The organism is Mesorhizobium sp. M4B.F.Ca.ET.143.01.1.1 (genome assembly GCF_004792275.1).
GTDB lineage: Bacteria > Pseudomonadota > Alphaproteobacteria > Rhizobiales > Rhizobiaceae > Mesorhizobium > Mesorhizobium abyssinicae.
Map to the genome: position 1 here is coordinate 1 of NZ_SRSR01000002.1, position 110,662 is coordinate 110,662.

Here is a 110,662-nt window from a genome sequence, read left to right on the forward strand (position 1 = left end):
GTCGGCAAGCCGAAGATCGTCGCCGTCGTGGCCGTCATGCGAAAGCTGCTGACCATTCTCAACGCCATCATCCGCGACCAAAAACCATGGCAAACAGCTTGACAGCCAAGACAGTCGCTCTCCCCGTGAACGGGGAGAAGAGGGCTGGCCGTGACGCCGGCGCGTTTCCTGCAACGCTGGCGATGAGCGAAACCGGAGGCGACAGCGCCCTTCTCCCCGTTCACGGGGAGAAGATGGCGGCAGCCAGATGAGGGGCGGCGCAGACGCCAAAGAATGTCCAATCAGGGTCGAAGCGACCGCCCTAAAGCCCCTCTGCCCAAGCCTTCACCCTCTCCGCCATCGTCCCCAGATGATCCGCGGTCGAAAAACCCGAGATCGCCTTGCGCGGCTTCAGATCGTGGTCACCATCCTCCAGCCAGATCATCTCGATTGCGTCGGAGAGACCGTAGGTCGCCACCTCGTCCTTTGTGCCCAACTCGTCGCGCGTGCCCTGGAACATCAGCGTCGGGGTCTTGAGGCCGAGGAGATGTTTTGTCCTCAGCTGCTCGGGCTTGGCTGGCGGATGGAACGGATAGCCGAGGCAGACCAGCCCGGCGCTGTCGCCTTTTTCAAACATCTCGTCGGCGACCATGGAGGCGACGCGCCCGCCCATCGACTTGCCGCCGATGATCAGCTTGCCGGTCACGCCCTTGGCGCGCAGGTCGGCGATCGCCTTGATGTATTCAGGATTCACCGTCTCGGCGCGCGGCGGTGGCTTGCGATGGCCGTAGCGGCGGGCGGCCATGTAGTGGAACTCGAAGCGCGCGACCTGGAAGCCGGCCGCTGCGAGCGCCTTGGCGGTGGCGGCCATCGAGGGCGAATCCATCGACGCGCCCGCGCCGTGAGCGAGCAGGATGGTGACGGGAGCGGTGTCGAAGCCGTCGAAGAGGAAGTGGGTCATGGGGCTGTGCTCGGCGCGACGGCGAAGCTGCTGATCTCCCCCCTTGTGGGGGAGATGGCCGGCAGGCCAGAGGGGGGCGCGAAGGAACGCCGACTTCGACTCTTACAAATCGAAAGTCTTAGAGGTCGACGCCGCGAGCCGTTGAGAGGCTGGCGGGACAGCGCCCCCCTCTGTCCTGTCGGACATCTCCCCCACAAGGGGGGAGATTGGCTGTCGCGACGGCCTTCGCCAATCATTGTCACCCCGCTGTCCGCGCCATATGCAGATCCACGAACTGTATGCCCTTCTGCGCCAGCCTCGCCCATTCGGAGTCGGTATCCAATTCCAGATAGCGCGCCCAAAGCCGGCGGGCTTCGGGAAAATTCCCCGCGTCGAACTCCAACCGCGCCAAATTGAACACCGGGTCGGCATAAGCCTTGTCGAGCGTGATCGCCTTCTGAAGATGGCGGCGGGCCGAGGCCACCTTGCCCTCGTCGCTCATCAGGCCGGCGAGGTTGAACCAGGCTTCGACGAAGCCGGGATCGAGCTTGATCGCCCGCGCATAGTCGTGCGCGGCTTCCGCCACGCGGCTGGCGCCGCGCAGGCAGTTGGCGCGATTGAAGGCGGCGATGGCATCGCTGGGGTCGATCGCCAGGCAGCGCTGGTAGAGTGTGGCCGCGTCATCATGGCGCTCCTCCTCTTCCGCGGTCTCCGCCTCGGCGAAGAGTTCCTCCAGGGTATCGTCTTCAGGACTGCCCAGATCGAACAGCAGTTGGCCGTCGAGTTCGCTCATACCCTCGTCGAGATAGATCGCATCCGGACGACCATGCTGCGACCCGACATTGAGGGACTTGGCGGTGAGCGAGGCGACCGGGCCGGAGCGGTGGACGGAGCGCGCGATGGCTCCCCAGGTCGCGCCGCTGGCGATCAGCCCTGCATATTTGCGGGCCAGGATCAGATCGCGGAAGGAATAGGGCTCGCCGTCGTGCTCGAAGGCGTCGAACAGCGACAGCATGTCGAGATCGTCGCCGGCAAGCCGCGACTGGTCGATGAGCGACTGCCTGGACAGCGACGAGGCTTCCGGCGCCTTCATCAGGCCGAGCAGGCGCAGGAACCCGTTCTCGCTGATCAGCGCGCGGCCGGCTTCGCGCTCCGCATTCGTTCGGCGCACGATCTCGGCATCGCCTGTCCTGCCCGTCGCGGCTTTTGCCAGCAGCGTGCGGCCAAAGACGACATGCGTCGTGCGCCGCGTGACGCCGCGCCTCAGCTCGGCATGGCGGCGCTCGACCTCGCGCGCGGCGAGCCGGAGCGGAAAGGCGGCCAGCGCGCCGACGGCGCCGAAGACGGCGCCGGGAACGATGACTGGCCCTGCCGTCACTTCTTGCTCTTGCCGACGGCCTTCAACAGGTTCGCCTTCAGCGGGTTTTCAGGCGCACCGCCGGCGGCGGCCTTTTTGGCAGCGGGTTTTGCCGGCGCCTCCTCGGCCTTGCTCTTCGACTTGGCCGGCGGCTTGGCGGACTGCGACAGGCTGGCCTTCAGCGCATCCATCAGGTTGATGACGTTGCCGCGCTCGGGCGCGGCCGCGATGATCGGCTTGTGGCCCTTCAGCTTCTCGCGGATCATCGCCATCAGCGCCACCTCGTAGCGATCCTCGTATTTCTTCGGATCGAAGGTGGTTTCCTTCTGCTTGATCAGCGCCTCGGCCAGCTGCAGCATTTCGGGGTCCGGCTTGCCGGCCGGGATGTTGCCGAAATATTCAGCCGTGCCGCGCACTTCGTTCGGGTTCCTCAAGGTACAGACGAACATGCCGTTCTCGCGCGCGCCGATCGTCACCACGCGCTCGCGGCTGGACAGCACCAGGCGCGCGATCGCCAGCTTGCCGGATTGGCGCATCGCCTCGCGCAGCACGGCGAAGGTCTCCTCGGCCATGGCTCCGTCGGGGGCCAGGTAATAGGGCGAGTCCTGGTAGATGACGTCGACCTCGCCTTCGTCGACGAAGGCCTCGATGTTCATCGTGTGGTTGGATTCGATCCTGACCGCATCGAGGTCGGCATCATCGATGATGATGTATTGCTTGTCCTCGTATTCGTAACCCTTGACCAGATCCGAGCGCTCGACCAGCCCTAGCTCGGGATCGACCGGCTTCATGTTGATGCGGTTGTGGGTCTTCTTATGCAGCTGGTTGAACGCAATGCGTTCGCTCGCGCTGGTGGCCGGATAGAGCCGGACCGGACAGCTGACGAGGCTGAGCTTGAGGTAACCTTTCCAACTTGCCCTGGGCGCCATGATGAACTCCTACGCGGCCATGCACTGACTTTATCTTGGAGCATGGTCTTGTCCAAAAACCGGTTCCCACTTTTTGGGACCATGCTCGTTGCAGCGCTCCCGCTCAAGGACGGTTGGCGCTGTGGAAATCCTACACCGACCCCTCACGATAACGGCAAATCCCTAGCGAAGTGTTTTTCGGGGCTGGGGGGAGGATAATTCAAATTGTAGGAAGCGTCGATGGAGATGGAACTGAGCGGGGGCGCGAAGGAACGCGACGCTCGTCGCCTATCCCGCCTTGTCCATCACCGGCAAATCCCTCGCCGCCTCGTCGATCTCCGCCCAGGGATCGCCCGACGTCTCCAAGAGCCCCGGCAGCGAGGCGTAGTTGAGGTCCTCCGGCGCGTCGATCGTCTCGAGATCCGCCCAGCTTACCGGGGTCGAGGCCGGCAGGTTGGTGCGGGCGCGCAGCGAATAAGGCGCAGCGGAGGTGTGGCCGCGGGCGTTGCGGTGGAAGTCGATGAAGATGCGGCGCTTGCGGTTTTCCTTGCCCATGGTGGTGGTGAAGGTGTCGGGCGCGCTTGCCGCCAGATAAGTCGAGATGGCGCTCGAGGCCTGGTGCAGCTTCTTCCAGTTCTGCTTTCTGGTCACCGGCACGGTGATGTGGATGCCCTTGCCGCCCGAGGTTTTGGCGAACGGCACCAGCCCCAGCGCCTCAAGGCCGCCCTTGATGTGCACGGCCGCCTCCACCACCTCGCGCCAGGTGATCCCCTCGCCCGGATCGAGGTCGAAAACGATCTGGTCGGGCTTGTCGAGGCTGGTGCGATGCGTGCCCCAGGTGTGGAACTCCACCACGCCGAACTGGGCCAGCGCCAGATAGCCCTTTGCCCCTTCGACCGAAAGATAGGACTTGGTCTCGCCTTCGGAGTTGGTGGCCCCGAAGGTGACGACCGAGGGCGGCATGCCGGTGAAGGCATGGCGCTGGAAGAAGCAGTCCTGCGGCTTTCCGGTCGGGCAGCGCACCAGCGACACCGGGCGGCCGATGATGTGCGGCAGCATGAAATCGCCGACCAGCGCGTAGTAGACGGCAATGTCGAGCTTGGTCGGCCCGGTCTTGCCGAACAGCCGGCGCTCCGGATTGGTGACCCAGATGGTGGCGAGGTCGGATTCGGCGATCAGCCGCTTGCGCTTGACCGGCGCCGGCGTCGTCAGCCCGCCGACATCGCGCAATCCGCGAAAGACGCCGTGGCGGATCGCATTGTCGGCGGTGCGGTTGGAATAGCGGATGCGGGCCGACAGCAGCGGCTTCACCCAATGCATCTCGCGCATGATCTCGCGCGGCGCGCCCTCGGGCGGCGTGGCGCCGGTGGTCAGCCGCTCCAGCCGGGCAAGCAGGTCGGTCGCCATATCGCGGTCGAAGCCAGTGCCGACCTTGCCGCGATAGTGCAATTCGCCGTTTTCGAACTCGGCCATGCCCAATGCCGCCAGACCTTCCGCCCGGTCGGACACGGTATAGCCGGCGATGACGAAATCATCCGTCTTTTGCGCCTTCACCTTGGTCCAGCTCTTGGTGCGGCCACTCTGGTAGATGGCGTCGGCGCGCTTGGAGACGACGCCTTCCAGCCCAAGGTCCGAGGCCTGTTCGTAGAGGCCATGCCCGTCGCCCTCGACATGGTCGCTGAACTGGATGGCGGCGTTGGCGGCCTGGCCGGCGAGCAGTTCGGCAAGCAGCGCCTTACGCTTCCGCAGCGGCGCCTTGCGCAGGTCCCAGCCGTCGAGGTGGAGGAGGTCGAAGGCGTAGAAATGCAATTTGCTGCCGGCGCCGGCCGAGAGCGCGTCCTGCAGCAGCGCGAAACGGGAAATGCCCTTCTCGTCGAGAACCATGATCTCGCCGTCGATGATTGCCTGGCTGACCGGCAGCCTGGCGAAGGCTTGCGGCAGGTCGCCATAGCGCTTCGTCCAGTCGATGCCGCCGCGGGTGATCAGCCTGACCTCGCCATCCACGACATGGGCCATGGTGCGGTAACCGTCGAACTTGATTTCGTGCAGCCAGAGCTCGCTGGTGTTTTCCGCCGGCCCCTCGCCGCCAGGCGGCTTCGGCACCTGGGTGGCGAGCTGCGGCTCGATGCGGGAAGGCGGTGCGGCCTTGACGGCGCCGGGCAGCGCGCCGGGCTTCAGCGAGCCGGCTTTCGGCGGCAAACGCTCGGCCTTCCTCGGCGGCGCCACCAGTTCCTCGATGCGGCGGCCGGACTTCACGCTTTCCGGCCGCGCTTCGAGGATGTCGAGCTTGGTATCGGAAGCGAGGTCGCGCTCCTTGAACAAGAGCCAGTTCTTCTTCGCTTCGTCCTCGCCGGGTTTTGGCTTCAGCCTGGTCAGCATCCAGCCGCCGTTCAGCTTCTCGCCGGCCAGGCGGAACTTGAAGGCGCCGGTGCGAAGCGACTTCTCGACATCCTCCATCGGCGCCCAGGTGCCGGTGTCCCAGACGATCATCGGCCCGCCGCCGTATTCGCCCTCGGGGATGACGCCCTCGAAGTCGATGTATTCGAGCGGATGGTCCTCGGTCTCGACGGCGAGGCGCTTGTCGGCCGGGTTGAGCGAGGGCCCGCGCGGCACCGCCCAGCTCTTCAGCACCCCGCCGACCTCGAGGCGCAGATCGTAGTGGTCGGCGGTGGCATGGTGCTTGTGGACGACGAAGCGGTTGCCCGCATCGAAGACAGCCCCGCCCACCGGCTCCGGCGTGCGGCTGAATTCGCGCTTGGCGCGGTAGGGTTTGAGGTTGGAGGGCATCAGCAACCGGCGCCCGCCAAAGGCAAAAGCCGAGCTCCTTCGCGCCCCCCTCTGGCCTGCCGGCCATCTCCCCCACTTGGGGGGAGATCAGACGTCGCGCCGGCTTTCGCCAATCGCCAACGTTGAACAATGAGGGCCGGCGCCGGAACAGCCAATCTCCCCCCTTGTGGGGGAGATGTCCGGCAGGACAGAGGGGGGCGCTGTCCCGCCAGCCTTGCCATGATCATCCGTGAAAACTCAATCGTCGGCGGCCGGCGTGAGTTCGAGCTCAGCCGGGGTCAGCCCTTGCCTGAGCTGGCTCAGCCGGAACTCATCGACCCAATAGGCCTCGCCGTCGACCAGCACGCGCGCGCTGTATGTGCCACCGGAGAAGCTTTGCGCGGTGACATAGACCTTGTGGCGGTCGAGCGCCTTCTTCACTGCGGCGCGGCGGGAGTTTTCTCTGGCGACGGAAAGGGCCATGGGCTCACACATCTATGCAGCCTAGGAGCGGCGGCTGGCTATAAGGATGGCGGAGAGCGGCGGGGGAGTCAATTTGGCGGGTGCGATGAGGCGCTGATCTCCCTCTCGAGGGGGAGATGGCCGGCAGGCCAGAGGGGGTCGTCTAACATAGATCTCCAACCCCTGTCTTCGTCGCACAGAGGCGTCGGCGCTTCACGCGCGGCGACCCCCTCTGTCGCCTTCGGCGACATCTCCCCCTCAAGGGGGAGACTGGCTCTGGCCGGCCCGCCGCTATATCTTCTTGGGCTGAACGAGGAGAGGAACATGACCCACATCCGGGCGATGACGAAAAACGACCTCGCCGAGGTGTCGCGGCTGCTCGGCCAGTCCTGGCGGCGGACCTATTCGCCGATCATGGGCGCCGACACCACGGCGCGGCTCTCCGACGACAAGCACGCGCCGCAGAAGTTGGCGGTGGAACTCGAGGATAACGACAAGATGTCCTTCGTCGCCGAGCGGCCCGACGGCTCGATCGCCGGTTATGCGATGGCGGCGATGGACGATGGCGGCGACGTCATGCTCGACCGGCTGCACATCGAACCGAACGAGTTCGGCACCGGTCTGGCGACCGATCTGCTGCACGCCGTGCTGGCCGCCCATGCGGGAATTCCCAGCATCGCGCTGGAAGTGATCGAGGGTAACGACCGGGCGATTGCCTTCTACCAAAAGCACGGCTTCGAGGCGGTCGAGCGCAGGCCGGCGGCCCACGGCGTCGGCGGTCACGCCTCGCTGATCATGCGCCGGCTGCTGCCACGAGCCTGAGGCCCTGCCGCTGGACGCCTCGCCTTCGGGCCCTATAGTTTAGCCGGATTGCAAATTCGACCGGAGCAAGACGATGAGCCTGGGCAAGCAGAAACTCGGCAACCAGGGGCTCGTCGTCTCGGCGGTCGGCCTCGGCTGCATGGGCATGAGCCAGTCCTACGGACCGGCCGACGAGGCGGAATCGATCGCGACGCTGCACAGGGCGATCGAGCTCGGCTGCACCTTCCTCGACACGGCCGAGGTCTACGGGCCGTTCATCAACGAGGAGCTGCTCGGCCGCGCGCTGAAGGGCCGGCGCGATAAGGTCACCATCGCCACCAAGTTCGGGTTTCGCATCGTGGACGGCAAGCAGGACGGCACCGGTCGCGACAGCCGGCCCGAGCACATTCGCGAGGTGGTGGAGGCGTCGCTGAAGCGGCTCGACACCGACCACATCGACCTCCTCTACCAGCACCGCGTCGATCCCGGCGTGCCGATGGAGGATGTTGCGGGCACGGTCGGCGAGCTGGTGGCCGAGGGCAAGGTGCGCTTCTTCGGCCTGTCGGAGGCTGGCATCGCCAACATCCGCCGCGCCCATGCGGCGCATCCGGTTTCGGCGCTGCAGAGCGAATATTCGCTGTGGGAGCGCAATCTCGAGCCCGAGATCATTCCGCTGCTGAAGGACCTCGGTATCGGCCTGGTGCCGTTCGCGCCGCTCGGGCGCGGCTTCCTCGCCGGCGACGTCAAGCGCGCCGAAGACTATCCGGAGGGCGATTTCCGGCGCGGCGACCCGCGCTACCAGGGCGAGAATTTCGACGCCAATGTCGCGGCCGCCAGCGCGGTGCGCGACGTGGCCGCCGCCAGGGGCGTGAAGCCTGGCCAAATCGCGATTGCCTGGCTGCTCGCCAAGGGCCCGGAGTTCGGCATCGACCTGGTGCCGATCCCCGGCACCAAGCGCCGGACATACCTGGAGGAGAATGTCGCCGCTGCCGACATCGGGCTCGACGCCACCGAGATGCTGCTGCTCGACATGGCGCTGACTCCCGACAGGATTTCCGGACCGCGCTACAACGAGCGAACGATGTCGATGGTGGATCGGTAGCCCACCTTCACGCCGAGCTGCGCAGCATCAGCTCGGCGTTGAGCAGGATGCGGGCGTCGCCGCGCTTGGCCGAGGATTTTTCGTCCAGCCGCTCGAGCAGCAGTTCGATGGCGAGACGGCCAATCTCGTTGTAGTTCTGCGCCACCGTCGTGATCGGCGGGCAGGCGTAGCGCGACAGCGGGTGGTCGTCGTGCCCGGCGACCCGCAGGTCGCATTCAGCGCCATGTCCCACCTTGAGGCCGAGCTGAAAGGCGGCGCCGAGCACGCCGAAGGCGACGCGGTCGTTGGCGCACAGCACCGTTTTGGTCGGGAAACCGCCGGCCTTCAGGATGCGCGTCGCCTCGTCATAGCCGAACTTCTCGAAATCCCACGAGCGGGCGTCCGCGACCGGCACGATGCGCGGCGTCATCTTGAACTGGTGCATGGCCTCGACATAGGCCTCCTGCCTGGCGGAGGCGTTGTTGTTGACCAGCGGCATGGCGAAGTAGCAGGGCGGCTCGCCGGACCGGCAGAGGTAGTCGACGATCAGCCTGAAACTCTGCCGGTTGTCGGTGCCGACGAAGGAGGAGGTCTGGTCGAGCGGCGAGTCGACATAGATCAGCGGGATCGAAGCGCCGAGCTCGGCCAGGATGCGGTGGTGCGACTGCACGCCGAGCGGCGCGATGATGGCGCCGGCGATGTTCATCGAGCGGAACGTCTGGATCGCCTGGTCTTCCATCTCGGCGCGCCCGTCGGAGGACAGCACGAAGGCGAGGAAGCCGGCCTCGTTGGCGATGAGCTCGATGCGGCGCGTCAGCGCCATGTAGAACGGGTCGGTCGAATTCGGGATGATGACGCCCAGGATGTTGCTGCGGCGGCGATTGAGGTTGACCGCAAACATGCTCGGCCGGAAATCGGATTTCTTCAGCGCCGCCTCGATGGCGCTGCGCGTGTTCTTCCTGACCGAGTTGGGATCGTTGAAATATTTGGAGACGGTCGTGCGAGACAAGCCGACGAAGTCCGAGAAATCCTCCATCGTCCTGATCGTCTTTGCCATTCACAGGCCCCCTGTTCGACCCTTCCCGTCACTCTCTACGTGAGTCACCATCTCGCGCAAAGCTGCAACGCTTCGACCGCGCCAGGCCAGTTTACGAGTCGATGGGAGTGGCCGCGCGTTTTCACTCACATGTCCGCCGAAAACTGCACTTTCATCGTCGCCGGATCGCCGCCGCTCTTGGCGAAGAAGGGCAGAAGCTCGGCAAGCGGCAATCGGTGGCTGACCAGCCGCGCCATTGTGCCGTCGTCGTGCTTGAGGATGCCGAGTGCCTGCGGGATGTTGCGGTTCAGCGAATGCGAGCCGGCCAGCCTGATCTGGCGGCGGAAGATCTCGAACGGCGCGACCGAGATCCTGGCGTCGGGCGCGCAGACGCCGAAGACGAGCGCCGTGCCGCCATCGGCGGTGAAGCCGATCATGCCTTCGACCACGCCGGCGACGCCGGTGGCGTCGGCGACGAAGTCGAAGCCTTTCGCCCTTGCCGCCAGCGCCTGCGATCCGGACACCAGCGGTTCCAGCCCTAGCGCCTCGGCGAAGGCAAGCCGGGGCTTGCTGATGTCGGCGACCGCGACGCTCACCACCCCCCTCGCCTTCAGCGACAACGCCAGCAGCAGGCCGATCGGGCCGGCGCCGAAGACCAGCGCGGTGCCGGGCACGCGCGCGCCTGGCTCGATGCCCGCGGCGCCGAGACCGTTCAGCACGCAGGCGAGCGGCTCGGCGAGCGCCGCGGTGGCGAAGCCGAGATCGCCGATGTCATGCAGGTGACCGACGGCGACGAGGCTGAATTCGGCGAAGCCGCCGTTGGCAGTCACGCCGTATGCTTTCAGCGAGGCGCACAGATTGGTGAGTCCCTTCCGGCAGGCAGCGCAGTGGCCACAGGGAATGTTGGGATCGATGGCGACGCGGTCGCCAGGCTTCACGGTCGTTACGTCGGCGGCGACCGCCTCGACGGTGCCGGCATATTCATGGCCGGGAACCAGCGGGAACGCGCCTTCGCCATAGCGGCCGTGCAGGACCTCGATGTCGGTGTGGCAAAGCCCGGCGGCGCGGACCCTGACCAGAGCGTGCCCCGGCGCGATCTCCGGCATGTCCAGCTCCGCCATGCCGGCGACGCCTGCGGCGGCAAATCGGATGGCTTTCATGTCATTCTCCCAGCAGGCAACGCCTCAGCTCATCCAGTTGCCGCCGTCGACATTGTAGGTCTGGGCGAGGATGTAATCACTGTCGGACGAGGCGAGGAAGACGGCGAGCCCGGCAATGTCCTCCGGCCGCGCGAAGCGCCCGATCGGCACGGACCTCGCCACCGCCGCTTTCTTCTCGCCCGGCTTCAGGCCCTCCCAGCGGGCGAAGTGGGCGTCGACGACGTCCCAATGCTCGCCGTCGACGACACCGGGCGCGATCGCGTTGACGTTGATGCCGTGCTTGACCAGCGCCAGTGCCGCCGACTGCGTGGCCGAGATGATCGCCGCCTTGGAGGCGCAGTAGAGCGTCACCAGCGCCTCGCCGCGGCGACCGGCCTGGCTCGCCATGTTGATAATCTTGCCGCCACGGCCGCGCGCTATCATCAGATTGGCGACGGCCTTCATCATGAACAGTGGCCCCTTGAGGTTGATGCCGAAGACCTTCTCGTAGCTCGCCTCGGTAGTGTCGGTGATCGGCGCCATGTCAAAGATGGCGGCGTTGTTGACGAGGATGTCGATGCCGCCGAACTCGCGGTCGACCTCGGCGGCAACGCTCTCGATCGCGGCGAGATCGGTTACGTCGAGCTTCTTCGCGCTGGCCGCCGGACCGATCGCGGCGGCGGCAGCGGTCGCACGTCCGATATCGATATCGGCGATCACCACCCTGGCACCCTCGCGGGCGTAGGCTTGCGCAAAGCCAAGGCCGATGCCGCGCGCGCCGCCGGTAATGAGGGCAGTCCTGTTGTTCAGCTTCATGTCCAACTTTCCAAAATTTCGAAAACGATATCCGGGCGGCCCAGAAAGTTGCCTGTCAGCCGGCGCGGAACGCACGGACCCGCTTTGCTCTTGCGGGATCCGTGCATCCTCCGGGCCCGCTGCAACGGGAGGTCTGGGCGGGCCGGATCGCCAGGGGCGGCACGCTTTGCGCCCCTGGCTAGTTAGGGCGCTATTTGATGTAGCCCGCTTCCGTCATCGTGCGCTCCACCTCGGCCTGGACGCCATTCAGCGCGTCATCGACCGACTGCTCGCCTGTGACCGCGGCGGCAACCGCCTGGCCGACCTGCGTGCCAATGCCCTGGAATTCAGGGATGGCGACGAACTGGATGCCGGTATAGGGCACCGGATCCTTGGTCTGCTTGGTCGGATCGGCAGATTCGATCGCCGAAAGCACCGTCGCGGCGAAGGGCGCCGCCTTCTGGTAATCGGCGCTGGCATAGGTGGACTTGCGCGTTCCCGGCGGCGCCGCCACCCAGCCTTCGGTCTCGCCGACGCGCTGGACATAGGCCTTCGAGGTCGCCCATTTGACAAAGGACTTCGCCGCGTCCGCCTTCTTGGTCGAGGCCGGGATGGCGAGGCTCCAGGCCCAGCCCCAGGCCGAACCGTTGGGGGTGACCGCGACCGGCGCCTTGGCGAAGGCGACCTTGTCGGCGACCTTGCTCTGCTTCGGGTCATAGACGCGGCCCGCCGCGGACGTGGCGTCGATCCACATGGCGCAATGGCCGGAAGCAAACAGCGTCTGGTTCTCATTGAAGCCGTTGGAGCTGATGCCGGGAGGTCCATCCTTCTTCATGGTGTCGACATACCAGCCGATCGCCTTCTTCCACGCGTCGGAATTGATCTGCGGCTTCCAGTCCATGTCGAACCACTGGCCGCCGAATGTGTTCACCAGCGTGCCGACGAAGGCCATGTTCTCGCCCCAGCCTGGCTTGCCGCGCAGGCAGAGCCCGTACTGCTCCTTCGACTTGTCGGTGAGCTTGTCGGCAAATTCCGTGATCTGGTCGTAGGTCGGCTGCTCCGGCATCTTCAGGCCGGCGGCGTCGAACAGGTCCTTGCGGTAGAGCGTGAACGAGCTTTCGGCGTAGAACGGCACTGCGTAGAGCTTGCCGTCGACGGTCAGGCCATTGCGAACCGGCGCGATCAGGTCGTCATAGTCATAGTCGTCGCCGAGATCGTTGAGCGACGTCAGCCAGCCGGCCTTGCCCCAGATCGGCGTCTCGTAGCCGCCGATGGTCAGCACGTCGAACTGGCCGCCCTTGGTGGCGATGTCGGTGGTGACGCGTTCGCGCAGCACGTTCTCTTCGAGCGTGACCCAGTTGACCTTGTTGCCGGTCGCCTTCTCCCACTCCGGCGACAGCTTCTGCATGATGATCATGTCGCCATTGTTGACCGTGGCGACGGTGATTTCCGTGGCGGGCGCGGCGCCTGCCGCCAGCGCCGAGGCTGCGGCCGATACGGCGAGAATCCCGATAAGCTTACGCGTTGGCATTTCGTCTCCTCCTTTACGAATGCGCATGTGTAAGTGAACATGCGTATATATTCTATTGCGCCACAGGAATTTTGAGTCAAGCCGCTTTCGCGTTGATTTTCGACGCCCTGCCCTCGCCTGGCGGTAAACTTTTCATCGAAATGCGTTACACATAAGGCTTCGCGCGCATTAAAATAAATGAACATGCGTGTAGTTTTTGTTGACTTCGCCTTCGCCGCGATTTACCCCGGCTACAGCCTGGCGCTATCGTGCAGCCGGGGCGCGGCGTGGTCAGCGCCCGGCAAGGCTGAGGAGAGAAGGAAATTGCAGGAATGAGCCGCCGAAGCGAGATCGCCGCCGAAGCCGCGGGGCCGACAATTGTCGCCGGCGAGATCCTGGTCGAGATCATGGCGACCGAGCAGGGTCTCGGCTTCCTCGAGCCGCTGGCGCTGATGGGTCCCTATCCGAGCGGCGCGCCGGCGATCTTCATCGACCAGGTGGCGAAGCTCGGCGGCGGCGCCGGCATCGTCGCCTGCGTGGGCCGCGACGATTTCGGCACCATCAATCTGGAACGGCTGAAGCGTGACGGCGTCGACATCTCTGCCGTGTCGGTCAGCGACCGCTTCCCGACCGGAAGTGCCTTCGTCCGCTACAGGCCGGACGGCGGCAGGGACTTCGTCTACAACATCGCCGAATCCGCCGCCGGGCAGATCCGCCTCACACCGGAGGCGCGACAACTGGCGGACGGTGCCGGCCATCTGCACGTCATGGGCTCGACTCTGTCGGTAGCGGGGCTGAAGGAGATCGTCGCCTATGCCGCGAAGGCGGTGCGCGCACGCGGCGGCTCGACCTCCTTCGACCCGAATGTACGCAAGGAGCTGATCGACGGGGCCGACGGGACGCTGCTTTCCGCCCTTGTCGACGACGCCGATCTTCTGCTGCCTTCCGGCGACGAGCTGCTTGCCGCGGCCGGCGTCAACGACGAGAAAGAGGCCGTGGCGGCGCTGATCGCCAGAGGCGTCGGCGAGATCGTGCTGAAGCGCGGCGCCGCCGGCTCAACCCGTTTCGGCGCCGACGGCAGCCGGATCGACTGCGCCGGCTTCCTGGTCGAGGAGGTCGACCCGACCGGGGCCGGCGACTGTTTCGGCGCCACCTACCTCACCTGCCGGCGCAAGGGGATGGAGCCCGCCAAGGCGCTGTTCTATGCCAATGCCGCGGGCGCCCGCAACGTGACGCGGCGCGGGCCGATGGAAGGCCTTGCCGGCTTCGACGTGCTTGACGACTTCATCGCCGGGACGGCGCGAGCGACATGATGACCAATCCACTGACAGGCCTCGCCACCGCGCGCCGAGAAGGGTCGCCCTACGGCATCACCTCGATCTGTTCGGCACATCCGCTGGTTATCCAGTCGGCGATCCGGCGCGCCGTCGCCGACACGGATTCGATGCTGCTGATCGAGGCGACCTGCAACCAGGTCAACCAGTTCGGCGGCTATACCGGGATGACGCCCGACCTGTTCGTCGCCTTCGTGCTGGAGATCGCCAGCCGCGAGGGACTCCCGCCCTCGCGCATCATCTTCGGCGGCGACCATCTCGGGCCGAATCCCTGGCGCTCGGAGCCGGCGGCGCAAGCGATGAACAAGGCCGAAGCCATGGTCACGGCTTACGTCTGGGCCGGCTTCAGCAAGATCCATCTCGACGCCTCGATGGGCTGCGCCGGCGAGCCGGCGGCGCTCGACGACGAGACCATCGCGACGCGGGCCGCCCGCCTCGCCAAGGCGGCCGAGAAGGCGGCGAAGGCGAAGGGCGGCGCGCTGCCGCTCTACATCATCGGCACCGAGGTTCCCGTCCCCGGCGGCGCCGATCACGCGCTCAGCGACCTGAAGCCAACCGAAGCGGCGGCAGCGCGGCGCACGATCGAAATCCATCGTGAGATTTTTGCGCGCGAGGGCCTCGGTGAAGCGTTCGGCCGCGTCATCGCCTTGGTCGTGCAGCCGGGCGTCGAGTTCGGCAGCGAGAACGTCATCGCCTACGAGCCGGAAGGATCGAAAGCGCTGACCGCGCTGCTCGATGAACAGCCGTCGCTCGTCTACGAGGCGCACTCCACCGACTACCAGAGCCGCGCGGCACTGACGGCGCTGGTCGCCAACGGCTTTCCGATCCTCAAGGTCGGCCCGGGCCTGACCTTCGCCTTGCGCGAGGCGCTCTACGGGCTCGACCTGATCGCCGCTGAAATGGTCCCCGGCTATGGCGACCGCTCGCTTGCCCGCACGATGGAGCGGGTGATGCTGGCGGCGCCCGGCCATTGGCGCAGCCATTATCATGGCGGCGAGACCAGCCTCTATCTGCAGCGTCACTACAGCTACAGCGATCGCATCCGCTACTATTGGAGCAATCCCGCGGCCAGCGTCGCCGTCGGCCGCCTGCGCGAGGTGCTTACCGGCGTCGGCATCCCCGAAACGCTGATGCGGCAGCTCCTGCCGACGCTGCCGGCGGGCCTCGGACCAGCGGGCGATCCCGAAGCCATCCTGCTCGCGGCGGTCGATGCGGTGCTGGCGGATTACGAGGCGGCGTGCCGGGGCGGGTGAGTTGAGGACCTAAACCGGAGATGCCGGCGGGAAGCCCCTACTCAAACCCCGCCGCCGGCGCCCGCGGCCCGTCGTCCTCCTCCGGCGGCTCGAGGATCTCGATCAGCCGCGCCACCCGCGCGCCCGGCAAATGGCGGCCCTCATTGACCAGCGCCTCGTCGGCGCCGATCCAGGCGAAGGCCTCGCGCAGTTCGCCGAGGCTGGCGCCGGTCAGCGCGATGTCGGCGAGGACGGCCTCGTCCACCGGACCCAGCACTGAAATGATGTCGTCGCGTGTCATGGTCACCTCCGCGCCGGCCCGGCGCCGAAGGGCCCGGCCCTGGCGACGGAATCTGGGGCGCGGAATCGGATAGGCAATGGCAGAGCCGGGTTTGGCGCGGATTCGAAACGCGATCCGCGTCGAGCGGGCGTCAGGCGCCGGAATGTGGATCGATGCTGTACGGATGGACGGGATAGCCGGGACCGATCGCGTCCCGCACCCGGCCGATCCACGCCGTCACGAACGGATAGTCCGCGAGCTTAAAGCCGCAATCCTCGGCGCGGTGGCTGTAGGCATAGACGGCGATGTCGGCGATGGTGAGAGTGTCACCGACAAGGAACGCGGCGCCGGCGAGGCTGCGCTCCAGCGCCGCCAGCGTACGGGCGCCGGCTTCGCGCTTGCCCGAAACCATCGCCTGGTTGCGCTCGAGCCGCCCGGTCAGGACCCAGTAGCGCAGCGAGCCAATCACCGGCTCGACATAATACTGCTCGAAGAACAGCCATTGCATCACCTTGGCGCGGAGAAGCCGGTCTGCCGGCAGATAGGATGTGCCCTCCGCGACGCAGACGAGGATCGCGTTGGACTCGGCGATCGCCTGCCCGTTCTCAACGGCGAGCACCGGCACGGCGCCGGCCGGGTTGAGCCTGAGGAAAGCCTCCGTGTGGCTCTCGCCCTCGAAAATCGAGACGACGCGGGTTTCGTAGGCGATGCCGAGCAAGCCGAGCAGGACCCTCACCTTCCAGCCATTCTGCGACGGCAGATAATCGTAGAGCGTGAGCATGGTGGTCCTTTCGTGCAATCGGGACCTGCTTCGCATAGCGCAGGGGTATGGTCCACCCGATCTATGCTAGGCCCCGAAGCGGCTCCGAACGGCCGCCGGCGATGTCTACGTGCGGACCGAAGAACTCAAAGAGCTCATGCATCTGTCGCAGCACGTCCCATCCTCTGGTCGGCATGAATGTCGTTGTCCCTCGTCGTCGGAAGCCGCCTCACCCCCGCTTCTCGATATCGGCGGCCACGGCCATAGCTTCCAGGCCGATTTCGCGAAGCAGGCCGGTGACGGGATTGTGGAAGCCTACGAGGTAGAGGCCGAGCTCCGAGGCTCGGGCATTGACGCCGCTCTTCTGCGGCCTGAGCTCCGCCGGCAGGAAGTTGCCGTAGGACGGGCGGTAGCCGGTGGCGAGGATGACGGCGTCGAATTCCTCCTGCCGGCCGTCGACGAAGGTGGCGCCGCGCTCGCCGAAGCGCTTGATGTCGGGTGCCACCTTGATCCGGCCGGCCTTGATCGCCGCCACCGTGCCGACATCGATGACCGGGATGCGGCCGGCGTCGATCTGCTTCAGGATGCCTTCCTTCGGCCTGACGATGCCGTATTTCTCGAGCTTGCCCAGCGCCAGGTCTAGGATGATCGGAAACATGCGGTCGTTGAGACCCTGCGGCATCGGCCGGCTGGCGATGCCCACCATCTGGATCGGCACGCCGAACAGCTGGCGCGGCACGATGTGGACGCCCTTGCGCACCGAGAGCGTCGGGTGGGCGCCACTCTCGGCAAGGTCGAGCGCGATCTCGGCGCCGGTGTTGCCCATGCCGATGACCAGCACCTTCCTGCCGATGAAGGGCGCGGCCTCGGTATAGTCGGCACTGTGCAGCACCTTGTCCTTGAAGGTCTCGATCCCGGGAAAGCTGGGGACGATGGGCTCGGCATTGTTGCCGCTGGCGACGACGACATGGCGCGCCGTCAGCGCGTCGGATCCGATCTCGATCCGGAAACCGTCCTTGTCGCGGCGGATGCTGTCGACCGTCACGCCGAAGCGCGGCCTGAGCTCGAAACGTTCGGCATAGGCGTCGAGATAGGCCACCACCTTCTCGCGCGGCACATAGCGCGGATGGTCGCTGGGGAACGGCACGAAGGGCAGCGAGGAGAAGGACTTCACCGTATGCAAATGCAGCCGCCGGTAGTGCCGCCGCCAGGCCGGCGCCACCTCCGCTGCCTTTTCAAGCATAAGGAAATCCACCCCCGCCCGGCGCAGGCAGGCGCCGACGGCAAGGCCGGCCGGCCCGGCGCCGACAATCACGACATTGGTATCCAAGCGTTTTCCTCCCCTCCCAGGTCATGGCAGGCTATGCCGGGAGGTGCAGGCTGGACAAGTGGGGTGCGGCGCTTCCCCTTCTCCCCCTCAGCCCAGCCCCGCCAGCTTCGCCGCGTCGCGAATGGCGTTGACGGCGCCCGGGTTGGTCACGGGATAGCCCGAGATGAAACCCTCGACGGAAAAGTCGGGGAACTCGGCCGCGAGCCGCGCCACGAATCCGGCCGCCTCGGCGCTGTCGCCCGACGCCGCATGGGAGAGCGCCAGGAACATCAGCACATTGGGCGAGTCCGGCGTGCTTCTGCGCAAGGCCGCGATGGCTTCCCGGTGCCGGTCGGCGCAGAACAGGACGCGGCCGTGCATGCCGAAATACCAGGGCGGAGCGAGCGGATTGAGGCGCATGGCGCGCTCGATGAGCGGGATCGCCTCGGCAGGATCGCCTGCGACCAGCGCCTTGCTGCCGGCAAGCAGCGCCAGCGTGTCGGCATGGTTGGGGCCGCATTCGAAGGCCCTTTTGTAGGCACGCTCCGCGGCATCGAGGTCGCCGAGGCATCCCATGAGATCGCCGAAGCAGTTGCAGGCGCTGCTGTCGAAGGGATCGAGCCGGATCGCATTTTCGACCGCCGCGCGCCATTTCTCGATCGATGCCTGCGGATCGCGGCCAAAGCAGTTGCCGGCTTCGATCGAATAGGCGTAGGCGAGCTCGGTCCAGGCCCTGACCAGCGTCGGGTCGAGTTCCAGCGCGCGTGAAAACAGCCGGATCGCTTCCGCGTTGCCGGCGCGGCTGAAGGTGTTGTGCTGCTCGACGCCAAGCAGATAGAGATCATAGGCGCGCAGGCTGGCCGGCGGCTTGCGGCGAACCGCGTTGCGCCCGATCGTGGCGATCGCTCCGAAACAGCCGGCGAGCACATTGATGACGCTTTCGGTCAGGCTGTCCTGCAGCGCGAAGATGTCCTCGACCGGACGGTCGTAGCGCTCGCTCCAAAGGCTGACGCCGTTCCTCGCATCGGCGAGCTCGATGGTCAGCCGAATGCGGGTGTCGTCGGCGCGCAGTTGGCCCGACAAGATATAGGCGGCGCCCAGCGCCTTGCCGTCGGCCACGAAATCGGCGGGCTTGCTGCCCAGCGATTTCATGGTGTGGAAGGCAATGACCGGCAGGTCCGCATAGCGCGCAAGGTCGACGGTGATGTCCGACGACAGGCCGTTGGCGAAGCGGCGCCAGCGCTCTTCATCGCTCAGGCACTCGATCGGGAATATCGCCAGCACCGGCGAAGCGCCGGGCAAGGCCGACGGCTTGTCCGGCGGCAAGCTGGCAATGCCATTGAGGTGCGCGGCAAGCGCCACCTTGTTGCGCACGCCGAGCTTCTCGTAGATCGCGGCAAGATGGGTGCGCACGGTCGACGGCGCGATGAACAGCGCCTCGCCGATCTGGCGATAGGTCAGCCCGGCCGCGAATTTTTCCGCCACGGCGCGCTCGCGCTCGGACAGAGCCGGCGAGGACGGTGAAGACGTGGCCGCTGTCGCGTTGTGGTTCATGCAGATCCCTTGCCCGCGGGCGCACGCGCCATCAACGCCTGCCGTGGCAAAATACTACAAATGCAGGACCTAAAACACCGCATCTGGCCGATCCCCTCGCGGGCGCAGGAGGTGCAAGCTTCCTTGCAGCAACAGGCTGTAACCATGGGAGGTTTTCATGCGAGGTGTTTCGATCGGACTGGCATGCGCGATCGTGGGTTTTTCTTCCCCGTCGCAGTCATTCGCAAGCGGGTGCAGGCAAATGCTGGAATCGGACGTCAAGATTGCCAGCATGCGGCTTTATGCCGACATCCTGGCCAATGCCGCCCGCAATGGCTGGGACTACGCGCCGGAGGCGATCGTCAGCGGCTCGAAGCGGCATTTCGATGAGATGAAGCTGCAATTGATCGCCGCCGGCTATGAGATCGTCCCCGTCGGCGCCCGCCCGCACTGTCCCCGCTTCGACACGCTGGCGAGCGAATAGCAACGAAAAGCCGGGATCGCAGGCCGCGGCGCTGAAAGCCGATTTCAGCAAAATATCAGCAGCCGTTCAGGACGGCGAGCGCACGTTGGGGCAATGTTGAAGCAATACAGGCCTAGCGACTGCGAACCACTGACCCTGGAGATCGATCATGCGTGAGAAGGCTGAAAGAGCGCTTTGGTCCTCGATGCTGGCGCAGGAGGAAACGCAGCGCATCCTGTCGATGGGCGTCGCCGGGCTCATCTGTGGGGAAGCCAATGAGATGCTGGCCTATTTCGAACGGCAGGCGCCTTGCGAGACGCCAGCCCCATCCGTCAAACGGTCGGGCCTATGGCCTCGAATTCGCCACGTCCTGCCGCACAGTGTTTTTCCGGGGAGCTTCTTTCGGGCTTGACCTTGCCGGCATTCTGCCTCTCCGATAGTCGCCGCGCGAATGGGCGCGGCGATGGGGCAAGGGCTTGTCGCAACAGTTCGGCAATGCGGTTATCGATCTTGAACTGGGCACGCTCAGGCGTGACGGCGAGATCGTGCCGGTGCGGCCGAAGACCTTCGACCTTCTTGCGTTCCTGATACGCAATTCCGGCCGGGTGCTGAGCAAGGACGAATTGTTGCAGGCTGTCTGGCCAGGCATCATCGCCACCGAGGATTCGCTCACCCAGTGCATTCGCGACGCGCGCAAATCGATCGGCGACGAAGCGCAGGCGCTGATCCGTACCGTTCCCCGGCGCGGCTATCTGTTCCAGGTCGCGGAAACCCGGGCGGCCGATCCGCCTCCGCAGATGGCGCCCCCTGCCGGACGCGCGGCCGAACCGATGGTCGCCATCCTGCCGTTCAGCGTCGAGGCCGGCGACACCACCGGCAGGGTGTTGTTCGACGGCGCGGTCGAGGAAATCACCAACGCGCTGTCGTGCTTCAAGACCGTCGCGGTGCTGGCTCGCCATTCGGCCTTCGTGCTGGCTGAGCATTGGACGGAGGATATCAACGCGACCGCCTTGCGGCTTGGCGCCGACTACATCGCGGAAGGCAGCGTGGAATCCGCCGGGGATGGCTACAGCGCTCGCGTCGTGCTCACCGAGACAATATCCGGACGTCGCGTCTGGATACAGAATTTCACATTCGCCAAAGGCGAGATCTTCGCCTTCCAGAAAACGGTCGCACAACGGATCGCGATGGCGCTGGTCGCCAATATCGAAAGCGCAGTCATGCGCCGCAGCCAGCCCGCATCCGCGTCAAATGTCGAGGCCTATCTCCACCTGCTGCGCGGCATGGCCCTGCTGCGCAGCTATGGCGAAGGCGTGAACGAGGAGGCGCGCAGGCATCTCCTCATGGCGCTCGAACGGGACCCGAATTCGGGCCTTGCGCATGCCTATCTGGCGCTCGCCGATTTGATCATAGGAGGCTATTCCGGCGCGCCGCGCGCCGTGCTCGACCAGGCGCGCGACCGAGCGCTGCATGCTATCGCGCTCAGCCCCGACGAGGGGCGATGCCACAGGATCCTGGCGCTTACCCTGCTCTACCGGGGTTGCGACGAGTACGACGCCGCCGAAAAGCATCTTGCTCGTGCGCTGGACCTCAACCCCTACGATGCCGACACGCTCGCACAGACCGGCTACTTCAAGGCGCTGCGCGGCGATGGCGAAGCCGGGCTGGCTCTGCTCGACCAGGCCATTCAGCTCAACCCGATGCATCCGAGCTGGTATTATTTCGACCGCGGCGTAGCCTTGTTCGTTGCTGGACGCTACCGCGAGGCCGCAACCTCCTTTTCCTCCCTGCCGCGCAAAAGTGTCTGGCAATGGGCGCGGCTGGCGGCTTGCCACGCGCTCGATGGCGACACCGAGAAAGCCAGGGCTTGCGTCAGGGAAGGCCGCGCGCTGGATTCGGGCCTGACTATGGCGGAAATCCTTGCAGACCTGCGCTTGGAGTGCGCCGAGGATTGTGAACGGTTGCGCATCGGTCTCGAGCGGGCCGGCTGGGACAACACGCCGGCATAGCCAGTCCGGCGCGCAACGGGCATGATGGGAGGCGATCGCCCGCCGACTCGGGCTCCAAGTCCGCGGGGGCGCATGAAACCAGCCATCCTTTTGCTTTTGCTCGCGGCCATGCTGCCCTCCGCACCGGCGCGGGCCGGCGACTGGAAGCCGGTAGAAAAGGTCGAGACCTACGCCATCTCCGGCCACACCGCGCCCGAGCTCTATGCTTCGGTCGGTGAAAACGGCCCGCTCATTGGCGAGAGCAAGAAGCGCGTCATCGCGCATACCAATTTCAAGCTGACCTGGCAGCGCGACTACGACGACAAGGCCGGGGGCGGCGCCTGCGTGCTCAAATCGGCGCGGCCAAAGCTCATCATCACCTACACGCTGCCGAAGCCGACCGGTCCGCTGCCGGCGGGCTTGCAGAAGCGCTGGGACGGCTTCGCCGCAGGCCTTGCCGCGCATGAGAAGGTGCATGGCGGTCAGATCATCGACATGGTGCAAAAGATCGAAGCGCTCAGCGTCGGACTGACCGTCGCCGACGACCCCGGCTGCAAGAAGATCAGGACCGAGCTCACCCAGCGCCTGGCCGAACTCTCGCAGACGCAGCGCCAGGCCAGCCGCGACTTCGACCGCGTCGAATTCGGGCCGGGCGGCAATCTGCAGAGGCTGGTGCTGGCATTTGTGAATGGGGAATGAGCCCAGCTCGGGCAAGCACGTCCGAACATTTGCGATGATCGATCTCCACCCTGGCGAGAAAATTGGCAGATTCGTGTTTCGAGGAATGCGGCGCCATTCAAGCATTGGCTTATATAACCCCGGCGAGCTTACCAGTAGATCGATACACGCTGGAATAGCACAGCTATGCGTGGACTTCCGTCTAAGGCCTATCTACGTTCATTTACCCTGAGCGCTTAGGCAGATCTGGCTTCTCACCGCCGCTTTACACGCAGGGTTGGTAGCGCTACCGTTTGCCCAGTCGCGTGACCAAGGGGGGAGCCTTGGTAGCTGTCGCCGGCTGGTGTGGTGGATTGAGGTTCCCGCCGTTTTGACGGGATCCGCCTCAGCCCTATGTCAGAAAGAAAATGGAGTCTTGCGGACGTCGCAGGACCCAGCCGGGAGGATTTCGATGGCGTCTGTCGCGATTGCCGATGTCTACAAGTCATTCGGAAGCGTCGAGATCCTTCACGGCGTCAGCGTGGACATAGAGGACGGTGAATTCGTCACCCTGGTGGGGCCATCCGGCTGCGGAAAATCCACCCTTCTCAGGATGATCGCCGGCCTGGAAAAGATCTCGCGCGGCGAGATCGCGATCGGCGAGCGTGTCGTCAACAACGTCGCGCCAAAGGAGCGCGACGTCGCCATGGTGTTCCAGAACTACGCGCTCTACCCACATATGACGGTTGCCGAGAACATGGCGTTCTCGCTGATGCTAAAAGGTGTCTCCAAGGCAGAAAGCGAAGCCGGCGTGCGGCGCGCGGCCGAGATCCTTGGGCTGGTGCCCTTGCTGTCGCGCTATCCGCGCCAGCTTTCAGGCGGCCAGCGTCAGCGCGTCGCCATGGGCCGGGCGATCGTGCGCAATCCGGCCGTCTTCCTGTTCGACGAACCGCTCTCAAACCTCGACGCCAAGCTCCGGGTGCAGATGCGTGCCGAGATCAAGGAGCTGCACCAGCGGCTAAAGACCACGACGGTCTATGTCACACACGACCAGATCGAGGCGATGACCATGGCCGACAAGATCGTCGTCATGCATGACGGCCTCGTCGAGCAGATCGGGCCACCGCTGGAACTCTACGACCGGCCAAACAATCTCTTCGTCGCCTCCTTCATCGGCTCGCCCGCCATGAACCTGCTCAAGGGCGGGATTGCGACCGATGGCTCGCCATCCTTTCGCGGCGCAGGCGAGATTTCCGTGCCTTTGGCGGCGACGCCGTCGATCAGCAATGGCGAACCGGTGGTGCTGGGAATACGGCCCGAGCACCTGAGGCTGTCCGAGGCGGGGATTCCGGTCACTGTCGCGGTGGTCGAGCCGACCGGCTCGGAGGTGCAGCTCATCGGCCGGACAGAAGGCGGCGAGGAGATCGTCGCGAACTTCCGGGAGCGCCATTCCTTTACGCCAGGTGAAACCATCCGGCTCTCGGCCGAGCCCGGCCTCATCCATCTCTTTCACGGCGAAACCGGAAAGCGGTTCGAGATGGGCACCAGGCCGTAAGAACGACTGAGCGAGGAAACTGACAGGAGGAGACCACCATGAAATTCACCAGACGTGACGTGATCCGCACGACCGCCGGCGTGGCGGCGGGAGCCTTGGGAAGCCGGTTCGTCGGCTCTCCCGCCCTGGCCCAGGAAGGCCTGAAATACAAGCCGGAGGACGGCGCGAAGCTCAGGCTGCTGCGCTGGTCGCCCTTCGTGCAGGGCGATGAGGACCAGTGGCTGGCCAACACCAAGCGGTTCACCGAGGCGACGGGCGTCGAGGTTCGCGTCGACAAGGAAAGCTGGGAAGACATCCGTCCCAAGGCGGCGGTCGCCGCCAATGTCGGTTCCGGTCCCGACCTGATGTTCGTCTGGTTCGACGACCCGCATCAATACCCCGACAAGCTGCACGACGTGACCGAGCTGGGTGAGTATCTGGGCTCGAAATATGGCGGCTGGTATGACGGACCGAAGCAGTACGCGACCCGGGAAGGCAAATTCCTCGGTCTGCCGCTCGCCACCATCGGCAATGCCATCGTCTACCGCGAAAGCTGGGTGAAGGAGGCCGGATTCGCGGAATTTCCCAAGGACACGGCGGGCTTCCTCGAGCTTTGCAAGGCCCTACAGGCGAAGGGACATCCGGCCGGCTTCACGCACGGCCACGGCGTCGGCGACGGCAACAACTACGCGCACTGGCTGCTCTGGAGCCATGGTGGCCAGATGGTCGACGAGAGCGGCAAGGTCGCGATCAACAGCCCGGAGACGCTGAAGGCGATCGACTACGCGCAGCAGCTCTACAAGACCTTCATTCCGGGGACCGAGAGCTGGCTCGACGTCAACAACAATCGTGCCTTCCTGGCCGGCGAAGTGAGCGTCATCGCCAACGGCATTTCCGCCTACAACACTGCCAAGATCAACAAGGACAAGGATCCCAAACTGGACGAAATCGCCAAGGACATCCGCACGACCAACCTGCCGGTCGGCCCGGTCGGAAAGTCGGTCGAGCTGTTCCAGGTGACCACGGCCGTCATCTTCGACTACACGCCCTACCCCAACGCAGCCAAAGCCTATCTGCAGTTCATGTTCGAGGATCCGCAGATGTCGGACTGGATCACCTCCTCCGCGGGCTACTGCTGCCAGACGCTGAAAGCCTTCGACAACAATCCCGTGTGGAAGGCCGATCCGAACAACGCCGCCTACGCGAAGGCCTCGGCGACGCTGCGTCCCAACGGCTATGCCGGGCCGCTCGGCTACGCCTCGGCCGCGACCATGGCAGACTACGTGCTGGTCGACATGTTCGCCAAGGCGGTGACCGGCCAGGCCACGCCGCAGGAGGCGATGGAAGAGGCGGAGAAGCGCGCCAACCGCTACTACCGGGTTTGATCATCGCCCGGCCGGGCAGCTGCGCTGCCCGGTGAGGGTGCGCAACCGCGCGGCGGCCGCCCTGGCCGCCACGCAATCATATCTGATGAGGAGCCACCGCATGGCCGTGCCGTCCGTTGCCGTTGAGCAGCGTTCTTCGATCCTGTCGCGCCTGAGTGAAAGCCGCAACGCGCTTGGCTTCGGCTTCATGTTGCCGGCGGCGGTGCTGCTGTTGGTGTTTCTGACCTATCCGCTCGGGCTGGGCGTCTGGCTCGGCTTCACCGATGCCCGTATCGGCCGCCCCGGCATCTTCATCGGCATCGAGAACTATCAATACCTTTGGAGCGACAGCGTCTTCTGGCTCTCCGTCTTCAACACCCTGCTCTACACGATCAGCGCTTCGATCCTGAAGTTCATGCTCGGCCTCTGGCTGGCGCTCATCCTCAACGAGAACCTTCCCTTCAAATCGTTCTTCCGCGCCGTGGTGCTGCTGCCCTGGGTGGTGCCGACGGTGCTGTCGGCGATCGCCTTCTGGTGGATCTACGATGCGCAGTTCTCGATCCTGTCCTGGGCGCTGCAGCAGATGGGCCTGATCGACCATCGCATCAATTTCCTCGGCGACCCGACTAACGCGCGCGCCTCGGTCATCGCGGCCAATGTCTGGCGCGGCATTCCTTTCGTCGCCATCACCCTGCTTGCCGGCCTGCAGACGATCCCCCAATCGCTTTACGAGGCCGCCACGCTCGACGGCGCCAGCCGCTGGCAATTGTTCCGCCATGTGACACTGCCGCTGCTGACGCCGATCATCGCCATCACCATGACCTTTTCAGTGCTGTTCACCTTCACCGATTTCCAGCTGATCTATGTGTTGACCCGCGGCGGACCGGTCAACGCCACCCACCTGATGGCGACGCTGTCCTTCCAGCGCGGCATTTCAGGTGGCCAGCTTGGCGAGGGCGCCGCTATCGCGGTCGCCATGATCCCCTTCCTGCTGGCGGCGATCCTGTTCAGCTATTTCGGCCTGCAACGCCGCAAGTGGCAGCAAGGCGGCGGAGACTGAAATGGCCGCGATCAAGAGACCGAAACGTCCGGAAACCGATGAAGGCGGCATGGGCTACCTGCAAAGCCTGCCGCGCCGCGTGGTGACGGTCTATCTGCCATTGCTGGTGTTCATCATCGTGCTGCTGTTTCCGTTCTACTGGATGACGATCACGGCGGTTAAGCCCAATGTCGAGATGACCGATTACGCCAACTTCAATCCGTTTTGGGTCGTGCATCCAACGTTGCAGCACATCCGCTATCTTCTCTTCGAGACGTCCTATCCCGGTTGGCTGCTCAACACGGTCATCATCTCCACCGCCGCCACGTTCCTGTCGCTGCTGGCGGCGGTGCTGGCGGCCTATGCGATCGAACGGCTGAGGTTTTCGGGAGCGCGGCAGGTCGGTCTCGCCGTCTTCCTCGCCTATTTGGTGCCGCCCTCGATCCTGTTCATTCCGCTGTCGGTGATGGTGTTCAACCTCGGGCTCTACGACACGCCGTTCGCGCTGATCCTCACCTACCCGACGTTCCTGATCCCGTTCTGCACCTGGCTGCTGATGGGCTATTTCCGCTCCATCCCCTTCGAGTTGGAGGAATGCGCGCTCATAGACGGAGCGACCCGGCTGCAGATCCTCACCAAGATCGTGCTGCCGCTGTCGGTGCCGGGCCTGATTTCCGCCGGCATATTCGCATTCACCCTGTCATGGAACGAGTTCATCTACGCCCTGACGTTCATCCAATCGTCGGAGAACAAGACCGTGCCGGTCGGCGTGCTGACCGAGCTTGTGCGCTCTGACGTCTACGAATGGGGGGCGCTGATGGCGGGCGCGCTGATCGGCTCGCTGCCGGTCGTGGTGCTCTACTCGTTCTTTGTCGAGCACTACGTTTCCTCGATGACCGGGGCGGTGAAGGAATGACGCCGACCGCGAGCGGCTTGCCGCCAAATGCACGGCGGCAAGCCGGCCGCATGGCCGCGGGCCGACAGGCGTCAGATCGCCCGTATGATGCCGCCGTCGACGCGGATGTTCTGGCCGGTGATGTAGCCGGCGCCATCGGAGGCGAGGAAGGCGATGGTCGCTGCGATCTCGTCGCTGGTGCCGTAGCGCTGCATCGGCACGCTGTCGCGCCGCTCCTCGGTGGCGGGCAGGCTGTCGATCCAGCCGGGCAGAACGTTGTTCATGCGCACATTGTCGGCGGCATAGGTGTTGGCGAAGATCTTGGTGTAGGCGGCAAGACCCGCCCGGAACACCGCCGAGGTCGGGAACATCGGGCTCGGCTCGACCACCCACGCCGTCGAGATGTTGATGATGGCGCCGGCCTTCTGCCTGACCATGTGGGGCGCCACGATGCGCACAGGCCGGATGACGTTCATCAGGTAGACGTCGAGGCCGGTGTGCCACTGCTCGTCGGTGATCTCGAGGATCGGAGCGCGCGGTCCGTGGCCGCCGCTGTTGACCAAAACGTCGATGCGGCCGAAGCGCTCGAGCGTCAGGTCGGCGAGACGCTGCAGATCCTCGTTCGACTGGTTGGATCCGGTGACGCCGAGCCCACCGAGTTCCGTGGCCAGCGCCTCACCCTTGCCGGACGACGACAGGATCGCAACCTTGAAGCCGTCGGCTGCCAGGCGCTTTGCCGCCGCCGCGCCCATGCCGCTGCCGCCGGCAACGACGACTGCCACTTTTTCTACACTCATCGCATCTTCCTTTCCGGATTGGTTTTCGGCCCGTACCACCATTGATCACAGCGTGCTATATTCGACTTTCGCCGCTGGTTCGAACCAGAAAGCCTGAAATCGGACTGTAGAAAAACTACTCGATGCCCGAAGCCTTCCTGCGCTTGCCACCGCTCAATGCGCTGCGCGCCTTCGAGGCGTCGGCGCGGCATCTCAACTTCCGCCTCGCCGCGCATGAGCTCAACGTGACGCAGGGCGCGGTGGCGCAGCACATCCGAGGGCTGGAGGCCAGCCTCGGCGCGAAACTGTTCGAGCGGCTGCCGCGCGGCCTGGCGCTCACCGACGAGGGCCGCACCTATGTGCCCAACATCCGCCGCGCCTTCGAGCTGATCTCGGAGGCGACGGTGCTGCTACGGCCGGAACCGGCGCGCCTGACGATCAGCGTGACGCCGAGCTTCGCCACCAAATGGCTGATCCCGAAGCTGCCGGAGTTCGTCGCGCACAATCCGCTGGTAGACCTGCGCATCCTCGCCACCGAAAGCCTGTCGAGCTTCCAGGCCGACGGCGTCGACATCGCGGTGCGGCAGGGCCGTCCTCCCTTCGGCCCCGGCCTCGTCGTCGACCTCCTGTTCCCGCAGCAAATCATCGCCGTCTGCAGCCCTGCCCTTTTGCCGCCCGGCGCCGGCGAAATCGCCGCGGCGGACATCCAGCAGCATGTCCTGCTGCATGACGGGCACAATCTGTGGCCGGAATTCATGGAAAAGGCGCTCGGCCTGAAGATGGCGAAGGAGGTCAAGCGCATGCGCTTCAACCAGACGGCGCTGGCGATCGACGCGGCGATCGCCGGCCAGGGCATCGCGCTTGCCAGCCGCTTCCTGGTCGCCGCCGACCTTGCCGCCGGACGGCTGGCGCAGCCGGTCCAGGGAGACATGCGCGGCACCCAGGATTTCCACGTCGTCATCCCGCGCAGGCAGCGGCATCCCGAACCGACGCAAGCCGTCCGGCAATGGCTGCTGGATGCGAGCGACGCGGGCTGAAGCTCCGTGCCCTAAAAGCTGATCTCCACCGCCGCCGCACTCCGCTTCGCCTCGCCATGGAACACCGCCTCGATGTTGTTGCCGTCGGGGTCGAGCAGGAAGGCAGCGTAGTAGCCGGGGTGGTAAGGGCGCTCGCCGGGCGCGCCGTTGTCCTCGCCGCCGGCCGCAAGTCCCGCCTTGTACCAGGCGACGACCATGGCGCGGTCCTTGGCCTGGAAGGCGAGATGATGGCGGCCGGTGAGCACGCCCTGGGCGGCGCGGCTGTCAACGCTGGAGACGAATAGTTCATCGGCCCAGAAGTAATCCTCGGCCTCGCCGCCGACCGGGATGCCCAGCACGTCGAACGCCGCGCCGTAGAAGCGCCGGCTGGCCTTCAGGTCGCGCACCACAAGCTGGATGTGGTCGATGAGCCGGCCGCGATAGAGTTCCATGGAGAGCCTCCTGTTTTGACTGGTCAATCATCTAGAAGGGACCAACCTCCGGTCAATGTCGGGTATTGCATGCTACTGACACTAGAGAAGACGATGGGGCGGAGGAGGTGTGAAGCAACGCAGCTTTTCAGGCGGCAGCAAAAATCACCCGTGCCAAAAATCTGATTAAAAAATGCAACCGGATTGTCGGATTGCTGCCAGTGCCAACGTCCTTCGGACGCAAGCGGCGTGACGAAGCTCGAAAAAGGCGCGCCGTGTCGACAAACTCTAGCTTCCGGCATGGGAGAAGAACATGAAGCTTTCCTATCGTTGGGTCATCGTCGCGGCTGGCGCGCTGATGACTTGCGTCGCCATCGGCGCGATGTTTTCGCTGGCGATCTTTCTCGAGCCGATGTCGCTCGACACCGGCTGGTCGCGCGCCGGCATATCGAGCGCAATGACGCTGAATTTTCTGGTGATGGGTCTCGGCGGCTTCGCCTGGGGCGCCATCTACGATCGCGTCGGCGCCCGCCCCGTCGTCTTCGCCGGTGCGCTGCTTCTGGGGCTGGCGCTGGTGCTGGCCAGCCGCACCGGCTCGCTCACCGTCTTCCAGCTCACCTATGGCGTCCTCGTCGGGCTCGCGGCCAGTGCCTTCTTCGCGCCGATGATCGCGCTCACCACCGCCTGGTTCGACACCAACCGCAGCCTCGCCGTGTCGCTGGTATCGGCCGGCATGGGCGTGGCGCCGATGACCATCTCGCCCTTCGCGCGCTGGCTGATCACCGCCTATGACTGGCGTGCGGCCATGTTCGACATCGGTGTCATGGCTTGGGTGCTGCTGCTGCCCGTCGCCTTTCTGGTGCGACAGCCGCCGGCGGCGGTCGCGGCAACCGATGGCGCGCCGGCACCCGCCACCGACGATCCCGGCATGAGCGTCGGCCAGGCGCTGCGTTCGCCGCAATTCCTGGTGCTCGGCATGACCTTCTTCGCCTGCTGCGCGGCGCATTCCGGCCCCATCTTCCACATGGTGAGCTATGCCATGGCCTGCGGCGTGGCGCCGATGGCCGCCGTCTCGATCTACAGCGTCGAGGGCCTCGCCGGCCTCGGCGGGCGCCTGCTCTACGGCGTGCTCGGCGACCGGCTCGGCGTCAAGCCGGTGCTGATCACCGGGCTCCTCATCCAGGCCGCGGTGATCTCGGCCTATCTCGCGGTCAGCCGGCTCGAACAGTTCTATGTGCTGGCCGTCATCTTCGGCGCCACCTATGGCGGCGTCATGCCTCTCTACGCGGTGCTGGCGCGCGAATATTTCGGGCCGCGCATCATCGGCACCGTGTTCGGCGCCGCCACCATGCTGTCCAGCCTCGGCATGGCGTTCGGGCCTCTGGCCGGCGGCATGATCTATGACGCCTATGCCAGCTATTCCTGGCTGTTCATCGGCTCGGCGCTGGTCGGGCTGGGCGCCGCAGGCATCGCGATTGCCTTCCCGCCGCAACCGAGCCGGCAGCGGCTGCAGATGGCGTAAGCATCAAAAGACAGTCGGCGGTTCCATTCTTCACGGAACCGCCGACCGGTGGCGCGAAATCCATTTGCCGGACGCCTGCGAGTGTGAAAGGCTCCGCAAGAGACGCCGCATCCGATGAATGTCGGCACGATCCCATGGTCCGGGAGACATTGCAGTGACCGCAAGCTTGGAAGCCGAAGACGCCAGGAGTTGGTCCACCCTGCTGGTCGCGGCGGAAAAAGGCGACGCGGAGGCCGTGCGCGCGGAGCTTTCCGCCGGTGCGGACATCAACCAGAGCGACGAAGGCGGCTGGTCGGCGCTGCACCTTGCCGCCCACAATGCCCGCCTCGCAGTGCTCGAAGCCTTGATCGCGCAGCCGGAAATCGACGTCAATTCCCGGAACAAGTGGAAGAGCACGCCGCTCAGCCTGGCCGCAGCCAAGGGTCACTACGACTGCATCCTGGCGCTGGCGGGACATCCTCGGATCGATATCAATGCCCGCGCCGACTACTATGGCAGGACGGCGCTGATCGAGGCGGCAAGGAACGGGCATCTCGATGTCGTCAAGCTGCTCGTGGGGCATGGCGCGGACGTCAATCTGGCCGACAAGACGGGGCGAAACAGCGCGCTCATCGAGGCCATCAAGGGACGCCACTACGAGGTCGCCGAGTATCTGCTGGAATCCAGGAAAGTGAACTTCCTCAACAAGGACATGCGGCTCAACGCATTGATCTGGGCCGGCAGCACCCGCAACGCCCAACTCATCGAGACATTGGACGCCGCGATCCACACCTTCTTCGAGGGCAAGTGAGCGCAGGACCGACCGCGATCCACATGTCCTGACGCAGGACGAACCCGCCGTGCACTGTTCGGTGGCAGGCGTCAGGCCGGCGGCACGCCCTCGGTCGCGATGATGCGCGTGTTGGCGCAGCGGAAGCGGATCTGCTTCAGCCGCTCGTACTCAGGCGAGTCGTACCAGGCGGTCAGCGCCGCCATGTCGGGGAATTCGATGATGACCAGACGGTGCGGCTCCCAGTCGCCCTCCAGCACCCGGGTCAAGCCGCCGCGCGCCAGATACCGCCCGCCATGACGCGCTTCCGTCGCCGGAACCTCGCGCCGGTATTCATCGAACATGGCGGCGTCGGTGACGTCGACATCGGCAATGAGATAGGCAGCCATTCCAGTCCCTCCTTCTCAAATCGTCTTCCACATCATCAGGATCGGCACCGGCGCGCCGCCGCGATCGTCGTGGATCGTCTCGCCCGGCTGGTAGCCGCAGGCCCGGTAGAGCGGCTCCCCGGCCATCGTCGCGCCGAGCTCGACACGGCGAAAGCCCTCTGCCCTCGCCGCATTTTCGCAGAGCGAAAGGATGAGGCGGCCGACGCCGCGCCGCACGAAATCGGGATGCGTGTACATCGCCCTGACTCGCGCCGCGTCGGTGGCGGGATCGAGCAATGCCGCGCTGCGCCCCGGCGTCCTGTCGCCGCCATAAAGCGTGGCGCGCCGGCTCCAGCCGCCGCAGCCCGCCAGCGCTCCTCCGCATGTGACGACAAAATAGGTTCCGTCGTCGATAAGCTGCGTGTCCAGGCCCATGATGGCGCGGCTGGATTCGATCTGGGCATCATTCAGGAAGGGTTTTTGCAGCTCGCCGATCGCCAGCGCCATCAGCGCCGAAATCGCCGCGATGTCGTCGCGCGTGGCTGTCCGGTACTGTAACTCCTGGCCAGACATTTGCGGGAATGCCAAAGTGTCATTGAGGGGTCGTAATTTATATTAGTGCATACTCATATCAAAGGGCCGGCATCCAAGGCTTTCAAGCGCCTGGCGCCACCGTTGTCGCCACCACCCAGCGGTGCTTGCCGATCTGACGAGCGCGGCGAAAGCCCTTCTTCTCGAACATCGCCAGCGTGCCGTTGTGCAGGAAGGCGCCGGCGACCTTTCGCCCTTGCGTGTCTTCGGGATAGCTCTCCACCGTGCCGCCGCCGAGGCGCGCGATCTCGCCGAGCGCACCTGCCAGCGCGGCGGCGGCCACGCCTTCGCCACGACGCGTCTTGTCGATGAAGAAGCAGGTGATGCGCCAGTCGGGAAGGACCGTCAGCCCTTCCTCATAGGCGCGCCGGTGCTTGATGCGCGGCAGTTCATCGGTCGGCCCGAATTGGCACCAGCCGACACAGGCCGCGCCGTCGAAGACAAGCGCGGCATGCGTGCTGCCGTCCCGGACCCTTGCCTGCTTGGCGGCGCGGTTGCCGCCGGCGCCGTTGCCCTTGGCATGGAAGGCCATGCACCAGCAGCCGCCCCAAACGCCATTGTGGCGCTCGACCAGCGCGGCGAAATCCGGCCAGGTTGTTTCGTCGAGGGGTTTTACGCTGAAGCTCATCGTGGTTCCTCAAAGCCAGCGATAGCCGTTTTGAAGGTTCGCGCCTCAGTTCCGGAACAGGCGGCAAATCCCGACATCATCAGCGTCGTCCCTTCGAATGGGTAAGGCGAATGAAGGCGTCGACAATCGGGACGCGGGCTGGGCCTGTCAACCGCTGATGGAGCGCCCCGCCTCCCTCCCCTCGTCGTCGCGGCGCAGCCGCGCGTCGGAGATCAGCATCACCGGGCACGGGCAGCGCTGCAGCACGTCGCTCGTCGTCTCGCCGAAGATGAGTTCGTCGCCCGGCCGCCGCGCCACGCCCATGACGATCAACGCCACCCTCCTGCCAGCCTGGCGGGCAATGGCATCGGCGGCGGCGGCCCTGCTGCGGATGGCAGTCTCGATCTCGACGCCATAGCGGTCGGCAAGCTCGACAATGTCCTTAAGCACAGCCTCCCTACGGCGATGCGAGACGGTGTCACGCGGTTCGTCGCGGCCGACCCGCGCAACATAGAGCATCTTGACCGGCGCCCCGGTGACAGCGGCAATGGCAAGCGCGAGCTCGGCGCCACGGCGGGCGACCGAAGTGCCATTGACCGGCACCAGGATCTTGCCTGATCCCGGGCCGAGCCTCGGCATCTGCCGGCCGGCGCCGGCGGGCTTCAGCACCAGACAGAGCGGGCCGTCGAAGGCGCCGGCGATGTCGTTCAAGCGATGCGAGAAGCTGCCCTTTGAAGTCACCGCGCGGCCGAGCCCGATGAGCAGCACGCCGTAGCCTTTGCGGGCTTCCTTCGCCACCGCCTCGGCCGATAGCGGCGCTTCGTGCCGGCGGCGGGTGACGGGCGCCTCGCGGGCCGGCTCCTGGTCGGCCTGGAGTGCCGCCTCGCGGCCCTCCTCGGCGCCCCGCTCGATCTCGTCCAGATGCGCCGCCTCGTCGGGCTCGGCTTCGCTTTCGCCGCTGGCATGCAGCACCGTCATCGGCTTGCCGGCCCCGACCACGCCGGCAAGGTAGGCGGCGAAGCGGCCGACCACGCCCTCGTCGACGACCACAAGCAGCCGCTCCAGATTGGCGATGAAGCCGCGCTGGTCGACCTCCTCGCGCTCCAACCGCTTCTTCTCCGCCTCGCCGATCGACAGGCGCCCCAGCGCCCAGCGTAGCGTCGGCGGCATCGCCAAAGTGGTGATGACGGCCATGGTCACGATCATGGTGAAGAGGTTGTGCGAGAGCACGCCTATCGACAGGCCGATCGAGGCGACGATGACTTCGGTCGAGCCGCGCGCGTTCATGCCGCAGCCGACGGCGATGCCCTCGGCACGGCTCATGCCGGCGAGTTCCGCGCCGATGAAGGCGCCGGCAAACTTGCCGATGCTGGCAATAGCGACCAGCGCCACTGTAAGCAGTGCCAGCTGCGGATCGACGAGCACGGTGAGATCCGTCGACAGACCGGCGACGCCGAAGAACACCGGCATGAATAGCGCCGTGATGACGCCGCGCAACTGGCCCTCGATGTGGCGCGACAGGATCGGCGACTCGCCGACCAGTATGCCGGCGACAAAGGCGCCGAGCACGGTGTGGACGCCGATCAGGTCGGTGATCAGCGCCATGGCGCCCATGATGGCGAGGATGATGGTGACGACGGCATATTCGCTGTGGAAATTGTCATTGGTCCAGCGGATGGCGTCGAAGACGATGCGGCGGCCGAGCGTGAATGAAAAGGCCATGAAGGCGGCGACGCCTAATATCGTGAAGGCAAGGCTGCTCACCTCGACGCGGCCATGGGTAGCGATGCCGATGGTAATCGCGATGATCACCCAACCGATCGTGTCCTCGATAATTGCCGACGACACGATGGTCTGGCCGAGGTCGCGGCGCATGAAGTTCATCTCGCGCACCACCATGGCGACGATCTTAACCGAGGAGATCGACAGCGCGGTGCCGAGGAACAGGCCTGCGACGATGCGCTCGCCGCCCGGGGCGAGCAGCGTCGCAGGCATGAACTGTGCCGCAGCGAAGCCGATCACGAAGGGGACCGCCACGCCGGCTGCGGAGATGGAGAAGCAGGCGCGGCCGACCCTGCGCACCAGCTTGAGGTCGGTTTCCATGCCGGTGAGCAAAAGCAGCATCAGCACGCCGAGCTGGGCCACGGCATTGATCATGCTTTTCTGGCTGGCATCGCCGGAAAAGACCACCCGTTCCCCCTCCGGCCACAGCCAGCCGAGCAGCGAGGGGCCGAGCAGGATGCCGGCGATGAGCTGGCCCATCACGGCAGGCTGGCCGAAGCGTTCGAGCAGTTCGCCGAGACCGCGTCCGACGAGAAGCAAAAGGATGATCTCGAGAACGAAGACGCCCTCGCTCGACATGCCGGTCTTCTCGGCGCCCCAAGCCATGCCCGGCGTGACCAACAGCGTCATTGCCGCAAAAGCGACCGACCGGTGCCTGGACAAGATTCGCACCCCTCGATTATTGCGAACGACAACGGTTTGGCGCGCCTATCGGTTGCACCGCCGCGTGGCGCGGAAACGCCTCGGCGGCAACGCGGACAATTCGATTCAAATGCGGCTGTGGATGTTTGCTTTCGGGTAAAGCGACTCAAGCATCTTCGCGGCACGGCGGGCAATAAGGAGAAGCTAATGAAAAGCGACTTTGCCGCCGCTCGTCTGCACCTCGAGCGGGCCGGCCACTATCTGCGCGGCGATGACGAAGCCAGCCACACCACGCTTGCGGCGCTCGATCTCATGATAGAAGCAATCACGGTGGCCCAATACAGCCGCCATTCGGCCGATGTGGTGGAATTTCCGGGGCCGGCCGCGAGGAAAATCTCCTACCAGGCCTGAAGCCGGCTTTCCGACATGCGCGCGGGAACGTTTTAGTGTGCCGCGCGTTGTTATCATCGGGGTGATGGCCGGCCATTTCCGCCGGCCATTGCATTTGGATGGCAAGGGGATGTCCAAGATCGAGACCGTCAAGCCCGTCGAGGCGGCGGCAGCGCCGCGGGCCTCTGATGCGTTCGCGCTGAAACTCACCTCCTCCGAACTGGCGACGACGATGTCGCATTTCCACCGCGCCGAGATCGCACGCATGGCCGGCTGGCGCGACAGGCTCGACCGCACCAGCAACTGGGCGATCACCGTCGCCGCAGCGATGCTCTCGGTGTCGCTGTCGACGCCGAGTTCGCATCACGGCGTGCTGCTGTTCGCCATGCTGCTGATCACACTGCTGCTCTGGATCGAGGCGCGGCGCTACCGCTTCTTCGACGTCTACCGTGCCCGGGTGCGCCAGTTCGAGCGCTACTATTTCGCGCAGATCTTCTCGCCGCAGCCCGACTTCGCCTCCAACTGGCTGGCGATCGTCGGCGAAGGCCTGCGCTCGCCGCGCTTCCTGATCTCGCAGCGCGCGGCGCTGGTGCGCCGGCTGCGCCGCAACTACATCTTCATGTACACGATCCTGATGCTCGCCTGGGTGCTGAAGATCACGACACCCAGCCTGCAGCGCGAAGGCTCGCCGATCGGCTTCGGCGCCTCGTTTCTCGACGCAATGCGCGTGGCCGCGCTCGGGCCGGTGCCCGGCATCGTCGTCGCGTCCATCGTGGCCCTGTTCTATGTCGGCCTGCTCGCCGCCGCCTTCCTCGTCAGCAGCGACGAAGGCGAGCTCGCACACGGCACCGTGCATGTCTGAGCGGACGAAAGCCGCGATGTGATAGAAATCCAGCTGCTGCTTTCGTAGAAAGCAGGCGCATGCCCGATGCCTGCCGGGACAACCTCCGGGCCCGGCGGCCGTTAGCACGTTGATAAGCAATTGGTAATAAAAGCTCATGGATGAGAGACTTGCCTCAATCCGCGAGCACAATGGCGCCATCGCCGGCAGGACCCTGCCGTGCGCATTAGGAGCCTGATCATCCTCAGCATGGTCGGCGCCGCGGCGCTGATCGGAGCGGTCGGCGGCGTCGCGGTCTTCACGCAGATGGCGGCGACCAAATATCTGGGGCTGACCGAGGCCACCAACGTCGCGCGCGAGCTCGCCGACACCATCGTCTTCAAGCCGTCCGACGGGACGGCTTCAAGCCGTCCGACGGGACGCCTTCGCTGCTCGAGCGGCCCGAGGCGCTCAACCAGTTCCTGGAGCTGCAACACGGGCGCTCGCAGCGGGATTTCGTCGTCGTCGACCGCAACAAGGTCATCGTCGCCCACGCCGCCGACGAGGAGCACAAGGCCGGCGACAAATTCGAGCACGACCCCGGCAACGAGGTCGGCCAGACGCTGGAAGACGGCATCCCGCGCAAGTTCGTCGATCCGGAGGAAGTGAACGCCATACTGGCCGTTCCGATCGAACAGGGCGGGAAGACGATCGTCGGCGCCGTGCTGCTGGAATACGATGCGGTGCTGAATGCGGCCGAGCAGCGCACCAACAGCATGCTGTGGCTGATTGGCCTCAGCGCGGTTGCCGCTATGCTGGTGGCGGCTCTCTTCGCCTGGGTGCTGCTCAGCCGTTTCGGCTCCGGCCTCAGGGATATGATGCGCGGCATGCAGGCGCTGGCGCAGGGCAATCAAATGATGCGCATCAGCCATGGCCGCAAGGATGAGTTCGGGCAGCTGGCCGACGGCTTCAACACCATGGCGGACCAGCTCGCATCGGCGCGGGCGCACATCGAGGACATCGTCGAGACGGTGGCCGAAGGCATCGCGGTGCTCGACGCCCATGGCCGCATCGCCAGCGCCAATCCCGCGGCGGCAACTATGGTCGGCCGGCGCGCCGACAAGATCGTCGGCCTGCAATGGGACGCGGCGCTGAAACTCCACGACGCAAGAGGCGGCGACTTCGCCGGCGGGACGTCTCCCGTCGAGATGGCTTTGGCCACCGGACGCCAGCACCAGGGCGAAGTGCGCCTGACCAGATCGGATGGATCGCAAGTGCCCGTCATCGCCAGCTGCAGCCCTCTAAGCCGGTCCGAGGGCGGGCTGGTGCTGACGCTGAACGACATCAGCGAGCTGCGCCGCGCCGAAGGCGTCGTCAACGAGCGCGCCGACCAGCTCGCCGTCCTCAATCGCGAGCTGCACGAGAAGTCGGAAACCACGACCCGGCTGGTCAAGCTCGGCGAGCTGCTGCAGGCCTGCGTGACCTTCCCCGAAGCCTTCTCGGTGGTCGGAACGGCGATGACCGAGTTCCTCGGCGGCCTGAGCGGCAGCGTGCATCTGACCAGCGCCTCGCGCAACCTGGTGGAAGAGATGGCGCACTGGGGCGACGTACGCTCCAGCGTCAACCAGTTCGCGCCGGAGGACTGCTGGGCGCTGCGGCGCGGCCAGGAGCACGTCGCCGGCCCAGGCATGCTGACGCCGCGCTGCGCGCATATCACCGAGAACGGCAAGAAGGGCTATGTCTGCATGCCGCTGGCGGCGCAGGGCGAGACGCTGGGCATCCTGCATTTGTGCGAGCCCAACGCGGCCGAGAAACCGCAATGGCTTGCCGAGCGGCAGCAGATCCTGCGCGGCGTCGTCGACACGCTGGCGCTGGCACTGGCCAATCTGCGCCTGCGCGAGACGCTCAGGCAGCAATCGATCCGCGATCCGAACACCGGCCTGTTCAACCGCCGCTATCTCGAGGAAACCAGCAGCCGCGAACTCAGGCGTATGGAGCGCTCGGCCCAGCCGCTGGCGATCATCATGCTCGACGTCGACCACTTCAAGCAGTTCAACGACACGTTCGGCCACGAAGCCGGCGACCTCGTGCTGAAGCAAGTCGCGGCAACCCTGATCGAGCATGCCCGCGACAGCGATGTCGTGTCGCGCGATGGCGGCGAGGAATTCGCGCTGGTCATGCCCGGGGCATCGCTCGAAGAGGGCGCCCAGCGCGCCGAAACGCTGCGCCAGGCGATCAAGCAGCTGCATCTGGCGCATCGCGGCCGCACGCTCGGCACCGTCACCGCCTCATTCGGCGTCGCCGCCTATCCCGAGCATGGCGCCGGCTGGGCCGAGCTCACCAACGCCGCCGACCACGCCCAATACGACGCCAAGGCGGAAGGCCGTGACCGCGTCGTCGTCGCCAGGAACAATGTGCCCGGCGAGCGCCCGGCGATCCAGCTTGTGCCGCCGGCGAAGGCAGGCGCCGAGGCCAAGGGCTGATATGTTTTCACCGTCGGCCGTCCTCGATCCTCAATTTGCCGCACCAAGCACGAACCAGCGCTAATCCGATTGGATGAAATGCGCGTACTGCGCATTCGAAAACTGTGAATTGACAAGCGAGCCGCTTCCTCGCCTGCTAACTGGGCAAACTAGGGAGGCGTAGATATGGCCTATTCATATCGGTGCAAGGACTACCCTGGAATGGAAGCCTGTCCGGGATCGTTCACGGCTGAGACCGAAACTGAACTGTGGAAACACATCGAGCTTCACGCCGCCATCGCTCATCAGGAGAACCCCGAGCAGTGGTCGCCGGAAGACCGGCAACAGGTGAAAAAGATCATTCAGGCCAGCTAACCCTTGGCGGTCTCGCGCATCGCGACGGCGACAATCGCGCCCGAGAAAAACGTCAGTGCGGCGATCGACGTGATCGCCCATGAGAGCCCGAAGCGATCGGCGATGAGGCCCGCGGAGAGCGCGCCGATCGCGTAGCCGAGGTCGCGCCAGAACCGATAGACGCTAAGCGAACGGGCGCGCCAGCTTGGATGCGAGGCGTCGGAAACCGCAGCGATCAGGCTTGGATAGACCATCGCCGTTCCAAGGCCGAGCAGAAGGCTGCCGACGAGCCACCACTCGAACCGGCTGGTGGCCGCGGTGAGAAACAGGCCGCCGGCCTGAACCCACATTCCGGCGACGATCAGGCCTTTGCGACCCCAGCGATCGCTCAAGGGGCCGGTGACGACCTGCAGGATTCCCCAGGTCGCGGGATAGATCGCCTTCAGGATGCCGATGCGCTCGACGCCAAGCCCGAAGGAGGCGAAGAACAACGGGAAAATACCCCAGCTCATGCCGTCATTTAGGTTGTTGACGAGACCCGCTTGCGATGCCGCGAACAGATTGCGATCCCTGAACGAGGTCAGCGCAAACACCTCCCGGAAGCTGATCGGCGCGGACTGCTGCTTGTGGGCGGACGCCTCCAGCCTGAGGTGGTCGCGCGTGTCACGGACGAGCAAGATCGACAGCACGGCGCCGATCACGGCGTAGCCCAGGCCGAGATAGATCGGCGCGGGACGCAGACCATACCGCGAGGCGAGATAGCCGGTGAGGAACGCCGTCACGCCGACGGCAAGGTAGCCGGCAAATTCGTTGAGGCCGACGGCGAGGCCGCGCGATTTCGGGCCAACGAGATCGACCTTCATGATGACCGTCATCGACCAGGCGAGCCCCTGGTTGATGCCGAGCAGGGCATTGGCCGCAATCACCCATCCCCAGCTCGGCGCCCAGATGATCATGAACGGGACCGGCAGGCCGACAAGCCAGCCGAGGACGAGAACGCGCTTGCGTCCCCAGGCGTCCGCGAGTTGGCCCGAGACCAGATTGGCAAGCGCCTTGACCACGCCGAAGCTGACGATGAAGGAGACGACGAGTGTCGTCGAGGTGATGCCGAACTCTTCCGACCCGATGAGCGGCACGACCGTTCGTTCGACCCCGACCATGCCGCCGACAAAGGCATTCACCAGCATGAGCAGGGCAAACTGCCGCCAGTTTTCCTTGAGCCCAAGCCTGACAGTCGAGCCTGGCGAAACTGATGCCCCCTCGTTCATTGCTCAGGCCGAGGCGGCGGCGAGACCCGCGTTGGCGGCACGGTTGCGCGCCGCCTCCGGCGGCGGGGGCGGTATGTCCGCGATCATCGTGGCGACGAAAGCGTCCTCGTCATCAATGCGGAACGCCTTGTTGAAGCGCTTCTCGAAGCCAATCGTCGATGTCGGCTTGCCGCTGAGCGAGCGCCCGCAGACCGAGCCGGAGTAGGCGCCGGGCAGCACTTCGACGTGATCCAGCAGTTGCTTGAGGCGGCGCACGCTCGAAAACAGCGTCCGCGCGCCGTCCTCGGCACTGGTTGCAAGTTCGGTTCGTCCGAGATCGCCAACCATGAGAGTATGGCCCGTCAGCACGAACCATGGCTCGGCCGCGCGTGTCCTGTCCGTGACCAGGAGCGAGATGTGCTCCGGCGTGTGCCCGGGCGTGTGCATGACGGTCATGGTCACGTTGCCGAGCTCGACTACCTCGCCGTCCTTGGCGCGTCGAAATGGGAAACCGGCTTCCGCGCCCTCGAACAGCATGTATTCCGCGCCGGAGGCTGCGACGAGCGTCCGCCCGGCGGAAATGTGGTCGGCGTGGATGTGCGTATCGACCACATAGAGAATGCGCATGCCGGTCGCTTCGGCAACTCGAAGATAGGGCGCGATATCGCCTACCGGATCGACGACGGCGGCTGCCGACTTGCCTCCGCATCCGAACAGGTAGGATGCAGCGACGGGATCGGAATGGAGGAACTGACGGAGGATCATGACTCTTGCACTCCCTGCCTCGCCCGAGATAACATTCAATTATTCTGCTGAATGTTCCATCGAGAAGAAGGCATGTCAAGCATCGGACCAAAACAGGCGGTTTTCGCCAGCCTTGCCGAACTGGCTCAAGCTCTCGGGCATGCGCACCGGCTGGAGTTGCTGGAGCACCTCGCCCAGGGTGAACGGAATGTCGAGGGGCTTGCGGCACGGGCGGGCCTCAGCTTTGCCAACGCCTCGCGCCACCTTCAGATCCTCCGGCGCGCGCACCTTGTCGAGGCGCGGCGGCACGGCAAGCATGTGCTTTACCGTCTTGCCGGAGATACCCAGGTCGTTGAGTTGATGAAGGCCTTGGGGCGCGTGGGCGAGCGGAACGTCGCCGAGGTCAATCGCGTCATGGCCGACTACTTCCACGCACGCGACGCGCTGGAGGCTGTGTCGCGCGAAGACCTTGTCTCAAGACTGCATAACGGTCTTGTCACGGTTCTCGACGTCCGGTCGGAGGACGAATTTGCGCTTGGACATCTTCCGGGGGCGCTCAACATTCCGCTCGCTGACCTTGAACGCCGGCTGGCGGAGCTTCCCGCCAACCGGGAGGTCATCGCCTATTGCCGCGGTCCTTATTGCGTTCTGTCCTTCGAGGCTGTCGCGTCATTGCGGGCGCGAGGGTATGTCGTTCATCGGCTCGAGGACGGCTACCCCGAATGGAAGGCTGCGGGCCTTCCGGTTGAGGCGGCGGCCTAAAGTGGCCTCGCACGCTTGGGCCTTGCCCGGGACGGCTACGCAGGGATGGGCGCGGAATATTTGGCCTTCAGCCATGTGTTCGACGGTCCGCTGCTGTAGCGGCTGTCGGCGCGTTTCGAGATGATGCCTTCGAGCCCCATCTTCTCGGTGGCGCGGATGATGCCCAGCGCACTGCCCTCGAAATGCTCGCTGTATTGGATCCTGCCGAGGCCGGGCTCGACCAGTTGCCACAGCGCCTGCTTGCGCTGCAGCAGCGGCAACGAGGCCAGATCGCGACCGTCAAGATGGAGGATGTCGAACGCGACGAAGACCAGCCGGCTCGGCTCGTGCCAGATCGCGGTTTCCAGCGCGGGGCGGTCGGGAGAGCCCTGCTCGCCCGGCACAATGACCTCGCCGTCGAGAATGGCGGACCGGCACGGCAGCTCTACTTCCAGCGCGATGGGCCAGTATTTCGTGGTCCAGTCACGGCCGTTCTTGCTGTAGAGGCGCACCCCGCCCTTATCGATGATGATCTGCGTCCGGTAGCCGTCAAGATGGACTTCGTGAACCCATCCCTCATCTTCGGGCGGCTGCTCGACCCGAGTCGGGATCTGCGGCGGGATGAACTCCAGCCGGCCGCTGTTGACCTTGGCTCGCTTACTCAATGACGCCACCTTTGACCACGCGGCGGCGGCTTGTCGGCACAGGCGGCCCGACATCCCCCCAACCTGGATGCCTGCCGCCTGTGCCGAGCCCCCGCCGAGTCATTGCAATCATCTACGCACGGGGCCGATTTGTCGTTAGCCCCGCATCCAAATACTTATCCTGGGGTACATATCTCGCTCAGTGCGGCGCTCTCTGACGCCAAATGTTATCCGGGATTGTCGCGAGCCACTTGGGCCTTGGCCAGTTCACGGCGACCCGGTCAGTCCATCAAAAGCACCAGGGCCGGATGCAGCTTCTTCAGATTCGGCAATGATTTCGATTGCCAGGGTATGTCGGGCGTTCCACGCACGACCAACCGAACATCAGGATGCTTGCGCACCTCGATGGTAAATTTCGCCAGCAGGTTGATGCCGGAAGAGTTGAGAAAGTGAAGGTCCTTCAAATTGAGCGTAATGGAAGCGGGATTTGACGCAAGCACACTGGTCGCCAAGGCCGTGATGGGCGCACCGGCTTGTGAACTGGCGAGCCGCATTGAACCGTCGAAAAATATATCGCTTCCCTCAATCCACACACGGTAATCGTCTGTCTTGATTTCCATAGCCTGGTTTCGTTTCTTCTAGTTTTGAGTTTGCGAGATCGGAATGGAGGCGTATGTCTCCAGGCAAACCCGATCGCTTTCGTCCGCTGAGCTGAATATCCAGGCCAGGCGTGCGCCATAGTCGCTCATCAAGGTCAGCAGTCCGAGCCCGGAGCCCGACATGTCGGGGTTCGCGGCATTCGCTTCTATTCGCTGTATCAGCAGGTCCTTGGGGTCGCCAACCGTGATGTCGGCCAGGAGAGTTTGGAACTCGGACGCGTCTTGACCATCGATGTCGTTCGACACCTTGAGCTTGAAGCACTCCGAATCCATCGACGCCTCGATCACGATCTCACCCGGGGCGCGAAACTTGACGGCATTTTCGATGAGCTCGTTGACCAGATATCCGATGCTATGCCGCACTTCCAAGTAGTCATTGCGAGACGACTGAAAGCGCAATGCGAAAAGATCGGCGATGAAGTCCGAGGTCGTAGCGCAGTGACGCCAACTCAGGTCGAGAGGGCCGTCGAACAGCCGCACGCGACTGACGTTCTCCCTCATCCCGATTGCAATGTCAGGGGTGCCGAACAGCGCGGTCATTGCCTAGGTGTGCCTTATGATCACAAGGGTGATGTCGTCGTGGATCTTCTGGATTCCGATATGGGCCATCAGATCGTCGACGATCCCGGTTTTGATTTCCTCGGCGCTTCGGCCGTGACGTCTTTGCACGCTCTGGGAGAGACGCTCGAACCCGAACAGTCTCTTGTTCTGGTCTTCCGCCTCGGTCACACCGTCAGTGTGCAGGACGATGACGTCGCCGCTGCCGAACCGGATGTCACGCGTGTCAATGAACTGCGAGATGTCGCTCTCCAGACCGACCGGCAGACCCAGATCAAGCGTATCGATGCGTTCGACTTCCCCATCCGCGCGCACGACGAGAACGTCCTCATGCTGGCCGGATAGCGTGACCCGCTCATCCTCAAAGTCAAGGAAAGCCAGCGAAAGATGCTTGTCGGTGTTGGTCCGCTCGATGTTCTTGTAGATCGCGCTGTTCAGCCTATTCAGAAACTGGTGCGGATTCGCCTCGTTGGCCTCCTGCAGCGCACGCGCAACGGATTGGACCATCAGCATCAGCACGCCGCTCTCGAGGCCGTGACCGGTCACGTCGCCGATGCCGACCTTGACCCGCGATCCGTTCTGCAGAACGTCGTAATAGTCGCCGCCGACCTCGTCGGCCGGCCGCATGTAGGCTGCGATCTCCAGCCCGGGAATCGCTTCGAGTTCGAATGGTTTCGGCAAGACCATCATCTGGATCTGCCGGGCAACCGCGAGTTCGGCGCCGAGGCGGACGTTCTCGTCCCGCAGCTTTTCGTTGAGCGCGGAAATCTCCAGGTTTGCGTCCCCGAGTTCCCTGGTTCGGTCATCGACGAGCTGCTCGAGGTTTTCGGTGTGAAAGCTGATCTCCTCGGCCATGCGGTTGAAGGCGATGCCTGCCGCTCCTACCTCGTCGCGCGTTGGAATGCTCACGCGGACTGAATAGTCCTTGGACTGGAGGCGCTGGGCGGCACTGGCAAGCGACCTGAGGCCAGCCGTGATGCGCTTCGAAATCCCGAGCACCGCCGCAAAGACAATCAGCAGCGAAACGACGATCGCGCCGATCTGGAAGAGCAGGATACGATTGGTTGCGCGGGAGATGCTCTGCTGCGCGGCGAACAGCGATGCATAGATCTCCCGTTCGGGCACGACGATGCCGACCGACATCGTTTCGGGCTTGATCGGTCCCGAACTCCACAGATTGGTTGGCTTCAATCTCTTCAGGACGACAATGTAGGGTACGCGTTCGCCCTTGTTGTCGAGCATGATATGCTGAATGACACCGTCATTGTTCTGGTCGAGAGGCAGCGACGCGATGGCGGGCTGCGTGCTTCCGCGCAGGGACCTCTCCAGGCCGGTGACGCCCTGCGCGCCCGCATCGCTCGATGACGTCAGGCCGATGATCGCCTGGCCCGACGCATTGATCGCCACCACGTTGCCGCTCGACATCGTGAGGAAACCAAACCCGGTTTCGGCGATCTTCACACGTTCGACGACTTCCGCAAGCTGATCGAGCGTGATGTCTGCCCCCGCCGTGCCGGCGATACCGGTGCGATCGCGCGTCCACAGCGGGTGGAAAAAGCTGACGATCAGCTTTCCCGTGATTGCATCGGTGTAGGGCGCTGTCTGGGTGATGTCGTCAGGGACCGGACGCGAGGCCGGATCCTTGGCCCATTGCTGCCACGACCCATAGATCCCAGGAAAGAAGAACTCCCAGAACTCGGCCTTGTTATGGCCCGGATAGAGCCGGTCGAAGGTCTGTGCCTGGTCCGTATACGGCACCGTCCTGAAGATCGGCCGCTCTTTTGGACCAATATAGTACATCTGCAGTTTGGACGACCCGCTGGCCATGAGCGTCGGCGCGACGAGATCCAGCACGGTACTGTCTTCTATTTCCTGCTGGACGCTCGGCAACGGATTGTGGTCGGCCCCCAGCAGGTAGCCCCAGACGCTTATCACGGACGGCGCGCCCGGCAGGTTCTGCGCCCAATCGCCTTGCGCGTCGTAGACGACCTTCACGGAGCCCGGCGCTTCATGCGAAAGCGTCGCTCCGACCTGTTGCTGCCGCGTAGGATCATCGATCTGGCCCTGCAGCACGCCGGCCAGCGCCTTGACGTCGCCATGGACCCGATCGAGCAGCAGGTCGACACTCAACGCCGTCGACTCGGCATAGGAGCGAATGTACTCCTGGTTTGCGGTCGTCAGGCCCTCGCCGACTTCCGACGTGGCATCGCTCGACAGCTTTTGAACGTTCCAAAGCGCCAGACCGCCGCTCAGCAGGAGGTCGAACAGCACCGCGCCGCCAACGACCAACACAAATTTCGCTCGAAAGGAGCGCAGGCCGAAACGCGGTGCAGGTTCGTTGTCGGCTTTCATTGCGGTCGCCGCCCCGATGCGACCCAGATCGGCCAACCCGCATAACCCTTGGGATGTAGCGCCGCGAAAATGTGGTCCTGGAAACCCTGCCGGAACCGTGCGACGAACTCCGGTCCGTCGCCGCGTCTCACCGCCATCTCGCCCGCATAGACATCCGCCCAGGCTACGATGACATCGGCGAAGTCCTGCGGATCGCCGTCCAGGTTGGTGACCATGAAGGTCTCGACACGGATGTCTTCGAATCCGGTTTCGATCAGGTATCGCCTACTCTTGGGCCCAAGCTCGACGTCCATCTCGAAATGCCCGAACAGCTTCGCCACCTCGTTGTAGGTCCAACGAATGCTTTCGGCGCGCGGCTCGCCGAGGCAATGCGAATTCTTCTCGTTGGTGATGTAGACCCGCCCGCCTGGCTTACATATGCGGTAGAGTTCCTTAAGGATGAGTTCCGGCCGATTGAAGATTTGAAGGGAATGCCGGCAGGTGACCAAGTCGAATTGCGCTTCATCGAGCAGCATTTCCGACGCATCGCCATAGGTGTATTCGATGCCCCGGATATCGAACTCCCGCATCACCTGTCGAGCATAGTTCAGGCTGGACATGGAGTGGTCGAGGGCGACGATCCGCGATGGCTGGAACTCCTTCTGCACGAGCACGGCGAAATCACCGATCCCGCAACAGATGTCGGCCATGACGATCCCTGGCCTCATGCCGTGTCGCGGCAAGATTGCGCGCTCGTGGCGCCAGGTCATCTTTGTCTGCGTGCGCAGGATTGGAACGAACCCGCCTTCCTCGAGGAAGCCCTGCCCCGGATAGAATTCGCTGTCATACTCCTCGACCGTGATGTTCGGTTCGATTCCGCTCAGGCGACTGAATTTTCGCGAGGTCCAGCCGACGACGCTCGACGTGATGACGACAAATTTGAGATCGGGTCGAGCGCGACAAGCGTCGATGATGATCCTCGAAAAGGCGTGAAACGCGGCGTTGTTCATCTGCGTCAGGCGTCTGACATTGACGTAAAGAACGCCGCGCACACGGCCGATCGCGTCACGCAGCAATGCCAGGCTGGGCGCAAGCTCGTCGATCGCCTGAGGCCGGACCACCCCGGATATGGAGAATTCCTGGCTGTTCGCGTCGTATTGCGCCTTGAAGCGTGGGAGAAGGCTGTAAGGGCTCAATGTTCAAAGCCCTCGAGCGGAAGATCCACGACCAACTTGATCGCATCGCCGTCGGCTTCCTCGACCCTCAGTGTCGCGTTGTAGTCGACAGCCAGTTCCAGGAGTACGATCTCCCGGCTGGGCGCGATATCCCCAGACACGGAACTGACGTATCGCTCCCTGGCTTCCAATCCCGCGACCTGGCTTACGGCTTCCTTGTAGAATTGGCGCTCCTCCGCCACGCAAGGAAATGTCAGCTCGATCCTGTCCGTCGCTCCATGGCGCGACACCCTGCATGCCAGTTCGCCGTCGCCATGGCGCGTGCGAAAGGCAACCTCCAGCAATTCGTTGAAGGCGGAGGAAAAGAGATTTGAATGCCGGACCGAGTCTGACCTCGTCTGGCTGATCATCCGGGCCACGTATGTCGAGACATAATCGCAGTGCCTCCAGGCGGAGACAAAATTTCTGATTTCCATGTCGATCTGGATCATCGGCTCAAAAGTCGGCTCGCCAGCCAAGTCATGATGAACAGCTCCCATCGGCATCCTCCTATTCCATCCGTATTGAGCCATGGCGGCGCGATGACCTCCGAGACGGAAATTCCGCCGCCTCGTGATGAGCCAGTCCCGCATGACAAGGGTTGCGCGGTATCTGTCTCGATCGCTTTTACAACTCTCCACTTTACAAAGGGTGCAAGGGGCTAGAGCGCCCGATTCGATTCCTCCATCGCCCGCACCGCCTTGGGCGAGGATCGCCCGATGAAATCGCTGGTCGCCTCGGCTCCGAGCGGCCGTCCCAGGAAATTACCCTGCAGGCAATCGCAATTCTCCTTGGTCAGCCACCGTGCCTGCGCCGACGTCTCAACCCCTTCGGCGGTGACGCTTATTCCCAGGCCGTGCGCCAGATTGATGATCGATCGCACGATCGTCTGGCTTTTGAGATCCGTTTCCAGATCCGCGATGAAGTATTGGTCTATCTTCAAAGTGTCGAAGGGAAAGTTCTTAAGGTAGCTCAAGGACGAATAGTACGTTCCAAAATCGTCGAGCGAAATTCTTATCCCCAAGACGTTCAAAGTATTTAACGTGTCGATATTGTCGATCGTCCTCTCGAGAAGAACCGTTTCGGTTATTTCCAGCTCTAGTCTGTCGGCGCGAATTCCAACTTCGTCGATGATCTGGGCGACCGTGTCCGTCAGCGAACCGCTAAGGAACTGAGCCGGCGACAGGTTGACCGCGACTGTCAGCGCCGAGGGCCACGTCAATGCCTGGCGACAGGCTTGCTCGAGCACCCATCTCCCGATCTCATCCATCAAACCATCGGCTTCGGCGATCGGGATGAACACGCCGGGCGGAATGATCCCGATCTCGGGGTGCCGCCACCGCAACAGCGCTTCGAAACCGACCACCGACGAACGGGCCCGAATGAGCGGCTGATACTCCAGATAAAGCTCGTTCCGCTCCAGCGCGGTTCGAAGGCTGCGCCTCAGGTTTTCGCGTTGCTCGAGCAGGAGCAGCATCGAACGGTTGAACGTTCGAGCGCAGCCGCGTCCATCCGTCTTGGCTGCGTAAAGAGCAATGTCGGCGGCTTTCATCAGTTGCTCGCCATCTGCCCCGTGCTCCGGCCCGAAAGCAATTCCGATACTCGAGCCGACGAAGACAGAAATGCCGTTGATGACGAACGGGTCCTTGAACGCATTGACCAGCAATCCGGCGAGGCGCTCGGCTTCGGCCGGCTGCTCCTTGCCCAATTGGATGACAGCGAACTCATCGCCTGCATAGCGGTAGGCGGATTCGCCGTCCTGCAGCGCGTCGCGGATGCGACCTGCCGCAAGTTGAAGAAGCGTGTCGCCGGCTCCATGGCCGAGCGTGTCGTTGACCGCTTTGAAATCGTCCAGGTCGATCTGCAGCAGGGCGGCTTTCGGCTTTGGTCCGCCAACGGTCGTCAGCGCCTGCTGCAGGCGCTCGCCGAATCGCCGCCGATTTTGCAGTCCGGTCAGCACGTCGTGCGTCGCCTGGTGGAGCAGAATCACATGCTCCTGCTCGTCCGCTGCGCTGCGCCCACCGCGCTCTCGTGATTCGACGATTCCCACACCATTTGCGGTGCCGAAGACGAAAACGGATCGGGGTGCTTCGCCCGACGATCGCGGCAGGTCGATGCTTGCCGCAGAGCCGCCCTGGAACACCCGAAGAAATTCGTCGCGACACCTGGAATCGAGGAAGCCCGGGTAGATCTCCCAAATGGCGGCGCCCAGCGCCACCGCGCCGCCATACAGGCCTTTGAGGCTGGTGGCGTAGTGCGTCAGGCGGAAGTCGCGATCATAGAACGACAGCAGCTCGGTCGTGTTCGCCAAAAGGTCAGCGAGAAGCGGTTCGCCGGCACGTGGAACATCGCTCGAGGAAGGGCCCTCGCTCTGCGTGCCGACGCCTGATGCCTCTGGGCGCAAGAGCCACCTCCATAGGCGGTGCGAGTTCGCGTCCCCCAGTTTAGAAATAGCATAACTATCAAGCTTGGCAAACTTTCAGCGCGCCGTATCAACAAGCGTCGCGTGCGGCGCAATTGCGATGAATGCTCGGTTGTGAAGGGTAGCAAGTTATCGATAACGATGAACAGTCACAGTTCGTTAATAAATCGAAAATTGGCGGCAATTCAGCTATATGACTGATGCCGTGGTGGAAGCGATTCGAAATATTGTATCCCATGAGGCGGAGCAGCTCCCTGCCCAGCCAAGCCGGTTTTGAGCCCAGAGTCAGCTTCCTAGCGCCTTCAGCCAGCCTTCAAAGGACGAGACCCTGTCGTGCTCGGCAAGCGGGACAGAGTGGGCGGGGCGCGGCGGCACCGCGGAACTTCGGACTTCGCGGGGGCTGTAACCGAATTCCTTGCTGAATGCCCGGCTGAAATTGGCCGCTGAACTGAACCCGACGGCTTCCGCAATATCGACAATGCGCCGGCTGTCCGCCGGATCGCCAAGCGCGACATGGGCTGCCAGGAGCCGGCGACTTTGTATGTAGTGGAGGACACCACCGCTCGGTTCGAACAGCTGATAGAGACGGGAGCGCGAGACGCCGAGCGCACGGCACATTGAATCCGGTGTCAGATGGGCCGCATCCAGATTGTTTTGGACGTATCGGCGGGCGCGCTCCATCAACGCCACGCTGACCAATTGTTCGGCAGCCGCGGCATGTTCCGCCGGGGGCGAAAGGCAAGCAATGATCATGCTGCGCGTCGCATGCACGATGCGGGGGAGATCGTCAGCCGTGAGACTGTGCAACCTTGCTTCGATGCTGTTGAGATAATCGAGTAAGAGGTCGGCAAAGTTGCCAGACAGGACTGAATTGTTCTTCGCATCCAGGGTTGCCCTCGCGTCGGCGAACAAGTCACGCGGCAGATAGACGAAGAGACTTTCGGATTCCGTTGTCCTGCCGCGAAACGGGTAGCCAAGCGATCTGATCTCCAACTTGCCCGGCTGGTTTTCCGCAACGCGGCGATCGACCTCGGTCCACGACCGGCCAGTGCGCGGCAAGGCGATATACCAGTGATCGATCGAACTGGACCGGAGCTTCGCGGCGGAGCGCATGTAGCTATACGCCGGCGTGCGCTGTTGAACGATCAGCATGCGGCCGAAGTTCCAGGCCGTATGGTCGGCAGGAAAGCCATCGTCGGCCGATTTGTCGTCCGGCAGCTTGACCTCGACAAGCGGTGCCATATGCGCCTGCCAGGCGGCGAACTGCTGCTCCGGCGCCAGTTCGCGCGTTGAAAATGGCAAAGGGTCGAGCGCCGGCGCAAGTGACGGTGCAACCTCGTTGTGAGGTTGCGCTTCGCGCGGCCACCGACGTCGATCACGCTCCGGCGCTTGCCTCGCGCGCGCCTCGCCGTGCTTCTTAGCATCCATCGCAGGGTACCTATCCGAATCCGGTATACCCATGCGCCCACGTCAATCATGTGGTGTACCACAGGCACTTGGCAAGACTGGCGGAACTGAAGTCCACAGAAGCGGCCATCATCACGCTGGATGTCAGCAAGAAATGCATTCCGAGATAAGTTTATGGATGTGACGATAACGACACTCCTCACCCCGGTGCGTATAAAATCTGGCATCGTGAAAGCGTAGTTGAGGAGACCACGAGATGAACGCAAAGCTCAAAGCGGAGGCTCGCCGCAAAATCATTCTTGATGGGTACTTTAACAATGAACCCTTGAAAGATATTGCTGCCAGGATCGGATGCTCACTGGCGAGTTTGAAGGTCAGCGCCAGCAAACTCGGCTGCACCAGGACTCCAAAGGAGGCCGCCGCATTTCGGCGCGGCTTTCGTGTCCCCGATGAAAAACGGCGAGACTACTATCAGTTGATGATCGCCGGGCAGTACAAGGCTCGCGAATGCGCACAGATCTTGGGCCTGTTGACGATGCAGCTGCCGGGTCCTGAGTAGTCGTATGGCAATACTGTCGACGATATTGTTACTCGGGCGCTCCATCGCCTCGGCGGTTCCCCGGTAAAAAGCCCGCCGCAACCACGCGCAGCGGGCCCTGAAAGGTTCGCAAAATGCCACGCCGGCGTTTCAATGGCACCTGCTTCAGCCCCCACGATCTGGCAATCTGCGAGCGCGTGTTCGATCAGATCTGCGCGGATGAGCATCTCGACCCCTTGGGGCCGGACGCCGAAATTCTGGCTGAGATGGTTGTGGCCATTTTTCGAAATGCTCACACCAGCGAGCGCGACCTGCTGGAGGCGGTCACGTCTCGACGGAACAAAGTCGCGGGAACCGCGCACTAGGGAGGAAGACGGCAGTAGGCAGTAGGGAGTAGGGAGTAGGGAGTAGGCAGTACGGCGAGAGCGTTCAGGACTATCTTCCCACCGCCCTATTCCCTATTCCCTATTGCCTACTGCCTACCGCCTCACCAGCGCCGCGCGGAATTCCTTCGTACTGTTGCGATTGGGATAGGCCTCGTCAGGCACGGCAACGCCGAGATGGGCGCAGAGCGGCTCCCAGCCGTCGCCGAGGCGGTGGACCAGCAGGCGCTCGCGCGGCACCGTCGCCATGACGGCGGCGACATTGGCCTCATAGACGTCGATCGCATGCGCGCGGTCATGCGGCCTGCCGCCGAACACTCGGGCAGCGACCAAAGTGCGGCCGAGCGCATCCTGGTCCTGGGTCTGGCCGATGCCGACGAGGATGGTCTTCTCGAAACTCTCCCACCAGCTTTCCGGCGAACGCCAGGTGAGGATGACGCGGGCGTCAGGATAGATGTTGATCAGCTCGGGCCAATAATGCGCCGATGGCCAGTCCACGCAGGAATTGTAGCCCGAGAACAGCGCGCGCCAGTCGGGCGCCGCTCCTTTTGCCAGCGCGCGCCACAGCCGCTTCTGCTCGCCGTCGGCCATCACTTCGGACATGTGATGGCAGGGGCCGAAGCCGAGGATTGTCAGCGCCTTGCGCATCGAATCCGTACCCGTCCGGCCAAAGCCCGTGCCGATGACCTTGATCGACATGCCACCCTCCCCCATCGCCACTCAGGTGCCGGCGACCACCATGCGCAGCCGGTTGCCCTCGGGATCGGCGCAGTCCAGCGCGCCGCCCGCCTCGCCGAAGGGCACGCCGGCCTGGCCGAGCCGCTCCGCCACGGCGGCAAGCTCATCGGCTGCGTCGAGCACGACCGTGAAACGCTGCAGCCCCGCCGCGTCCGCTGGCGGTTCCCTCAATTCATCGCGGGCCCAGATGTTGAACGCAACCATGTGCGGGCGCCGGTCGGTGCCGCAGTCGAACAGGCCGAAGGCCCTCGACTGGATATGCGGCCGGAAGCCGAGCACGCCCACATAGAACGCCATCAGTGTTTCGGGAGAACGGGCGCGCATATGGATATGGCCGATGAAGGCATTCGCCGGCAGTCTTGCCTCAACATGACCGGAATTGCCGAGATCGCGCAGCAGGGCGGCGACATTCAGCGGCTCGAGGCCGGAATGGGCGCTGCCGTCCGTGGCGATCAGGGTGACGCGGCCATCCGGCGCCTCCTGCCTGTCGGCGAGGCGCTCCGGTGTGTCGAAGCAGATCTCGATGCCGTTGCCGGAAGGGTCGGAGACGTAAAGCGATTCCGAAATCAGATGATCCTGGGCGCTGTATCTGAGGCCGGAGGCCTTGAGCCTGGCGGCGGCATGCGCGAGGTCGCGGCGCGTCGTGACGTGGATGGCGACATGGAAGAGACCGCGCGCCTTTTGCGGCAGCGCGACCTCGGCGCCTTCATGCAGCACAATAAGCGCCTTGCCGTCGACCCCAAGCCCGGCCACCGCGTCATCCTCCCCAAGCAGCGACAGCCCGACCGCATCGCGCCAGACGGGCAAGGCCGCCGTAATGTCGATCACCCTGAGATGAACCGGCCCGAGATGGGTGGCGCCTGCCAGCAGTCCGTCGCTCATGCCGGAATATTAGCGGCGAATGATATGGCTGTCAGCAAAGCTGGCACGGGGACGCGGTGAGCTGCGGAAAGTTCGGTGGTCCATTCGATCCCCTGTGGCCTTCCGGCGGAAAACGAACAAGAATGGCATGCCGCCACGCCGCACGATGGCGGCCATAAATGCAGGAGGAGATGCGAATGGACGAGCCCGATCGCTGGCGCAACATGGCGAGCGCGCCGAGGGATGGCAGCCGGATCCTGGTCACGGTGCGGCCGACCGAACAGGGACCGGCCGAGGTCGACATGGCCTATTGGTCGCGCGCCGACCAGCATGGCGAAGAAGGCTGGCGCTCCTCCGACTCCCAGCCGGGCCGCGTGGTCGAATATGCCGAACCGGAATTGAAATGCTGGATGCCGCTGCCCACGGCAGGCCGGGGCTCGATGCCGAGCCCCTGGGAGGGGGAGGACGTGTCGCTGCTGGACGGCTCGGGGATTTAGCGCCAGTCTCCCCCCTTGAGGGGGAGATGTCGCCGAAGGCGACAGAGGGGGGTCGCCGCGCGTGGAGCGCCAGCCTGATCCGCCGCAGGAGGTAGAGCCCAGTCGAACCGACCCCCTCCGCCCTGCCGGGCATCTCCCCCGCAAGGGAGGAGATTGGCAGCTTCAACGCCCTACCCCACCTCCACCATTACCTCTCCCGCCTCGACCTTCGCCGGATAGGTCCTGAGATTTATGCAAGGCGGCAGGCGCTTGGCCGCGCCGGTGCGGTAGTCGAAGGCGCCGGCATGTTTCGGGCATTCCACCTCGTAGTCCATGACCAGGCCGTCGGCGATGTGCACCGCCTCGTGCGTGCACAGCCCGTCGGTGCAGAACACTTCGTTGTCGGGCGAGCGGAAGACGGCGTAGGTGCGGCCGCCATGGTCGAAGCGCCGCGCGCCTTCCTGTTCGATGTCGTCGAGGCCGCAGGCCCTGATCCAGCTGGTCATTCTTCTTTCCCTGTCGATTTCGGTCGAGCCTCCGGGACGGCTGTAACGACCGCCCGGAGGGCTTGGTCGTAGGATCAGTTCTTGTTGAGGTACTCGGCGGCGTTGGCCGGGGTGACCAGCTCGAACGGCACGTAGACGACGCGGTCGACCTTCTCGCCCTTGGCGAGCGCGAGCGCGGCATCGACACCGCCGCCGCCCTGCCCGTTGGCGTTCTGGAACACCGTCACCGCAAGGTCGCCCGCCTTCATCGCCTGGAGGCCGTCCTGCGTGGCGTCGATGCCGCCGACGACGACGTTCTTCATGTCGATGCCGTTGGCCTTCAGCGCCAGGATGGCGCCGATGGCGGATTCGTCATTGTTGGCGATGACGGCATCCGGCGCCTGGCCGGCGGTCAGCCAGTTGGTCATCAGGTTCTGCGCATTGTCGCGCGACCACTCGGAGGACTGCTTGTCGGTCACCTTGATGAAATTGCACATGTCGGTCGAAAAGACCTGCTCGACATCCTTGGTGCGCTGCAGCGCTGCCTGGTGCACCAGGCTGCCCATGACGATGTAGGCGGTGGCGCCCGATGACTTGCCCTTGGCGCGCAGCATCTTGCAGACTTCGAAGGCCTCCAGCGTGCCGGACTCGACCTCGTTCGAGCCGACATAGACCTGCTTCTCCGGGAGGTTCGCCATGTCGGTCGGTTCGAGGTTGACGAAGACCAGCGGAATGCCGGCCTTGGCGGCCTCCTCGCTCAGCGACTTTGAGGCGTTGGTGTCGACCAGGGTGACGATGATGGCGTCGACGCCGCTGGCGATGAAGTTCTTCACCTGATCGAGCTGCTTGGCGACGTCGTTCTGCGCGTCCTCGACCTGGATGTCGGCGCCCTTTTCCTTGGCGCGGGCCTGCATGCCGTTCTTCAGCAGCGTCTGGAAGTTGTTGTCGAAATTGACGATCGAGACGCCGATCTTGGCGGCGAAGGCGGTTGCCGGCATCGCCATCAGCGCGGCAAGCGCGGTCGAGATCAGAAGTTTCTTCACGGGTTTCCTCCCTTTGCGGATGGGTGCCGGTTCACCCCGCTTTGTCTCCGGCCCTTTCGGGATAGCATTCACTGGGCTGTCATTTGGCGGCGGCGTTGGCGCGCGCCTTCTTCTTCTCGTAGCGGGCCTGCATGCGGGCCTCGCCGTCCTTGCTGCCGTCGTGGAAGGTGCCGAGCCAGCGGTCGAACGGGATCAGGCCGTCGCCGTAGTTCACCTCGAAATATTTGTGGTGCAGGTAGTGGATGTAGGCGTGGCTATCGACGCTCGCGTCCTCGGTCAGTTCCACCTTGTCGAAGCCGACATGGCCGGGAATGGCGCCGAAGCCGGCATAGTGGAGCTGGTAGAGCGCGAGCAGCGGGTTGGACGGGATGATCAGGTGCCAGAAGGCGACGCCGAGATAGCCGAGCTGCTCCACCGGGTGCATCGACAGCGACGACCAGGGCGACGGGTTGACCGAATTGTGGTGCACCGAATGCACCCATTTGTAGAGCGGCCCCCAGTGGATCGTCCGGTGCAGCAGGAAGAAATGCGTCTCGTGGATGATCGGCACCACCAGCGCCAGCAGGAACAGGTAGAGCGGGTGCTCGGCGAAGCTCAGCCACGGCACGTAGCCATTGGCGTAGGCATGGAGGATGGCGACCTCGATCGCCGTCCAGATCGGCATACCGGTGCCGAAGGTGCGCAGCATGTTGTCGAGGTTCTGGTTCTCGAAGAAGAACGCCTTGCTCTTCTGCTCCGACGGCCATTTGCCGTTGTATTTGAAGCGGTTGCCCTGGGCTCTCAAAATGTAGAGTCGAAGCTCGAAGACGCCGAAGAAGACAAGCAGCGCTGCGCAGTTGACGACGAACAGCCAAAGGATCCAGCCGACGGAAAGCGTCTTCATCACCTCGACGTCGGGCAACACGAAGCGCCACCACGCCACCGCCGACAGCGCGAACAGCACATTGTAGGGCAGAAAGTAGCTCGGCAGCCATTTCAGCACCGCCAGCGGCCGCGGTGGGAAGACGAAGAGGGGCGCGGTGCCGGCCGGCTCGTTCGGCGCCCAGTCGCCTCGCTTGTTGCGCGTGCCGTATTGCAAGTCGTCCATGGCTGATCTCACAGGGCCCCGGTTTCACAAAGATTGAGAGAGGGTGAGGAAGCGGTCGTAGGCGGCATCGTCCATGTCGACCTGGTGCTTCGCTTCGGGATAGGCGCCGGCCACCACGTCGCGGCCGAAGGCGCGGAAGGCGGCAATACGCTTTTCCTGCAGCTCGGCCTCCAGCGTGACGAAGTCGGCGTAGCGCTTGGCGTGGCGCGGATAGTGGCCAGCATGGGTGCCGAGCACATCGCAGGAGAACAGATACTGCGTGTCGCAGGCCGTACCGCAGCCCATGCCCATGGTGGTCAGCGGGGTGGCGCGCGTGATGTGGTCGGCGAGCCTGACCGGCACCACCTCGACCTCGACGCAGGCCGCGCCCGCATTCTCGATGTCCTTTACCGCGCGCAGCACTTTGAAGGCTTCGTCCGCGGTGCGCCCGACAGCGCGGAAATTCGTCCAGGTGGCGCGGTTCGGCACCAGGCCGACATGGCCGGTGACCGGGATGCCCTCCGCCGCCATGGCCTCGATGAAGCGCGGCGAATGCGAGCAATAGACCGCATCGGCGCCGCGCTTCATCATGGCGAAGCCCAGCCGCACCGCCTCATCGGGCGAGGCGACCGCGCCGTGCGGCATGCCGACGGAGAGGAAGGCGAAGGGTGCCGCCTGGCGGATCAATTCCAGATTGTGGTCGGGCTCACAGGACAGGATGACGATGTCGCAGGCTACCGCGGCGGCCGCCTCGGCCGGCGTGTCGACATGCAGTTGCAGCCATTTGCGGCCGCCCTTCTGGCTTTGCAGGTCGCTGACTGTCAGCCGTCTCGTCACAAATGCATCCTCCCGTTCGCGGGCGGACGATCGCAGGTAGGAAAGAGCCCCCTCACCCGGATTGCCTGCCGATCTGTGAAGGACAGATCGAAGGCATCCGACCTCTTCCCGAAGGAAGAGGGAGATCATCGGTGCCGCCGCCCGCCTCTTCTCCGAAACGGCAAAAGGTGCAGGTGAAGCGGCCGGATGAGGGGGCGAACTTCACATGCCATCGCCCTTCCGTTCACGGGCGAGTTAGCACCGCGACGGCGGCGAAGGCTCCCGGTTCCTTGATCAAATCAGATCAAAGGTTCTCGGCGGTGAAGGTGACGAAGCGGATCGGTGGATTGTCGACCGGCAGGTCGTGCAGGTTCAGCGCCGCGAGCACAAGGTCTATGGCGCGGCGCGCCTGAGCTTCCGGCGACTGGTCGAGCACGACGTCCATCGTGCCCTCGCGCAAGGCGCGCGTGCTGCGCTCGGTCAATTCGTGACCGACGAAGAAGATGTCGCGGCCCCTCGGGTGGCGGCGCAGCACCTCGTTCAGCGCCGTGTTGGCGCCGCCGGCATTGTAGAGGCCGGCAAGGTCCGGCCAGCGCTTCAGCGCCTCGTGCAATTGTTCGGCGTTGCGGTCGCCATCGTCATGGCCGAACAGCGCCGCGACCGGCTCGAACTCAACGCCAGCCTCGATCAGATAGTCGAAGAAGCCGCGCACGCGGTCGCGGTGGACGCGGTAGATCTGGCTGTGGCAGATGGCGACGACCTTGCCCGGCCGGCGCTGCATGCGTGCCATCAGCAGGCCGGCCATGCGGCCGGCGGCGTAGTTGTCGATGCCGACATAGGTGCTTTTGGTGCCGGAGATCTGGGTGACGATCTGCACCGTCGGGATCCTTTCGCCCTCGAGCTGGCGAAGCGCGGCGCTGACCAGCGGATGGTCGGGAACGGCGAGGATCAACCCGGCGCGGCGCAAGTCCGGATCGAGGATGCGCGCGGCGATCTCGGCTGGGTTCGCTTCGTCGAGGAAAGTGCGGTGGACGGCGATCGAGCGGTCGAGGGTGGCGGCGATGCGCTCGAAGGCGCGCGAGAGCCTGGCGAAGAAAGTCGCGTCCGGCCTGACCAGGATCACCTCGATGCGGATGACGCCGCGATGCGCCTCGGGCAGACGGCGCGGATAGTCGAGCGAGCGCGCCGCCGCCACCACCTTCTCGACGGTGGCAGGGCGCACCCCGCCTCTGCCGTTCAGCACACGCTCGACGGTCGCCGTGCCGACGCCTGCACGGCGGGCGATCTCGAGGAAGGTGGGTTTTGGAATGGGCGGACTCCTGGATGCGTAACGACGGAACCTAGTCCTTCTCCCCGTGCCGGAGAAGGTGCCTGCCCATCAGCGAATGTTAATTGACAGCCAAATGGAAACGGCGCTGATTGGCGCTCGCATAGATCGCACCAGACGGGCGATTTCGACCCGCCGGGCGCCACCTTGGGAGGGTCCGCAATGCCAACGATCATCGGCCATCACAACATCACGAAAGGCGACAAGCACTGGCTCACGTCGCCGAAGCGCAAGGAGATTTTCGGCGCGCTCGGAATCACCAACATCCGCACCTTCGTCGATCCGCAGAACCCGAACCGGGTGGCGCTGATGATGGACGTTCCGGACATGGACAAGCTGGCGGCCCTGATGCAGAGCAAGGCAGCCGCCGATGCCATGGAATTCGACGGCGTGGTACCGGAATCGCTGGTGATCCTGGTGGAAGAAAAGGGATAGCCGGCTCGCGCACTGGCTTCGGGCGGCTCAACCAACCAGGCTGGATAAGGCGAGATAGGTCCGGCGTAGCCGCATATGGCGCCGGACGCCTTTCGGTCGAAAACGAGCCGAAACAAGCAATCATATGCTAGCCTTGCCAGCCATCAAACGGACGGGGAATAGAAATGCTGGAAACCGACAAGGTGTTCGCCGGCTCTGTTCCGGAAAACTACGACCGCCATATGGTGCCGTTGATCTTCGAGCCCTACGCAGTGGATCTCGCGCGACGGGCGGCGGCGCTGTCGCCCGGCGCCGTCCTGGAGACCGCAGCCGGCACCGGGGTCGTCACCCGCGCGCTGGCGCCAAAACTGCCGGTCGGCGCAAGCTATGTCGTGACCGACCTCAACCAGCCGATGCTCGACTATGCCGCCGCGCGGCAAGGCCCCGACAGCCGCATCCAATGGCGCCAGGCGGATGCACTGGCGCTGCCGTTCGAGGACGCGGCCTTCGATCTCGTCTGTTGTCAGTTCGGCGCGATGTTCTTTCCCGACCGGACGGCCGGCTATCGCGAAGCAAGGCGCGTCCTGAAGCCCGGAGGACGCTTTTTGTTCAACGTGTGGGATCGCATCGAGGAGAATGTCTTTGCGCATGACGTGACGAATGCGCTTGCCAAAATCTTTCCCAACGATCCGCCGCACTTCCTGGCGCGCACGCCGCACGGCTACCACGACAAGGACCTGATCCGCAGAGACGTTGAGGCCGCGGGGTTCTCACATGTGGCGATCGAGACGATAGCCGAACAAAGCCGCGCATCCTCGCCGCGCGTTCCGGCCGTCGCCTATTGCCAGGGAACGCTGCTGCGCAACGAGATCGAGGCCAGGGACGCGGGAAAACTGCAAGCGGCGACCGACCACGCCGAAGCCGTGATCAAGGACAGACACGGCAGCGGCGCGGTCGCCGCCAAGATCCAGGCGCATGTGATCGTGGCGATGGCGTAGCGATAGGCCAATCGCCAACGTTGCAGAAAAGGCGCCTTCGGCGAAGCGCTAATCTCCCCCTCGTGGGGGGAGATCAGCTGTTTCAACGCCTCAGAACAAAAACGCCGCAGTCGCCGGGTCCGGCCCAGTGCGGCCGTCTTGCGAGTCCATGCCGCGGATGGTTTCAAGGTCCCTGCCATCGAGCGCGAAGTCGAAGACGTCGAAATTGGCGGCGATGCGGTCCTGGTGGTTCGACTTCGGAATGACGATCAGCCCCTCCTGCAGGTGCCAGCGGATGATCACCTGCGCCACCGACTTGCCGTGCTTCCTGGCGATTGCCTCGAGCGTCGGATCGGCCAGCAGCCGGCCGCTGCCCAGCGGGCTCCAGCTTTCTATTCTGATGTCGTGCTTGGCGTGAAAATCGCGCTTGTCGCGCTGCTGGAAGCGCGGGTGCAGCTCGATCTGGTTGACGGTCGGCGTAACGCCGGTCTCGCCGATGATGCGCTCCAGATGGTCCTGGTTGAAGTTCGACACGCCGACCGATTTTATCCGGCCGGCCTTCCGCAATTCGACCAGCGTCTTCCAGGCTTCGACATACTTGCCCTGGCTCGGCACCGGCCAGTGGATGAGGAAGAGATCGATCTGGTCGATGCCGAGCTTTTGCATCGTGTCGTCGAAAGCGCGCAGCGCGGCATCGCGCTGGTGCGCACCGTTGCGCAGCTTGGATGTGATGAACAGCTCGGCCCTCGGCACGCCAGCCGCGCGGATCGCCTCGCCGACGCCTTCCTCGTTGCGGTAGCCCTCGGCGGTGTCGATCAGCCGGTAGCCGGCCTCGATCCCCCAGCGCACGACCTTGGCGGTGGTGCCCGGGTCGACCTGCCAGACGCCCAGACCGATTTGGGGGATGGTGGAGCCGTCGTTCAATGTCAGCCGTTCAGGCATGCGTATGTCCTTCTGCAATCATGTTTGCCCAGCGCCCTATCTAGGCTGCGCTCCCGGCAATGCCAGTCGATGACACGTTTGTGTATTTGCGGAACGGTCGGCGGCTAAGCACACACGGCCCATTCGACCGCACTGGAACTTTTTGCATGGCTAATGTTTTCTTAACCACGAACTCGCAGTCTCGATGGGGCGCGTTGCAATGGCCTTGCGAAAACGTCTGCGTGGGAGGCGTCATGCCAATTCGTCGAAAAGCTCAGGACGCTGGTATTTTCGATCCGTCCGAACTGGCTTTGCTGGCACGTATCTTCGAACGGCTGAAACATGAAAGCGATGCCGCCGATCGTCTCGAAGGTCTGGCGTCGCGCATCCTTGCCAATTACATGGCCGGCATCACCGACGAGGAAGAACTTCTCTCGCTGTCGAGGCAACCGCTGGGTCGATAGGCCGATCGCGGCGCGCCCGACTATCGGGGCACCTTCGGCGCCTTCGTCGCCCCGAACCGCAACCCATCCATCAAGAGCTTTACCAGCCGCCCCGAGCGGTCGCGCCAGTCGGGCGTGTTGGGGGCGGAGTAGATGCCGCCGAGCGCATGCAGCACGTCGGAGGCATCGACGTCGGCGCGGATCGTGCCGGCGGCGGCGGCCGCTTCGACCAACCGTTTGAGCGCCTGAGAGACGCGGCCGGAGGTGTCGGAGAACAGCGTCGAGTTGGTGTTGAGCAAGAGCCGCAGGCTGGTCGCGAGGCCGCGCTTGGTGGCGATGTAGTCGACGAAACGCTGCATCCAGAACTCCAGCGCGACATCGGCCGGGTGATCGCGGGCCAGTTCTTCCGCCGCCAGGCAGAGCGCCTCCACCTCGCGGCGGTAGACGATTTCGACCAGATGCTCGCGGGTCGGGAAATGGCGGTAGAGCGTGCCGATGCCGACCTCTGCCTGGCGGGCGATCTCCTCCAGCGAAGCGTCGACGCCGTCGGTCGCGAAAGCCTGCGCCGCCACCTCGACAAGCTTGTCGCGATTGCGCTGGGCGTCTGCGCGCAGCGGTTTTGGCGCTGGCGTGGCGGGCTTCTTCTCGGCGGCAGTTGGCGGCCTTCCAGCCAATTTTGTCTCCACGGGTCGATTGGGGCTTGAACCGTGGCCGGTCAGCCCCCACGTAAATAAACGGAGGCGCCTCCGTTTTAGTGGAGCACCTTTATCATATAATCAGGGGGACCGGTATGTCACGTGTTCGAGAGGAGCGAAATTCGGTTGCCCGCTGGACGACGGAACTGCCGATCTCCCCCTCGTCGGGGAGATGGCCGGCAGGCCAGAGGGGGGCGCTGTCCGGCCGACGTCTCAGCCCGCGACAAACGCGTTCGCATTTCAGGTTTCCTCTCAAGGACGTAGTCACAATCGCCGCGTTCCTTCGCGCCCCCCTCTGCCCTGCCGGGCATCTCCCCCACAAGGTGGGAGATTAGCAGCTTCCACGCCTTGCCCCTCGCCTCCCAAGCCCCATTTCCATCCGCCTAGCGTCCAGCAATTGGAGCCCGACGCCTCATGAATGACCAATCGACCATTAGCCCCACCACCCTCTCCATCCATCTCACCATCAACGGCCGCGACCACGCGCTCGACATCGAGCCGCGCGTCACCCTGCTCGACGCGCTGCGCGATCGTCTCCATCTCACCGGCACCAAGAAGGGCTGCGACCACGGCCAGTGCGGCGCCTGCACCGTGCATGTCGACGGCGAGCGCGTGCTGGCCTGCCTGACGCTCGCGGCTCAAGCTCAGGGCCGTTCCATCACCACCATCGAAGGACTGGCGGGCGAAGACGGCACGCTCAACGCCGTCCAGGCCGCCTTCCTCGAGCAGGACGCCTTCCAGTGCGGCTATTGCACGCCCGGCCAGATCATGTCGGCGGTGGCCTGCATCCGCGAAGGCCATGCCGGCTCCGACGAAGAAATCCGCGAATACATGGCCGGCAATCTCTGCCGCTGCGGCGCTTATCCGCACATCGTCGCCGCCGTTCGCCATGCAGCAGAGGGGCTCCGCTCATGAGAGACTTTTCCTACCTTCGCGCCGACAGCGTGGAAGCTGCACGCAACGCCGCCGCCCTTCCCGGCGCCATGCTGCTCGCCGGTGGCACGACGCTGGTCGACCTCGCCAAATGCGGCGTCGCCGAACCTTCCGCTGTCATCGACATCAGCCATATCAAGGGGCTCGACGCCATCGATGTCAGCGCCGGCCGCGCCGTGATCGGCGCGCTGGCGAAAATGAGCCATGTCGCCGACCATGCCGAGATCAAGGGCCGCTTCCCAGCCGTCTCGGAAGCACTCTGGCAGGCAGCCTCGGCGCAGCTGCGCAACATGGCGAGCATCGGCGGCAATCTGATGCAGCGCACGCGCTGCCCCTATTTCCGCGACCCCGCCAACTTCCCGGCCTGCAACAAGCGCGCGCCCGGCAGCGGCTGCTCGGCGATCGGCGGGGTGACGCGCGGCCATGCCGTGCTCGGCACCAGCGAGGCCTGCATAGCCACCTATCCGGGCGATCTCGCCATCGCGCTCGTTGCCTTCGACGCCGAGATCCATCTCGGCGAGAGGCGGCTCAAGGTCGAGGACTTCTTCCTGGCGCCGGGCGCCACGGCCGAACGTGAGCACGACATCCGCCCCGGCGAGGTGATCACGGCCATCGAGATCCCCGGCTCGGCCGCAGCCAGGCGCTCGACCTATCTCAAGGTCCGCGACCGCCAGTCCTATGAGTTCGCGGCGGCGAGTGCCGCCGTCGGGCTGGAACTCGAAGGCGATGGCCGCACCATTCGCGACATCCGCGTCGCGCTCGGCGGCGTCGCCACGAAGCCCTGGCGTGCGCGTTCAGTCGAAGACGCGCTCAAAGGCAAGACGTTCGACGAGGCCACAGTCCGCAAGGCCAGCGAACTCGCCATGGAGGGCGCCGTCGACCATGGCGCCAACCACTACAAGATCGAGCTCGCGCCGCGCGTCGTCGCCAGAGCCATCCTCAAATTGGGAGAGACGGCATGACCGTTCACGAGATGAAACACGCCGCCTCCGACAGCGCGCGCCTCGAAGCGGTTGGCGGGCGGCTGTCGCGCGTCGACGGCCCGGCCAAGATCACAGGCGCGGCCCACTACGCGGTCGAGCAGCAGCTCGAAGGGCTGGCGCATGCGGTGATGGTGGAAAGCACCGTCGCCGCCGGCACGGTCCTCTCGGTCGACACGCGCGCGGCCGAGACCGCGCCCGGCGTGCTTCTGGTGCTGACGCCGGACACCATCATACCGCTGAGGACGGCGTCGGACTGGTTCGGCACGCTACCGCCCGACGTCCCCTATTGCCCGCTCGCCCGCGTGGTCACCTATTCCGGCCAGCATGTCGCTGCGGTGGTGGCCGAGACCTTCGAGCAGGCAGTCGCGGCCGCTGCCCTCGTCAAGGTGACCTATGACGAGACGCCGGCCATCGTCGACCTCAGCGACCCCAAGGCGGGCGACGGCATCCCGATCGAGGCGATGACCAAGGAGTGGGGCGACGCCCAAGCCGCCTTTGCCGCTTCGCCGGTGCGCGTCTGCGCCGCCTACAACACGCCGCGCGAGTTCCAGGCGGCGATGGAACCGCATGGGCTGATCGCGCGCTGGCAGGGCGAGGCGCTCACCATCTGGGAGCCCAGCCAGTGGCTCGACGGCATGGCGCGCACCTATGCCGAATGGTTCACGATCCCGTTCGAGAACGTGCGGCTGGTCTCGCCCTATATTGGCGGCGGCTTCGGCTCGAAGGCGCTCGCCTTGGCGCACAGCGCGGTAGCGGCGGCCTCGGCAAAGATGCTGGAACGGCCGGTCAAGCTGATGCTGACCCGGCCGCAGAATTTTACCTCCTATGGCGGCCGCGCCGCGACAAGGCAGACCGTGGCGATCGGCGCCGATCGCGATGGCAAGATCCAGTCGATCGTGCATCGCGGCGTCAACGAGACGGCGGTCGACGGCATGTGGGTCGAGCCACTCGGCTCCGTTACCTCGATCATGTACGCCACGCCCAATTTCTCCTCGAAGCAGAATGTCGTGCGGGTCAACACCGTGGTGCCGGGAGCCAAACGGGCGCCGGGCGAAAACCCCAGCGCCTTCGGCATCGAGAGCGCCATCGACGAGCTCGCCTATGAGCTCGGTATCGATCCGCTGGAGATCCGGCTGCGCAATTACGCCGAGGAAGACCCGCACGCCAGGAAGGCATGGTCGACACGCCAGTTGCGCGAGGCCTTCGCGGCCGGCGCGGAAGCCTTCGGCTGGGCGAAGCGTTCGCCCGCGCCGCGCTCGATGCGCGACGGCCATCACCTGATCGGCTGGGGCGTCGCGGCCGGCACCTATCCGGTGCGGCGCGCCCATGGCGAGGCGGTGGTGAACATCCTCGCCGACGGTTCGGTCGAGGTCGAAAGCTCCTCCATCGACATGGGCCAGGGCACCTATACTATCCTGGCGCAGACGGCGGCCGAGACGCTAGGCGTGCCGGTGGAACAGGTGTCGGTCAAGCTGGGAGATTCCCACTTCGCTCGCGCCGGCGTTGCAGGTGGCTCCAGGCTTGCCGGTGTCATGACGGGCGCCGTCTATAAGGCGGCCAGCCAGGCGCTCGACGAGCTGATCGGGCTGGCGATCGCCGATCCGCGCTCGCCCTTCCATGCGCTGCAGGCGAACACGCTGGTGGTCAGGGACGGCCGCATCGCCTCACCGCGCGGCGAAGGGCCGGAGCTGTCGATCGCCGAGCTATTGTCCGCCGTCGGTCGCGAGAAGATCGAGGCCAAGGGCGACACCATGCCGGCGACCACGACAGCGGAGGAGCGCTACAAGAACTACACCACCATCGCCATGTCGATCCCGCACACCGAAGGCGACTATTCGCGCCATTCCTGGTGCGCGCATTTCGTCGAAGTCAGGGTCGACGAGGATTTCGGCACGGTGCGGGTGTCGCGCGTGGTGTCGGCGCTGGATTCCGGCCGGCTCTACAATCCGAAGCTGGCGGAAAGCCAGTGGAAGGGCGGCATCATCATGGGCATCGGCCAGGCGCTGCTGGAAGAAGGCTTGGTCGACCGCCGCCACGGCCGCATCGTCAACGGCAACCTCGCCGACTACATGATCCCGACCAATGCCGACATTCCGGATATTCAGACGATCTCGGTCGGCATTCCCGACCCGCACTCCTCCGCGCTCGGCGGCAAGGGCGTGGGTGAGCTCGGCATCGTCGGCGTCGCGCCGGCGATCGCCAACGCGGTGTTCCATGCGACGGGGAAGAGGGTAAGGGATTTGCCGATCACGCTAGAGAAGTTGATCTAAGGCTGACGCGAGCCTGCCCTGCCGGGCATCTCCCCCTTAAGGGGGAGATTTGCGGTTTCAGCGCCGGCGCGCACCCTCGCAGCGTTCGAATTGGCGAAGGCGGCGGAGCGAATAATCTCCCCCCTTGAGGGGGAGATGGCCGGCAGGCCAGCGAGGTGCTGTCCCGCCAGCGTTTCAGCAAATCACAGCTTCACATAGCGAGATCAGGCACTCGCCAGCAAGTTCGCATCCCGCGCCAGCCGCCAGCGTCCGTCGCCTTCCTTGCGCAGCAGCGTGAGCGTGTAGCCGGAGCGCCGCACCGGCTCGCCGCCCGGCGGCGTCGCCGTCATGTCGATGCGGTTGCGGATATAGGCCCAGTCGCCGAGCAGCTTGAGTTCGACGATCTCGCTCGAGCCATCGATCTTCTCGCCCATGCCTTTGAAGGCGGCAGCGAAGGCTGCCTTGCCGAACGGTTCCTTGGCGGGAACCATGAAGATGACGTCGTCGGTCATCAGCGAGAGCACGGTCTCCAGATCGCCCTTGCGGCTTGCCGCCATCCAGGTCTCGACCACCTGCCGGATCGCGCTTTCGTCGTCGGTCATTGGGTTGTCTCCCTAATGCATCCGTGAGTAGGTGATGCACCTGTTGCCAATGGCAATGAGCGCCTGCGGGGGGAGATGGCCGCGAGGCCGGAGGGGCGCGAAGGATCGCGGCAATATTCCAGCTTGTGTTCGTCGCCCCAGGCTGATGCCGGGCGCTTCAAGTTCGAGCGCTCCCCCGCGGCGGAAACGCCCGGCGCGGGGGGGTGTTCGGTCCGGCGGATCAGAACTTGTAGCTGAGTCCGACCCGAATATCGTGAGTCTGGAGATCGACGTGCGTTTCGGTGGTAAAGCCATTCACCACCGAGAGAGCCTTGCTGCCGAAGTCGGAGTAGCGATATTCGACCCGAGCGATCCACCTGTCGGAGAGGGCGTGCTCAACGCCGCCTCCAACCGTCCAGCCAACATGCGTCTCTTCACGATATGGCTGGTCACCGCCGAAGCCGCCGGTGGTCACGAGCACTTGATACCTGGCCGCAGCCACGCCGGCAGTGATGTAGGGCAAGGTCCGGTCGTAGGCGTAACCAGCCCGCAGCCGCGCAGAGCCTGACCATTTGACCTCGCCCTTGACCAAGGCGCCACCGCCGCTGCCGAAGGCCGTCTGTCCATCCACGGCAGTGTACATCAGGTCGGCTTCGGCGCCGAGTACGAAGCGGCTGGCCATTTCACGATTGAGGCCGATATGGATGCCCCCTATGAAGCCGTTCGGATCGATAGGACTGTTGAGATCGCCGCCGCCGCTGGTGACCAGGTGGTCAGAGCTTCCGACTGCGTAACCGACGTCGACGCCGGTATAGGAGCCAGACCAGTCGTAGGCAGCCGGCCCCTCATTGGTGTCCGCCGCTGATGCCAGGCCGGCAGGCGCGAGGATGAAGGCTGTCGCGAGAAGAATCGGTTTCATCGTGTCTGCTGCCTCATAAATGTTGCGCCCTCCGTTTCGGAAAGGCCGCAGAGGGGCTCCGTTCGGTTCTGCAGATCAGAACTTGTAGCTGAGGCCGACCCGTAAATTGTGCGTCTTGAGATCGACGTTCGAAACCGTGCCAGGACCAAAAAGCGGCACCGAGAGATCCTTTTTACCGAAGTCGGCGTAGCGATATTCGACGCTGGCGATCCACTTGTCGGTGAAGGCGTGGTCAACGCCAGCTCCAACCGTCCAGCCAAGATGGGTTTCGTCGTGGACTGGTATTGTACCGCCGGGGCCGTTGGTGATCACGCTCACTTCATACTTGGCGGCGGCCACGCCGGCAGTGATGTAGGGCAAGGTCCGATCGAAAGCATAGCCAGCCCGCAGCCGCGCCGAACCCGACCACTTGAGTTCGGTGTTGAGCAGCGCGCCGGCGCCTGCGAAGGTGCTCACCCTATCTACATTGCTGTACGCGAGGTCGGCCTCGGCGCCGAGCACGAAGCGGTTCGCCATCTCCTGGTTGACGCCGATATGGACGCCGCCAACAAAGCCGGTCGGATTGAGGGGCGCGTTGACGTCGGTGCCCCCAAGGCCAGCGCCGGCAATGAAGAGATTGGATTTTCCGGCTGCATAACCCACGTCGACGCCGGCGTAGAGGCCGGACCAGCCGTAGGCGGCGGCAACGGGCGAGGTTTCGTTGATGTCCGCCGCGCATGCCATGCCGACAGGCGCGAGGATGAAGGCTGCCGCGAGAAGAATGGTTTTCATTGTCAGTCTGATGCCCCAGAAATGCTACGTTCCCCGCCGCCGAAATGCTTCGCGGGGATTCAGCTGTTGTCGACGTCCCGGTTTTGCATTGTCGGGCGGCGCGCGTCTTGGGCTGGGCCGCACCGGAATTGTCCTGGAACGCACCCCGTCACTTTCCGGACCAGTGTGGCGGATCAGCCGCAGCCGGCCGGCTACGTCGATTCGGGACCTGCGAGAGGGGCGCCCATGTCCGAAATGAGTTTGACGAGATCGGCCTGGCGCCGCGTGCCGGTCTTGGCAAAGATCCGGTTGAGGTGGGTCTTCAGGGTATTCTCGCCGATGCCGAGCGCAACCGCGCTCCTGGGGGCGGACAAACCGCTGCCGATCCTGAGCAGGACCCGCGCCTCCGCTGGCGTCAGGTCGAACAGCGTGGTGAGAACGGCTTCCGGCAATGGCGAGGCGGACGTCGTCGTCGACACGAAGACGGCGGCACAGGCGGGCCGGAAAGCCGCGCGCGCGGTGCCTTCGGTCAACGGCAACACATAAGCAACGGCGGGCGGCTGGCCCGGCGCCGAAATGGGCAGGCCGATGCCGCGCGAACCAAGCGAGGCATCCGCGCGCGCGGCACTGGCGATCGCTTCCTGCAGGGCAAGAGCCACCGCCGGATTCTGCGCCTGCAGGAGGCCATTCCTCGAACGAATGGGACCTTCCACCGAAAGCATCTGCTGGGCAGCCTCATTGGCATGCAGGATTGCCCCACTGGCGCCAGTAAGCACGACAGGCACGGCCAGATGGTCGAGCGCCTGACGATAGAGACTGGCGGTCACGCGGGCCTGATCGAGCAGGTCGCCAATCAGGGACGCACGGCGCAGATGCGGCGACAGCAAGGCCATGAAACGCTGCTCCTCGACGGATATGATCCCCCTGCCGGCCCGCGTGGTGCAACCCATGAGGCCGATCCGGTCCGGTGTGTGAACGAATTTGATGATGCAGCCTTCGCGCAATCCCTGCGGCTTGGCCCAATTCTGATAAAACGGCGTCTGCTGGAGTTCGGCTTCGCTGATATGCGACAGCGTCGCGACGGGCGTGTCGATATCGCCGACGACCGCCGCCTTCAGCCCTGGAATTGCGTCAAAGTCATAATCCTCCTGCAGCACGCGCATCCGCTCGGCATCCCAGGGCGACCGAGCGGCGAAGCGCCCGTGATTGTCGGCAGTGCTGGCAAGCGCGATGGTGCTGTACGCCGCATCCATGGTTTCGGTGATCCGGATCATGACCCCGGTCCAGCCGTCCGGATTCAGCACGCAATCGTAGATATCGCCGACAATCGAACCCAGAATTTCGCTGCTCAGCCTTTCCACCGTTTCTCCTGCACCCCAGCATGCCCGCCATGATGGATGGCGGGCAAAGAATGAAACCAGCAACATTTTGACGGCGGCTCGGCGCAAGGACGCCGATCCGCCTGGAGGATTTTGCTGGCGTCATACTTTCGGGTGACGCCAAGCGTGATTGGGCTCGATTAAGGGGTTCAATCGGCTGAACGCCAAGCCATCAATGTTGCTGGTTATTCCTGGAATGGAAAGCGTCGCGTTCGATTTTTTGAGACTGCGGGTTTAGCGGGGGCGCTTCCTTTGTCACGAAAGACGGTGTTTCCATCGGCCGATTTGCCGGAGCATCTTGGCGCCTATGAGGGATTGCACAGGATTATCTACAATTCCAGCGACCTGATCGGCGGCGAACAAATCCAGAAGGAGCAATGGATTTCATCGCTGACATCCGGTTACGCCCGTCTGCGTGCCGATCCGGCCATCGGCAGATCGTTCGAAGGCGAGCTCAGGATTGTTCGCGCTAGCGACGTTTCGGTGGGCACGATCCACGGCACTGTCAAATCGATATCGAGAACCACTGAAGACATTGCTGCTCAGAGCACCAACAATGTCGTGTTGCTTCTCAATGCCGGACACTCCCCGCTCAGCGTCGACCAGGCGGGAAGGAGCGTCGATCTGAGTCCAGGCGCGTCCGTTCTTGTCGAGCAGAGCGCTCCCTCAATCATCCGAGTGAGCGACGGGCAATGCGGCCTGACCGCCGTGCAGACCGATCGCGAACGCGTGCGTCAGCGATATGCAGGGTTTGAGGATCGCCTGATGACCGTCGTGTCGAGCTCCATGATGATCAACGCCCTTGTTCGTGCCTATGTCGGCGTTCTGGCCGATGAGAAAGAAGCCGAGTCTCAACTGACCATGCAGTTCGTGGCCGATCATATTGCCGATCTGATCGCCGCCACCGCTTCCATCGCCGCACCGGTGACGGCGCACGACAACGCGGACGCGCGAGGTCTACGTGCGGTACGGACGCAAGCGATTCTGACTAAAATTCGCGGTGGCTTCACCGATCCGGAAATCTCCGCGCAAGGTGTCGCAAAAGAGCTCGGCCTGTCGGCGCGCTATGTCCAGGATCTGCTCCAGGAAACAGGCATCAGCTTCTCCGAGCGTGTTCTCGAACTACGCCTGCAGAGAGCGCACAAGATGCTCTCGCAACGGCACAACGACGCCATGCGCGTCAGCGAAATCGCGCTGATAAATGGCTTCAGCGATGTGTCCTACTTCAATCGCTGTTTCCGCCGCCGCTTCGGCTACACGCCATCGAGCGCGAGATAGATCCGGACATCGGCGCCGGGGAAGAAGGTGATTTAGAGGTCGGCGCGAGGCCCCCCTCACTTCCCCTGCCCCTTCAAAAACTGCCCGAGCAGATCGACCGGCAGCGGGAAGACCACCGTCGACGAGCGCTCGCCGGCGATGTCGTGCAGGGCCTCGAAATAGCGCAGCTGCATGGCTTGCGGCTCGGCCGCCAGCATGCGGCCGGCTTCGACCAGTTTCGCCGCCGCCTGCTGCTCGCCGTCGGCGTTGATCACCTTGGCGCGGCGCAGGCGTTCGGCTTCGGCTTGCTTGGCGATGGCGCGGACCATGCTCTCGTTCAAATCGACATGCTTGATCTCGACATTGGAGACCTTGATGCCCCAGGCATCGGTACGCTGGTCGAGGATCTCCTGGATGTCGTTGTTAAGCTTGTCGCGCTCGGCCAGCATCTCGTCGAGTTCGTGCTTGCCGAGCACCGAGCGCAGCGTGGTCTGCGCCAGCTGGTTGGTGGCGGCCATGAAATCCTCGACCTGGATGATCGCCCGCTCGGCGTCGACGATGCGGAAATAGAGCACGGCGTTGACCTTCACCGAGACATTGTCGCGCGAGATCACGTCCTGCGGCGGCACGTCCTGCACCACAACGCGCAGGTCTACCCGCACCATTTGCTGGATGAAGGGGACGAGGATGATGAGGCCGGGACCCTTGACCGCCGTGAAGCGGCCGAGCGTAAAGACCACGCCGCGCTCATATTCCCTCAGGATGCGGATGGCGGCCGCAAGGAACATGATCACGGCCACCGCAACGACCAGATAGGCCACGTAACCGACCATCATCTTATTGCTCCGTTGTTGTTCGCGTCGCGGCGGCGCAGCGTCAGCACGAGGTCGCCGACGTCAGTCACCTCGACGCTGTCGCCGGGCGCGACGGGCTCGTCGGCCCTCGCCCGCCAGCGCTCCCCTAAGGCCAGCACATGGCCCTCGCCGTCCTGCCAGTCGAGGATCTCGACGGGCAGGCCGCGCATGGCCTCGCCGCCGACGCGCGGCGGGCTTTTGCGCGCCGCCCAGACATAGGTTCCGGCGAGCAGTGCCAACCCCAGCGTCAGCGCGGCAGCGGGGCCGATGACGGCCCACGACATGGCAAAGCCCGGACCCTCGACCTTGAGCAGCACGGCGGAGCCCAGCAGGAATGCGGCGACGCCCCCCAGCCCGAGCACCACGGTGGGATTGAACGCCTCGACGGCAAGGAACGCGATGCCGAGCAGCATCAGCGCCAGGCCCGCATAGTTGATCGGCAACAGATTGAGCGCATAGAGGCCGAGCACCAGGCAGATGGTGCCGATGACGCCGGGGGCTACCGCACCCGGGCTGGTGAATTCGAAGATGATGCCATAGACGCCGACCAGCATCAGGATCACGGCGACGTTCGGATCGGTGATGACGGCGAGTAGCCGGATGAACCAGCCCGGCTCCAACGTCTCGACCGGTAGGCCGTCGGTCGCCAGCACCTGCTTTTTACCGGCGACGTCGACGGTGCGCCCGTCGGCCAGTTGCAAGAGCTCGGTGGTGTCGCGGGCGACGAAGTCGATGACATGTTCCTGCAGCGCAGCGCTGGCCGAAAGGCTCGCCGCCTCGCGCACCGCCTTCTCGCCCCAGTCGCCATTGCGGCCGCGCATTTCGGCGAGCGAGCGGATCAGCGCAACCGCGTCATTGGTCACCTTGGCCATCATCGCGTCGCCGGCCGGCCGCCCGGTGGCGTCCTTCTGGTCCTTGTCCTTCTCGCCGCCCGGAAGCGACGGCAGCCCGCCGAGCTCGACCGGCGTCGCTGCGCCGAGATTGGTGCCGGGCGCCATCGCCGCGACATGGGTGGCGTAGAGGATGTAGGTGCCGGCGCTGGCCGCGTGGCCGCCGGCCGGCGCGACATAGCCGATGACCGGCACCGGCGAGGCCAGGATGGCGGCGATCATCTCGCGCATCGAGGTGACCAGCCCGCCCGGCGTGTTCAGCTGCAGGATGAGGACCGCTGCGTCGCGCTTGGCGGCGGTGTCGAGCGCCTCCTCGAGCTGCCTGGTGCTGGCCGGCCCGATGGCGCCGTCTATGGCGACGCTCAGCGCCACCTTCCCGCTCCCGGTCGAGGAGAAGGGAGAAACGACAGCCGCGGCCAAAAGAGCAGCGGCAAGAAGGGCCACCCGCGCGAAGATCACGCTCAAAGCTCCATGGTGAAGATATGGGTTGTATTTTGGTGAAGTCCAATGAGGGCATGTGGCGGGGGAGATCGGCTGTCACTGCCCTTAGCCAATCTCGGTGCTGCCACTCCATCAATTGCCCTGTATGATCCTGCCGCTACGAGTGTCTTGATGGGGGGAAATCATGCGAAGCGTATTGGCGGCATTCATCGTCTTGGGCGCACTGCAAGCCACGCAGCCGGCCAATGCCGCATCCTGCGGCTGGAGCGCGAAGATGGAGGAGGACGAAGGCGGCAGCGTGCTGACGGCCTCGGTGTGCGGCGGGCCGAATGGCGGCGCGCATCTGATGCTGACCTGTTTCGGCAAGCCGACGCTGAGCTACGATCTCGGCGAGGCCGGTCCGCAACTCGAGCCCGGCATAAAGGCCTCGTTCGCGTTCAAGGCCGGCGGCAAGACGGTGACGAAGACGCTCGTGCTCGAGGCGATGTACAATTACTTCACAGCGCAATTCGGCAGCGCCGACCCGCTGCTCGCATTGCTGCGCGGCAAGGGCGAGGTCATGGTCACGTCCGACAAATATGGCGAGAACAGTTTTTCGCTCGCCGGATCGAGCGCGGCGATCGGCAAGGTGCTGGCCGAATGCGGCAAGGCTTCCGGGGACGCAGACTGAAGGCGGCGAGAGGCCGAGAACAAGCCTTAGGCCGCGCGGCAGCGAAGCTGCCATCTCCCCCTCGAGGCCCGTGAGGGGGGATTGCGCCAAGGAGCGCGGACGCTACCGATCGACGCTCGCCGCACCCCGAACCGACTTGCGGTTTTCGTCGCAATTTCCCTGAAGTTTCGCCGGGGCATCACGATCTCCAGTCTGGCGCCAACTATCCTCGGCCTTGCTGTCACAGTGACAGTTCGAGACGGAGATCAAGGCCATGACCACGATCGTTTCCTTCTTCATCGGCGCCACCGCCGACAACCGGCGCCAGAACCGGCGCCAGGCCTCCCCTTCCCGGCTCTACCGACTCGCTTGCGCCGCGACATCGGCGCTGTTGTGGCTGCCGCGTTTCTGGAAGACGCGCGGCGAGCTTGCAGTGCTCGCCGCCATGAGCGAATGCGAACGCCGCGATATCGGCCTCACCGTCTTCGACGTCGAGAACGCGCTGACGCTGCCTGTCGACCGCGACCCGACCGAGGTGCTTGCGAAGGTCGTGGAGGACCGCCGCCAACGCCGCGAATTCTGAGCGCGATGCTCCAGGGCCGGGCGCCGGCGATCCAATCACTCCGGCAGGCCGGCCTCGCGCAGGCCGGCGGCGATGCGTTCAGTCGTGCCCGCGTCGAAGGGCGAGGCGTCGCCAACCCTGGCAATGGTGAGGCCCGGGTAGGTTTCCATGAGCCTGCGGCAAGCGTGCCGTGCCTCGTCCTTGCGACCGGCATGAACCAGCGCCGTGACCAGCAGGCGCAGTCCCCACCAGGTGCCCGGCTGCTGGCTAAGGCCGCGCTGCGTCAGCGCCACCGCCTCGTCATAGCGCGCGGCGACGAAATGCGCGGCGCCGATGCCGATCTCGGCCATGTAACCCATCGGGTCGCGCGGGCTCAGCCGTTCGAAATGCTCGAACTTCTCGATCGCCGCCTCGGCCCGTTCGCGATAGACGTCCAGCCAGGCGCTGCGCAGCCAGGCCCAGGCGGAATTCGGATCGAGCGCACGCGCCCGCGCCAGATGCATGTCGGCGACATCGTAGTCGCGGGCAAAGGAATGCGCCGCCCCGAGCACGGCAAGGACCATCGGATCGTCGCCGGAGAGCGCCGCCCCCTTCTGCGCCAGGCGCAGGCCCTCTTCCCGAGAAGCGGCGGGCGTTTCGGTCCAGCGGTAGCCGGCGCGCTGCAGATGGCACCAGGCAAGCAGCGAAAGCGCCAGCGGATAGTCCGGCTCGATCGCGATCGCACGTTCAAGCAGCGTGCCGGCCCCCTGGTTCTGCGCGCGCTCGAGCGACCAGGTGAGCGGAAAGGCGCGCAACACGTAGTCGTAGGCGGCGAGGCTTTCCGGCCGCTTGCGCCGCGAACGCTCGATCTCGGCCGACAGGATGGAGGGCTGGATGGCGCCGACGACACTCTCCGCAAGCCGGTCCTGCAGGTCGAACACATCGGCCATGGTGCCGTCGTAGCGGTCGGCCCAGATCGTCTTGCCGGAACCGGAGTCGATGAGTTGTCCGGTGAGGCGGATATGATCGCCGGCCTTGCGGACGCTGCCAGTCAGGACGTAGCGCACGCCGAGTTCGGCTCCGGCCCGTTTCACGCCGTCGGCCTCGCCCTTGTAGGCGAAGCTCGAATTGCGGGCGATGACGAACAGCCAGCGCATGCGCGACAGCGCCGTGGTGATCTCGTCGACCATGCCGTCGGCAAAATAGTCTTGCGCCGGGTCGCCGCTGAGGTTCTCGAAGGGCAGCACCGCGATCGACGGCCTGTCGTCGGCGGTCCCCTCCCCGTTCGCGGTGGCGACCCGATCCTCGAGGCGGCGCACGCGCTCTTCGTCGATCACATAGCCGCGCCGCAGCACGGTGCGGATCAAGCCCTCGGCCTCGGCGCCGAGCGCCTTGCGGATGTCCTTCATGCATTGGGTGAGCGAATCGTCGGAAACGGCGACGTTCGGCCAGACCGCATTGACCAGCTCGTCCTTGCCGATGACGCGGCCGGCATTTTCCAGCAGGTAGGTAAGCAGCGAAAGCGACTTGGCGCGCAGGTCGACGTCGAGCCCGCCCCTCTGCAGCCTGCCCCTGTGCAGATCGAGCCTGTGGCCGGAGAATTCGAACGTCGTCATGTCGCCCCTCGAGGAGACGTCAACCAATTCGATCCGCGCGACGGCTAGCGATCGATCAAAGCCCTCGCATGCTCGAAGACATCATGCCTGTCCCCCGACATCAAGGCTTTCGCCCACTGAAGATGGCGTGGCCGGCGAAGAGCCAGGCGCAGTCGACTTCGGTGAAGCCCGCTTGCGCAAGCCAGGAAAGCTGCTCGGCCAGCGAGGACGGTTTGTCGATCGGCTCGCCGTCCGGGTTACGGAAATAGTTCCAGCCCAGGCGATTGAATTCGGCGAAGGCGGCGAGATCGTCGTCGATCGCCAGCGCCCGCGTGCGCACCGCCTCGTCCCATTGCCGTGCGGCGATGTCGAGCCCGCTTGCGGTTGGCGGGCGCACGATGTCGGCCACCACCAGCACGCCGCCGGGCTTGAGCGCCGCCGCCAGATCGGCAAACAGCTCCTGCTTCTGCCGGCCGTCGAGATGATGGATTGCGAGCGAGGAGACGACCGCATGCGGGGTCTCGGCAAAGCGCCGCCAGTCGCGCTGCGCCAGCTCGAACGCGGCGGTGGTCAGGCGCCCAGCTTGGTCGCGGCAGGTGGCCCGCGTCTGCTCCAGCATTTGCGCCGAGCCGTCGAGCGCCAGAACATGGCAGTCGGGAAAGCGCTCCAGCAGCGCGCGGCTGAGCAGCCCCTCGCCTGGGCACAGCTCGACCAGCAGGTTGCCCGGTTCGGGTTGCGGAATGAGGTCCGCGATGATCCCGATCTGGCGTTCGCGTTCCGGCACGAAATAACGCCCGTTGTCCAGAAAGCCGCGAGAATGGTTCTCGTCCCAATGTGCCGTGCCTTGCGCCTGCGCCATGTTGCACCCTTTCCTCTTCGACCCAGTCTGCACGGCACCCGCCCGGCCGTCGTGATGGCAGGCTGAAATTCGGCTGAGATTGGCGGGACGGAAGCTGCATGGCGGCCGAAGCGCGACGGCGGCGATACGCAATACCCAAGGCGAGGCGGCAAGCGATGCAAGCCGCCCGGCCATCGCGCCCCCGGGCTTCGGTTGCGTTGCTGTGCATCGTCTTGCCCTGGCGCGCCATGACGCAATTCACACAGGCGGACCGGCAAAATCGCCGCCCGCCCAAATACACCCAAAAAAAGTCAGGTTGATAATGCTGGGCGGAAAAAGTCCAGCCGGCGAAAGGCAAGCCGATTCAAGCGCATAGGCGGGGCCTGCCGCATCGGCAACAGGGGCGGTCGAAAAGCCCGAAAAACCGGCTTTTGCTGGCCTTCAAGGACAGCAAGGACGCGATCGCGCGGGTCTGCGGCAACGGTGCGCGAGGGTCAAAAACCGGCATTCGGACACCGCGGCATGCGAAGTTGACAGACGACGCCGCCGCTGGATATGCCGAAGCCACTGGTCACGCCATAACCGGGGGCTGTTGGGGACGGACGGGGTTTCAGCAGCTTGGCGGGGGCGCCGGACGGGCTGGTACACGCATGGTGTACCGCCCGCTCCTGGCCGGTCTTCCAAAACGCAGATTTTAACCGCGTCGCAAGCGCGCGCACGCCGCCCTTGCGTCTTGCCCGCCGATTGACCATCCTCATAGCGTGCAGCGTCTCCAGCCGGAGGCGTGGCAGGGTGTTTGGCGCATGGGGGTCATGCGTGGGGTTATGACGCGGTTGGGGGATCGCATATGCCGACGCTTTACGCGTTGAAGCCGGCCTTCCAGGCGAGGTTGCGGCCGCTGGCCGACCGGCTCGCCGGGGCTGGCGTCACCGCCAACCAGATCACGCTTCTCGCCGCCGGCGTTTCGGTCGCGACCGGGGTGGTGACGGCCGTCTTCGCCGCCCATCCCGTCGTGTTCCTGCTGATGCCGCTGGTGCTGTTTACACGCATGGCGCTCAATGCCATCGACGGCATGCTGGCACGGGAGCATGGGCAAGCGTCAAAACTCGGCATGTATCTCAACGAACTCTGCGACGTCGTCTCGGACCTGGCGCTGATCCTCGCCTTCGCCGCCCTCTTCCCGGCCTGGGGCGTCGTCGCTTTCGCGATCGTGGCTGTGATCGTCGAATTCGCCGGTGTGCTCGGCATCGCAGCGGGGGCGGCGCGCGACTATGCCGGGCCTTTCGGCAAGAGCGACCGGGCGCTAGCGCTCGGCGTCATCGGCTTCCTCGTCGCCTTCGGCCTGTGGCCGGCGGCGCTCACGCCTTTCATGTTTCCGGCGCTCGCAACACTGTCGCTGGCGACCGCCATCAACCGGATACGCAGCGGCCTTAGAGGAGCAGTCGAGCAATGACCGACCTCGGGGGCAACACCATGATCCATCAGCAGAATATCGCCGCCGCAGCACCCGCGAGCGTCGAACGGGTGGCCGAGGAGCGGACCTTCAGGACCCATGACGGCACCGAGATCTTCTATCGCTACTGGCCGGCAGTGGGTGACAAGCCCAAGGGCGCCGTCCTTCTCTTCCATCGCGGCCACGAGCATGGCGGCCGCATGGCGCATCTGGTCGACGAGCTCGCCATGCCGGGCTACGCCTTCTATGCCTGGGACGCGCGCGGCAACGGGCGCTCGGCAGGCGAGCGCGGCTACGCGCCGTCCTTCGCCGCCCTTGTGCGCGACATCGACTGCTTCGTGCGCGAGATCGCGCGTGACGGATTTGGCCAGCGCGATCTGGCACTCATCGCGCAGTCCTTCGGGGCGGTGCTCGCCGCAGCCTGGGTGCATGACTACGCGCCCGACATCCGCGCGCTGGTGCTCGCCTCGCCGGCCTTCTCGGTCAAGCTCTACGTGCCCTTCGCCAAGGAGGGCATCGCGCTCTGGCAGAAGCTCAAGGGCCGCTTCTTCGTCAATTCCTACGTCAAGGCGAAATTCCTCACCCATGATCCGGAGCGCATCGCCTCCTTCGACGCCGATCCGCTGATCACCCGCCCGATCGCCTCCAACATACTGGTCGAGCTCTACGCGCATGCCGCCCGGATCGTTTCGGATGCGCGCGCGATCACCGTGCCGACACAGCTGCTGATCTCGGGCGCCGACTGGGTCGTGCGGCACGGCCCGCAGCACGAATTCTTCGTCAATCTGGCGAGCCCGGCCAAGGAGCGGCATGTGCTGCCCGGCTTCTTCCACGACACGCTGGGCGAGCGCGAGCGCAAATTCGCGCTCGACCTGATCCGGCCATTCCTCGAGAAACAGTACACGACGCCCGAGAAGCCCGCCGATCTGACTGTCGCCGACCGCGCCGGCTACACACGCGACGAGGCCGACAAGCTCGCCTCGCCGCTGCCGCTGTTGTCGCCCAGGGGCCTCTACTGGGCGATGAGCCGCGCCTTCATCCGCATGGGCTCCTGGTTCTCGACCGGGCTCAAGACCGGGATTGCCACCGGCTTCGATTCCGGCTCCACGCTCGACTATGTCTATGAAAACGAGGCGCGCGGCGTCAGCCATGTCGGCCGCATGGTCGACCGCACCTTCCTCGATGCCATCGGCTGGCGCGGCATCCGCCAGCGCAAGCTTCATCTGGAAGAACTGATCGCCAGCGCCACGGAGCAGCTGAAGGCTGCCGGCCGGCCCGTGCACATCCTCGACATCGCCGCCGGACATGGTCGCTACGTACTCGATGCCGTCGCCAAATGCGCCGTGCCCCCGGCAAGTGTCAGGCTGCAGGACTATTCCCAGCTGAATGTCGGGCTCGGCACCAGGCTGATCGCCGAGCGGAACCTGCCGACCAGCGTCACGTTCCGCCAGGCCGACGCCTTCGATACCGGAATGCTGGCCGGGCTGAAGCCGGCGCCGGACCTCGCCATCGTCTCCGGGCTTTATGAGCTGTTTGCGGACAATGCGCTGATTTCCCGCTCGCTCGGCGGATTGGCCGGCGCCATGGAGCCCGGCGCGCTGCTGATCTACACCAACCAACCCTGGCACCCGCAGCTGGAGATGATCGCGCGCAGCCTGACCTCGCATCGCGGCGGCCAGGCCTGGGTGATGCGGCGGCGCACGCAAGGCGAGATGGACCAGTTGGTGAAGGCCGCCGGCTTCGAGAAGATCGACCAGCGCATCGACCAGTGGGGCATCTTCACCGTCTCGGTCGCCCAACGCGTCTGAGGAAGCCGTGCCCGCCGCCGACCCTGCCCCAGCCCCTATCGCGACCGAGCGACCGAAGGATAAATTCGGCGCCATCCTGCTGCGCGCGGCGCTGTGGCTGGCGCTGCTCGCGCCGCTGTTCTACTCGACCTATGGCTTCGCCAACTGGCTGGCGTCGCGCCGCGACGACGTCGGCAGCATCGTCTTTGCCTGGGAACGCGACATTCCGTTCATGGCCTGGACGATCGTGCCCTACTGGTCGATCAACTTGTTCTACGGACTGTCGCTGCTCCTCAACGACAGCAAGCGCGGCGTCGACCGCCTTGCCGGCCGCTATCTGACGGCGCAGGCCGTCGCGGTGACCTGCTTCATCCTGTTCCCGCTCAAGGCCACCTTCGTGCGGCCGGAGACATCGGGCCTGCCGGGATTCCTGTTCGCGGTGCTCGGCGGTTTCGACAAACCGTTCAACCAGGCGCCGTCGCTGCACATAGCGCTGCTGGTGATAATCTGGGATCACTGGCGGCACAGGCTGACCGGAATCACGGAAATTATCTGGCACGTCTGGTGCTTCCTGATCGGAGCCTCGGTGTTGACGACATGGCAGCACCATTTCATCGACATCCCGACCGGCGCGCTTCTCGGCCTGTTCGCTGTGTGGCTGTTCCCGCGCGAGGGCGAGCTGCCGTTCGCCGGCTTCCGGCTGACCGCCGACAGGAGAGCGCGGCGGCTGGCGCTCTTCTATGGGCTGGGGGCGGCGCTGCTTCTCGCCAGCGCGGCCGGCGGCGTACTCGTGTCGCCGATAGCCCTCGTGCTGCTGTGGCCGGCGCTGGCTCTTGCCATCGTCGCCTTTGCCTATGCCGGGGCCGGGGTGAAAGTGTTCCAGAAAGCGGCCGACGGCAGTGTGCCGCTCGCCAGCCGCCTGCTGCTCTGGCCCTACCGTATCGGCGCGAAAATCAATCTCTGGGCCTGGACGCGCACGCTGCCGCCCCGCGTGCCGGTCGCCGACGGCGTCTTCCTCGGCCGCTTCCCGACGACGGCCGAAGCCAATGGCTTCGGCACGGTGGTCGACCTTGCTGCCGAGCTGGAGCGGCCGGCTCGTGCGTCATGCCGATGGATCAGCCTTGCCGTGCTCGACCTGATGCCGCCAGCCGAGAAGGAACTCTCCGAAGCGGTGCAGGCGATCGAGGCGGCGCGCCGGCAGGGCACGGTGCTGATCTGCTGCGCGCTCGGCTTCCAGCGCAGCGCTACCGTCGCCGCCGCATGGCTGGTCGGCACCGGCCGCTCGCACACTGCAGCGCAGGCGCGCAAACTGCTCGCCGCCTCCGGCCGACCGGTGCACATTCAGGCCGGGGAAGCCGCATGAGCAGCAACCCCTATCAGGACAAAGCCGGCGCGTTCGCCGCCGGACTTATGCTGCAGGCAGCGTGGCCGCTGCTGGCGGTCGCGGCTTGCCTGCTCGCCGCGCCGGTGATCGGGCTGGCGGCCGCGCCGCAGGTGACACCGCTATCGGCGGCGGCGTGGCTGGTGGCTGCGGCGGCGGCTCTGGCTACCCTCGCCTTCACCGCGCTTATCCTGTTCGATGCGCTGTTGTTCCGGCTGATGGCGAGCCATGACAGCGAGGTTTCGGGCGGCGGCGCGGTCGACGATTTGCTCGCCCGCATGCGGCTGAAGCCGACGCCGGCCGAGACGCGATCGCTCGACCAGCGCATAGCGGGCACGCGCCGGCTGCTGACAAAACAGCGCATAGCCTTTGCGGTGTTCGCGGCAGCGTCACTGATGGCGGCATTGCTTTGAGACTTCGATGACAAAACTCCACATCCGCGCCAACACCTTCACCCTCCTGCAGACCATCACCTCGGTCGGCCTGTCGGCGATGGCCTGGGTGGTGACCGGCGTGCGGCCGATCTGGAACGGTAGCCAGCCCTCGGAGCGGCAGCGCATCTATTTCGCCAACCACGCCAGCCATGGCGACTTCATCCTGCTTTCGGCCTGCCTCAGCGAGAAGGTGCGCGCCCGCACCCATGCGGTTGCCGCGGCCGAATATTGGGGCAAGTCGCGGCTGCGCCGCTACATCGCCGAGGACATGCTGTCCTCCGTGCTGATCCACCGCCAGTGGACCGACGAGGCCGAGAACCCGATCAACATTATGCTGTCGGTGCTCGACCAGGGGCATTCGCTGATCCTGTTCCCCGAGGGCACCCGCAACACCACCGACGAGCCGCTGCTGCCGTTCCGTTCCGGCCTCTACAATCTCTCGATGGCGCGGCCGGAGGTCGAACTCATCCCGTGCTGGATCGAGAACATGTCGCGGGTTCTGCCCAAGGGCCAGTTCCTGCCGGTCCCGCTTTTGTGCCGCGTCGTCTTCGGCCCGGCTGTCACCATCGCGCCCGGCGAAGAGCGCCGCGCCTTCCTCGAACGCGCCCGTCAGACGCTGCTGGCCCTCAACCCCCGTCCGGACCGGGACGACTAGACCATGATCCCAAAAAGTGGCTCCCGTTTTTTGGAAAAGATCATGGTCAAACAAAAAGACAGGGCCGGAGGCCCGAAATAATGCCGCTGCCGCCGATACATGAAACCATGATCCTGATCGCCGGGCTGGTCGCCGTGCTGTCGACGGCCAGCGTCACCGCCGGCATATTGTCGTGGCGGGCGCCGAAGCCGCTGTCGCCGACGCTCACCAACCTCACCCAGCGCATCAACGCCTGGTGGGTGATGGTGGTGGCGATCACGGTCGCCTTCTTCTTCGGCCATGCCGGCATGACCATCCTGTTCGCGCTGATCTCGTTCGCGGCACTGCGCGAATTCGTGACGCTGACGCACAGCCGGCGCAGCGACCACTGGGTGCTGCTCGGCATGTTCGCCATCATCATTCCGTTCCAGTACTGGCTGGTGTGGACGGCCTGGTACGGGCTCTTCACCATCTTCATCCCTGTCTACTGCTTCCTGCTGATGCCGGCCATCACCGCGCTCAACGGCGACACCGAGCGCTTCCTGGAGCGAGTCTCGGCGCAGCAATGGGCGATCATGATCTCGGTCTACTTCGTCAGCCACGTGCCGGCGCTGCTGACGCTGAACGTGCCGGGCTTCGAGGGCCGCAACCTGCTGCTCATCGCCTTCCTGATCATCACCGTGCAGGGCAGCGACGTGCTGCAATACATTTTCGGCAAGCTGTTCGGAAAACATCTGCTGTCGCCGAAGGTGTCGCCTTCAAAAACCTGGGAAGGGCTGGTCGGCGGGCTTGCGGCGTCGAGCCTGCTCGGAGCGCTCTTGTCCTTCCTGACGCCGTTCTCGCCGCTGCAGGCCGCCGCCGTCGCCCTCGTCGCCTGCCTGATGGGTTTCCTCGGCGGCCTGGTCGCCTCGGCCATCAAGCGCGACCAGGGCGTGAAGGACTGGGGCCATCTGATCGAGGGCCATGGCGGCATGATGGACCGCGCCGACAGTCTGGTCTTCGCCGCCCCGGTGTTCTTCCACACGGTGCGGTATTTCTGGTCGGTGTGAGGAGCCGCAAAGCCCGGTACGGCCGATACGCGCCCGCGCCCCTAGGCTAGCCGGGGCGCGGGCCGATCGGGTGTCCCCGATTACAGCACCGTAGAGGCCGGTGCTGCTGTGCGACCAGGCAATAGACGGACCGCTTGGTCTATTAAATAAGTTATAGTTCGGAGAGATCGTTCATCGGGCAGCGACGCGATGGCCACACCGCCCCCGGGATTGGCAGCGTCGGCACCGGCCTTCACCCGCCGCCGCCGGCGAGAAACCCTATCCCGAATGCCTTAGCCAATGCCGGTCGAAGATATCGAGGATGGCACGGAACTCGGCCGGCGGGACCTGGTTGGCAACGTCACTGTCGCCGATCAGGAATTGCGTGAGCTGCCGGTCGACGAGCCCGGGCTGATCGATCGACATGCCGAGCGCGGCCAGATCCTCGGCGATCGACTGGTCCGGCAGGAGGTAGCCGCCCCAGGCCGCGGCGTCGGGCGACGGGTCGCGCAGGCGGATGATGAGGATCCTGGTGATCGAGGGCTGCGGCTCCGGGCCGATGATCGAGCTGCCGCACATGTAACCGCCGAGCACGCTGCCCGGCTGCGACTGCGGGAACAGGCAGAGGAAGAACTGGGCATCGCCGCCGCTTTCCTTCAGATGCGCATAGAGGCCGCGCTTTGCCGGCGTGACCGGCCCGCCAAGCAAGAGCTGGCCCGTCGGCAAGGATTCGCGATAGGCAGCGCTCAGGCTGTGCGCGCCAGGCCCCGGCTCGATCGACAGGTTGCCCCTGATCAGCTGGCCGCGATAGTAGGGCGAGAGCGCGCGCGAATAGCATGCATAGGTTCCGGCGAGCGCCAGGCCGACGCTTTTCTCGTCATGCGCGGGCGAGGCCTCGAACTGTGCGGCGGCGCGGCGTTCGAGCTCGCCTCTGTCCACGCCGTGGCGGGCGGCGATGGCAGCGGCGAACTGCGGCAGGTCGCTGTCGGCGATCCAGGCCCCCGGCTGCTCCAGGCGAAGCAGCTTCGCCCAGTCGTCATAGACGGCGTACTCGCGCGGCTGGGCGCGGCCCTGCAGCCATTTGTCGGCGCGGCCGAGATCGAACGCGGTCTTCGGATTGACGGCCCGGAACGCCGCCGCCAGCTCCTTGCGGGTGACGGTGCCGAGCAGGGCCGAGGTCAGCCGGAGTTTTTGCGCGATATGCTGTGCCATGCGGCCGCCGTCCCTGGGCCTGCTCCATCCCGGTCGACCGGAATGGCTCGCCCCTTTTCGAGCACGGTCCCGGTCCGGGATCGTGCTCCCATGCCAGCTGCTAGCCATAACATGCGCCGGCACGTCCTCCCATTGTACTTTTCCACAAGCTAATATTCCAGGAATTCCAAAGAATTCCACGGCGTTCCGCACGCGATCCCTTTCCGGTCCGGCGCCTGGCGCTAAGCTCGCCGGCGCTAGGGGAAGGCCACGAGGAAACGCGGAATTGGCTCGGGCAGACCGCCCAACGCCTCCGCATTCAGGCAGGGAGGAACCGACATGAAGCTCGTTCTGTCAGCGCTGCTCGTCGTGCTTGCGCTGGCGCAGGCCGCGGAAGCCAAGAAGAAAGTCCCGGTGGCGAAGGACGACGCGAAGGTCGAGGCGACCCGGCCGCTGCTGGACAACACGGCCACAGGCGGGATCACGCCTGCCGGCGCCAAGCCGGCGACGACCAACCAGGATGGCTACAATTCGATCTATCCGCCAGCAATCTATCTGCACTTCTAGCCCTTGGCGGGGCGGCAGTGGCGCGGGGATCAACGATCCTCGCGCCACTGCGTGACGCAAACTCCCGAGGGGCTCGCTTTCGCCGACCCGAGGCAGCCGACCGCGCCCTCAGCCGGCGACCGCGGCCGCCGCCTTCTTGCGCGCGGGCTGACGGCGGGGCGGGCGGCGCTTGGCGGCGAGCTTGAGAGCCACCGGCGGTTCGCCGGACAGCGTGCCGTTGACGGCATCGACCATGCCATAGGCGACGAAGTCGGCATTGAGGTCACGGGCCTCGGCGCTGGCGGCCTGCCGGTCGCCATTGCCGGTTTCCGACCAGAAGACGATGCCAACCCTGAGCTTTGGCCGGCGGCGCTTCAGCCGCCGCACCAGGAAGCGGGCATGCTTGACGGAATCACGGTCGAGGAAGCCGATGACGACCGCGTCGAGCGCATCGAGCTCGAGGCGGCGCACGCCGCCGGGCTCGAGATCGGCGAAGCCCGCCTTCGTCGCCTCGGCGCCCTGCACTTCCAGCACCTGCGCCAGCATGGCGGCGGCGGCATCATCGAGCTCGCCGCGGCCGCCGGCGCACAGAACCGCAATGCCGGTTCCATCCGGGAGATTGACCTCTTCGGCCTCGTCGACCTCCTTGTCCTCGCCAGGCTTGCGCTCCGACGCCTTGCGTTCGCCGGCCTTGTCATCGCCTGAGACGGCGGCTTCCGGCTCGTCCTCTTCCTCCTCGGCTTCCTGCTGGGCACTGTCGTCGAGGTTCGCCACCAGGGTCTCGGCGCTGCCGGCCAGCAGCCGCCGCTGCTCGTCGTCGAGGACGCCGCGCATGCGGTCATGCTCGCCGAGCAGCAAAGCGGGGATCGCGACCTTGTCATAGAACTCGAACAGATATTTGTCCTCCAGGAACTCCTCGGCATGGTCGGTCGCCTCGTCCGGATCGCCGGCCAGCAGCCGCTGGTAGAGCCGGGCGTGCGGCTCCAGCACCGGCTCGTTGCCGAACAGCACGTCGAGGAATTCGAATTGCGGCACATGGCGGCCGAGCACGACCAGGCAGACGGTGAGCGGGGTGGAGAGCACCAGGCCGAGCGGACCCCAGAGCCATGTCCAGAAGATCGCGGCGACGATGATGGCGAGCGGCGACAGCCCGGTGCGCGAGCCGTAGAGCCAAGGTTCGATCACGTTGCCGGTTATCAGTTCCATGACGATGAACAGGGCCGCCGTCCACAAGAGCAGAGCCCAGCCGGGCGCCACGGCCAGCGCCAGGAACAGCGGCAAGAGCGCGCCGATGATCGGGCCGATATAGGGCACGAAGCGCAGCGCCAGCGCCAGCATGCCCCACAAAAGCGCATTGGGGATGCCCAGCACCCAGAGCCCGATGGTGATCGGCACGGCGTAGACGATATTGACCACCAGCTGCATCAAAAGATACTGGCCGACACGCTTGCCGGCATCCTGCAGCGCCTGCGTGGTGCGGTGCAGGTCGCCATAGCCGACGAGACGGATGAAGCGGTCGCGCAGATCCTCGCGCTCCATCAGCATGAAGATGACCACGACGATGACCAGGCCGGCCGAGGCGAGCGGGCTGAGCAGCGGCGCTACCAGGTTCTGCAGCACCTCGAGCGGCTTTTCGTGCGCGACGATCTCGACCGGGATCGGATCGCGTTTGGGCGTCTCGGTCGCCGAGGGCAGTTGCGGCTCCTGGCGCTCGATCTCCTGGCCGACGCGCTCGATCACTCCGCTCAGCCTGGCGATGATGCCGCCGCCGAGGCCGGTTTCCTTCAGCGCGCGGATCTTGGTCAGGATGTTGATCTGGTAGACGGGAATGTTCTGGGCGAGATCGCTGACCTGCGTGGCGACGACAAAGGAGAACATGGCAAGCGCCGCGAAGGCGCCGAGCACGCTGGCGATGACGGCCGGAAGGCGCGGAATGCCAACGCGCTTCAGCGCGGAGACCAGGGGCGCCAGGGCGAAGGTCAAAAGCAGGGCGACGGCGATCGGCAGGAACACCTCGCGGCCGAAGTAGAGCGCCGCCACTGTCGTGACCACCGTCGCGACCGTGGGCAGCGCTGTGCGCGGATGCGCCCTCGACGCAGCCAGAAGACCAACCAGCCCGGATCCCGACGGGCGCGTGCCGTTTTGCCGATTCACCTGATGCCTCCGCCCAACGAGGAGCATGATCAGCGATATTTCGCCGGCGTGCAACGCACGGCGCGGCCACCCTGATGACTGCCTCTCTGTGGATTAGCAAACGCGCAGATTGCGCTTATGTTGCAGGGCGTTGTCGCAATAGCCGTAGGCGGCGCCGAAGTTGCGGCGGCGGCCGAGATGCCAACGCTCACGGCCTCTACAGTTGGCGGTTCGGATGGCGGGCGGAGATACCCGCCATTGTTGTGAGGACGGAGCGCCCGTGCGCTCTCGTTCCAGCTACTTAACCGGGATCATGAGATGGGCGTAGGGTGTGCCCGGCCACATGACATAGGGCTTGGACGTGTCGGGCTTTGCGTCCGTCGGATAGCCCGCCATCATGTCCATGGCGTTGACGATCATCACATGCGGACCGGTCTCGACCCAGTTGTTGCCTTCCGTGGGCGCTGTCGCATAGGGATCGGTGTTGCTGCCGTCGGTGCCGCCGGACAGCATGTACATGAAGCCGACCTTGCCCTTGGGCGGATCCTTCTTTTGCAGCCAGGCCATCGCCCATTCCATCGAGTTGGCGTCGCCGCACATCGGGTCCGGGCCAGGCGAGGCCGGGTTGTCCGGCATGCACCAGAAGCCGCCTTTGCCCTCGCGCAGGGTACGCATGTTGCCCTTCTCGTCCATGGCGTAGACCGCGGCGCCGCTGGCCACTGCAGCCGGCGCGGCTGACTCGGCGCTCTTGATCAGCGCAGCGTCATCGGCGGCTGCGCCTTGCATCTCAATCAAACTGGCTGCTGCCAAAAGCGCAGCGACCGTCAGAAGCCGTTTCATGGCCGTTCTCCGGTTCGAGTTGATCTGTTGTGCATGATGTCGGACGCACGGCACTTCGGGGCCGTTTGTCGGTGGTCAAATGCTAGCAGATCGCACGTTTCCGGACAACGTTACTTAGCGCAGCCTAACGTACAGAGCGCTGTGCGCCGGCTCGACGCTGGCCGACCCGCCGCCACTCTCGCATGACTGGCGACGCGCCCGCATCAGCCGACCCGAACGACGAAATGCTTGGTCACCGGCTCGATGATCTTCCAGGTTCCCTTGAAGTCGGCCTCGACGACGAAGGCATCGCCCGGCCCGACCTCCACAGGTGCGCCGCCGTCGGGAGTGATGATGATGCGGCCGGCGATCATGTGCACGAATTCATAGTCGGTGTAGGTGGCATGGTAGGTGCCTGGCGAGGCGCGCCAGGTGCCCGAGATCACCTTGCCGTCGGCGGTGGTGTGCTGCACGGCGGTCTGCATGGTCGGCCTGCCCTCGACGACGACCCAGCCCGGCAGGTCGCCGGCCTCGGCATGCTCGATGGCGCCGAATTTGAGGATGGTTTGGTCGGTCATGATGGGCTCCGTTCCAGCCGGCATTGGCTGAGGGTGCATAGACGATGCGCGAAGCATGGGCAACGCGCAGGCCGACCGCGAGTGTCGGATTTGGCGAAGGTGGAGGTGAGAGCGTCCTTCTCCCCGTGAGCGGGAGAAGGACGCTGATCTCCACTTATGTTGCACCGCGTTAAATATGTTGCATTGCGATATCCGCGCTCAGGGTCGAGTCTCGCCCGTGGGTGGGCTGCCAACGACCAGCACGAGGCGTCGTCTTGACAGCACAATTCCCGGCCTCGGCATCGTTCCGGCCCGACATCGAGGGCTTGCGCGCGCTGGCAGTGGCCGGCGTCATCGCTTATCATTTCGGGCTCACCGCGCTCCCCGGCGGCTTCACCGGTGTCGACATCTTCTTCGTCATTTCGGGCTACCTGATCACGCGTCATCTCGTCACCGAGATCAACGAGACCGGGCGGCTCGACCTCTGGCGCTTCTACGCCCGGCGCGCGCGCAGGCTGCTGCCGGCTTCGCTGTTCGTCATCCTCGCGACGCTGGTGGCCGGCGCCTTCATCCTGTCGCCGGAGGAGCAGTCGCTCTATTCCAAGGGCGCCATGTTCGCGTCGGCCTACATGATCAATCTGTGGCTGATCCGCTGGTCGTTCGACTATTTCGCGTCCGACGCCGCCAACAACCCGTTCATCCATTTCTGGTCGCTGTCGGTCGAGGAGCAGTTCTATCTGGCCTGGCCGGCGCTGCTGGTGCTTGCCGCGTGGCTGAAGCCCGGCAAGCGGGCGGTGATCCTGGTGATCGGGTTTGCCGGTCTGGTGTCGTTTGCTGTCTGCGCCTGGCTGACCACGGTCGCCCAGCCCTGGGCCTTCTATTTCTCGCCGCTCAGGGCCTGGGAGTTCGCCGCCGGCGGGCTGGCCACGCTAGCCCCGGCGACATTGTGGCGCGAGCGCCGCGGCCTGAGCGCCACCATGGCCTGGCTCGGGCTGGCGCTGATTGCGATCTCCTATCTTTCTTTCAGCGAGGATGCCCCCTTCCCCGGTCTGCTGGCTTTGGTGCCGGTGACCGGCGCCGTCCTCATGCTGCTGGCGGGAGCGGCCGGCGCGAGCAATGGCCCCAGCGCCGTGCTCGCGCTGCCGCCCTTGCAGTGGGGCGGCAAGCTTTCCTATTCGCTCTATCTCTGGCACTGGCCGGTCATCGTCTATGCCGGCATGCTCACCGCGGAACTTTCCACCGTGCAGCGCCTTGTCTGCCTGGCGCTGACGCTGGTGCTGTCGGCCTTCACCTATCACGTCATCGAGAACCCTATACGCCGCAATGGCTGGCTTATGGCCAATGCGGCGCGCGCGCTGGTGCCGGCCGTCCTCCTGACCGGCACCGGCGTTGCGGCGGCCTACGCCAATGCGCGGCTGGCCGTGCATGATCTCGACCCCGAACAGCGCGTCATCGCCGAAAGCGCGGCGCGCCCTTCGACCGCGCGCGCCAAGGGCGGCTGCGTGCTCGATTTCGAGACCGTCAAGCCCAAGCCCTGCGTGTTCGGTGCCAAGGATGCCGAGGGTTCGGTCGTGCTGTTCGGCGACTCGCATGCCGACCATTGGTCGACGCCGCTGATCGAGGCGGCAAGCAAGAACAACTACCGCGTCGTCACCTATCTCAAATCCTCCTGCCGAGCCTCACGGGTCACGACCTGGAACTGGCGGCTGAAGCGCGACTACACCGAATGCGACCGGTGGCGGGAGCAATCGGTCAAGGACATCATCGCGCTGCATCCGCGCATGGTGGTGATCTCGGAATTCTCGATCGGCAACGTGATGAAGGAATCGCCCGAGGAACTGAGGCACGCCGATTGGAACGAGGAATGGAGGGCCGGCCTGCACTGGACGCTCGCGGCATTCAGCCGGGCCGGGATCAAGGTCGCGGTGATCAGGGACGTGCCCTATAATGGAAACTATGTCGACAAATGCGTGGCACGGGCCTTGTGGCGCGGGCAGGCACCTGAGGTCTGCGATACGCCGAGGAACATGGCGGCGAACGACGACATCGCCGCGGCGGAGCGCGATGTCGTGCGCAGCGTGCCCGGCGCCACCTATGTCGACCTGACCAGCCAGTTCTGCGACAGCACCACCTGTCACGTCTTCATCAACGGCAAGCTCGCCTACCGCGATCGCCATCACCTGGCGACGCCGTTCGCGGAATCGCTGGAACCGGTGATGGAGAAGACGGTGCTACGGGTGATCGGGAGCTAGGACGGGTGGCGAAGGTCATCCAATGACCCAGGCAGGACCAGGGGCGCTCCAGACGTCCGTTTCATCGAGACTTGGCACACCCGCCAAATCCAACAAGCCTATTTCACCGCGACGACCCTGCCCGCCGGGTCGAGGCGGCATCCTACCCGCGCTTGCCGGACCTCGATGCCACCTTGTCTTGCATAGTCTATGCGCACCTCAATCGGTGCGGTGAGCGCGCCGAGACGATGCCGGCGCAAGGGACCTGCGCTGGCTGCGTGCACGCGCACGGCACCAAGCGGCACCGCAGCCGATTTGATCGCCTGGCGGCAGACGCGAACCACGGCCGGCGGGGTGCCGGGTATCACCTTCAGCGGCGCCAGAGGCTGCAGTACGGGATAGCCTTTTTTGCTTTGCCCGAGCGTGTCGCGACCACCTCTGGAGGGCCAAAGGCTGTGTGGCAGGACGATTGCGTATCGCGCGCCCCTGGGCACGACAATGGCAGCCTTCTTCTTGCCGGCAACGGCACCCGCCGTCCCTGTGGTACTCCCCAAAGCAGTGCTCGCTCCGGCGGTGCCCGCTGGGCCATCAACTGATTGGTCTCCCGCGTCGACGCCAGCCGAAACGCCGCCGCTTACGCCGCCGAGGCTGGCGCCCGCCCCAACGTCGGCGCCGAGCGATCCGTTGCTTGTGCCGAGCGACCCTCCAACATCTGCTCCTCCCAGCCCGTCGACGCTGGTGCCAACTCCAACGGAGGCGCCGTCCGAGCCAGCGCCCACACCAACACCGACCCCGATACCGCCGACCGTGCCTCCAACGCCCACGTCAACAGCCGAAGCAGGCCCGATCGCAACTGCGATCGCCAATGCGGTAGCCAGATACCGGCGCATCACCATAATCCTGACGCCGAGCGCAACGGCGCCCGCGTCGGCAGCAACGCGGCGGGAAGCGGAATCGTCGCCACCGGAACCGGTTGCCGTGACTTGCGGGCGGCCACTTTTCGGATCTCGTGCTCGTCGGGCGCACGGACTGAACGAGCCCGCTTCCCTGCAAGGCGTGGACCAGCTCCATCAGCGTCGCGTGCTTTGGGAGCGGGCTCGACGCGCTGGGCGCGAGGCGCATCGGGAGCTTTCAGGACGTCGATCTTGTTGCGCGCCGCGGTGAGGTTGCGGGCCAGGCCAACGGCCCTTTCGCGTTGTTGCTCCAACGCCGCGGAAAGCCGGGCCACTTCCTCCTTTGCCGCATCGCGATCCTGATTTGCAGCGCTGAGATCGAGGGCGAGGGCATCTGCTCTTTCGCGTTCCAGTGCGAGCGCTTGCTCGGTTCGCTTTGCAGCGGCCTCGGCAACTTGCCGGCCCTGGATGTCGACGGCTTGCGCAGCCGCCGCCAGTTTTCCCCTTGCCGTCACAGCATCGAGAGATTGATGCGCCGCGGCGAGATCGCCTTCCAACCGCTCGACCTTCTGCCGCTCCTCGTCAAGCGCGCGCCTGGCTGCTGCCAGCGAGGCTTCCGCAGCCTGCTGCGCTCCGAGTGCGGCGGCTCTTTCGCGGTTCGCGAGAACGGCTTTCTCCTGCAGGCTTTCTACTTCGCTCTGCGCCAGTTCCAGATCCCCCGCCAGCCGTTCGGCTCGTTTCTGCTGCTCTTCAAAGGCCCGCCCTTGAAGAACCGGGGCGTCTGCGACCACACGCGCCGGCAAGCCGGTGTCAGCACGTGCGACCAACTCATGCTGCTCGCCAGCAAAGGCTTGCGCCGCTTGACCGGTTCGCGCGGGTGCATTGGTTTCCTGAAGCGATCGATTCTTCGCCGCCTCGAGATCGACCGGCGCCGCTGCTCGCGATCGTCGGCGCTGGACGGTCGTGACGGGACGCACGTCGAAGCCACTTCTGGCCTGCAGCCGATCGTCAATCAGTTTTGCCAGGTCATTCTCACGCAGACCCGCAGCCACTACCTGCCCAATGACCGGAAGATGCAGCGTCCCGGCCGCATCGATCGTAAAGGCACCGTTGAGCTCCGCGCCCGCGACGCCCGCGCGGAAGACGCCCCACCCCGCAACATTCACCTCAACAGTGTCTTGAGGGCCGAGCCTGTCGTCAGTCCCTGACTGACCTCTTGCCGGGGCGCTGCATAGCAGGATGAGACAGAGGGGGATGAGGCTCATCGCGGCGCCGCGCGACCTTTTGCGGGAGCCATGAGACGAGGTCGCCATGGTTGAGACTTGTCGGTCACCCTCGGGAAATGCTGGACCGTGGTCCGCTTTGGGCCTCTGGATAGGATCCATGGCTGGATCTCCATGCCTCACTGGCCGCGCGCGACCCGCGCACCGCGCTTACGGATACCGCAACCACCACGTGAGCCTAACAAAGTCGATCCAGCATGGTGAGTACCAAATAGAGCGTAGTCAGCCCCACTCAATTGAGTAAATTGGCGTCATGTCTACTGATCGATATTGACGCGACAGCCTCATAGGAAACGGACTTGTGCCACCTGTACTTTTCCCACCTGCCGGGTGAGAACCGGACATTGGCGAACGGCGGTTTCTGACCCGAAGCGCATCTTGGCGACGACCGGTGCGCGGCTGTCCTTCTTCCAGATCAGTTCAGCCGGTGTGTGCTGGCCGCGCCAATTGTGAGACCTCAGACGGTTTCGAGCCGGCTGAACCGAACCGGGATGAGTTTCCGGGTCTTGATCTGCCCTGCCGCGTCCTTGTCGATGACGGTCAGAAACTGTCCTTCCTCTGACTCCAAAGGCAGGACCAGACGACCCGCCGGCGTGAGCTGGCTCAGCAAAGCCGGCGGCGCCCGCTCAGCCGCCACGCTAACCAGGATCTTGTCGAATGGGGCGTGCTCGGGCCAGCCGCGAGACCCGTCTCCGACACGAATGGCGACATTGGAGAAGCCAAGGTGCTGCAGCAGAGCCTCGGCATGGCTTGCGAATTCCTCGATGATTTCAACACTCCAAACTTGTCCGGCGAGTTCAGCGAGGATTGCGGTCTGATAGCCAAGGCCGGTTCCGATCTCGAGCACTGACTCGTGCGGCTCGGGAGCGAGCAGATCGGTCATCAGCGCGACCATGAAGGGCTGCGAGACGGTCTTGCCGAATCCGATCGGCAGCGGCATGTCCTGATAGGCATAGGGCGCGACCGATGATGGCACGAAGAGATGTCGCGGCACCTGCCCCATCGATGCCAAGACCCGCTCGTCGAGCGTTGCTTTGCCGAGTTCTTCGCTTGTCAGGTCGGCATGGATCGCAATCATCTCGATCATGTGCCTGCGCAGAACCGCAAGATGCTCTTCGGTCATCGGTTTCATAGGGGTGGGCCTTCCTCGACCAGCCTGATAGCTATCCCGTTCCTCTTGGCACAGCGACGCTCGCCATCATTCCGGTGGGGCGAAACGGTCATTCGCAAACGTCCACCGCGCTCGGCATAGCTGGCTGACGCGCGTTTCGTTCGGGCCAGCAACGCCGGAACAGATCGAGCGGTTCCGGGAAAATGGCGTGTGCATACCGCCAGGCGGCAAGGCGGGGCTCAACGTGGACCGCGGTGTCGTCGTTGCTGCGCTTCAAGCGCGGACCGGTCGCGCCGCAAAGACGCAACTAATTCCTGTCGCCGCCGGTTTCCTTCGCCACCTTCACCTCAACGGTCATGTCGAGGAAACTCGAAGCGCTGCCGGAATAGCTTCCCGAAAGAGGGATGGCTTGCCGGGGGTGCCTGGCCACGGCAACCCTGATCAGATCCCGGTTGCCGACTATTCCGTTGGTCGGATCGAACTCGATCCAGCCGGCCCCGGGCAGGTAAACCTGGCACCAGGCATGCGTCGAGCCGCCGCCGCGCACCTCGGCGCTGTCGCGGCCCGGCACATAGACGTAGCCGGTCACGAAGCGGGCGGCAAAGCCGAGCGAGCGAACCGCTTCCATCATGAACAGCGCAAAGTCCCGGCATGTGCCCTTGCGCAGGTGCAGCGTCATCAGCGGCGGTTGCGTCCCGGTTTCGAAGCGACGGGAGTACACGAAGCTCTCGTGGATGGCGTAGCAGAGCGTCATCAACAGCTTACCGGTTTCGGTGTGGCCAGCGGCGCCGACGAACTGGCGGGCCCATTTGCCGACCTCGTCACCTTCGTCGGGATGATGGCGCTCAATCGTCTGCGCGAGGTCGGCCGCCTCGTCGGAATCGTAAGAGAACGGATAATTCAGCGCGGCTTCATCGATGCGGAAATCTGGCGCGTGCTGGGGCGTGTGATCGAGCCGAATGTCCGTCGAGAAATGGAGTTCATTGGCCGAACCCGTGAATTCGATCACCGCAACGCAGTTGCCAAAAACGTCATGGATCCAGCGTACCTCCTTCGGCTCGGGGTCGACCGACAAAGCGTGGTCGAGAAGCCGCTGATCGAAACTGTCGCGCGGCCTGAACATCAGCCGGTGCTCGCCAAAACTCACCGGCTGGCTATAGCGATAGACGGTCGTGTGCTTGACTGAAAAGATCGGCATCGGCGTCCGCGGCAAATTCACCCTGCGGCGCAATCATATAGCGTTTTGCGCATACATCCGATGGTCCCCGCTCGAAGCCTGCCCGGAACGCTGGAGCCGTCGGCGGGAAGATGGTGCCGCGGGAGGTAAGGAGTTACTTCGGACGCGGATCGACGAGGTCCGTCCCGATCGACGGCAGGAGACCCGTTCGCCGTTTCGCGACGGCCTCCGCCAGCGCGAGCGCGGCGGCGCGCACCTCGCTCTGCACGGCACGGTCGGCATCGAGATCACGGTGGCTGGTCGCATAGGGCTGCCAGTAGCCGATATAGCGGTCGAGCTCTGCCTTCTCGCCAGCCGGCTCCAGCTTCATCGAGCGCAACCAGTCGGCAAGTCCGCGGCGGGCGTTTTCGGCACCTTCGGTGTCGCCGTGGACGACGACCGAGAACAGACGCCCGGCCAGATGGCGCGGATAGTCCCACCCGGCGAGCTCGGCACGTTTCGCCAAAGCGGCGTCCTTGCCCTGCGTCAGCGAGGGATCGGGATTGCCGCCATCGGCGCAGACGAGGCGATCCATCATCAGCTTCACCGGCGACGACGTCTGGTACCAGTTGACCGGGGTGACGATCATGATGCCGTGGGCCTCGACCCAAAGCGGATAGATGTCGTTCATCCAGTCGTGAATCTGGCCGAGCGAGTGGTTCGGATAGCAGGAGCACGGCCAATGGCAAAGTGCCGCCGCGGTCGAGAAGCATGCCTTGCAGGGGTGGATCGCACGGCCAAATTCCGAGGCGATGCGCGAGAGGTCGAGAACGCCGACCGAGAAGCCGGGCTTTCCCTCTATGGCCCGGCGCGCGATCTCGACAAGGCGAAAACTCTTGGACATCTCGCCCGGACACGTATGCTCGCTGCGCGAGGAGCCGTTGATGAGCAGGATGCGCGCCGGCGACGACGCGTCCTCGTATCGCTGCTGCGCCGCCTTCAAGGCCTCGCTGGCGGCGATCCACTCCACCGACAGCTCATAGTCCGGATCGTGAAAGCCTTTGCCGGCCTTGCGGGTGATCGGGCTCTTGCGCTCGTCCTTGTAGGCCTGCCAGGCGATCTCGCACAGGGTATCGACCGCTTGCGCCGCCGAAGCGAATGCGGGGTCATAAAACTGTCCGCGATAGCGATTCTTGAATTCGGCCTTGCTCAGGCGCGGGCTGGGCATCCCTTTGCGTGGAACGGCGGTGTCGGGATTTGCGCGCTTCGCCATCGATTGCCCTTTGCCCGGAGCGGGCCGGGTGGGACAAGAGCTCGACTGCCATTTCGTTGGCCAGGGTAAGAAGCCGGAGAAACCACCCTGTTCTCTCTGCCACCAGGTCCGGCTGACGCGGCCCGCTGAGAAGGAACCCGGGCTGAGCGCGATGGTTCCGGAAAGCGCCCCTCATGAGGTGCACGCCTTGCCGCCATGAAGCGGTGCTCGCGGGTTTTGCGGCCCGGCGGGAGGGTGGCCCCTTTGCGGCCTGGCGTCAGGCCAACCGATTTTTATCGGAACAGCACCGCGCCTCAGGGGTTTTGTTAGATCAACCTGGAAAAGGAGGTAGTCATGAAAAAGCTCCTGCTCGCCTCCGTCATCGCGATTGCGTCGGCGGCGGCCATGATCGGTCCGGCCAGTGCCGACAGCCTGCGGCTGGGTATTGGCATCGGCCCAACTTATGACGACTATTACGGCGACTATGGCCCCTACTACGGCGATCCTTACGTCTATCGCCCTCACTACCGGTATGACGTCTACGACAATGGCTACAGGCCGCGCTACGCAATGCGCCACAACCGCCATTGCTGGACCGAGTACCGCAAGCACTGGCGCCACCACCACCGCGTGATCGAGAAGATCCGTATCTGCGAACGGTGACAGGGACATTCAGCCCGGCTTCTCCTTCTCCCTTGTGGGAGAGGGAGAAGCGGGTTTGCAATGGCTGAGCGAGCGCATGACGCAGCCGGCCGCGTTGTTGTGCAAGCCATCATCCACCCTACGGCCGCGAGTTGCTCAGGCGGCTTGCGCTGTCTTCCGGTTCCTCGGCGCCGTGGGGTTGCACTGGCATTCCTCTGGCATCACCACCTCGATCATCGGCGCGCTGAAGCGGCCTGAACCCGCTCTCGGGCGAGTTCGGCATCCATGTCTGCGGCGGGCGCGGAATCTCCTCCTCAGATCGACACCGGCGAACATTAGCGATCGGGAACATAGCCCGCCGGCGGTGCGTTTAGTTGATGATCAGCCTTCAGGAGGAGGTTGCCATGAAAAAACTGCTACTTGCTTCAGTGATCGCCGTTGCCTCTGCGGCAGCCTCGGTCGCGCCGTCGGATGCGCGCGGATTGGGATTTTTCGGCCCGTTCGGCCTCAGTCCGTTCTACGGCGGCCCGTTCGGTGGACCTTTCTATGGTGGACCGATCTATGGCGGCGGACCGTTCTACGATTATGGCGGCCGCTATTACGGCCCGCGCTATTACCGGGACTACTATCCCGGCTACGTGGTCCGCTATCCGCACCGCTATCACTACCGGCACCATTACCGCCATTGCCACGTGAAGTGGGTGAGGCACTGGCATCATCACCGCCGGGTGCTGGAACGCGTGCGGATTTGCCGTTACTGACCTTCGTCATCCGCGGGCTGACCAGAGGATCGATGCCGTGACGCTCGTCGTACATGCGGCGGATCAGAATTTCCGCATCGCCGCAACGCGCGAAAGTCACGGCATGGACCCTGGAGGCGGCGCAGCTCCCAAATCCCACCCGTGCCATCTGCGGGGCGCGGCGCGCATTCGTAAAGACGGGCGAGCTGATCACGATCAAAGATGCCAGAGCCGGCATGGTTCGTTTGCTGCTATTCCAAACGAAGCCCTGCTTGCAGGCCGCCTATATCCATTGGCAAGTCCCCCTCACCCTGCTTTCCTCCCCATCATCCCATAGTGCACCGCAAGCAGGTCGAGCCCCACCTTCAGCAGTTTTACCACCACGTCGCGGCTTTCGCCGTTGCGTTCGGCCACGCTCTTCACCGACTGGCCTTCGAGGCAGACCTTGCGCACCACATCGGCCACCTCCCAGTGGCCGAGCGCGGTGACGGCATGGGCATGAGCGCGGCCGGCCGAGAGCACGCGGTCGGGGATACCGGCATTCACCCGGGTACCGTCGACGCGCTCGTTCCAGGACTGCGGCTGCAGGCCCTCGCGCTGGGTGCGCTCGAAATCGTCGCGAAGGCGCCCTCCTGCCTCGCGCTGCTGGCGTGAGAGCGAGGTGATGCCGACCAGCGGGTCGACATTGCGCAGGCGTACGATGCCGCCGGTGGAGGTGAAGCCGCCATTCGACACCTCGTAGACGCGGCGTGCTTCGGCGGTGCCATTGCTCAGCCTCTGGCGGCCGAAGGCGTCCTGGCGCAGCGCGAAATCATGGCCGATCTCGCGGCGGATGCGCACCTGACCGGCCTCGCCCTTCGGCAGTTTTGGCGGCTGCGGTTTCCTGGCGGTCTTGCGGGGCATGGGCGTTCCTCGGGCTTGGGATGGGTTCTGGATAAGATCGGCGCTCTGCGGCGCCACTTTCGCATCGTCGATTTCTATGAGAACGACCTTCTGCGGCGCGCCCCTCACATCCCGCTGCCGCGATGACCATGAAGCCTTGCGTGATGGTGGCTGCAATAGCTTTGCGTCGGCCGCGTGCGCAGGCCGCAGCAGAGCATCTCCGGGCCGGGACGAGCGCCTGGAGCATCCTTCTCCGGCTCCTCCTGCAGCGCGAGGTCGAGCGCCGCGCGGCAGCGGCCGAACAGACAGTCGATGAAGCGCATGGCGGCGACATGCGGCTGGCGGCCCGGGTTTACCGGCGGCGGTGGCGCCGGCAGCTTGTACAGCTGCGCCTCAGACCTTTCGCGCTGGCCCGGTGCCAGCCAAGCCGGCGGCAGCACGCGGGCGGGCTTTCGCGGCTTGGGCTTCTTGGGCCTGAGCGGGGTGCGGACGGCGGAGACGCGATCTGCTTGCGAGGCGACGTCAAAACTGGAGACGTCGGCGGGACAGCGCCCCCCTCTGCCCTGCCGGGCATCTCCCCCACTTGGGGGGAGATTGGCAGCTTCGGCGTGGGCGCTCTCGACTTGCCTGGCAAGCGCCGACGGTTCGGAAAGCGCGATGCTTCCGGCCGCCACCCGGCTCCGCCAGTCCGGCCGAGCATGCTTCCTCGGCCGGCCGCCGGAACGGCCGCCCTTGGGATTGGCGAAGCCGATGGCGCGCAGGCCGGTGTCGCGATGCACGATGCCGATGATGGCGTTGCGCGAGACCGGACTTCCGCGCAGCGTGCTGAAGCGGACGGCGATATGGGAGGCCGAAAGCCCCTCCTTGAGCCAAGTCGCGATTTCAGTGAGTTCCTTCTCGGTATAGGCGGCAGGCATATCGGGATCCATCGGTTGCGGCGCGCGGGCGAGCGCCAGGTTCGGCCCGAAGGCCGTCGCTGAAATCGTTCGGGAATGGGCGGATCAGGCGGGGCCGTGGCCCTCGAGGCGCAGAAGCGCGGCCTCCGCCGCCTGCCTGGTCAGGCCGGACACCGCCCGGCCGGTTGCGCGATCAAAGAGGATGACGGTGCCATCCTCGGTGCGGATCACGGAGGCGGCGCCGGCCGCGGGCGGACGAAGGAAGGTGGCCGGAGCCGGGGGAGGAGCGGCTCCGGCCGTTCCGGCCGATGGGGCGGCCGGACCCGGGGCGAAGACCCCGGTGTTCGTCCGGACCGGGGAGGAGGACAGCCCGGACGATAGGAATTCAGCAGACGAACGGAAATCAGGATGCAAGGTCATGCCGCCTCCCCTTGCGGTGCTATCGCGTCGGAGCTGATACCGACGGCGGCGACGGCGCCGATGCCGTGCCAACGGTCGATCAGCCCCGAAATGTTCGTGGGCAATGCGGAAATGCTTGCGGGATGCTCAATCATGCGCTAATCGTACGATGTGTACGAAAGAGTCGCAAGCGAAATCGTACGTATTGGACGATATTTTTCAGGCGTTTTGTACGATGATGGACCCACGGCACAGATTGCAGCAGGCGCGGACCGCGGCGGGCTATGCCACGCCGAGCGATGCGGCGCGGGCCTTGCGCGACATCAACAAGAACACGCTGATCAGCCACGAGAACGGCAACCGGCCGCTGTCGCGCAAGGCGGCGGAGAAATATGGCCGGCTGTTTAACGTCGACCCCGGCTGGCTGCTGTTCAATGCCGATGGCGCAGAGGCCGGACCGGCAAGCTTTGCCGCCTCGCCGCTCACCGTCGACGTCCCGATCGTGTCATGGATCAGCGCCGGCGAGCTCGGCGGCCAGGAGGGCGTGGTCAACCTCTCCGACTATCCGACCATCCCGACCGCCGACCTCGAGGAAGGCGAATGGATCGCGCTGCGCGTCGACGGCCCGTCGATGAACAAGATCTCGCCGCCGGATTCGATCATCTTCGTCAATCTGCGCGACAAGCGGCTGGTGACCAATGGCTGCTACGTGATCGCCGACGAAACCGGCCGCGCCACCTACAAGCGCTACCGCCCGAACGACACCCCGCCCTTCCAGCCGGCGTCGTATCTGGACATCCCGCCGCCGGAGCTGGAGGGCGCGATCACCATCATCGGGCGGGTGAGACGGTCGATAATCGATATGTGAGCAATCTCGCTCTCGCCGTCGGCCTCTGACTGCACTTTCATGACGCCGCAATTTCTGCTTGCATGGCAAGCAGCCGTCGGTGTCGGCCGAGGTCAAAGGTTTTCGAAGGAGAACCGGCGAAATGGTGAACCAGGAAGGCGTGGGCGAAAGCCGGCTGATATGGCTGGTACGAAAATGGCGCCCACCGCTGTTGCTGCTGCTGACCGGCCTCGTCGCGCTGGACGTCCGCGGCGCGATGGGGATCGCCGCCAATCTCACCTATGCGGCGTGCATCGGCAATGCGGCCGACGCCAGCCGGCGGATCGAAGCCTGCACGCAAATTATCGATAACCAGGCCGGCGCTCCTGACAAGCTCGCGACAGCCTACTTCAAGCGCGCCTACGCCTGGTCCATGGAAGGCGATCTCGACCGCGCCATCGCCGACAGCGACCAGGCGATAGGGCTCTATCCTGAATACGCATCCGCTTATTACAACAGAGGCTACGACTGGGCCGCGAAGGGCAATTACGACCGGGCCATTGCCGATTACGGTCAGGCGATCGCCTTCGACCCGAAAAGCAGCGCTGCTTACAACAACCGAGGCCTTGCCTGGTCGTACAAGGGCGACAATGACCGGGCCATCGCGGATTACAATTTGGCGATCATCGCCGATTCCAAGAACGCATCCGCATACCTCAACCGGGGCGGCGCATGGGCGGCGGAGGGCGCCTTCGATCACGCCATCGCCGACTACAACCAGGCCATTGCCTTCGATCCGACACTCATCGGGGTGTATGAGAATCGTGGCCTGAGCTGGGGCGGCAAAGGTGACTACAACCGCGCCATCGCCGATTTCAACGTGGCTATCGGCCTCAATCCGAAACGCGCCTACGCCTATTACGGCCGGGGTTTAGCCTGGTCCAACAAGGGCGACGACGACCGCGCCATCGCCGACTACGACAAGGCCGTGGACCTCGACCCCAAGTTGGCCGATGCCTACCACGCGCTGGGCCTCGCCTGGGCGCACAAGGGCGACCACGACCAGGCCATCGTCGACTACGACCAGGCAATCGCGCTCAATCAGAAATCCGCCGATTTCTACAGCGCCCGAAGCGCCTCCTGGAAGGCGAAGGGGAACCGCGAACGCGCCGAGGCCGACCGGAAGACGGCGGCTAGCCTTGGCGGGACGTAGGTTGCACCGCATTCTTATGACCGTCCCTCGTTCAATTTGTACGAAATCGGCTTGACCGGTATTCGTACGTAAAGTACGATATTTCCCTTCTTTCGAGGGGATATCCTTGAACACCGCAAACCACGCCGCCTTCGCCGACCTCTCTCGCCCGCTGCTGTCACCGCTGCCGCTCGAGCAGCGCGAACGCCTCGCCGGCGCCTGGCGAATGGCCAGCCAGGACATCGCCGAGGACATCCGCTTCATCCGCCAGTATCTGAAGGTGATCGCCGAGAAGGACGAGCGCCTGTCGACCGGCACGCTCGTCCACAGCCGCGCCTATGTCGAGGCCTGCGCCGGCTGGCTGCCTCAAACCGTGGCGCGCTATCTGCGCAACCTGCGCGCAGTCACCGAATGCGAGCTCGCCATGACCGCGGCCGGTATCCGCTTCGCTCTGTCCAGCGACGCGTGGGAGGCTTGAAGGGCGAGCGCTTCCCCTTCTCATCCCACAAGGTCCCACAAGGGAAGGAGGTCAGATGCCTCCTACCAGCTGAACTGCAGCCCCGCATTGCCGCCGACGGTGCCGCTGGAGAAGGCGATGCCCATCGTCCCGGTCAGCCGGCCGCCATGGACAAAGGCTTCGCTGAGCACCGCAGCACCGGTGAAGCCGAAGGCGTCGGCGCCGCCGGCATTGCCCCAGTTGACGCGCAGGCCGAAATGCTCGCCCTGGACGAGATCCGGCGCGGCAAGGGCAGCCGAGATCGAGGCGTTCTCGAAGGCGCGGGTGACGCGGTTGTCGATGTCGTCGGCATGGCTGGCCAGAGCGGTCTTGCCGGGGACGGTGGTGGTGCCGCCATTGCCGTCATCGATCTCCTTCCTGGTGTCGCCGGTCTGGGCGTTGATGCAGGTGTCGGTGCCGGGGCTGTAATAGTAGTTGGCACCGTAGGCATAGCACAGCTTGACGTATTCGACCGGCTTCGCCAGCGCCGGCGCCGACAGGCCGCAGAGCGCGCCGAGCATCGCCGGCGCAAGAAGATATCTGAGCATGATTGCCCCCGGCCTTACCAGGTGAGCTGCAGGCCGGCATTGCCGCCGACGGTCTTGCCCGAGAAGGCGACGCCCGCCGCGCCGGTCAGCCGGCCCGTGCCGCCTGGCAGGAAGCCCTCGCCCAGCACGGCCGCGCCGGTGACGCCCATGGCATTGGACTGGCCGGCATTGCCCCAGTTGACGCGCACGCCAAAATGCTCGCCTTGGACGAAATCCGGGCTGATCAGCGCCGAGGCCACCGAGGCGCTTTCGAAGGCGCGGGCGACGCGGCCGTCAATGTCGTCGACCTTGCTTGCCAGCGCAGTTTTTCCGACGACGACGCCGTCTTCGGTGACGCGGCGCGTCTCGCCGGTATCGGCGTTGATGCAGGTATCCGTGCCGGGGCTGTAGTAGTATCGCGCGCCATAGAGCGAGCACACACGGACATACTCCACCGGCGCCGCCAAGGCCGGCACCGACAGACCACCCGCCGCGGCCACAAACGCAAATGAAATGAAACGGTTGATGCCTTGCATTGCCCCTACCCCGAAGCTCGTTGCCGAAAAAACCCTGGCGCGAAAAGGCGCATGCAGGCGCGTGCAGTGTCAACGGCGCGATCGGGTCAATACCTGACTTTTACTGGGTGTATTTTTGTTTGCACCGCGAATGTTGCGGCGATGCCGCGCGGATGTCTCGCTACACTGGCAAATCCCGCGCGCGCCCAATCAAGCCAAACGCATACATTCTAATATTCTTAAATTTGCCTTCAGATGACGCCGAAAGCTCGGCGCCGCCTGATCAATCCTATCTCTGCCCTACAAGCCCAAGACGGTGTTCACCCGTTGAACTTGTCCGGAAACTGTTTGGCGATGCCATCCGTCAGCATGTCGGCGAACTTCAGCATGTGGTCATGGCCTTCATCGTAGGACTTGATGTCTGCCGCCCAGTCCTTGTTCAGCCGGCCGACCACTTCGCCGGTCGTCAGTTCCAAATGCTTGTGCAGCATGTGGCGGAGATCCTTCTCGGGCCAGTTCGGATTGGCCTTGCCAAGGAACACGGCAATGTCGTCGGCATTGGCGGTCCATTTTTCCTGGGCGGCCGAGAGCTTGTCTTTGCTGCCTGATTTGGCCGCCTCGACCACCTCCGTCGCGATCTTGATATGGTCTTTGAGCAGCGCCGCCAGTTTCTTACCGGCGGCATCACCGTAATAGGGCTTTACCGCGTCGCCTATTTCATCCTGGTTCCGAAGCAGGCGCTCGCGACTTCGTCAGTGTCCTGGAGGCTCGCGAGGGCGCTGATGATGTAGTTCCGCGTATAGGTGATGTGGTCTTCCCAGAGTTTCCGCATTGCCGCTCGAACGTTCGCCGATTGCGGTTCGCCGGCGCGAGCAGGCAGGAGCGACAACGGTCCGGCGGCCGCAAGAGACACCGCAGTGAGAGAGGAAAGCAGTACTAGACGCCTGTTCATGGCCCGATCTCCGAATGTGCCAACACTCGCGCGACAGATGGGCAGCAAAACTGGGTCGATCGGCCGTTTCCGCTCCGATCGTCGGCACCCGAAGGCGAATGTTCGCTATCGGAAGATGAACATTAGCAATGACTAAAAGGTTCCGCGCCGGCGGCAAAAAAGCGACTTGTGGTGAGGCTTAGGAGATCCGTGGCCGGCCATGGTTCGCGGATGACGGAAAGAAGGCTCCGGCGCATCGCGCCGGAGCCCCATCTCATTCGACGCATCAGCCGCCACTGGGAGCCGGCGCCGGGGCCGGAGCCGCGGGCGCAGGTTCTGATGGCGCGGGGGCCGCAGGCGCCGGTGCGGATGGCGCTGGCGCGGCAGGCGCAGGCGCGGACGGCGCGGATGCCGCCGGCGCCTCGACATTGGGCGCATCGACCTTGACGTTGACGTCTTTGCTGCCGCCGCCGTTGAGGTTGATGACACCTGTGAAGAAGAGCAGAACCACGATCGCGAGTATCGCGAGAACGACCGCGACAACCGTACCACCTCCACCCGAGTTCACAACCGTTGGACCGTCAGCCATTTGCTTTTCTCCTCTCGATTGCACTGTCGAGAAAACGGGCGCGTTACGGCAACGTTCCGCACAGGGGACCTCAGTCCCGGCAGCCATGAGACTGAAGTCTCATTGCCGGGCGCAGAGGGCCGGGCCGGTTGTTTCAAGGCAACCGTGGCCTTGCCAACTCATTGGTAAGGGGACCACCGGGTACGTCCCTTCATCGGCGGTCTCCGGGTGCCCGCCATCATCGTTCCCGTGTCGGCGGGCACCCGCCCCAGGGGGGAGCCGCCATGCGCTTAGGAAACATGATAGCGGATGCGTTCGCCTTCCTGCTGTTGGCGTGTCTTGTCGGCGGCATTTTCCTGGCGTTCGGAAAGCCCTTCTGGCGTGAGCATCAGGGCCAGATGGCCGTGCCTCCCCGGGTTGGCGCATTCACGACGGCCTCGGTCGGCAAGCCCCCGAGACCTGACCTGCCGCAAACGTTCGACCTTGGCCTGGCCCCGTCAAAGCCGGGACACTCGCCCGGTCCGAGGACGGGCGTGGAATGACGCCTGCCCGGCTCTGCCGCTGAAGCCATCCCGTCGATGGGAACGGAACCTCTTCACCCGCGTATGTTAGTCGGGCCGTTGGCCCATCCGGCAATCTGGCCAGGTTTCCCGCAATGACCAAAGCATCGCTACATCTGCTGAAAGGCGCCGGTTACCTGGTCTCGACGGCGAGCGCGATCCTGCTCGCCATCGTAAGCTGGAAGAGCGCCGCGCAAAGCCCGCTGCTGGTCGCCTGCCTGCTTGGCGGTGCTGCCGCATCGATTGTCGGCATGCTCTGCCGCTGGCTTTCCTACGAAATCGAAAAGCGCCAGGAAGAAAAATAGCGCGTGGCCCGGCGGAATACCGTCGCGGCGGCCGCTAAGAGCCCGCGCCACGGAGGGACCGATGACGCGGGCCGGCCGATGTTTGCCCACCAGCCTGCGTGGGACGCCAAGCAGCGACGCCACACACAGGACCTCAACCATTCGAAACGGCTAATGTTCCGGCTGCTGAGACCACCGGGCTTGAAATGAGCAGGCGCTTCGAGAAAGGCGTGGCAGGCGCCCGTCCAGGCCGATGCGGCGCGCGGTCTTCCTGGCGCCGTCGGCTAGGCTTCTATTCCTGCAACCACCAAGTCACGACACGAGGGATGGAACGTTTCACGGCAATTCATGATTGGTGGACTCGCGCGCCCCGTCGAGCGTTTAATTCGCGACGGGCGAAGGAAGGGCAAATTCACGAAGGGAGGAATGTGGATCGATGAATTATGAATTCGAGACCAACCTATCCGACGACCAGCAGCCTTATGAAGTCACCGCTTTTGCCAAGAAGCACGGCCTGACAGTTCCGGCCGCGGATGCCGTTCTCTTCGCCAAGGGGCCATCCAGGGCGGCGTGCGACGCGGGCGCATTGGCATTCCTGTGCGCTGTCGCGCAATACGCCAGCAGACGATCTCCGCATTAGGCTCGGATGAGCGTGGCGACAACCTCGCCACGCATGCCGGCGCAGGCCTATAGAGTCGCGCAGAGCTATCTCAAACCGAGAAAGCTAAGTATCGCGATGACGATGACCACGGCTCCGACCAGCCAGATGATGTTGTTCATGACGCGCTCCTTCGCCCGAAATGGGTGCTGGAGTGACAACATCAGCGACAGCTAAAGGTTCCGACCGCAAACGTGCCGCACCCATCGAGGATCAGGCGGTGGACTGGCGGGTCTTTGCAACAAAACGGCTTGGTGATCGTTTCTCATGCGCCAGATATTCCTGGCTACTCCAGCCTTTCCCGCCGGCAGAGCCGGCGGGTTCTTTTTGCTGCCTTCGCCCGGGAATGCCATGCCGCTGCGTTTCCATGCTCTGACGTTGCAACTTCAGTCGCATCCAGCTTCGGACCATGGCCCTAAACGCGGAACGAACCCATCCAAGCGCCGTTGGTCAACACCGGCAGCTCCCGCTGGCAGCGGTTGAGCGCGGGCAAGGCTCCAGCGCACGGCGGGAGGTGCGTGGCGCTGGAGCCTTTTGAAGTCAGAGATAGGGCGCGCGTGCAATGGATGATCGTCACGACAGCGCTATGGAAGCTCGGTGGCTTCTTGCCGTGCCTGCCGGTCTTTGACTTACGTGACTGGCGATACACAGCGGCCCGACAGCCTGTTGGGGTAACTTCGACTGACCGCCGGGCCTGACCGGCTTGGGGGCTTCGGGGGCGGGCAAGCCGGCTAGGACGACACTAGTATTAGCCAGCTCGCAACATAATCCGATTGTCACTCTTTCCCCCGCTTTTGCTCCGCACGTGCCGAAGTTGGCTGCACCGACGTAGCGTGAAATCCCCGCCACATCGGGCCGGCCTTGATCGGCCTGACCAACTCCGAGCCCTGTTGCGGCCGCCTTCCAGCTCTCGATAGAGATCGCCGCGGGGCGCCGCGCTCAGTCGAGCCTTCTCGACCAGTCGTCGAGCTGCCGCTGCGCCTCTTCCTTGGCGATGCCGTAGCGCTCCTGGATCCGCCCCACGAACTGATCGCGATTGCCTTCGATGCGGTCGAGGTCATCGTCGGTCAAGTCGCCCCACTGCTCCTTGGCCTTGCCTTTGACCTGCATCCACTTTCCCTTGATCTGATCCCAGTTCATGGCTTGTCTCCTTTGTTGTCAAAGGAGAATGGACCCGGCGCGACAATGTTCCGAACGATCGGCCCACGCATGCGGACCTTCCTTGGCAACGCCATCAAATGTGATTGAAGGCAGCGCCGCGTTTGGCAATCCTGCCGGCAGCAAAGCGCAGGCGACATGCAAAGGAGGATCGGCAATGCCTCATCTTCACATGAAGGCGGTCGACGTGGTTGTCGATCTCCTTGACGCGGCCGAGTACGTCGACAAGCTCAGCGAGCAGGAACTGAGGGAACTCCTGCTCGAGGCCGCCACCGTGCTCGCCGAACTCTTGAAGCGGAATGTTCCGGCCAGCCTCGATGAGCTGGACGCAGTGGAAGGCGCTGAAGCGCCAGCCTTGGCGAGGGGCTGATCAGCCTTGCGACCACGCATGGCGGCCTGCCCTACCCTGGCAGGAAGCTGCAAAATTTGCCGGAAATCGGCCACGGCCGGCGCGCGTCCCGGCCCGGCCCATCTCTCCGACGGCGGGGCCGATCCGCCTTTCAGGCCTTGCCGGCTTTCGACTTGCTCGCCGCGGGCTTTGCGGCCTTGGTCGCGCTCTTGGTGGCAACAGTCTTGGTGGCAGCGGTCTTGGCGGGCTTCGCTGCGGCAGGCTTCTTCGGTGCAGCTTTCTTCTTCGGCTTGGCCTCGCCATCGATCTCGGCCGTCGCCTGGTCCCAGTGCTGAATATCCGCGCCCTCGGGCCGGCCGGCCTTTTCCCAGATAGCGTGTGCCCGCTGGCGAATGCGTTCCTGCCTGTCGTCCGTCACTTGTTGCCTCCGTGGTTGGGTTCCATTCCGGTGGTCCACGGTAAACACTAGCGGAAATTTGAGCCGGCGTCTTGAGCGCAGCGGAGGGGACTTGCGGCAATAACGCCTGCGCAGTGGCGCTGGCCTAGTGCGCCATGACGGCGACGCCCAGCAGGGCTGCCTTCTTGGTTATCAGCCCGGCGAGATCGGCGTCCGAGCGTTCGGTGCCGGTGCGGCGGCGCAGTTCGCCGATTGCCTCCGTCATGGAAAGCAATCCCGTTCCCCGCTCGGCCAACAGCTTGTCGCAACAGGCCGCCACATTCTCGGAGTTGGGGGTCTCGACATGCGGCAACATGGACGTGCTCCTTCCCTGCCCCAAAACCCCTCGCCCCGCCGCTTCGCGCGAAGCGGCGGGGCCGTCATGCATCAGCCGGGTGCCCCGGCCTTATTTACTCTATGACCTCAATGACCCTGCGGGTGCCGGGATCGACCAGCACGGTATGGTCGCCGACGACCGTGTATCTGTACTGGGTGTCGGGAACCTCACGCAGTTCCACCGTGTCCGGCAAGGTCGAGCCGACATTGAGCTCGACGCCGAGAAGGTTGATCGAGGCCAGCGGATGTTTGTGGACGTACTCGCGGATGACGGTGCGCTGCTCGGGCGTCACGATCACCTGATCAGCGGCGGCGGCGCCGATGCCGGCAATCATAGCCAGCCCGGCGACAGCAGTAATAAGAGCAATTTTCATCTCTGCCTCCTGTTGGTTGGTTGCGAGCTTCGCCCCGCCTCCACGGACCGGCGGAAGCGCGAGAGTTCGAATTGGCGGGCTCTCCGGGGCAAACGCCGGCACGGGGCTCTTGTTCCGCGAGCCGGCACTAATTGATCCGCCGTCGGCGTCGGAACCAGGCGGCCGTTCCAGCATTGAAGGCGAAGAGTCCAGCGGAGGTGCCTTATGATTGAAGATCTGCCTTTCGACCCGCCGATCGCCGTCGCCGTTGGCGCCGGCTTCAAACGGGACATTGCATCGCTGGCGGAGATGCAGAACTTCCTA

Annotated in this window: 116 protein-coding genes and 2 pseudogenes (1 of these 118 cut by a window edge); 53 read left to right on the top strand and 65 right to left on the bottom strand. The window is 64.7% G+C overall.

Features of this window, described 5'->3' with window-relative positions:
- Nucleotides 1-102, top strand: a pseudogene (locus EN786_RS04065) (IS110 family transposase); the annotation flags it as partial.
- Nucleotides 103-301: 199 nt separating this feature from the next.
- On the opposite strand, the gene EN786_RS04070 reads toward EN786_RS04065, so the two are convergent.
- The 5 genes from EN786_RS04070 to EN786_RS04090 all read right to left on the bottom strand — a co-directional run bounded on the left by EN786_RS04070 (nt 302) and on the right by EN786_RS04090 (nt 6,433).
- Complete coding sequence (locus tag EN786_RS04070) at nt 302-940, bottom strand: alpha/beta family hydrolase (protein WP_127286556.1); 639 nt, start codon at nt 938-940, stop codon at nt 302-304.
- A 238-nt stretch (nt 941-1,178) separates the two neighbouring features.
- Nucleotides 1,179-2,297 (bottom strand): tetratricopeptide repeat protein, encoded by a 1,119-nt coding sequence (locus EN786_RS04075; protein WP_127286557.1) that lies wholly within the window; start codon nt 2,295-2,297, stop codon nt 1,179-1,181.
- Nucleotides 2,294-3,205, bottom strand: a complete 912-nt coding sequence (locus EN786_RS04080) for a Ku protein (protein ID WP_127286558.1) — start codon at nt 3,203-3,205, stop codon at nt 2,294-2,296. Before EN786_RS04080 ends, EN786_RS04075 begins: the two co-directional genes overlap by 4 nt.
- 267 nt (nt 3,206-3,472) lie before the next feature.
- A complete protein-coding gene (ligD, locus tag EN786_RS04085; protein WP_135908000.1) occupies nt 3,473-5,971 on the bottom strand; it encodes a DNA ligase D in 2,499 nt (832 codons plus the stop codon).
- 237 nt (nt 5,972-6,208) lie between these two features.
- Nucleotides 6,209-6,433: a hypothetical protein gene (locus EN786_RS04090; protein WP_127310057.1), complete on the bottom strand. Its 225-nt coding sequence runs from the start codon at nt 6,431-6,433 to the stop codon at nt 6,209-6,211.
- Between the two features lie 303 nt (nt 6,434-6,736).
- Between EN786_RS04090 and EN786_RS04095 the strand changes: the two genes are divergently transcribed.
- Nucleotides 6,737-7,234 carry a GNAT family N-acetyltransferase gene (locus EN786_RS04095; RefSeq protein ID WP_127310056.1) on the top strand — a complete coding sequence of 166 codons (498 nt, stop codon included), beginning with the start codon at nt 6,737-6,739 and terminating at the stop codon, nt 7,232-7,234.
- A gap of 73 nt (nt 7,235-7,307) precedes the next feature.
- Nucleotides 7,308-8,315, top strand: coding sequence for an aldo/keto reductase (locus EN786_RS04100; protein ID WP_127310055.1), 1,008 nt, complete (start codon nt 7,308-7,310; stop codon nt 8,313-8,315).
- A 7-nt stretch (nt 8,316-8,322) separates the two neighbouring features.
- On the opposite strand, the gene EN786_RS04105 is transcribed toward EN786_RS04100, so the two are convergent.
- The 4 genes from EN786_RS04105 to EN786_RS04120 all read right to left on the bottom strand — a co-directional run bounded on the left by EN786_RS04105 (nt 8,323) and on the right by EN786_RS04120 (nt 12,795).
- Entirely contained in the window at nt 8,323-9,330 is a 1,008-nt protein-coding gene (locus tag EN786_RS04105) for a LacI family DNA-binding transcriptional regulator (RefSeq protein WP_189340457.1), read from the bottom strand.
- 146 nt (nt 9,331-9,476) lie between these two features.
- Nucleotides 9,477-10,490, bottom strand: a complete 1,014-nt coding sequence (locus EN786_RS04110; protein ID WP_127310053.1) for a zinc-dependent alcohol dehydrogenase family protein — start codon at nt 10,488-10,490, stop codon at nt 9,477-9,479.
- Between the two features lie 24 nt (nt 10,491-10,514).
- Nucleotides 10,515-11,285, bottom strand: a complete 771-nt coding sequence (locus tag EN786_RS04115; protein ID WP_127310052.1) for an L-iditol 2-dehydrogenase — start codon at nt 11,283-11,285, stop codon at nt 10,515-10,517.
- Nucleotides 11,286-11,475: 190 nt separating this feature from the next.
- Nucleotides 11,476-12,795: a sugar ABC transporter substrate-binding protein gene (locus EN786_RS04120; protein WP_187331170.1), complete on the bottom strand. Its 1,320-nt coding sequence runs from the start codon at nt 12,793-12,795 to the stop codon at nt 11,476-11,478.
- A gap of 311 nt (nt 12,796-13,106) precedes the next feature.
- Between EN786_RS04120 and EN786_RS04125 the strand changes: the two genes are divergently transcribed.
- Both EN786_RS04125 and EN786_RS04130 read left to right on the top strand, forming a co-directional pair.
- Nucleotides 13,107-14,087, top strand: coding sequence for a sugar kinase (locus tag EN786_RS04125; RefSeq protein ID WP_127310051.1), 981 nt, complete (start codon nt 13,107-13,109; stop codon nt 14,085-14,087).
- A complete protein-coding gene (locus EN786_RS04130; RefSeq protein WP_127310058.1) occupies nt 14,087-15,361 on the top strand; it encodes a D-tagatose-bisphosphate aldolase, class II, non-catalytic subunit in 1,275 nt (424 codons plus the stop codon). The genes EN786_RS04125 and EN786_RS04130 overlap by 1 nt, the downstream gene beginning before the upstream one ends.
- A 37-nt stretch (nt 15,362-15,398) precedes the next feature.
- On the opposite strand, the gene EN786_RS04135 is transcribed toward EN786_RS04130, so the two are convergent.
- The 4 genes from EN786_RS04135 to EN786_RS04150 all read right to left on the bottom strand — a co-directional run bounded on the left by EN786_RS04135 (nt 15,399) and on the right by EN786_RS04150 (nt 19,243).
- Nucleotides 15,399-15,641: a hypothetical protein gene (locus EN786_RS04135; RefSeq protein ID WP_127310050.1), complete on the bottom strand. Its 243-nt coding sequence runs from the start codon at nt 15,639-15,641 to the stop codon at nt 15,399-15,401.
- Nucleotides 15,642-15,771: 130 nt separating this feature from the next.
- A complete protein-coding gene (locus EN786_RS04140) occupies nt 15,772-16,401 on the bottom strand; it encodes a glutathione S-transferase family protein (protein WP_127310049.1) in 630 nt (209 codons plus the stop codon).
- Between the two features lie 208 nt (nt 16,402-16,609).
- Entirely contained in the window at nt 16,610-17,710 is a 1,101-nt protein-coding gene (locus tag EN786_RS04145; protein ID WP_127310048.1) for an NAD(P)/FAD-dependent oxidoreductase, read from the bottom strand.
- An 87-nt stretch (nt 17,711-17,797) separates the two neighbouring features.
- A complete protein-coding gene (locus EN786_RS04150) occupies nt 17,798-19,243 on the bottom strand; it encodes a LuxR C-terminal-related transcriptional regulator (RefSeq protein ID WP_127310047.1) in 1,446 nt (481 codons plus the stop codon).
- 241 nt (nt 19,244-19,484) lie between these two features.
- Between EN786_RS04150 and EN786_RS04155 the strand changes: the two genes are divergently transcribed.
- The 8 genes from EN786_RS04155 (at nt 19,485) to EN786_RS04190 (ending at nt 27,183) form a co-directional block, all read left to right on the top strand.
- Complete coding sequence (locus EN786_RS04155; RefSeq protein WP_127310046.1) at nt 19,485-19,706, top strand: hypothetical protein; 222 nt, start codon at nt 19,485-19,487, stop codon at nt 19,704-19,706.
- 148 nt (nt 19,707-19,854) lie between these two features.
- Nucleotides 19,855-20,097 carry a hypothetical protein gene (locus EN786_RS04160; RefSeq protein ID WP_127310045.1) on the top strand — a complete coding sequence of 81 codons (243 nt, stop codon included), beginning with the start codon at nt 19,855-19,857 and terminating at the stop codon, nt 20,095-20,097.
- A 64-nt stretch (nt 20,098-20,161) separates the two neighbouring features.
- Nucleotides 20,162-21,694 carry a winged helix-turn-helix domain-containing protein gene (locus tag EN786_RS04165; protein WP_135908002.1) on the top strand — a complete coding sequence of 511 codons (1,533 nt, stop codon included), beginning with the start codon at nt 20,162-20,164 and terminating at the stop codon, nt 21,692-21,694.
- 72 nt (nt 21,695-21,766) lie between these two features.
- Complete coding sequence (locus EN786_RS04170; RefSeq protein ID WP_127285800.1) at nt 21,767-22,372, top strand: DUF922 domain-containing protein; 606 nt, start codon at nt 21,767-21,769, stop codon at nt 22,370-22,372.
- A gap of 430 nt (nt 22,373-22,802) precedes the next feature.
- Nucleotides 22,803-23,885: a sn-glycerol-3-phosphate ABC transporter ATP-binding protein UgpC gene (gene ugpC, locus EN786_RS04175; RefSeq protein WP_127285799.1), complete on the top strand. Its 1,083-nt coding sequence runs from the start codon at nt 22,803-22,805 to the stop codon at nt 23,883-23,885.
- A gap of 38 nt (nt 23,886-23,923) precedes the next feature.
- Nucleotides 23,924-25,249, top strand: coding sequence for an ABC transporter substrate-binding protein (locus tag EN786_RS04180; protein WP_127311394.1), 1,326 nt, complete (start codon nt 23,924-23,926; stop codon nt 25,247-25,249).
- Between the two features lie 100 nt (nt 25,250-25,349).
- A complete protein-coding gene (locus tag EN786_RS04185; protein WP_127285797.1) occupies nt 25,350-26,288 on the top strand; it encodes a sugar ABC transporter permease in 939 nt (312 codons plus the stop codon).
- Between the two features lies 1 nt (nt 26,289).
- Nucleotides 26,290-27,183 carry a carbohydrate ABC transporter permease gene (locus tag EN786_RS04190; protein WP_127285796.1) on the top strand — a complete coding sequence of 298 codons (894 nt, stop codon included), beginning with the start codon at nt 26,290-26,292 and terminating at the stop codon, nt 27,181-27,183.
- Between the two features lie 71 nt (nt 27,184-27,254).
- Here the strand turns inward: EN786_RS04190 and EN786_RS04195 are convergent, their stop codons facing one another.
- Complete coding sequence (locus tag EN786_RS04195) at nt 27,255-27,959, bottom strand: SDR family oxidoreductase (protein WP_127311393.1); 705 nt, start codon at nt 27,957-27,959, stop codon at nt 27,255-27,257.
- Nucleotides 27,960-28,081: 122 nt separating this feature from the next.
- On the opposite strand from EN786_RS04195, the gene EN786_RS04200 reads away from it, so the two are divergent.
- Nucleotides 28,082-28,975 carry a LysR substrate-binding domain-containing protein gene (locus tag EN786_RS04200; RefSeq protein WP_135908004.1) on the top strand — a complete coding sequence of 298 codons (894 nt, stop codon included), beginning with the start codon at nt 28,082-28,084 and terminating at the stop codon, nt 28,973-28,975.
- A gap of 11 nt (nt 28,976-28,986) precedes the next feature.
- On the opposite strand, the gene EN786_RS04205 is transcribed toward EN786_RS04200, so the two are convergent.
- Nucleotides 28,987-29,406, bottom strand: coding sequence for a VOC family protein (locus EN786_RS04205; protein WP_127311003.1), 420 nt, complete (start codon nt 29,404-29,406; stop codon nt 28,987-28,989).
- A 292-nt stretch (nt 29,407-29,698) separates the two neighbouring features.
- Here EN786_RS04205 and EN786_RS04210 point away from each other — a divergent pair, with 292 nt between their 5' ends.
- Both EN786_RS04210 and EN786_RS04215 read left to right on the top strand, forming a co-directional pair.
- Nucleotides 29,699-30,907, top strand: coding sequence for an MFS transporter (locus EN786_RS04210; protein WP_127286122.1), 1,209 nt, complete (start codon nt 29,699-29,701; stop codon nt 30,905-30,907).
- 154 nt (nt 30,908-31,061) lie between these two features.
- Complete coding sequence (locus EN786_RS04215; RefSeq protein ID WP_127311002.1) at nt 31,062-31,697, top strand: ankyrin repeat domain-containing protein; 636 nt, start codon at nt 31,062-31,064, stop codon at nt 31,695-31,697.
- Nucleotides 31,698-31,768: 71 nt separating this feature from the next.
- Here the strand turns inward: EN786_RS04215 and EN786_RS04220 are convergent, their stop codons facing one another.
- From EN786_RS04220 to EN786_RS04235, 4 genes are all read right to left on the bottom strand, one after another.
- Complete coding sequence (locus tag EN786_RS04220) at nt 31,769-32,065, bottom strand: DUF1330 domain-containing protein (RefSeq protein WP_127286120.1); 297 nt, start codon at nt 32,063-32,065, stop codon at nt 31,769-31,771.
- A 15-nt stretch (nt 32,066-32,080) separates the two neighbouring features.
- Nucleotides 32,081-32,617, bottom strand: a complete 537-nt coding sequence (locus EN786_RS04225; RefSeq protein ID WP_127286119.1) for a GNAT family N-acetyltransferase — start codon at nt 32,615-32,617, stop codon at nt 32,081-32,083.
- 82 nt (nt 32,618-32,699) lie between these two features.
- Nucleotides 32,700-33,263 carry a GNAT family N-acetyltransferase gene (locus tag EN786_RS04230; RefSeq protein ID WP_127311001.1) on the bottom strand — a complete coding sequence of 188 codons (564 nt, stop codon included), beginning with the start codon at nt 33,261-33,263 and terminating at the stop codon, nt 32,700-32,702.
- A 147-nt stretch (nt 33,264-33,410) separates the two neighbouring features.
- Entirely contained in the window at nt 33,411-35,687 is a 2,277-nt protein-coding gene (locus EN786_RS04235; RefSeq protein WP_245478372.1) for a cation:proton antiporter, read from the bottom strand.
- A gap of 186 nt (nt 35,688-35,873) precedes the next feature.
- Between EN786_RS04235 and EN786_RS04240 the strand changes: the two genes are divergently transcribed.
- The 5 genes from EN786_RS04240 to EN786_RS04260 all read left to right on the top strand — a co-directional run bounded on the left by EN786_RS04240 (nt 35,874) and on the right by EN786_RS04260 (nt 39,713).
- Complete coding sequence (locus tag EN786_RS04240) at nt 35,874-36,077, top strand: hypothetical protein (protein ID WP_127311000.1); 204 nt, start codon at nt 35,874-35,876, stop codon at nt 36,075-36,077.
- A 109-nt stretch (nt 36,078-36,186) separates the two neighbouring features.
- A complete protein-coding gene (locus tag EN786_RS04245; RefSeq protein ID WP_127310999.1) occupies nt 36,187-36,918 on the top strand; it encodes a DUF2270 domain-containing protein in 732 nt (243 codons plus the stop codon).
- Nucleotides 36,919-37,116: 198 nt separating this feature from the next.
- Nucleotides 37,117-37,545, top strand: coding sequence for a hypothetical protein (locus EN786_RS04250; RefSeq protein ID WP_135908006.1), 429 nt, complete (start codon nt 37,117-37,119; stop codon nt 37,543-37,545).
- On the top strand, nt 37,542-39,359 hold the full coding sequence (locus tag EN786_RS04255; protein WP_135908008.1) for a diguanylate cyclase: 1,818 nt from the start codon (nt 37,542-37,544) through the stop codon (nt 39,357-39,359). The genes EN786_RS04250 and EN786_RS04255 overlap by 4 nt, the downstream gene beginning before the upstream one ends.
- A gap of 165 nt (nt 39,360-39,524) precedes the next feature.
- A complete protein-coding gene (locus tag EN786_RS04260; RefSeq protein ID WP_127284475.1) occupies nt 39,525-39,713 on the top strand; it encodes a DUF1059 domain-containing protein in 189 nt (62 codons plus the stop codon).
- Here EN786_RS04260 and EN786_RS04265 read toward each other — a convergent pair.
- A complete protein-coding gene (locus EN786_RS04265; protein ID WP_135908010.1) occupies nt 39,710-40,960 on the bottom strand; it encodes an MFS transporter in 1,251 nt (416 codons plus the stop codon). The genes EN786_RS04260 and EN786_RS04265 overlap by 4 nt on opposite strands.
- 3 nt (nt 40,961-40,963) lie before the next feature.
- On the bottom strand, nt 40,964-41,704 hold the full coding sequence (locus EN786_RS04270; protein WP_127310429.1) for an MBL fold metallo-hydrolase: 741 nt from the start codon (nt 41,702-41,704) through the stop codon (nt 40,964-40,966).
- A gap of 72 nt (nt 41,705-41,776) precedes the next feature.
- Here EN786_RS04270 and EN786_RS04275 point away from each other — a divergent pair, with 72 nt between their 5' ends.
- Nucleotides 41,777-42,445, top strand: a complete 669-nt coding sequence (locus EN786_RS04275; RefSeq protein WP_127310434.1) for a metalloregulator ArsR/SmtB family transcription factor — start codon at nt 41,777-41,779, stop codon at nt 42,443-42,445.
- Nucleotides 42,446-42,480: 35 nt separating this feature from the next.
- Here EN786_RS04275 and EN786_RS04280 read toward each other — a convergent pair whose 3' ends face one another.
- The 8 genes from EN786_RS04280 to EN786_RS04315 all read right to left on the bottom strand — a co-directional run bounded on the left by EN786_RS04280 (nt 42,481) and on the right by EN786_RS04315 (nt 51,680).
- Complete coding sequence (locus EN786_RS04280) at nt 42,481-43,143, bottom strand: RNA ligase family protein (RefSeq protein WP_245478294.1); 663 nt, start codon at nt 43,141-43,143, stop codon at nt 42,481-42,483.
- A gap of 206 nt (nt 43,144-43,349) precedes the next feature.
- Complete coding sequence (locus EN786_RS04285) at nt 43,350-43,688, bottom strand: hypothetical protein (RefSeq protein ID WP_127310430.1); 339 nt, start codon at nt 43,686-43,688, stop codon at nt 43,350-43,352.
- Between the two features lie 18 nt (nt 43,689-43,706).
- Entirely contained in the window at nt 43,707-44,267 is a 561-nt protein-coding gene (locus tag EN786_RS04290) for an ATP-binding protein (RefSeq protein WP_189340528.1), read from the bottom strand.
- Between the two features lie 3 nt (nt 44,268-44,270).
- A complete protein-coding gene (locus tag EN786_RS04295) occupies nt 44,271-46,637 on the bottom strand; it encodes a SpoIIE family protein phosphatase (protein ID WP_127310431.1) in 2,367 nt (788 codons plus the stop codon).
- Nucleotides 46,634-47,812, bottom strand: coding sequence for a class I SAM-dependent methyltransferase (locus tag EN786_RS04300; RefSeq protein ID WP_127310432.1), 1,179 nt, complete (start codon nt 47,810-47,812; stop codon nt 46,634-46,636). The genes EN786_RS04295 and EN786_RS04300 overlap by 4 nt, the downstream gene beginning before the upstream one ends.
- Nucleotides 47,809-48,330, bottom strand: a complete 522-nt coding sequence (locus EN786_RS04305) for a ubiquinone biosynthesis methyltransferase UbiE (RefSeq protein ID WP_127310436.1) — start codon at nt 48,328-48,330, stop codon at nt 47,809-47,811. The genes EN786_RS04300 and EN786_RS04305 overlap by 4 nt, the downstream gene beginning before the upstream one ends.
- A gap of 161 nt (nt 48,331-48,491) precedes the next feature.
- Nucleotides 48,492-50,141 carry a bifunctional diguanylate cyclase/phosphodiesterase gene (locus EN786_RS04310; RefSeq protein ID WP_127284476.1) on the bottom strand — a complete coding sequence of 550 codons (1,650 nt, stop codon included), beginning with the start codon at nt 50,139-50,141 and terminating at the stop codon, nt 48,492-48,494.
- A gap of 396 nt (nt 50,142-50,537) precedes the next feature.
- A complete protein-coding gene (locus tag EN786_RS04315) occupies nt 50,538-51,680 on the bottom strand; it encodes an AraC family transcriptional regulator (RefSeq protein ID WP_127284467.1) in 1,143 nt (380 codons plus the stop codon).
- Between the two features lie 235 nt (nt 51,681-51,915).
- Between EN786_RS04315 and EN786_RS04320 the strand changes: the two genes are divergently transcribed.
- Both EN786_RS04320 and EN786_RS04325 read left to right on the top strand, forming a co-directional pair.
- Nucleotides 51,916-52,218, top strand: a complete 303-nt coding sequence (locus EN786_RS04320; protein WP_127284466.1) for a hypothetical protein — start codon at nt 51,916-51,918, stop codon at nt 52,216-52,218.
- Nucleotides 52,219-52,331: 113 nt separating this feature from the next.
- Nucleotides 52,332-52,562: a hypothetical protein gene (locus tag EN786_RS04325; RefSeq protein ID WP_127284465.1), complete on the top strand. Its 231-nt coding sequence runs from the start codon at nt 52,332-52,334 to the stop codon at nt 52,560-52,562.
- 114 nt (nt 52,563-52,676) lie between these two features.
- Here the strand turns inward: EN786_RS04325 and EN786_RS04330 are convergent, their stop codons facing one another.
- Both EN786_RS04330 and EN786_RS04335 read right to left on the bottom strand, forming a co-directional pair.
- Nucleotides 52,677-53,279 (bottom strand): sulfotransferase family protein, encoded by a 603-nt coding sequence (locus EN786_RS04330; protein WP_127284464.1) that lies wholly within the window; start codon nt 53,277-53,279, stop codon nt 52,677-52,679.
- A 21-nt stretch (nt 53,280-53,300) separates the two neighbouring features.
- Nucleotides 53,301-54,200 carry a VOC family protein gene (locus tag EN786_RS04335; RefSeq protein WP_127284463.1) on the bottom strand — a complete coding sequence of 300 codons (900 nt, stop codon included), beginning with the start codon at nt 54,198-54,200 and terminating at the stop codon, nt 53,301-53,303.
- A 176-nt stretch (nt 54,201-54,376) separates the two neighbouring features.
- Here EN786_RS04335 and EN786_RS04340 point away from each other — a divergent pair, with 176 nt between their 5' ends.
- Complete coding sequence (locus EN786_RS04340; protein WP_127310928.1) at nt 54,377-54,676, top strand: hypothetical protein; 300 nt, start codon at nt 54,377-54,379, stop codon at nt 54,674-54,676.
- Between the two features lie 170 nt (nt 54,677-54,846).
- Here EN786_RS04340 and EN786_RS04345 read toward each other — a convergent pair whose 3' ends face one another.
- From EN786_RS04345 to EN786_RS04365, 5 genes are all read right to left on the bottom strand, one after another.
- Nucleotides 54,847-55,161 carry a MocE family 2Fe-2S type ferredoxin gene (locus EN786_RS04345; protein WP_127286342.1) on the bottom strand — a complete coding sequence of 105 codons (315 nt, stop codon included), beginning with the start codon at nt 55,159-55,161 and terminating at the stop codon, nt 54,847-54,849.
- A gap of 74 nt (nt 55,162-55,235) precedes the next feature.
- Nucleotides 55,236-56,183, bottom strand: a complete 948-nt coding sequence (locus tag EN786_RS04350) for a substrate-binding domain-containing protein (protein WP_127286341.1) — start codon at nt 56,181-56,183, stop codon at nt 55,236-55,238.
- 79 nt (nt 56,184-56,262) lie between these two features.
- Entirely contained in the window at nt 56,263-57,270 is a 1,008-nt protein-coding gene (locus EN786_RS04355) for a sterol desaturase family protein (protein WP_127286340.1), read from the bottom strand.
- A gap of 24 nt (nt 57,271-57,294) precedes the next feature.
- The gene (locus EN786_RS04360) at nt 57,295-58,086 is read right to left on the bottom strand and encodes a 3-methyl-2-oxobutanoate hydroxymethyltransferase (RefSeq protein ID WP_127286339.1); all 792 of its coding nucleotides are present in this window, start codon (nt 58,084-58,086) and stop codon (nt 57,295-57,297) included.
- 283 nt (nt 58,087-58,369) lie between these two features.
- Nucleotides 58,370-59,374, bottom strand: coding sequence for a LacI family DNA-binding transcriptional regulator (locus tag EN786_RS04365; protein ID WP_127286338.1), 1,005 nt, complete (start codon nt 59,372-59,374; stop codon nt 58,370-58,372).
- A gap of 180 nt (nt 59,375-59,554) precedes the next feature.
- Between EN786_RS04365 and EN786_RS04370 the strand changes: the two genes are divergently transcribed.
- Nucleotides 59,555-59,827, top strand: a complete 273-nt coding sequence (locus tag EN786_RS04370) for a hypothetical protein (protein ID WP_127310929.1) — start codon at nt 59,555-59,557, stop codon at nt 59,825-59,827.
- A gap of 164 nt (nt 59,828-59,991) precedes the next feature.
- Nucleotides 59,992-60,804 carry a methyltransferase domain-containing protein gene (locus EN786_RS04375; protein ID WP_127310930.1) on the top strand — a complete coding sequence of 271 codons (813 nt, stop codon included), beginning with the start codon at nt 59,992-59,994 and terminating at the stop codon, nt 60,802-60,804.
- A 90-nt stretch (nt 60,805-60,894) separates the two neighbouring features.
- Here the strand turns inward: EN786_RS04375 and EN786_RS04380 are convergent, their stop codons facing one another.
- Nucleotides 60,895-61,725, bottom strand: coding sequence for an aldo/keto reductase (locus EN786_RS04380; RefSeq protein WP_127310931.1), 831 nt, complete (start codon nt 61,723-61,725; stop codon nt 60,895-60,897).
- Nucleotides 61,726-61,871: 146 nt separating this feature from the next.
- Here EN786_RS04380 and EN786_RS04385 point away from each other — a divergent pair, with 146 nt between their 5' ends.
- Nucleotides 61,872-62,168, top strand: a complete 297-nt coding sequence (locus EN786_RS04385) for a hypothetical protein (RefSeq protein WP_320254358.1) — start codon at nt 61,872-61,874, stop codon at nt 62,166-62,168.
- Between the two features lie 20 nt (nt 62,169-62,188).
- Here the strand turns inward: EN786_RS04385 and EN786_RS04390 are convergent, their stop codons facing one another.
- Entirely contained in the window at nt 62,189-62,821 is a 633-nt protein-coding gene (locus tag EN786_RS04390) for a TetR/AcrR family transcriptional regulator (protein WP_127310932.1), read from the bottom strand.
- 435 nt (nt 62,822-63,256) lie between these two features.
- Between EN786_RS04390 and EN786_RS04395 the strand changes: the two genes are divergently transcribed.
- The 3 genes from EN786_RS04395 to EN786_RS04405 are packed head-to-tail and all read left to right on the top strand — an operon-like array spanning nt 63,257 to nt 67,028.
- On the top strand, nt 63,257-63,757 hold the full coding sequence (locus EN786_RS04395) for a (2Fe-2S)-binding protein (RefSeq protein WP_189340763.1): 501 nt from the start codon (nt 63,257-63,259) through the stop codon (nt 63,755-63,757).
- Entirely contained in the window at nt 63,754-64,737 is a 984-nt protein-coding gene (locus EN786_RS04400; RefSeq protein ID WP_135908012.1) for a xanthine dehydrogenase family protein subunit M, read from the top strand. The genes EN786_RS04395 and EN786_RS04400 overlap by 4 nt, the downstream gene beginning before the upstream one ends.
- Nucleotides 64,734-67,028 carry a xanthine dehydrogenase family protein molybdopterin-binding subunit gene (locus EN786_RS04405; protein WP_127310315.1) on the top strand — a complete coding sequence of 765 codons (2,295 nt, stop codon included), beginning with the start codon at nt 64,734-64,736 and terminating at the stop codon, nt 67,026-67,028. Before EN786_RS04400 ends, EN786_RS04405 begins: the two co-directional genes overlap by 4 nt.
- A 203-nt stretch (nt 67,029-67,231) precedes the next feature.
- On the opposite strand, the gene EN786_RS04410 is transcribed toward EN786_RS04405, so the two are convergent.
- The 4 genes from EN786_RS04410 to EN786_RS04425 all read right to left on the bottom strand — a co-directional run bounded on the left by EN786_RS04410 (nt 67,232) and on the right by EN786_RS04425 (nt 70,618).
- Nucleotides 67,232-67,609: an SgcJ/EcaC family oxidoreductase gene (locus tag EN786_RS04410; RefSeq protein ID WP_127310316.1), complete on the bottom strand. Its 378-nt coding sequence runs from the start codon at nt 67,607-67,609 to the stop codon at nt 67,232-67,234.
- Nucleotides 67,610-67,829: 220 nt separating this feature from the next.
- On the bottom strand, nt 67,830-68,507 hold the full coding sequence (locus EN786_RS04415) for an outer membrane protein (protein ID WP_127310317.1): 678 nt from the start codon (nt 68,505-68,507) through the stop codon (nt 67,830-67,832).
- A 75-nt stretch (nt 68,508-68,582) separates the two neighbouring features.
- A complete protein-coding gene (locus EN786_RS04420) occupies nt 68,583-69,278 on the bottom strand; it encodes an outer membrane protein (RefSeq protein WP_127310318.1) in 696 nt (231 codons plus the stop codon).
- 191 nt (nt 69,279-69,469) lie between these two features.
- Nucleotides 69,470-70,618, bottom strand: coding sequence for a helix-turn-helix transcriptional regulator (locus tag EN786_RS04425; protein ID WP_128273898.1), 1,149 nt, complete (start codon nt 70,616-70,618; stop codon nt 69,470-69,472).
- A gap of 270 nt (nt 70,619-70,888) precedes the next feature.
- Here EN786_RS04425 and EN786_RS04430 point away from each other — a divergent pair, with 270 nt between their 5' ends.
- Nucleotides 70,889-71,914, top strand: coding sequence for an AraC family transcriptional regulator (locus EN786_RS04430; RefSeq protein ID WP_127310320.1), 1,026 nt, complete (start codon nt 70,889-70,891; stop codon nt 71,912-71,914).
- Between the two features lie 56 nt (nt 71,915-71,970).
- On the opposite strand, the gene EN786_RS04435 is transcribed toward EN786_RS04430, so the two are convergent.
- Both EN786_RS04435 and EN786_RS04440 read right to left on the bottom strand, forming a co-directional pair.
- Nucleotides 71,971-72,729 (bottom strand): slipin family protein, encoded by a 759-nt coding sequence (locus EN786_RS04435; RefSeq protein WP_127284425.1) that lies wholly within the window; start codon nt 72,727-72,729, stop codon nt 71,971-71,973.
- Nucleotides 72,726-74,096: a nodulation protein NfeD gene (locus tag EN786_RS04440; protein ID WP_127310321.1), complete on the bottom strand. Its 1,371-nt coding sequence runs from the start codon at nt 74,094-74,096 to the stop codon at nt 72,726-72,728. The genes EN786_RS04435 and EN786_RS04440 overlap by 4 nt, the downstream gene beginning before the upstream one ends.
- A 166-nt stretch (nt 74,097-74,262) precedes the next feature.
- Between EN786_RS04440 and EN786_RS04445 the strand changes: the two genes are divergently transcribed.
- Both EN786_RS04445 and EN786_RS04450 read left to right on the top strand, forming a co-directional pair.
- The gene (locus EN786_RS04445; RefSeq protein WP_245478268.1) at nt 74,263-74,748 is read left to right on the top strand and encodes a hypothetical protein; all 486 of its coding nucleotides are present in this window, start codon (nt 74,263-74,265) and stop codon (nt 74,746-74,748) included.
- Nucleotides 74,749-75,001: 253 nt separating this feature from the next.
- Nucleotides 75,002-75,310 (top strand): hypothetical protein, encoded by a 309-nt coding sequence (locus EN786_RS04450; RefSeq protein WP_127310322.1) that lies wholly within the window; start codon nt 75,002-75,004, stop codon nt 75,308-75,310.
- A gap of 35 nt (nt 75,311-75,345) precedes the next feature.
- Here the strand turns inward: EN786_RS04450 and EN786_RS04455 are convergent, their stop codons facing one another.
- A complete protein-coding gene (locus EN786_RS04455) occupies nt 75,346-76,884 on the bottom strand; it encodes a winged helix-turn-helix domain-containing protein (protein WP_127310323.1) in 1,539 nt (512 codons plus the stop codon).
- Nucleotides 76,885-76,984: 100 nt separating this feature from the next.
- Nucleotides 76,985-77,722 carry a class I SAM-dependent methyltransferase gene (locus EN786_RS04460; RefSeq protein ID WP_189340500.1) on the bottom strand — a complete coding sequence of 246 codons (738 nt, stop codon included), beginning with the start codon at nt 77,720-77,722 and terminating at the stop codon, nt 76,985-76,987.
- An 826-nt stretch (nt 77,723-78,548) separates the two neighbouring features.
- Here EN786_RS04460 and EN786_RS04465 point away from each other — a divergent pair.
- The 6 genes from EN786_RS04465 to EN786_RS04490 all read left to right on the top strand — a co-directional run bounded on the left by EN786_RS04465 (nt 78,549) and on the right by EN786_RS04490 (nt 84,439).
- Nucleotides 78,549-79,154 (top strand): CDP-alcohol phosphatidyltransferase family protein, encoded by a 606-nt coding sequence (locus tag EN786_RS04465; RefSeq protein WP_127284430.1) that lies wholly within the window; start codon nt 78,549-78,551, stop codon nt 79,152-79,154.
- Complete coding sequence (locus EN786_RS04470; RefSeq protein WP_135908014.1) at nt 79,151-80,962, top strand: bifunctional alpha/beta hydrolase/class I SAM-dependent methyltransferase; 1,812 nt, start codon at nt 79,151-79,153, stop codon at nt 80,960-80,962. Before EN786_RS04465 ends, EN786_RS04470 begins: the two co-directional genes overlap by 4 nt.
- Nucleotides 80,963-80,999: 37 nt before the next feature.
- Nucleotides 81,000-82,304: a phosphatase PAP2/dual specificity phosphatase family protein gene (locus tag EN786_RS04475; RefSeq protein WP_127311746.1), complete on the top strand. Its 1,305-nt coding sequence runs from the start codon at nt 81,000-81,002 to the stop codon at nt 82,302-82,304.
- Nucleotides 82,301-82,735 (top strand): hypothetical protein, encoded by a 435-nt coding sequence (locus EN786_RS04480; RefSeq protein WP_135908016.1) that lies wholly within the window; start codon nt 82,301-82,303, stop codon nt 82,733-82,735. Before EN786_RS04475 ends, EN786_RS04480 begins: the two co-directional genes overlap by 4 nt.
- A 7-nt stretch (nt 82,736-82,742) precedes the next feature.
- A complete protein-coding gene (locus EN786_RS04485) occupies nt 82,743-83,411 on the top strand; it encodes a lysophospholipid acyltransferase family protein (RefSeq protein ID WP_127311744.1) in 669 nt (222 codons plus the stop codon).
- Nucleotides 83,412-83,491: 80 nt separating this feature from the next.
- A complete protein-coding gene (locus EN786_RS04490; protein ID WP_127311743.1) occupies nt 83,492-84,439 on the top strand; it encodes a phosphatidate cytidylyltransferase in 948 nt (315 codons plus the stop codon).
- Nucleotides 84,440-84,697: 258 nt separating this feature from the next.
- Here EN786_RS04490 and EN786_RS04495 read toward each other — a convergent pair whose 3' ends face one another.
- Nucleotides 84,698-85,630, bottom strand: coding sequence for a hypothetical protein (locus tag EN786_RS04495; RefSeq protein WP_135908018.1), 933 nt, complete (start codon nt 85,628-85,630; stop codon nt 84,698-84,700).
- 318 nt (nt 85,631-85,948) lie between these two features.
- On the opposite strand from EN786_RS04495, the gene EN786_RS04500 reads away from it, so the two are divergent.
- Nucleotides 85,949-86,176, top strand: coding sequence for a hypothetical protein (locus EN786_RS04500; protein WP_127312293.1), 228 nt, complete (start codon nt 85,949-85,951; stop codon nt 86,174-86,176).
- 108 nt (nt 86,177-86,284) lie between these two features.
- Here the strand turns inward: EN786_RS04500 and EN786_RS04505 are convergent, their stop codons facing one another.
- The 3 genes from EN786_RS04505 to EN786_RS04515 form a co-directional block, all read right to left on the bottom strand.
- Nucleotides 86,285-88,309: an AI-2E family transporter gene (locus EN786_RS04505; RefSeq protein ID WP_246688716.1), complete on the bottom strand. Its 2,025-nt coding sequence runs from the start codon at nt 88,307-88,309 to the stop codon at nt 86,285-86,287.
- Between the two features lie 276 nt (nt 88,310-88,585).
- On the bottom strand, nt 88,586-89,128 hold the full coding sequence (locus EN786_RS04510) for a hypothetical protein (protein ID WP_127285050.1): 543 nt from the start codon (nt 89,126-89,128) through the stop codon (nt 88,586-88,588).
- A gap of 203 nt (nt 89,129-89,331) precedes the next feature.
- Nucleotides 89,332-89,685 (bottom strand): cupin domain-containing protein, encoded by a 354-nt coding sequence (locus EN786_RS04515; protein WP_127285049.1) that lies wholly within the window; start codon nt 89,683-89,685, stop codon nt 89,332-89,334.
- Nucleotides 89,686-89,939: 254 nt separating this feature from the next.
- Here EN786_RS04515 and EN786_RS04520 point away from each other — a divergent pair, with 254 nt between their 5' ends.
- A complete protein-coding gene (locus EN786_RS04520; protein WP_127285048.1) occupies nt 89,940-91,916 on the top strand; it encodes an acyltransferase family protein in 1,977 nt (658 codons plus the stop codon).
- 868 nt (nt 91,917-92,784) lie between these two features.
- Here the strand turns inward: EN786_RS04520 and EN786_RS04530 are convergent.
- From EN786_RS04530 to EN786_RS04545, 4 genes are all read right to left on the bottom strand, one after another.
- The gene (locus EN786_RS04530) at nt 92,785-94,173 is read right to left on the bottom strand and encodes a polysaccharide biosynthesis/export family protein (protein WP_127311511.1); all 1,389 of its coding nucleotides are present in this window, start codon (nt 94,171-94,173) and stop codon (nt 92,785-92,787) included.
- Nucleotides 94,174-94,528: 355 nt separating this feature from the next.
- On the bottom strand, nt 94,529-95,203 hold the full coding sequence (locus EN786_RS04535; protein WP_127311512.1) for a protein-L-isoaspartate(D-aspartate) O-methyltransferase: 675 nt from the start codon (nt 95,201-95,203) through the stop codon (nt 94,529-94,531).
- A 286-nt stretch (nt 95,204-95,489) separates the two neighbouring features.
- Nucleotides 95,490-96,380, bottom strand: a complete 891-nt coding sequence (locus tag EN786_RS04540; protein ID WP_127285044.1) for a transglutaminase family protein — start codon at nt 96,378-96,380, stop codon at nt 95,490-95,492.
- Between the two features lie 133 nt (nt 96,381-96,513).
- Nucleotides 96,514-97,611, bottom strand: a complete 1,098-nt coding sequence (locus EN786_RS04545; protein ID WP_127311146.1) for a flavodoxin family protein — start codon at nt 97,609-97,611, stop codon at nt 96,514-96,516.
- Nucleotides 97,612-97,944: 333 nt separating this feature from the next.
- On the opposite strand from EN786_RS04545, the gene EN786_RS04550 reads away from it, so the two are divergent.
- From EN786_RS04550 to EN786_RS04560, 3 genes and pseudogenes are all read left to right on the top strand, one after another.
- The gene (locus EN786_RS04550; RefSeq protein ID WP_127311145.1) at nt 97,945-98,253 is read left to right on the top strand and encodes a hypothetical protein; all 309 of its coding nucleotides are present in this window, start codon (nt 97,945-97,947) and stop codon (nt 98,251-98,253) included.
- A gap of 76 nt (nt 98,254-98,329) precedes the next feature.
- Nucleotides 98,330-98,537, top strand: a pseudogene (locus tag EN786_RS38490) (DUF763 domain-containing protein); the annotation flags it as partial.
- Nucleotides 98,538-98,636: 99 nt separating this feature from the next.
- Nucleotides 98,637-98,993: a hypothetical protein gene (locus EN786_RS04560; RefSeq protein WP_127311144.1), complete on the top strand. Its 357-nt coding sequence runs from the start codon at nt 98,637-98,639 to the stop codon at nt 98,991-98,993.
- Nucleotides 98,994-99,278: 285 nt separating this feature from the next.
- Here EN786_RS04560 and EN786_RS04565 read toward each other — a convergent pair whose 3' ends face one another.
- The 4 genes from EN786_RS04565 to EN786_RS37585 all read right to left on the bottom strand — a co-directional run bounded on the left by EN786_RS04565 (nt 99,279) and on the right by EN786_RS37585 (nt 101,304).
- A complete protein-coding gene (locus EN786_RS04565) occupies nt 99,279-99,875 on the bottom strand; it encodes a DUF6456 domain-containing protein (protein ID WP_127311143.1) in 597 nt (198 codons plus the stop codon).
- A gap of 104 nt (nt 99,876-99,979) precedes the next feature.
- Nucleotides 99,980-100,771, bottom strand: coding sequence for a GcrA cell cycle regulator (locus EN786_RS04570; protein WP_245478384.1), 792 nt, complete (start codon nt 100,769-100,771; stop codon nt 99,980-99,982).
- Nucleotides 100,772-100,855: 84 nt separating this feature from the next.
- Nucleotides 100,856-100,981 carry a hypothetical protein gene (locus EN786_RS39245; RefSeq protein ID WP_281033920.1) on the bottom strand — a complete coding sequence of 42 codons (126 nt, stop codon included), beginning with the start codon at nt 100,979-100,981 and terminating at the stop codon, nt 100,856-100,858.
- A 185-nt stretch (nt 100,982-101,166) separates the two neighbouring features.
- The gene (locus EN786_RS37585; RefSeq protein WP_189340608.1) at nt 101,167-101,304 is read right to left on the bottom strand and encodes a hypothetical protein; all 138 of its coding nucleotides are present in this window, start codon (nt 101,302-101,304) and stop codon (nt 101,167-101,169) included.
- Between the two features lie 80 nt (nt 101,305-101,384).
- On the opposite strand from EN786_RS37585, the gene EN786_RS04575 reads away from it, so the two are divergent.
- The 3 genes from EN786_RS04575 to EN786_RS04585 all read left to right on the top strand — a co-directional run bounded on the left by EN786_RS04575 (nt 101,385) and on the right by EN786_RS04585 (nt 103,645).
- Nucleotides 101,385-102,017 (top strand): S24 family peptidase, encoded by a 633-nt coding sequence (locus EN786_RS04575; protein WP_127311141.1) that lies wholly within the window; start codon nt 101,385-101,387, stop codon nt 102,015-102,017.
- Between the two features lie 58 nt (nt 102,018-102,075).
- Entirely contained in the window at nt 102,076-103,188 is a 1,113-nt protein-coding gene (locus tag EN786_RS04580; RefSeq protein WP_127311140.1) for a tetratricopeptide repeat protein, read from the top strand.
- 106 nt (nt 103,189-103,294) lie between these two features.
- On the top strand, nt 103,295-103,645 hold the full coding sequence (locus EN786_RS04585; protein WP_127287006.1) for a hypothetical protein: 351 nt from the start codon (nt 103,295-103,297) through the stop codon (nt 103,643-103,645).
- A gap of 62 nt (nt 103,646-103,707) precedes the next feature.
- Here the strand turns inward: EN786_RS04585 and EN786_RS04590 are convergent, their stop codons facing one another.
- From EN786_RS04590 to EN786_RS38235, 3 genes are all read right to left on the bottom strand, one after another.
- Nucleotides 103,708-104,211, bottom strand: coding sequence for a porin (locus EN786_RS04590; RefSeq protein ID WP_127391656.1), 504 nt, complete (start codon nt 104,209-104,211; stop codon nt 103,708-103,710).
- A gap of 14 nt (nt 104,212-104,225) precedes the next feature.
- Entirely contained in the window at nt 104,226-104,726 is a 501-nt protein-coding gene (locus EN786_RS38495) for a porin (RefSeq protein WP_245478420.1), read from the bottom strand.
- Between the two features lie 299 nt (nt 104,727-105,025).
- Entirely contained in the window at nt 105,026-105,331 is a 306-nt protein-coding gene (locus EN786_RS38235; RefSeq protein ID WP_210212326.1) for a hypothetical protein, read from the bottom strand.
- A gap of 18 nt (nt 105,332-105,349) precedes the next feature.
- Between EN786_RS38235 and EN786_RS38240 the strand changes: the two genes are divergently transcribed.
- The 3 genes from EN786_RS38240 (at nt 105,350) to EN786_RS04615 (ending at nt 107,688) form a co-directional block, all read left to right on the top strand.
- On the top strand, nt 105,350-105,496 hold the full coding sequence (locus EN786_RS38240) for a hypothetical protein (RefSeq protein WP_210212327.1): 147 nt from the start codon (nt 105,350-105,352) through the stop codon (nt 105,494-105,496).
- A gap of 1,363 nt (nt 105,497-106,859) precedes the next feature.
- On the top strand, nt 106,860-107,069 hold the full coding sequence (locus tag EN786_RS04610; protein WP_127284209.1) for a hypothetical protein: 210 nt from the start codon (nt 106,860-106,862) through the stop codon (nt 107,067-107,069).
- A gap of 415 nt (nt 107,070-107,484) precedes the next feature.
- Entirely contained in the window at nt 107,485-107,688 is a 204-nt protein-coding gene (locus EN786_RS04615) for a hypothetical protein (RefSeq protein ID WP_127284208.1), read from the top strand.
- A gap of 957 nt (nt 107,689-108,645) precedes the next feature.
- On the opposite strand, the gene EN786_RS04620 is transcribed toward EN786_RS04615, so the two are convergent.
- Nucleotides 108,646-108,846 (bottom strand): CsbD family protein, encoded by a 201-nt coding sequence (locus tag EN786_RS04620; RefSeq protein WP_127284206.1) that lies wholly within the window; start codon nt 108,844-108,846, stop codon nt 108,646-108,648.
- A 175-nt stretch (nt 108,847-109,021) separates the two neighbouring features.
- On the opposite strand from EN786_RS04620, the gene EN786_RS04625 reads away from it, so the two are divergent.
- Entirely contained in the window at nt 109,022-109,234 is a 213-nt protein-coding gene (locus EN786_RS04625; RefSeq protein ID WP_127311524.1) for a hypothetical protein, read from the top strand.
- A 130-nt stretch (nt 109,235-109,364) separates the two neighbouring features.
- On the opposite strand, the gene EN786_RS04630 is transcribed toward EN786_RS04625, so the two are convergent.
- From EN786_RS04630 to EN786_RS04640, 3 genes are all read right to left on the bottom strand, one after another.
- Complete coding sequence (locus EN786_RS04630; RefSeq protein ID WP_127311525.1) at nt 109,365-109,631, bottom strand: DUF2934 domain-containing protein; 267 nt, start codon at nt 109,629-109,631, stop codon at nt 109,365-109,367.
- A gap of 124 nt (nt 109,632-109,755) precedes the next feature.
- The gene (locus EN786_RS04635) at nt 109,756-109,965 is read right to left on the bottom strand and encodes a hypothetical protein (RefSeq protein ID WP_127284203.1); all 210 of its coding nucleotides are present in this window, start codon (nt 109,963-109,965) and stop codon (nt 109,756-109,758) included.
- Nucleotides 109,966-110,059: 94 nt separating this feature from the next.
- The gene (locus EN786_RS04640) at nt 110,060-110,359 is read right to left on the bottom strand and encodes a DUF1236 domain-containing protein (protein WP_127284202.1); all 300 of its coding nucleotides are present in this window, start codon (nt 110,357-110,359) and stop codon (nt 110,060-110,062) included.
- 204 nt (nt 110,360-110,563) lie between these two features.
- Here EN786_RS04640 and EN786_RS04645 point away from each other — a divergent pair, with 204 nt between their 5' ends.
- Nucleotides 110,564-110,662: the 5' portion of a DUF982 domain-containing protein gene (locus EN786_RS04645; RefSeq protein ID WP_245478377.1), read on the top strand. 231 nt of this gene lie beyond the right edge of the window; the window shows 99 of its 330 coding nt (coding positions 1-99); the start codon lies at nt 110,564-110,566; its stop codon lies beyond the right edge, outside the window.

Coding starts and splice junctions, on each gene's coding strand:
- EN786_RS04070 (WP_127286556.1), bottom strand. CDS start 940: ATGACCCACTTCCTCTTCGACGGCTTCGACACCGCTCCCGTCACCATC.
- EN786_RS04080 (WP_127286558.1), bottom strand. CDS start 3,205: ATGGCGCCCAGGGCAAGTTGGAAAGGTTACCTCAAGCTCAGCCTCGTC.
- ligD (WP_135908000.1), bottom strand. CDS start 5,971: ATGCCCTCCAACCTCAAACCCTACCGCGCCAAGCGCGAATTCAGCCGC.
- EN786_RS04090 (WP_127310057.1), bottom strand. CDS start 6,433: ATGGCCCTTTCCGTCGCCAGAGAAAACTCCCGCCGCGCCGCAGTGAAG.
- EN786_RS04095 (WP_127310056.1), top strand. CDS start 6,737: ATGACCCACATCCGGGCGATGACGAAAAACGACCTCGCCGAGGTGTCG.
- EN786_RS04100 (WP_127310055.1), top strand. CDS start 7,308: ATGAGCCTGGGCAAGCAGAAACTCGGCAACCAGGGGCTCGTCGTCTCG.
- EN786_RS04105 (WP_189340457.1), bottom strand. CDS start 9,330: ATGGAGGATTTCTCGGACTTCGTCGGCTTGTCTCGCACGACCGTCTCC.
- EN786_RS04110 (WP_127310053.1), bottom strand. CDS start 10,490: ATGAAAGCCATCCGATTTGCCGCCGCAGGCGTCGCCGGCATGGCGGAG.
- EN786_RS04115 (WP_127310052.1), bottom strand. CDS start 11,285: ATGAAGCTGAACAACAGGACTGCCCTCATTACCGGCGGCGCGCGCGGC.
- EN786_RS04120 (WP_187331170.1), bottom strand. CDS start 12,795: ATGCCAACGCGTAAGCTTATCGGGATTCTCGCCGTATCGGCCGCAGCC.
- EN786_RS04125 (WP_127310051.1), top strand. CDS start 13,107: ATGAGCCGCCGAAGCGAGATCGCCGCCGAAGCCGCGGGGCCGACAATT.
- EN786_RS04130 (WP_127310058.1), top strand. CDS start 14,087: ATGACCAATCCACTGACAGGCCTCGCCACCGCGCGCCGAGAAGGGTCG.
- EN786_RS04135 (WP_127310050.1), bottom strand. CDS start 15,641: ATGACACGCGACGACATCATTTCAGTGCTGGGTCCGGTGGACGAGGCC.
- EN786_RS04140 (WP_127310049.1), bottom strand. CDS start 16,401: ATGCTCACGCTCTACGATTATCTGCCGTCGCAGAATGGCTGGAAGGTG.
- EN786_RS04150 (WP_127310047.1), bottom strand. CDS start 19,243: ATGAACCACAACGCGACAGCGGCCACGTCTTCACCGTCCTCGCCGGCT.
- EN786_RS04155 (WP_127310046.1), top strand. CDS start 19,485: ATGCTGGAATCGGACGTCAAGATTGCCAGCATGCGGCTTTATGCCGAC.
- EN786_RS04160 (WP_127310045.1), top strand. CDS start 19,855: ATGCGTGAGAAGGCTGAAAGAGCGCTTTGGTCCTCGATGCTGGCGCAG.
- EN786_RS04170 (WP_127285800.1), top strand. CDS start 21,767: ATGAAACCAGCCATCCTTTTGCTTTTGCTCGCGGCCATGCTGCCCTCC.
- ugpC (WP_127285799.1), top strand. CDS start 22,803: ATGGCGTCTGTCGCGATTGCCGATGTCTACAAGTCATTCGGAAGCGTC.
- EN786_RS04180 (WP_127311394.1), top strand. CDS start 23,924: ATGAAATTCACCAGACGTGACGTGATCCGCACGACCGCCGGCGTGGCG.
- EN786_RS04185 (WP_127285797.1), top strand. CDS start 25,350: ATGGCCGTGCCGTCCGTTGCCGTTGAGCAGCGTTCTTCGATCCTGTCG.
- EN786_RS04190 (WP_127285796.1), top strand. CDS start 26,290: ATGGCCGCGATCAAGAGACCGAAACGTCCGGAAACCGATGAAGGCGGC.
- EN786_RS04195 (WP_127311393.1), bottom strand. CDS start 27,959: ATGAGTGTAGAAAAAGTGGCAGTCGTCGTTGCCGGCGGCAGCGGCATG.
- EN786_RS04200 (WP_135908004.1), top strand. CDS start 28,082: ATGCCCGAAGCCTTCCTGCGCTTGCCACCGCTCAATGCGCTGCGCGCC.
- EN786_RS04205 (WP_127311003.1), bottom strand. CDS start 29,406: ATGGAACTCTATCGCGGCCGGCTCATCGACCACATCCAGCTTGTGGTG.
- EN786_RS04210 (WP_127286122.1), top strand. CDS start 29,699: ATGAAGCTTTCCTATCGTTGGGTCATCGTCGCGGCTGGCGCGCTGATG.
- EN786_RS04220 (WP_127286120.1), bottom strand. CDS start 32,065: ATGGCTGCCTATCTCATTGCCGATGTCGACGTCACCGACGCCGCCATG.
- EN786_RS04225 (WP_127286119.1), bottom strand. CDS start 32,617: ATGTCTGGCCAGGAGTTACAGTACCGGACAGCCACGCGCGACGACATC.
- EN786_RS04230 (WP_127311001.1), bottom strand. CDS start 33,263: ATGAGCTTCAGCGTAAAACCCCTCGACGAAACAACCTGGCCGGATTTC.
- EN786_RS04240 (WP_127311000.1), top strand. CDS start 35,874: ATGAAAAGCGACTTTGCCGCCGCTCGTCTGCACCTCGAGCGGGCCGGC.
- EN786_RS04245 (WP_127310999.1), top strand. CDS start 36,187: ATGTCCAAGATCGAGACCGTCAAGCCCGTCGAGGCGGCGGCAGCGCCG.
- EN786_RS04260 (WP_127284475.1), top strand. CDS start 39,525: ATGGCCTATTCATATCGGTGCAAGGACTACCCTGGAATGGAAGCCTGT.
- EN786_RS04265 (WP_135908010.1), bottom strand. CDS start 40,960: ATGAACGAGGGGGCATCAGTTTCGCCAGGCTCGACTGTCAGGCTTGGG.
- EN786_RS04270 (WP_127310429.1), bottom strand. CDS start 41,704: ATGATCCTCCGTCAGTTCCTCCATTCCGATCCCGTCGCTGCATCCTAC.
- EN786_RS04275 (WP_127310434.1), top strand. CDS start 41,777: ATGTCAAGCATCGGACCAAAACAGGCGGTTTTCGCCAGCCTTGCCGAA.
- EN786_RS04280 (WP_245478294.1), bottom strand. CDS start 43,143: ATGTCGGGCCGCCTGTGCCGACAAGCCGCCGCCGCGTGGTCAAAGGTG.
- EN786_RS04285 (WP_127310430.1), bottom strand. CDS start 43,688: ATGGAAATCAAGACAGACGATTACCGTGTGTGGATTGAGGGAAGCGAT.
- EN786_RS04290 (WP_189340528.1), bottom strand. CDS start 44,267: ATGACCGCGCTGTTCGGCACCCCTGACATTGCAATCGGGATGAGGGAG.
- EN786_RS04295 (WP_127310431.1), bottom strand. CDS start 46,637: ATGAAAGCCGACAACGAACCTGCACCGCGTTTCGGCCTGCGCTCCTTT.
- EN786_RS04305 (WP_127310436.1), bottom strand. CDS start 48,330: ATGGGAGCTGTTCATCATGACTTGGCTGGCGAGCCGACTTTTGAGCCG.
- EN786_RS04315 (WP_127284467.1), bottom strand. CDS start 51,680: ATGGATGCTAAGAAGCACGGCGAGGCGCGCGCGAGGCAAGCGCCGGAG.
- EN786_RS04320 (WP_127284466.1), top strand. CDS start 51,916: ATGAACGCAAAGCTCAAAGCGGAGGCTCGCCGCAAAATCATTCTTGAT.
- EN786_RS04325 (WP_127284465.1), top strand. CDS start 52,332: ATGCCACGCCGGCGTTTCAATGGCACCTGCTTCAGCCCCCACGATCTG.
- EN786_RS04330 (WP_127284464.1), bottom strand. CDS start 53,279: ATGTCGATCAAGGTCATCGGCACGGGCTTTGGCCGGACGGGTACGGAT.
- EN786_RS04335 (WP_127284463.1), bottom strand. CDS start 54,200: ATGAGCGACGGACTGCTGGCAGGCGCCACCCATCTCGGGCCGGTTCAT.
- EN786_RS04340 (WP_127310928.1), top strand. CDS start 54,377: ATGGACGAGCCCGATCGCTGGCGCAACATGGCGAGCGCGCCGAGGGAT.
- EN786_RS04345 (WP_127286342.1), bottom strand. CDS start 55,161: ATGACCAGCTGGATCAGGGCCTGCGGCCTCGACGACATCGAACAGGAA.
- EN786_RS04355 (WP_127286340.1), bottom strand. CDS start 57,270: ATGGACGACTTGCAATACGGCACGCGCAACAAGCGAGGCGACTGGGCG.
- EN786_RS04370 (WP_127310929.1), top strand. CDS start 59,555: ATGCCAACGATCATCGGCCATCACAACATCACGAAAGGCGACAAGCAC.
- EN786_RS04375 (WP_127310930.1), top strand. CDS start 59,992: ATGCTGGAAACCGACAAGGTGTTCGCCGGCTCTGTTCCGGAAAACTAC.
- EN786_RS04380 (WP_127310931.1), bottom strand. CDS start 61,725: ATGCCTGAACGGCTGACATTGAACGACGGCTCCACCATCCCCCAAATC.
- EN786_RS04385 (WP_320254358.1), top strand. CDS start 61,872: ATGGCTAATGTTTTCTTAACCACGAACTCGCAGTCTCGATGGGGCGCG.
- EN786_RS04395 (WP_189340763.1), top strand. CDS start 63,257: ATGAATGACCAATCGACCATTAGCCCCACCACCCTCTCCATCCATCTC.
- EN786_RS04400 (WP_135908012.1), top strand. CDS start 63,754: ATGAGAGACTTTTCCTACCTTCGCGCCGACAGCGTGGAAGCTGCACGC.
- EN786_RS04405 (WP_127310315.1), top strand. CDS start 64,734: ATGACCGTTCACGAGATGAAACACGCCGCCTCCGACAGCGCGCGCCTC.
- EN786_RS04410 (WP_127310316.1), bottom strand. CDS start 67,609: ATGACCGACGACGAAAGCGCGATCCGGCAGGTGGTCGAGACCTGGATG.
- EN786_RS04415 (WP_127310317.1), bottom strand. CDS start 68,507: ATGAAACCGATTCTTCTCGCGACAGCCTTCATCCTCGCGCCTGCCGGC.
- EN786_RS04420 (WP_127310318.1), bottom strand. CDS start 69,278: ATGAAAACCATTCTTCTCGCGGCAGCCTTCATCCTCGCGCCTGTCGGC.
- EN786_RS04435 (WP_127284425.1), bottom strand. CDS start 72,729: ATGATGGTCGGTTACGTGGCCTATCTGGTCGTTGCGGTGGCCGTGATC.
- EN786_RS04445 (WP_245478268.1), top strand. CDS start 74,263: ATGCGAAGCGTATTGGCGGCATTCATCGTCTTGGGCGCACTGCAAGCC.
- EN786_RS04450 (WP_127310322.1), top strand. CDS start 75,002: ATGACCACGATCGTTTCCTTCTTCATCGGCGCCACCGCCGACAACCGG.
- EN786_RS04455 (WP_127310323.1), bottom strand. CDS start 76,884: ATGACGACGTTCGAATTCTCCGGCCACAGGCTCGATCTGCACAGGGGC.
- EN786_RS04460 (WP_189340500.1), bottom strand. CDS start 77,722: ATGGCGCAGGCGCAAGGCACGGCACATTGGGACGAGAACCATTCTCGC.
- EN786_RS04465 (WP_127284430.1), top strand. CDS start 78,549: ATGCCGACGCTTTACGCGTTGAAGCCGGCCTTCCAGGCGAGGTTGCGG.
- EN786_RS04470 (WP_135908014.1), top strand. CDS start 79,151: ATGACCGACCTCGGGGGCAACACCATGATCCATCAGCAGAATATCGCC.
- EN786_RS04480 (WP_135908016.1), top strand. CDS start 82,301: ATGAGCAGCAACCCCTATCAGGACAAAGCCGGCGCGTTCGCCGCCGGA.
- EN786_RS04485 (WP_127311744.1), top strand. CDS start 82,743: ATGACAAAACTCCACATCCGCGCCAACACCTTCACCCTCCTGCAGACC.
- EN786_RS04490 (WP_127311743.1), top strand. CDS start 83,492: ATGCCGCTGCCGCCGATACATGAAACCATGATCCTGATCGCCGGGCTG.
- EN786_RS04495 (WP_135908018.1), bottom strand. CDS start 85,630: ATGGCACAGCATATCGCGCAAAAACTCCGGCTGACCTCGGCCCTGCTC.
- EN786_RS04500 (WP_127312293.1), top strand. CDS start 85,949: ATGAAGCTCGTTCTGTCAGCGCTGCTCGTCGTGCTTGCGCTGGCGCAG.
- EN786_RS04510 (WP_127285050.1), bottom strand. CDS start 89,128: ATGAAACGGCTTCTGACGGTCGCTGCGCTTTTGGCAGCAGCCAGTTTG.
- EN786_RS04515 (WP_127285049.1), bottom strand. CDS start 89,685: ATGACCGACCAAACCATCCTCAAATTCGGCGCCATCGAGCATGCCGAG.
- EN786_RS04530 (WP_127311511.1), bottom strand. CDS start 94,173: ATGGATCCTATCCAGAGGCCCAAAGCGGACCACGGTCCAGCATTTCCC.
- EN786_RS04535 (WP_127311512.1), bottom strand. CDS start 95,203: ATGAAACCGATGACCGAAGAGCATCTTGCGGTTCTGCGCAGGCACATG.
- EN786_RS04540 (WP_127285044.1), bottom strand. CDS start 96,380: ATGCCGATCTTTTCAGTCAAGCACACGACCGTCTATCGCTATAGCCAG.
- EN786_RS04545 (WP_127311146.1), bottom strand. CDS start 97,611: ATGGCGAAGCGCGCAAATCCCGACACCGCCGTTCCACGCAAAGGGATG.
- EN786_RS04550 (WP_127311145.1), top strand. CDS start 97,945: ATGAAAAAGCTCCTGCTCGCCTCCGTCATCGCGATTGCGTCGGCGGCG.
- EN786_RS04560 (WP_127311144.1), top strand. CDS start 98,637: ATGAAAAAACTGCTACTTGCTTCAGTGATCGCCGTTGCCTCTGCGGCA.
- EN786_RS04565 (WP_127311143.1), bottom strand. CDS start 99,875: ATGCCCCGCAAGACCGCCAGGAAACCGCAGCCGCCAAAACTGCCGAAG.
- EN786_RS04570 (WP_245478384.1), bottom strand. CDS start 100,771: ATGCCTGCCGCCTATACCGAGAAGGAACTCACTGAAATCGCGACTTGG.
- EN786_RS37585 (WP_189340608.1), bottom strand. CDS start 101,304: ATGATTGAGCATCCCGCAAGCATTTCCGCATTGCCCACGAACATTTCG.
- EN786_RS04575 (WP_127311141.1), top strand. CDS start 101,385: ATGATGGACCCACGGCACAGATTGCAGCAGGCGCGGACCGCGGCGGGC.
- EN786_RS04590 (WP_127391656.1), bottom strand. CDS start 104,211: ATGCTCAGATATCTTCTTGCGCCGGCGATGCTCGGCGCGCTCTGCGGC.
- EN786_RS38495 (WP_245478420.1), bottom strand. CDS start 104,726: ATGCAAGGCATCAACCGTTTCATTTCATTTGCGTTTGTGGCCGCGGCG.
- EN786_RS38240 (WP_210212327.1), top strand. CDS start 105,350: ATGGTCTTTGAGCAGCGCCGCCAGTTTCTTACCGGCGGCATCACCGTA.
- EN786_RS04610 (WP_127284209.1), top strand. CDS start 106,860: ATGACCAAAGCATCGCTACATCTGCTGAAAGGCGCCGGTTACCTGGTC.
- EN786_RS04615 (WP_127284208.1), top strand. CDS start 107,485: ATGAATTATGAATTCGAGACCAACCTATCCGACGACCAGCAGCCTTAT.
- EN786_RS04620 (WP_127284206.1), bottom strand. CDS start 108,846: ATGAACTGGGATCAGATCAAGGGAAAGTGGATGCAGGTCAAAGGCAAG.
- EN786_RS04625 (WP_127311524.1), top strand. CDS start 109,022: ATGCCTCATCTTCACATGAAGGCGGTCGACGTGGTTGTCGATCTCCTT.
- EN786_RS04635 (WP_127284203.1), bottom strand. CDS start 109,965: ATGTTGCCGCATGTCGAGACCCCCAACTCCGAGAATGTGGCGGCCTGT.
- EN786_RS04640 (WP_127284202.1), bottom strand. CDS start 110,359: ATGAAAATTGCTCTTATTACTGCTGTCGCCGGGCTGGCTATGATTGCC.